90 protein-coding genes, 5 tRNA genes and 2 pseudogenes (1 of these 97 running past the window's edge) are annotated in these 115343 nt (G+C 72.7%); 38 read left to right on the top strand and 59 right to left on the bottom strand.

Going from position 1 to position 115343, the window contains the following annotated elements; translation table 11 throughout:
- Nucleotides 1-39, bottom strand: the start of a protein-coding gene (locus ACRWND_RS04760) for a hypothetical protein (protein WP_431946206.1). The gene continues 885 nt to the left of window position 1, outside the view; the window shows 39 of its 924 coding nt (coding positions 1-39); the start codon lies at nucleotides 37-39; its stop codon lies beyond the left edge, outside the window.
- A 190-nt stretch (nucleotides 40-229) separates the two neighbouring features.
- On the opposite strand from ACRWND_RS04760, the gene ACRWND_RS04755 reads away from it, so the two are divergent.
- Nucleotides 230-1009: an HAD-IIA family hydrolase gene (locus ACRWND_RS04755; RefSeq protein ID WP_431946204.1), complete on the top strand. Its 780-nt coding sequence runs from the start codon at nucleotides 230-232 to the stop codon at nucleotides 1007-1009.
- A gap of 103 nt (nucleotides 1010-1112) precedes the next feature.
- Here the strand turns inward: ACRWND_RS04755 and ACRWND_RS04750 are convergent, their stop codons facing one another.
- Entirely contained in the window at nucleotides 1113-2753 is a 1641-nt protein-coding gene (locus ACRWND_RS04750) for a carboxylesterase/lipase family protein (protein WP_431946202.1), read from the bottom strand.
- Between the two features lie 281 nt (nucleotides 2754-3034).
- Here ACRWND_RS04750 and ACRWND_RS04745 point away from each other — a divergent pair, with 281 nt between their 5' ends.
- A complete protein-coding gene (locus ACRWND_RS04745; protein ID WP_431946200.1) occupies nucleotides 3035-4051 on the top strand; it encodes a MerR family transcriptional regulator in 1017 nt (338 codons plus the stop codon).
- A 127-nt stretch (nucleotides 4052-4178) separates the two neighbouring features.
- Here ACRWND_RS04745 and ACRWND_RS04740 read toward each other — a convergent pair whose 3' ends face one another.
- Both ACRWND_RS04740 and ACRWND_RS04735 read right to left on the bottom strand, forming a co-directional pair.
- On the bottom strand, nucleotides 4179-5189 hold the full coding sequence (locus ACRWND_RS04740; RefSeq protein ID WP_431946198.1) for a hypothetical protein: 1011 nt from the start codon (nucleotides 5187-5189) through the stop codon (nucleotides 4179-4181).
- 55 nt (nucleotides 5190-5244) lie between these two features.
- Entirely contained in the window at nucleotides 5245-6402 is a 1158-nt protein-coding gene (locus tag ACRWND_RS04735) for an ROK family transcriptional regulator (protein WP_431946196.1), read from the bottom strand.
- 55 nt (nucleotides 6403-6457) lie between these two features.
- Between ACRWND_RS04735 and ACRWND_RS04730 the strand changes: the two genes are divergently transcribed.
- A complete protein-coding gene (locus ACRWND_RS04730) occupies nucleotides 6458-7528 on the top strand; it encodes a Gfo/Idh/MocA family oxidoreductase (RefSeq protein WP_431946194.1) in 1071 nt (356 codons plus the stop codon).
- Nucleotides 7529-7816: 288 nt separating this feature from the next.
- On the opposite strand, the gene ACRWND_RS04725 is transcribed toward ACRWND_RS04730, so the two are convergent.
- Both ACRWND_RS04725 and ACRWND_RS04720 read right to left on the bottom strand, forming a co-directional pair.
- Nucleotides 7817-7889 (bottom strand) — tRNA-Lys (locus tag ACRWND_RS04725).
- Complete coding sequence (locus ACRWND_RS04720; protein ID WP_431946250.1) at nucleotides 7852-8208, bottom strand: LuxR C-terminal-related transcriptional regulator; 357 nt, start codon at nucleotides 8206-8208, stop codon at nucleotides 7852-7854. The genes ACRWND_RS04725 and ACRWND_RS04720 overlap by 38 nt, the downstream gene beginning before the upstream one ends.
- Between ACRWND_RS04720 and ACRWND_RS04715 the strand changes: the two genes are divergently transcribed.
- Entirely contained in the window at nucleotides 8134-8853 is a 720-nt protein-coding gene (locus tag ACRWND_RS04715; protein ID WP_431946192.1) for a hypothetical protein, read from the top strand. The two genes, ACRWND_RS04720 and ACRWND_RS04715, sit on opposite strands and share 75 nt — an antisense overlap.
- Before the next feature lie 748 nt (nucleotides 8854-9601).
- A tRNA-Lys gene (locus ACRWND_RS04710) sits at nucleotides 9602-9674 on the top strand.
- A 74-nt stretch (nucleotides 9675-9748) separates the two neighbouring features.
- Here ACRWND_RS04710 and ACRWND_RS04705 read toward each other — a convergent pair.
- Nucleotides 9749-10504, bottom strand: a complete 756-nt coding sequence (locus ACRWND_RS04705) for an IclR family transcriptional regulator (protein ID WP_431946190.1) — start codon at nucleotides 10502-10504, stop codon at nucleotides 9749-9751.
- A gap of 478 nt (nucleotides 10505-10982) precedes the next feature.
- Between ACRWND_RS04705 and ACRWND_RS04700 the strand changes: the two genes are divergently transcribed.
- Both ACRWND_RS04700 and ACRWND_RS04695 read left to right on the top strand, forming a co-directional pair.
- Nucleotides 10983-12467, top strand: coding sequence for an NAD-dependent succinate-semialdehyde dehydrogenase (locus ACRWND_RS04700; protein ID WP_431946188.1), 1485 nt, complete (start codon nucleotides 10983-10985; stop codon nucleotides 12465-12467).
- A 190-nt stretch (nucleotides 12468-12657) separates the two neighbouring features.
- Nucleotides 12658-13005, top strand: coding sequence for a DUF1330 domain-containing protein (locus ACRWND_RS04695; RefSeq protein ID WP_431946186.1), 348 nt, complete (start codon nucleotides 12658-12660; stop codon nucleotides 13003-13005).
- Nucleotides 13006-13068: 63 nt separating this feature from the next.
- Here the strand turns inward: ACRWND_RS04695 and ACRWND_RS04690 are convergent, their stop codons facing one another.
- Nucleotides 13069-14160: an LLM class flavin-dependent oxidoreductase gene (locus ACRWND_RS04690; RefSeq protein ID WP_431946184.1), complete on the bottom strand. Its 1092-nt coding sequence runs from the start codon at nucleotides 14158-14160 to the stop codon at nucleotides 13069-13071.
- A 66-nt stretch (nucleotides 14161-14226) separates the two neighbouring features.
- On the bottom strand, nucleotides 14227-16161 hold the full coding sequence (locus tag ACRWND_RS04685; RefSeq protein ID WP_431946182.1) for a putative bifunctional diguanylate cyclase/phosphodiesterase: 1935 nt from the start codon (nucleotides 16159-16161) through the stop codon (nucleotides 14227-14229).
- Nucleotides 16162-16521: 360 nt separating this feature from the next.
- Between ACRWND_RS04685 and ACRWND_RS04680 the strand changes: the two genes are divergently transcribed.
- Together ACRWND_RS04680 and ACRWND_RS04675 are read left to right on the top strand one after the other, a co-directional pair.
- Nucleotides 16522-17727: a M6 family metalloprotease domain-containing protein gene (locus ACRWND_RS04680; RefSeq protein ID WP_431946180.1), complete on the top strand. Its 1206-nt coding sequence runs from the start codon at nucleotides 16522-16524 to the stop codon at nucleotides 17725-17727.
- A gap of 4 nt (nucleotides 17728-17731) precedes the next feature.
- Complete coding sequence (locus ACRWND_RS04675; protein WP_431946178.1) at nucleotides 17732-18964, top strand: M6 family metalloprotease domain-containing protein; 1233 nt, start codon at nucleotides 17732-17734, stop codon at nucleotides 18962-18964.
- Between the two features lie 316 nt (nucleotides 18965-19280).
- Here the strand turns inward: ACRWND_RS04675 and ACRWND_RS04670 are convergent.
- The 7 genes from ACRWND_RS04670 to ACRWND_RS04640 all read right to left on the bottom strand — a co-directional run bounded on the left by ACRWND_RS04670 (nucleotide 19281) and on the right by ACRWND_RS04640 (nucleotide 25554).
- Nucleotides 19281-19353, bottom strand: a tRNA-Lys gene (locus tag ACRWND_RS04670).
- Between the two features lie 53 nt (nucleotides 19354-19406).
- A complete protein-coding gene (locus ACRWND_RS04665) occupies nucleotides 19407-19955 on the bottom strand; it encodes a bifunctional DNA primase/polymerase (RefSeq protein ID WP_431946176.1) in 549 nt (182 codons plus the stop codon).
- Between the two features lie 112 nt (nucleotides 19956-20067).
- Nucleotides 20068-20439 (bottom strand): hypothetical protein, encoded by a 372-nt coding sequence (locus ACRWND_RS04660; protein ID WP_431946174.1) that lies wholly within the window; start codon nucleotides 20437-20439, stop codon nucleotides 20068-20070.
- 85 nt (nucleotides 20440-20524) lie between these two features.
- Nucleotides 20525-21850: an AAA domain-containing protein gene (locus tag ACRWND_RS04655; protein WP_431946172.1), complete on the bottom strand. Its 1326-nt coding sequence runs from the start codon at nucleotides 21848-21850 to the stop codon at nucleotides 20525-20527.
- Complete coding sequence (locus tag ACRWND_RS04650; protein WP_431946170.1) at nucleotides 21847-23439, bottom strand: hypothetical protein; 1593 nt, start codon at nucleotides 23437-23439, stop codon at nucleotides 21847-21849. The genes ACRWND_RS04655 and ACRWND_RS04650 overlap by 4 nt, the downstream gene beginning before the upstream one ends.
- Entirely contained in the window at nucleotides 23430-24521 is a 1092-nt protein-coding gene (locus tag ACRWND_RS04645; RefSeq protein ID WP_431946248.1) for a hypothetical protein, read from the bottom strand. Before ACRWND_RS04645 ends, ACRWND_RS04650 begins: the two co-directional genes overlap by 10 nt.
- 148 nt (nucleotides 24522-24669) lie before the next feature.
- Nucleotides 24670-25554, bottom strand: a complete 885-nt coding sequence (locus ACRWND_RS04640; protein ID WP_431946168.1) for a phosphatase PAP2 family protein — start codon at nucleotides 25552-25554, stop codon at nucleotides 24670-24672.
- 261 nt (nucleotides 25555-25815) lie between these two features.
- Here ACRWND_RS04640 and ACRWND_RS04635 point away from each other — a divergent pair, with 261 nt between their 5' ends.
- The gene (locus tag ACRWND_RS04635) at nucleotides 25816-26499 is read left to right on the top strand and encodes a TetR/AcrR family transcriptional regulator (protein WP_431946166.1); all 684 of its coding nucleotides are present in this window, start codon (nucleotides 25816-25818) and stop codon (nucleotides 26497-26499) included.
- 474 nt (nucleotides 26500-26973) lie between these two features.
- Here the strand turns inward: ACRWND_RS04635 and ACRWND_RS04630 are convergent, their stop codons facing one another.
- Entirely contained in the window at nucleotides 26974-27837 is an 864-nt protein-coding gene (locus ACRWND_RS04630; RefSeq protein ID WP_431946164.1) for a spermidine synthase, read from the bottom strand.
- A gap of 34 nt (nucleotides 27838-27871) precedes the next feature.
- A complete protein-coding gene (locus ACRWND_RS04625) occupies nucleotides 27872-28270 on the bottom strand; it encodes a hypothetical protein (RefSeq protein ID WP_431946162.1) in 399 nt (132 codons plus the stop codon).
- A 178-nt stretch (nucleotides 28271-28448) separates the two neighbouring features.
- Between ACRWND_RS04625 and ACRWND_RS04620 the strand changes: the two genes are divergently transcribed.
- Nucleotides 28449-29771 carry a tetratricopeptide repeat protein gene (locus ACRWND_RS04620; protein WP_431946160.1) on the top strand — a complete coding sequence of 441 codons (1323 nt, stop codon included), beginning with the start codon at nucleotides 28449-28451 and terminating at the stop codon, nucleotides 29769-29771.
- A 9-nt stretch (nucleotides 29772-29780) separates the two neighbouring features.
- Here the strand turns inward: ACRWND_RS04620 and ACRWND_RS04615 are convergent.
- Nucleotides 29781-30251 (bottom strand): annotated as a pseudogene (locus tag ACRWND_RS04615) (SUKH-4 family immunity protein); the annotation flags it as partial.
- Between the two features lie 358 nt (nucleotides 30252-30609).
- On the opposite strand from ACRWND_RS04615, the gene ACRWND_RS04610 reads away from it, so the two are divergent.
- The 4 genes from ACRWND_RS04610 to ACRWND_RS04595 all read left to right on the top strand — a co-directional run bounded on the left by ACRWND_RS04610 (nucleotide 30610) and on the right by ACRWND_RS04595 (nucleotide 33564).
- The gene (locus tag ACRWND_RS04610) at nucleotides 30610-31371 is read left to right on the top strand and encodes a GNAT family N-acetyltransferase (protein WP_431946158.1); all 762 of its coding nucleotides are present in this window, start codon (nucleotides 30610-30612) and stop codon (nucleotides 31369-31371) included.
- Between the two features lie 208 nt (nucleotides 31372-31579).
- Nucleotides 31580-32608: a LacI family DNA-binding transcriptional regulator gene (locus ACRWND_RS04605; RefSeq protein ID WP_431946156.1), complete on the top strand. Its 1029-nt coding sequence runs from the start codon at nucleotides 31580-31582 to the stop codon at nucleotides 32606-32608.
- 207 nt (nucleotides 32609-32815) lie between these two features.
- Entirely contained in the window at nucleotides 32816-33004 is a 189-nt protein-coding gene (locus ACRWND_RS04600; protein WP_431946154.1) for a hypothetical protein, read from the top strand.
- Between the two features lie 56 nt (nucleotides 33005-33060).
- Nucleotides 33061-33564: a pyridoxamine 5'-phosphate oxidase family protein gene (locus ACRWND_RS04595; protein WP_431946152.1), complete on the top strand. Its 504-nt coding sequence runs from the start codon at nucleotides 33061-33063 to the stop codon at nucleotides 33562-33564.
- A 7-nt stretch (nucleotides 33565-33571) separates the two neighbouring features.
- On the opposite strand, the gene ACRWND_RS04590 is transcribed toward ACRWND_RS04595, so the two are convergent.
- On the bottom strand, nucleotides 33572-34345 hold the full coding sequence (locus ACRWND_RS04590) for an isocitrate lyase/PEP mutase family protein (RefSeq protein ID WP_431946150.1): 774 nt from the start codon (nucleotides 34343-34345) through the stop codon (nucleotides 33572-33574).
- 123 nt (nucleotides 34346-34468) lie between these two features.
- On the opposite strand from ACRWND_RS04590, the gene ACRWND_RS04585 reads away from it, so the two are divergent.
- Both ACRWND_RS04585 and ACRWND_RS04580 read left to right on the top strand, forming a co-directional pair.
- A complete protein-coding gene (locus tag ACRWND_RS04585) occupies nucleotides 34469-34678 on the top strand; it encodes a hypothetical protein (protein ID WP_431946148.1) in 210 nt (69 codons plus the stop codon).
- A 67-nt stretch (nucleotides 34679-34745) separates the two neighbouring features.
- The gene (locus tag ACRWND_RS04580; protein ID WP_431946146.1) at nucleotides 34746-35255 is read left to right on the top strand and encodes a flavoprotein; all 510 of its coding nucleotides are present in this window, start codon (nucleotides 34746-34748) and stop codon (nucleotides 35253-35255) included.
- Nucleotides 35256-35427: 172 nt separating this feature from the next.
- On the opposite strand, the gene ACRWND_RS04575 is transcribed toward ACRWND_RS04580, so the two are convergent.
- From ACRWND_RS04575 to ACRWND_RS04565, 3 genes are all read right to left on the bottom strand, one after another.
- Nucleotides 35428-35500 (bottom strand) — tRNA-His (locus tag ACRWND_RS04575).
- Between the two features lie 91 nt (nucleotides 35501-35591).
- A complete protein-coding gene (orn, locus tag ACRWND_RS04570) occupies nucleotides 35592-36203 on the bottom strand; it encodes an oligoribonuclease (RefSeq protein ID WP_431946145.1) in 612 nt (203 codons plus the stop codon).
- Nucleotides 36204-36208: 5 nt separating this feature from the next.
- Complete coding sequence (locus ACRWND_RS04565) at nucleotides 36209-37738, bottom strand: helix-turn-helix domain-containing protein (protein WP_431946143.1); 1530 nt, start codon at nucleotides 37736-37738, stop codon at nucleotides 36209-36211.
- Between the two features lie 714 nt (nucleotides 37739-38452).
- Here ACRWND_RS04565 and ACRWND_RS04560 point away from each other — a divergent pair.
- Nucleotides 38453-38974 carry a universal stress protein gene (locus ACRWND_RS04560; protein WP_431946141.1) on the top strand — a complete coding sequence of 174 codons (522 nt, stop codon included), beginning with the start codon at nucleotides 38453-38455 and terminating at the stop codon, nucleotides 38972-38974.
- 107 nt (nucleotides 38975-39081) lie between these two features.
- On the top strand, nucleotides 39082-39678 hold the full coding sequence (locus ACRWND_RS04555) for an acetate uptake transporter (RefSeq protein WP_431946139.1): 597 nt from the start codon (nucleotides 39082-39084) through the stop codon (nucleotides 39676-39678).
- Nucleotides 39679-39759: 81 nt separating this feature from the next.
- Here ACRWND_RS04555 and glmS read toward each other — a convergent pair whose 3' ends face one another.
- The 6 genes from glmS to ACRWND_RS04525 form a co-directional block, all read right to left on the bottom strand.
- Entirely contained in the window at nucleotides 39760-41574 is a 1815-nt protein-coding gene (glmS, locus tag ACRWND_RS04550) for a glutamine--fructose-6-phosphate transaminase (isomerizing) (protein WP_431946137.1), read from the bottom strand.
- A 43-nt stretch (nucleotides 41575-41617) separates the two neighbouring features.
- Entirely contained in the window at nucleotides 41618-41893 is a 276-nt protein-coding gene (locus tag ACRWND_RS04545; RefSeq protein ID WP_431946135.1) for a hypothetical protein, read from the bottom strand.
- 73 nt (nucleotides 41894-41966) lie between these two features.
- Nucleotides 41967-43133: an acyl-CoA dehydrogenase family protein gene (locus ACRWND_RS04540; RefSeq protein WP_431946133.1), complete on the bottom strand. Its 1167-nt coding sequence runs from the start codon at nucleotides 43131-43133 to the stop codon at nucleotides 41967-41969.
- A 7-nt stretch (nucleotides 43134-43140) separates the two neighbouring features.
- Nucleotides 43141-44097: a hydroxymethylglutaryl-CoA lyase gene (locus tag ACRWND_RS04535; RefSeq protein ID WP_431946131.1), complete on the bottom strand. Its 957-nt coding sequence runs from the start codon at nucleotides 44095-44097 to the stop codon at nucleotides 43141-43143.
- Nucleotides 44094-46091, bottom strand: coding sequence for an acetyl/propionyl/methylcrotonyl-CoA carboxylase subunit alpha (locus ACRWND_RS04530; RefSeq protein ID WP_431946129.1), 1998 nt, complete (start codon nucleotides 46089-46091; stop codon nucleotides 44094-44096). The genes ACRWND_RS04535 and ACRWND_RS04530 overlap by 4 nt, the downstream gene beginning before the upstream one ends.
- Nucleotides 46092-46111: 20 nt before the next feature.
- On the bottom strand, nucleotides 46112-47740 hold the full coding sequence (locus ACRWND_RS04525) for a carboxyl transferase domain-containing protein (protein WP_431946127.1): 1629 nt from the start codon (nucleotides 47738-47740) through the stop codon (nucleotides 46112-46114).
- A 141-nt stretch (nucleotides 47741-47881) separates the two neighbouring features.
- On the opposite strand from ACRWND_RS04525, the gene ACRWND_RS04520 reads away from it, so the two are divergent.
- Genes ACRWND_RS04520 through ACRWND_RS04510 form a run of 3 tightly spaced genes read left to right on the top strand, consistent with a single transcriptional unit; the run spans nucleotide 47882 to nucleotide 50627 of the window.
- The gene (locus ACRWND_RS04520; protein ID WP_431946125.1) at nucleotides 47882-48505 is read left to right on the top strand and encodes an SACE_7040 family transcriptional regulator; all 624 of its coding nucleotides are present in this window, start codon (nucleotides 47882-47884) and stop codon (nucleotides 48503-48505) included.
- A 50-nt stretch (nucleotides 48506-48555) separates the two neighbouring features.
- Nucleotides 48556-49713, top strand: a complete 1158-nt coding sequence (locus ACRWND_RS04515; protein WP_431946123.1) for an acyl-CoA dehydrogenase family protein — start codon at nucleotides 48556-48558, stop codon at nucleotides 49711-49713.
- A gap of 32 nt (nucleotides 49714-49745) precedes the next feature.
- Nucleotides 49746-50627 carry an acyl-CoA thioesterase gene (locus ACRWND_RS04510; protein WP_431946121.1) on the top strand — a complete coding sequence of 294 codons (882 nt, stop codon included), beginning with the start codon at nucleotides 49746-49748 and terminating at the stop codon, nucleotides 50625-50627.
- A 54-nt stretch (nucleotides 50628-50681) separates the two neighbouring features.
- Here ACRWND_RS04510 and ACRWND_RS04505 read toward each other — a convergent pair whose 3' ends face one another.
- Entirely contained in the window at nucleotides 50682-51488 is an 807-nt protein-coding gene (locus ACRWND_RS04505; RefSeq protein ID WP_431946246.1) for a phosphatase, read from the bottom strand.
- 457 nt (nucleotides 51489-51945) lie between these two features.
- On the opposite strand from ACRWND_RS04505, the gene speB reads away from it, so the two are divergent.
- Nucleotides 51946-52908, top strand: coding sequence for an agmatinase (gene speB, locus ACRWND_RS04500; RefSeq protein ID WP_431946119.1), 963 nt, complete (start codon nucleotides 51946-51948; stop codon nucleotides 52906-52908).
- Between the two features lie 385 nt (nucleotides 52909-53293).
- On the top strand, nucleotides 53294-57070 hold the full coding sequence (locus ACRWND_RS04495; RefSeq protein WP_431946244.1) for an ABC transporter ATP-binding protein: 3777 nt from the start codon (nucleotides 53294-53296) through the stop codon (nucleotides 57068-57070).
- A gap of 199 nt (nucleotides 57071-57269) precedes the next feature.
- Here ACRWND_RS04495 and ACRWND_RS04490 read toward each other — a convergent pair whose 3' ends face one another.
- The 5 genes from ACRWND_RS04490 to ACRWND_RS04470 all read right to left on the bottom strand — a co-directional run bounded on the left by ACRWND_RS04490 (nucleotide 57270) and on the right by ACRWND_RS04470 (nucleotide 63005).
- Complete coding sequence (locus tag ACRWND_RS04490) at nucleotides 57270-59063, bottom strand: glycoside hydrolase family 3 protein (RefSeq protein ID WP_431946117.1); 1794 nt, start codon at nucleotides 59061-59063, stop codon at nucleotides 57270-57272.
- Nucleotides 59064-59141: 78 nt separating this feature from the next.
- Nucleotides 59142-60176, bottom strand: a complete 1035-nt coding sequence (locus ACRWND_RS04485) for a hypothetical protein (RefSeq protein WP_431946115.1) — start codon at nucleotides 60174-60176, stop codon at nucleotides 59142-59144.
- Nucleotides 60177-60180: 4 nt separating this feature from the next.
- Nucleotides 60181-61092 (bottom strand): LysR family transcriptional regulator, encoded by a 912-nt coding sequence (locus ACRWND_RS04480; protein ID WP_431946113.1) that lies wholly within the window; start codon nucleotides 61090-61092, stop codon nucleotides 60181-60183.
- A 118-nt stretch (nucleotides 61093-61210) separates the two neighbouring features.
- Entirely contained in the window at nucleotides 61211-62005 is a 795-nt protein-coding gene (locus ACRWND_RS04475) for a sugar phosphate isomerase/epimerase family protein (protein ID WP_431946111.1), read from the bottom strand.
- A gap of 556 nt (nucleotides 62006-62561) precedes the next feature.
- Entirely contained in the window at nucleotides 62562-63005 is a 444-nt protein-coding gene (locus ACRWND_RS04470) for a DUF937 domain-containing protein (RefSeq protein ID WP_431946109.1), read from the bottom strand.
- 450 nt (nucleotides 63006-63455) lie between these two features.
- Here ACRWND_RS04470 and gndA point away from each other — a divergent pair, with 450 nt between their 5' ends.
- Together gndA and ACRWND_RS04460 are read left to right on the top strand one after the other, a co-directional pair.
- Complete coding sequence (gndA, locus tag ACRWND_RS04465; RefSeq protein WP_431946107.1) at nucleotides 63456-64898, top strand: NADP-dependent phosphogluconate dehydrogenase; 1443 nt, start codon at nucleotides 63456-63458, stop codon at nucleotides 64896-64898.
- 24 nt (nucleotides 64899-64922) lie between these two features.
- Complete coding sequence (locus tag ACRWND_RS04460) at nucleotides 64923-65651, top strand: SDR family NAD(P)-dependent oxidoreductase (protein WP_431946105.1); 729 nt, start codon at nucleotides 64923-64925, stop codon at nucleotides 65649-65651.
- A gap of 191 nt (nucleotides 65652-65842) precedes the next feature.
- On the opposite strand, the gene rbsD is transcribed toward ACRWND_RS04460, so the two are convergent.
- The 5 genes and pseudogenes from rbsD to ACRWND_RS04435 all read right to left on the bottom strand — a co-directional run bounded on the left by rbsD (nucleotide 65843) and on the right by ACRWND_RS04435 (nucleotide 71690).
- Nucleotides 65843-66232 (bottom strand): D-ribose pyranase, encoded by a 390-nt coding sequence (gene rbsD / locus ACRWND_RS04455; RefSeq protein ID WP_431946103.1) that lies wholly within the window; start codon nucleotides 66230-66232, stop codon nucleotides 65843-65845.
- Nucleotides 66229-67131, bottom strand: a complete 903-nt coding sequence (gene rbsK, locus ACRWND_RS04450) for a ribokinase (RefSeq protein WP_431946100.1) — start codon at nucleotides 67129-67131, stop codon at nucleotides 66229-66231. Before rbsK ends, rbsD begins: the two co-directional genes overlap by 4 nt.
- A gap of 40 nt (nucleotides 67132-67171) precedes the next feature.
- Nucleotides 67172-69140 (bottom strand): annotated as a pseudogene (locus ACRWND_RS04445) (ABC transporter permease/substrate-binding protein).
- The gene (locus ACRWND_RS04440) at nucleotides 69130-70650 is read right to left on the bottom strand and encodes a sugar ABC transporter ATP-binding protein (protein WP_431946242.1); all 1521 of its coding nucleotides are present in this window, start codon (nucleotides 70648-70650) and stop codon (nucleotides 69130-69132) included. Before ACRWND_RS04440 ends, ACRWND_RS04445 begins: the two are co-directional and overlap by 11 nt.
- A gap of 26 nt (nucleotides 70651-70676) precedes the next feature.
- On the bottom strand, nucleotides 70677-71690 hold the full coding sequence (locus ACRWND_RS04435; RefSeq protein ID WP_431946098.1) for a LacI family DNA-binding transcriptional regulator: 1014 nt from the start codon (nucleotides 71688-71690) through the stop codon (nucleotides 70677-70679).
- A 191-nt stretch (nucleotides 71691-71881) separates the two neighbouring features.
- Between ACRWND_RS04435 and recD2 the strand changes: the two genes are divergently transcribed.
- From recD2 to ACRWND_RS04420, 3 genes are all read left to right on the top strand, one after another.
- On the top strand, nucleotides 71882-74101 hold the full coding sequence (gene recD2, locus ACRWND_RS04430; RefSeq protein WP_431946096.1) for an SF1B family DNA helicase RecD2: 2220 nt from the start codon (nucleotides 71882-71884) through the stop codon (nucleotides 74099-74101).
- Nucleotides 74102-74232: 131 nt separating this feature from the next.
- The gene (locus ACRWND_RS04425) at nucleotides 74233-75522 is read left to right on the top strand and encodes a citrate synthase (protein ID WP_431946094.1); all 1290 of its coding nucleotides are present in this window, start codon (nucleotides 74233-74235) and stop codon (nucleotides 75520-75522) included.
- Between the two features lie 423 nt (nucleotides 75523-75945).
- Nucleotides 75946-76692, top strand: a complete 747-nt coding sequence (locus ACRWND_RS04420) for an SDR family NAD(P)-dependent oxidoreductase (RefSeq protein WP_431946092.1) — start codon at nucleotides 75946-75948, stop codon at nucleotides 76690-76692.
- A 64-nt stretch (nucleotides 76693-76756) separates the two neighbouring features.
- Here ACRWND_RS04420 and ACRWND_RS04415 read toward each other — a convergent pair whose 3' ends face one another.
- Nucleotides 76757-76960 (bottom strand): MarR family transcriptional regulator, encoded by a 204-nt coding sequence (locus ACRWND_RS04415; RefSeq protein ID WP_431946090.1) that lies wholly within the window; start codon nucleotides 76958-76960, stop codon nucleotides 76757-76759.
- A 290-nt stretch (nucleotides 76961-77250) separates the two neighbouring features.
- Here ACRWND_RS04415 and ACRWND_RS04410 point away from each other — a divergent pair, with 290 nt between their 5' ends.
- Both ACRWND_RS04410 and ACRWND_RS04405 read left to right on the top strand, forming a co-directional pair.
- Complete coding sequence (locus ACRWND_RS04410; RefSeq protein WP_431946088.1) at nucleotides 77251-79272, top strand: M3 family metallopeptidase; 2022 nt, start codon at nucleotides 77251-77253, stop codon at nucleotides 79270-79272.
- Between the two features lie 263 nt (nucleotides 79273-79535).
- Nucleotides 79536-80051, top strand: coding sequence for a hypothetical protein (locus ACRWND_RS04405; RefSeq protein ID WP_431946086.1), 516 nt, complete (start codon nucleotides 79536-79538; stop codon nucleotides 80049-80051).
- 295 nt (nucleotides 80052-80346) lie between these two features.
- On the opposite strand, the gene ACRWND_RS04400 is transcribed toward ACRWND_RS04405, so the two are convergent.
- The 4 genes from ACRWND_RS04400 to ACRWND_RS04385 form a co-directional block, all read right to left on the bottom strand.
- Entirely contained in the window at nucleotides 80347-81027 is a 681-nt protein-coding gene (locus ACRWND_RS04400) for a hemerythrin domain-containing protein (protein WP_431946084.1), read from the bottom strand.
- A 422-nt stretch (nucleotides 81028-81449) separates the two neighbouring features.
- Nucleotides 81450-84233: an ATP-binding protein gene (locus ACRWND_RS04395; RefSeq protein WP_431946082.1), complete on the bottom strand. Its 2784-nt coding sequence runs from the start codon at nucleotides 84231-84233 to the stop codon at nucleotides 81450-81452.
- Between the two features lie 347 nt (nucleotides 84234-84580).
- Nucleotides 84581-86638, bottom strand: a complete 2058-nt coding sequence (locus ACRWND_RS04390) for a multicopper oxidase family protein (protein WP_431946080.1) — start codon at nucleotides 86636-86638, stop codon at nucleotides 84581-84583.
- Between the two features lie 1411 nt (nucleotides 86639-88049).
- Nucleotides 88050-88122: transfer RNA gene (locus ACRWND_RS04385), tRNA-Arg, on the bottom strand.
- Nucleotides 88123-88444: 322 nt separating this feature from the next.
- On the opposite strand from ACRWND_RS04385, the gene ACRWND_RS04380 reads away from it, so the two are divergent.
- The 7 genes from ACRWND_RS04380 (at nucleotide 88445) to ACRWND_RS04350 (ending at nucleotide 97142) form a co-directional block, all read left to right on the top strand.
- Nucleotides 88445-90088 (top strand): dynamin family protein, encoded by a 1644-nt coding sequence (locus ACRWND_RS04380; protein WP_431946078.1) that lies wholly within the window; start codon nucleotides 88445-88447, stop codon nucleotides 90086-90088.
- A 4-nt stretch (nucleotides 90089-90092) separates the two neighbouring features.
- Entirely contained in the window at nucleotides 90093-91691 is a 1599-nt protein-coding gene (locus ACRWND_RS04375; RefSeq protein ID WP_431946076.1) for a GTPase, read from the top strand.
- A gap of 115 nt (nucleotides 91692-91806) precedes the next feature.
- A complete protein-coding gene (ssb, locus tag ACRWND_RS04370) occupies nucleotides 91807-92253 on the top strand; it encodes a single-stranded DNA-binding protein (protein ID WP_431946074.1) in 447 nt (148 codons plus the stop codon).
- Between the two features lie 233 nt (nucleotides 92254-92486).
- Nucleotides 92487-93941: an LAETG motif-containing sortase-dependent surface protein gene (locus tag ACRWND_RS04365; RefSeq protein WP_431946072.1), complete on the top strand. Its 1455-nt coding sequence runs from the start codon at nucleotides 92487-92489 to the stop codon at nucleotides 93939-93941.
- A 384-nt stretch (nucleotides 93942-94325) separates the two neighbouring features.
- On the top strand, nucleotides 94326-95990 hold the full coding sequence (gene ettA, locus ACRWND_RS04360) for an energy-dependent translational throttle protein EttA (RefSeq protein WP_431946070.1): 1665 nt from the start codon (nucleotides 94326-94328) through the stop codon (nucleotides 95988-95990).
- Between the two features lie 7 nt (nucleotides 95991-95997).
- On the top strand, nucleotides 95998-96450 hold the full coding sequence (locus ACRWND_RS04355) for an acyl-CoA thioesterase (protein ID WP_431946068.1): 453 nt from the start codon (nucleotides 95998-96000) through the stop codon (nucleotides 96448-96450).
- Entirely contained in the window at nucleotides 96447-97142 is a 696-nt protein-coding gene (locus tag ACRWND_RS04350) for a hypothetical protein (RefSeq protein WP_431946066.1), read from the top strand. Before ACRWND_RS04355 ends, ACRWND_RS04350 begins: the two co-directional genes overlap by 4 nt.
- A 63-nt stretch (nucleotides 97143-97205) precedes the next feature.
- On the opposite strand, the gene ACRWND_RS04345 is transcribed toward ACRWND_RS04350, so the two are convergent.
- The 14 genes from ACRWND_RS04345 to ACRWND_RS04280 form a co-directional block, all read right to left on the bottom strand.
- Nucleotides 97206-97619, bottom strand: a complete 414-nt coding sequence (locus ACRWND_RS04345; RefSeq protein WP_431946064.1) for a globin — start codon at nucleotides 97617-97619, stop codon at nucleotides 97206-97208.
- Nucleotides 97620-97789: 170 nt separating this feature from the next.
- Nucleotides 97790-98776 (bottom strand): FHA domain-containing protein, encoded by a 987-nt coding sequence (locus tag ACRWND_RS04340; protein ID WP_431946062.1) that lies wholly within the window; start codon nucleotides 98774-98776, stop codon nucleotides 97790-97792.
- A 53-nt stretch (nucleotides 98777-98829) separates the two neighbouring features.
- Entirely contained in the window at nucleotides 98830-100197 is a 1368-nt protein-coding gene (locus ACRWND_RS04335; protein ID WP_431946060.1) for a vWA domain-containing protein, read from the bottom strand.
- Between the two features lie 62 nt (nucleotides 100198-100259).
- Nucleotides 100260-101453 carry a protein phosphatase 2C domain-containing protein gene (locus ACRWND_RS04330; protein WP_431946058.1) on the bottom strand — a complete coding sequence of 398 codons (1194 nt, stop codon included), beginning with the start codon at nucleotides 101451-101453 and terminating at the stop codon, nucleotides 100260-100262.
- A 5-nt stretch (nucleotides 101454-101458) separates the two neighbouring features.
- On the bottom strand, nucleotides 101459-104239 hold the full coding sequence (locus ACRWND_RS04325) for a tetratricopeptide repeat protein (protein WP_431946056.1): 2781 nt from the start codon (nucleotides 104237-104239) through the stop codon (nucleotides 101459-101461).
- Nucleotides 104236-105492 carry a hypothetical protein gene (locus ACRWND_RS04320; protein ID WP_431946054.1) on the bottom strand — a complete coding sequence of 419 codons (1257 nt, stop codon included), beginning with the start codon at nucleotides 105490-105492 and terminating at the stop codon, nucleotides 104236-104238. The genes ACRWND_RS04325 and ACRWND_RS04320 overlap by 4 nt, the downstream gene beginning before the upstream one ends.
- Before the next feature lie 76 nt (nucleotides 105493-105568).
- Complete coding sequence (locus tag ACRWND_RS04315) at nucleotides 105569-106609, bottom strand: glutamate ABC transporter substrate-binding protein (protein ID WP_431946052.1); 1041 nt, start codon at nucleotides 106607-106609, stop codon at nucleotides 105569-105571.
- Nucleotides 106610-106626: 17 nt separating this feature from the next.
- Nucleotides 106627-107946 (bottom strand): hypothetical protein, encoded by a 1320-nt coding sequence (locus tag ACRWND_RS04310; RefSeq protein WP_431946050.1) that lies wholly within the window; start codon nucleotides 107944-107946, stop codon nucleotides 106627-106629.
- 296 nt (nucleotides 107947-108242) lie between these two features.
- Nucleotides 108243-109259, bottom strand: coding sequence for an N-acetylglucosamine kinase (locus tag ACRWND_RS04305; RefSeq protein ID WP_431946048.1), 1017 nt, complete (start codon nucleotides 109257-109259; stop codon nucleotides 108243-108245).
- A complete protein-coding gene (locus ACRWND_RS04300) occupies nucleotides 109250-110497 on the bottom strand; it encodes a 6-phospho-beta-glucosidase (protein WP_431946240.1) in 1248 nt (415 codons plus the stop codon). Before ACRWND_RS04300 ends, ACRWND_RS04305 begins: the two co-directional genes overlap by 10 nt.
- A gap of 11 nt (nucleotides 110498-110508) precedes the next feature.
- Nucleotides 110509-111414 (bottom strand): carbohydrate ABC transporter permease, encoded by a 906-nt coding sequence (locus ACRWND_RS04295; RefSeq protein WP_431946046.1) that lies wholly within the window; start codon nucleotides 111412-111414, stop codon nucleotides 110509-110511.
- Nucleotides 111415-111419: 5 nt separating this feature from the next.
- Complete coding sequence (locus tag ACRWND_RS04290) at nucleotides 111420-112367, bottom strand: carbohydrate ABC transporter permease (protein WP_431946044.1); 948 nt, start codon at nucleotides 112365-112367, stop codon at nucleotides 111420-111422.
- Nucleotides 112367-113704, bottom strand: a complete 1338-nt coding sequence (locus ACRWND_RS04285; protein ID WP_431946042.1) for an ABC transporter substrate-binding protein — start codon at nucleotides 113702-113704, stop codon at nucleotides 112367-112369. The genes ACRWND_RS04290 and ACRWND_RS04285 overlap by 1 nt, the downstream gene beginning before the upstream one ends.
- 134 nt (nucleotides 113705-113838) lie before the next feature.
- A complete protein-coding gene (locus tag ACRWND_RS04280; protein WP_431946238.1) occupies nucleotides 113839-115014 on the bottom strand; it encodes an ROK family transcriptional regulator in 1176 nt (391 codons plus the stop codon).
- Nucleotides 115015-115343: the final 329 nt, after the last annotated feature.

Genomic DNA, 115343 nt, shown 5'->3' with positions numbered 1-115343 from the left:
GCACAAGGGAACGCGGGCGGCCCCCATGACTGAGCCCATGATCACTACCTCCACTCACCCGGGCTCATGCCGTCGGATCGGTCGCCCCGGTCCTCCGAAGGTCCCTTCCCGCGCGGGCCCTCGCATGCGGTGGTGCTCCGGACGGGTCGGGAGATCGCCCGGTTCGGGGAACAGGGCGGACAAGGCGCTCCTGTGCACAGGTCACCCGGCCGGACTAGAGTCCGCAGCCATGACAGCACGCAAGCCCATCGAATCCTGGCTCACCGACATGGACGGCGTCCTCATGCACGAGGGCGTCCCGGTGCCCGGCGCCGACGCCTTCATCAAGCGGCTGCGTGACTCGGGCCGTCCGTTCCTCGTCCTGACGAACAACTCGATCTACACCCCTCGCGACCTGGCGGCCCGGCTCAGCCGCATCGGCCTGGACGTGCCGCCCGAGAACATCTGGACCTCGGCGCTGGCCACCGCCCGCTTCCTGGACGACCAGCATCCCGGCGGGACGGCGTACGCCATCGGCGAGGCGGGGCTCACCACCGCCCTGCACGACGCGGGCTATGTGCTGACCGACCACGAGCCGGACTTCGTGATCCTCGGCGAGACCCGGACCTACTCCTTCGAGGCCCTGACCAAGGCGATCCGCCTGATCAACGCCGGCTCCCGGTTCATCGCCACGAACCCCGACAACACCGGGCCCTCGCCCGAGGGGGCGCTGCCGGCCACCGGCTCGGTGGCCGCTCTGATCACGAAGGCGACCGGGAAGGACCCCTACTTCGTCGGGAAGCCGAACCCGCTGATGATGCGCACCGGCCTCAACACCATCGGCGCGCACTCCGAGACCTCCGCCATGATCGGCGACCGCATGGACACCGACGTGCTGGCGGGCCTGGAGGCGGGGATGCAGACCTTCCTGGTGCTGACCGGCCTGACCGAGGCGGGCGACGTCGACCGCTTCCCCTACCGGCCGACCACCGTCGTGAACTCCATCGCTGACCTCGTCGACCTCGTCTGACGAGGTCCGCCCCCGGCCCCGACGGATGGGGGGGCCGGGGGACGTGCGCGCGTCCGCGGGTCGGTGTGCCGTTGGCCCGCCGCTTCGACGGATCTGGCGGGGCTCACCGAGGCAGGCGGTCCCAGAACGAGCAGTGGTGCGCGGTGTACGCGTCGACGGGCCGGATCCCCCCTGGCCCCGGAGCCAGCGACTGCACCGACCGCGCGTGAGGTGACGAAGCGCGGAGCAGCGGCCAAAGCGGGGCGCCGGGGGTGTTCGGGTCGCCGGTGTGCGCGAAGCTGGTCCAGTAGCCGACCATCCGGTCCGCCAGGGCGCGCTGGGTGTCGGTCAGCGGCCGCTCGGTGGGGAAGGCGGAGAACAGGAACGGCATCTCGAACCCGTGCGCCGCACCGTAGGGGAAGTCCGGGTTCGCCGGCAGCCCGGAGAGGACGGGGGCGTTCGGGTCGTCGAACTCGTAGCCGTACAGGGGGAGGCGGGGGGCGTGGGCGGCGATGGCCCGGCCGGCTGCCAGGGTGGTGCAGGTCAGGGACCGGTCGGTGAGCACCGCGGCCCAGGCGAGTGCGGGCGTGGGGTGGTCCGCCGCCGGGTACGCCGCCTCGACGGCCGGGGCCGCGGACCCGAAGGCGTCCACCAGACGGGCCCGGTAGTCGCTCTCGGTCCGGATCGGGAACGCGGCGAGCGACAGGCCGACGAACATCCGCATCTCGTCGTGGTTGGTGCCCTGGAGGACCGGTACGCGGTGGAAGCGTCCCGACGCCAGCGCCTGTTCCGGCGCCTCGGGCAGCAGCGTGTTGCCGTAGGCGGGCCGGTTGAAGGACTGCATCAGCTGCGCGGTGGCGAGACGGTCCGTGCTCTGCCCGCGCAGGCAGGCCAGCTCCTCCTTCTCGCCGCCCATCGCGCAGCCCAGTTGCCGGCCGGCTTCCGCGCCGGCCGCCTGGACGTCGCGCTCTGCGGCGAACGGCTCGTACGCAGGCGTTCCGGGTCCGAGGGCGCCGCGGGGGAAGGACATGAGGCAGGAACCGCTCTGGAGCACGGCCCGCTGGAAGAGCCCGGCAGCGGACGGCGAGGTGAGGTGCGCGCAGATGCCGAGGGCGCCCGCGGACTCACCGAACAGCGTGACCCTGCCCGGATCGCCGCCGAAGTGCTCCGCGTTCGCCCGTACCCAGCGCAGGGCGGCCTGCTGGTCCGCCAGGCCGAACGGAGGGGCGGCGCCCAGGCCGGGGTGGCCGAAGTAACCGAAGATCCCCAGCCGGTAGTTGACCGTGACGACGACCGTGTCACCCCGGACAGCGAGGTCCGCGGCGCTGTAGTCACCGCCGGAACCGCCCAGGAAAGCGCCCCCGTGCAGCCACACCAGCACGGGGCGCTTCTGCCCCGCCGGCTTGCGCGTGGGCGCCGTGACGTTGAGATACAGGCAGTCCTCCGACCCGAGAACCGCGCCCGCACCCGGTTCCGGCATCTGCACGCAGCGCTGAGCCGCCGTCGTCGCGTCCCTGACGCCGTGCCACGCGGCGACGGGCGCCGGGGGACGCCAGCGCAGCGGTCCGGTCGGCGGCGCGGCGTAGGGAACGCCGTCGAAGGTGGCGTACGAGCCGTGCGACACTCCGCGGACCAGGCCGTGGTCGGTCCGTACGACGGGACCGCTCTGCCGCGCGGAGACCGGGGAACGGGATGGTGCGCCGTTCGCCGGTACGGCGGTGGCCGCGATCAGCGCCGCCGCGCAGAGCAGGGGGAGGAACAGCACGCGGAGCAGTGCTCCCGGGCTCGACCGCGGTGCCGGCGCGGCCGGAGACGTGGTCGGGGACGTGGCCGGGGCCGTTGGGGACATGGTCGAGGACATGGAGGTACCCACCGTTCTTCGTCGGAGGGGATCGGACGGGGCCGCACGAGCGGCACGGACCGGTGGGGCCCGCACGAGGCCGGTTCGGCCGTGACGGGGCGCGAGTTGGTCGGGGAGCGGTGCGGGCCGACCCGGTCAGTGCTCACTACGCTAGGAGCTCCCGCGCGCTGGAGGTTCAAGAGACCGTGACGCACGACACATGGAGCATCGGCGAGCTCGCGGCCGGCACGGGGGTCTCGGTGAAGACCCTCCGCTACTACTCCGACAGCGGTCTGCTGCCCGTGGCCGGCCGCAGCGCGGGTGGTCATCGGCGCTACGGTCCCGAGGCGTGGGAGCGGATCCATCTCATCCGGCGCTTACGGGCGCTGGGCACCCCGATCGCCGCCATCACCCAGGTGGTCACCGGCGAGCGCACCCTGGGCGAGTTCGTGACGGCCGAGCTGGAAACGGTGCAGGATCGGCTGACCGAACTGCGCTGGCGCCAGGCCACCCTCGAGTCCCTGGACGACTGCCCGGGCGAGGAACGCCTGCGGCGCCTGGAGGTCCTCTCCCGCGTGCCGCGGCTTCCGCAGGCGCGGCGCACCCTCACCGACCACTGGTACCGCGAGCTGCCCGCGGCCATGCCCAGGCGCCGACTCGACATCATGGTCGCGATGCTGTCGCCCGAGCCGCCGCAGGACCCCGACGCGACCACGGTCCTGGCCTATGCCGAGCTCCATCTGCTCATCTCCACGCCGGGTTTCACCCGCTGGACCCAGGACCACGCCGAGGAGATGAGGGACGCCCCGGCCTTCTACCAGGAGGTCGACGAGGCCGCCGCGCTGACGGCCACCGCTGTGGCCCTGGGTCTGCCACCCGGCCCGGGGGATGCGGTGGACGCCTTCGTGTCCGCCCACGCGAGGGCCCGCCGGGAGGCGGACACCCCCGCATTCCGTGCGCACCTGCATGAGCTGGTGTCGAGGTCGTCCGGCTTCGACCCGCGTCTGGAACGTTATTGGGCGCTGGTCGGCACGGTCACCGGCGGGCGTGTGCTGAACATGACGGTGGCTCACCAGTGGCTGACGGACGGGCTGGCGCTCTCGACCGCCGGCGCGACACCTTCGACGCCTTCGCTTTCGACGGCTTCCATGCCGTCCGTGCCGACGGGCTCGACCGCCGCGGGAGCCCCGTCCAAGAGCGGGAGCCCGGGGAGACGGCGCTGAACGGGGCACGTGGGAGGTCCGGGGTCCGGCGCGGCTCGGCGGCTCGTGTTCCCGGAGGCGGGTCTGCGGGACGTCGAGCACGGGAGCGCGGCGGCCTCGAGACGGGGCCGCCCCCGTTGTGCCCGCCTCACCCCCGGCGGCTGAACCTCAGGGCCGCCCCGCCCATCACCATGAGCACCCCGGCGCCCGTGAGCACCAGCGCGGGCGCCCGGTGCTGGTCGCCCGTGGCGGCGAGGCCCGGGAGGGTGCCGGGGCCGGTCCCGTCGTCCTTGCCCCGCTCGCCCGGGGCGGCTCCCGTTCCGGGACGGGAGCCGCCCCGGCCCGCTTCCGGCCCCGCTTCCGGCCCCGCTCCGGCGCCGGGTCCGGGCCTCGCGCCGGCCCCGGTGCCTGCGGAGGGGCGCGGTGCCGGGGCCGTGCCCGGGTTCTCGCCGGGGCCGGTGCCCGTGCCCCCGTCATTCCCGTCCCCGGCCCCGTCTCCGTCGTCGGGCCGTCGCTCCTCGCCGGTGCGGCCCGGGTCCGGAGGCCGGGGCCCGGCCGCGGCGTCCGGTGACGGCAGGACGTCGAAGTCGTAGCCGGCGGACTCCCCGACCCAGTCGCCGTCCCGGCCGCGGCGCTCCATGACCGTGGCCGACGCCGTGACCGGTCCGGCGGAGGCGGCCGCCGTGAAGCGCAGCCGCAGGGCGATCGCCACCTTGCGCCCCGGAGGCAGCGTGGTGCCGGGCCCGTCCTCGCCGCCCACCACGGCGATGTTCTCGTCGTTGTCCGTGTGCTCGACGGCCACCGGCCGCCATACGCGGTCCGGTGTGCTCCCGGCGCCGGCGACGGGTGCCGGCGCACGGTACTCCAGCCGGATCTGCTCGGCCGCCAGCGCGCGCCCGCGGTCGACGAAGACGAGGACCGGGTGGACGTCCCGCAGCGGATCGTGCGAGGTGTTCTCCAGCTCCACCCGCAACTCCCGGGGCGCGGCTCCCGCCGTGTAGGCGGGGGGGCCGCCCAGCAGCCGGGCGGTGACCGGGAAGGGCTCCGCGGCTGCCGGGGCCGGGGGGACCGCAGCCAGGGCCGCGGCCGCCGTGACGGCAAGACGACTGACGGCCGGAGCGCTGCACCACCTCATGGACAGCGAAGCTCTCACGGTCATCCGCTGATATCACCGCGCGACGCGGCGCCGGCCGGCCGCTCACCCGTACGGGCGGTCAACGCACCGCCGTCTGGCCGAAGAGGGGGGCCAGCGCCAGCAGCGCCGCTCCCTCGGCCACCGCGCGCCGCCCGGCCGGGGCGACGGTGACCGGTACGGTGCGGCCGGCCGCGCGCATCGTGCGCGGGTCCATGGCGGCGGCCACCTCGCGTACGAACAGCCCCGGGTCGGCCAGCACCGTACGGCCGCCGAGCACCACCCGGTCGATGTCCAGCAGGGAGACCAGGTTCGCCGCGCCCACGCCGAGCAGCCGCGCGGCCTCCGCCGTCTCTCCGCGGCCGACGGCGGCCAGGCACAGCGCCTCCAGGCAGCCCCGGTTGCCGCAGGCGCACGGCGGGCCGTCCAGGGCGACGGCCTGGTGGCCGAACTCCCCGGCGCCCGTGCGGGCGCCGCGGTGCAGGGTGCCGTCGAGGACGAGGCCCGCGCCGAGGCCGGTGCCCAGGTGCAGGTAGCCGAAGGAGTCCCCGGCGCCCGGGACCGCCCCCGTGCCGGCGCCTCCCGCGGTCGCTTCGCCTCCGGCGCCCGGCGGGAGCACGGCGAGGGCCGCCGCGTTGGTGTCCTTGTCCAGCACGACCGGCAGCCCGAGGCGTTCGGCCAGCGCGTCGCGCAGCGGGTAGCCGTCCCACCCCGGCAGGCCCGTGACGCGGTGCAGCACCCCCGCGGCGTGGTCGAGCGGGCCCGGGCAGGCGAGCCCGGCGCCCAGCAGAGCGCCCTTGGCGCCGGGCGTCGCGTCGACAGCCGTCCGGACCAGTCCGGCCACCGCCTCCAGTACCTCCTCGGCCGGGCGGCCGAGATCCAGCGGGACGGTCCTGGCGTCCACCACGCCGCCCGCCAAATCGGTGAGCACGACGGTCAGTTCGTCACGGTCCAGGTGCACTCCGGCGGCGAACCGGGCGCGGCGCGCCAGCCGCAGCAGGGTGCGCGGCTTGCCTCCGGTGGGGGCGCCCCGTCCGGCCTCGTCGACCAGCCCGTCGGCACGCAGCCGCGCGGTGATCTTGCTGACGGCCTGGGGGGTGAGCCCGGTGCGCTCGGCCAGCTCCAGACGGCTGATGCCCCTTCCGCCACCGGCCGTCGCCGTCCGCAGCAGGCCCAGCACGAGGGCGGTGTTGTGGCTGCGCAGCGCGGGCAGGTTGGCCCCGGAGTTTCCCCTGTTCACCTCTCCATTGTCGGACTCCCTTGCGCTTTGGCAACAGCGTTGCTTAAGTGGGCGCATGTCTTCCGCACCTCTTCGCGTCGCTCTGGTCGGCTACGGTCTGGCCGGCTCGGTCTTCCACGCCCCGCTGATCGCCACCACCGACGGCCTCGTCCTGGACACCGTCGTCACCGGCAACCCGGAGCGCCAGGCGCAGGCCCGCGCCGAGTACCCGGACGTCCGCCTGGCCGACCGGCCGGACGAGCTGTGGAAGCGCGCCGGCGAGCTGGACCTGGTCGTCGTGGCCTCGCCGAACAGGACCCACGTCCCGCTGGCGACCGCCGCCCTGGAGGCCGGGCTCGCGGTCGTCGTCGACAAGCCGGTCGCCGGCACCGCGGCCGAGGCGCTCGCCCTCGCCGACCTCGCCGACGAGCGCGGTCTGCTGCTCTCGGTCTTCCAGAACCGCCGCTGGGACAACGACTTCCTCACCCTGCGCGGCCTGCTGGAGCGCGGTGAACTGGGCGAGGTGTGGCGCTTCGAGTCCCGTTTCGAGCGGTGGCGGCCCAGCCTCAAGGGCGGCTGGCGCGAGTCCGGCGACCCGGCCGAGGTCGGCGGTCTGCTCTACGACCTCGGCAGCCACCTCGTCGACCAGGCGCTCACCCTCTTCGGGCCGGCCGTCTCGGTGTACGGAGAGCTGGACGCGCGCCGGCCGGGAGCGCAGGTGGACGACGACGCCTTTGTGGCGATCACCCACGCCGGGGGCGTCCGCTCGCACCTGTGGATGAGCGCCACCACCGCGCAGCTCGGCCCCCGCTTCCGGGTGCTCGGCAGCGCCGCCGGATACGTCAAGCACGGCCTGGACCCGCAGGAGGCCGACCTGCGCGACGGCGCCCGCCCGGCGCCCGGCGAGGCGTGGGGCGCGGAACCGGAGGCCGAGTGGGGCGTGCTGGGGGCGGGCGGCGACCTGCGCTCCGTACCGACCCTGCCGGGCGACTACCCCGCGTACTACGCCGCCGTCGCCGCCGCCCTGCGCGACGGCACCGCCCCGCCGGTCACGGCCCGCGAGGCCGCCGCCGCGCTCACCGTCATCGAGGCCGCCGCCGCATCGGCCCGCGAGGGGCGGACCGTACGGCTCACGCCGACGGCATGACGCGCTGAGCCCTGCACCCGAGCCGGGGTGGCGCGAGCCGGCCGGCCCCTGCTCGGCGCCGGTCGCGCGGTGCCGGTGCGCTTCATCGACCTGCCCCCGGACTCGGCCGGGCCCGCCTGCCCGTGCCGGGCGGCGGATCGTGCGCGCGCATGGCCTCCTCGTGAGCCCCGCGTAGAGCTCCCACAACCATCGTTACGGGCCATCTTCGCACCGACTCGACCGGGACGCCGCCCTTGCCGCACACACGAACGAGGGCGCCCCTCCTGGAGGAGGGACGCCCTTTCGCTGTGCGCCGCCAGGGACTCGAACCCCGAACCCGCTGATTAAGAGTCAGCTGCTCTGCCAGTTGAGCTAGCGGCGCTCATCGACAGAGAGGATCCTACCTGACCGGCGGAGGTGCTCTGGACCGCGTCCTCGAGGAGCGCGGGATCATCGTCCAGCCAGCCGAGGCGGACCATCTTGACTCCGGCCTGGAACCGGCTGTCGGCCCCTATCTGCTGCATCAGCTCGGCCACTATCCGCCGCACCGTGCGGTCGGACAGGCCCAGCTTCCGGCCGATGGCCTCGTCCGTCAGGCCCGAGGCGAGCAGCCGTACGACCTCCCGGTGCCGCGCGACGGGCGCGGCGCCGACGTCGTCGGTGAACAGGTCCGAGGCGGCCGCCCAGCAGTGCTCGAACATCTGCCGCAGCACGGCCACCATGGCGGGGCTCCGCAGGACCATGGCGGAGCCCTCGGCCCCGTCGCCGGCCCGCTCGTCGAGGCCCAGGGCCGGCACGACGGCGAGCGTGTGGTCGACGATGATCAGTTTCATGGGCAGCGTCGCGGCCGTCCGGACCTCGCCGCCGTCGTTGGCGTAAGTCCTCAGGTGTGCCCGGACATTCGGCACGGCTGCTGCCGTGGCGAGGTAGATCGAACGTTGCCGGACTCCGCGGTTGAAGAGTTCGCGGTTGCGGTCGTCGGCCTTGAACAGGGGGATCTCCCCCGGCACAGTGGGGTGCATCGAGAGGATCTCGGTCGTGGCGGTACTGGCCCCCTCGTCGAGGATCGCCGCGATCTGCGCGGGCTGGGCGGCGACCTCGATCCGAGCCTCCGCCAAGTGCCTCATGTGCACTGGTTGAAATTCGCCGGCCACCTGGCTGAGCGCCGCGTGGGCGTCCGTGATCGTCCTGACCAGTTCCTCGGTGCGCCGCCGGCTGCCCTCGATGAGCTGGGCCATCGCCGTCGCGGGGGAGTGCACCGACCAGCCGCTACGGGAGGAGGGGAACGCGGTGGTGAGGCCGAGGGCCGCGAGGGTGCGGAGGGCGTCGTCGAGTTCGGCGCGTGACCAGCCGGTGAGTGAACAGACGCTCTCGGGCGTCCAGTCGGCGTCCGCCAGAGCTAGGGCGTACAGTTCCTGCGCTCTGGCGCGCAGGAGGTCGTCGTCGGTCACTGTAGGCACCCCCAATGCTTCACGTCACCCCCGGGCATCGATCAGGTTACGGTGCAGGGCTGCCGTATGGACCCTTCGGGGGTCATCCGGTCCCATGTGTCCGCATAGGGCCATGTCCGAATCCGGAACGGGAAAACTACAGACCAGCGGCTCGTGATCCGACAGAATTCAGTCAGCCGTACGGTTCCTCCAGATCGGAGTAGCTCCCTCGGTCCCGTAAAACCCCAGCTCAACCTACTGGACAGGTCTGCCATGTCATCGATTCGCCGCAACGTCATTCGTGCCGTGGTGGGTGTCGTAGCCACCATTTCATTGGGGCTGATCGGAGCGGCCACAGCGTCCGCTCAGCCCATGCCGGGTGACCTCACCTGGGCGGTTGCCAGCGACCTTACCTGGTGAACCCGGTGGGCAGGCCCCCAAAGACAACATCACCCCCATAGCCACACCCCCTCCCCCCACGCTGATGGGCCCGGCATACCTCCCCCCTCTTGCCGGGCCCATCAGCATGCCCGCGTGCGGAGCGTCGCCGCTCGGGACGCGCGACGGTGCGGGGGCCGGTTCCGGGCCGGATCCGGGCCGGGGCCTCCCGGCCCGGGTGCGTGGTCATGAGCACCCCCTCGGACCCCGTATGATTGTTCTGCACGCGCCGCTAGCTCAACTGGCAGAGCAGCTGACTCTTAATCAGCGGGTTCGGGGTTCGAGTCCCTGGCGGCGCACAGCGAGAGGGCGCCCCTCCTTCGGGAGAGGCGCCCTCGTGCGTGTCCCGGTGGACGCGGTTGCGCCGCAGGCCTCAGAGGGCCAGCGAGAGCAGCACCGGCGCCGCGCGCTCGTTGAGCGTGTCGGCCGCGCCCTTGAGGCGGTGGGCCTGGGTGACGGGTAGCGAGAGGGCGAGGCAGCCGACCGAGGCCCCGACGGTGATCGGGATCGCGGCGCAGACGGTGCCGATCGCGTACTCCTGCAGGTCCAGGGTGGGCGCGCTGGCGGGCTGGCTGTCCAGCTTGGTCAGCAGCACCTTCTCGTTGATCGTGGTCCGGGATGTGAGCCGTACCGTCTTGTGCCGGGACAGGTGGTCCCGGCGTCCGTTGTGGTCGAGCTGGGTGAGCAGGCACTTGCCGACCGCGCTGGCATGGGCGGCGAAGCGGAAGTCCACCCACTCGTTGACCTTGGGCGCCTCCGGGCCGTCCGCGAAGTCGACGATCTTGACCTCGCCGTCGTCGTAGCGGCTGAAGTAGACGGCGGCGCCGACCTCGTCGCGCAGGGCCATGAGGATTCTCTTGATCTTCTCGCCGAGCGCCAGGTCGCGGCTGGCGCTGCCGAGCAGGACGAGCGACTCGCCGACCGCGTACCCACCGCCGGGCAGGGCGTTGAGATAGCGCTCGCGATTGAGCATCGCGAGGAGTCGGCCGAGATAGCCGATGGGCACCCCGATCTCGCGAGCGAGTTGCTCGGCGGTGACGCCGTGCCTGTGTTTGTCCACGGTCTCCAGCACGCGCAGGGCGTGCTGGACGGCGTGGACCGGCGCGACCTGTCGGTACTCAAGCGCCACGGTGTCCCCCTACAGGTGTGACCGTCTGCGTGCTTGCTGCGGCTGCCGGTCGCGGCTGCTGGTCAGGTCAGCCGGCCCGGCAGTCGGGTCGGATTCCACGATAGCCTCAATGTCCTTTGCAGTAGGCGTTGTTGGTGCTTTATGGAGGGCGCCGCACACGTATATGCAGGAACGCGCCACTCTGGCATATGCCTGAGGCATCGCCCAATCTTCGGAAGGGCCGCCGTGCCGGGGCAGCGCGTCCGTTCCGCTCGGCTTCGCGGAGCCGCGACCGTGCTCCGGCGGGAGCGCCTCGCGCCTGCCCCAGTGCGCCCCGCCACGCCTCTGCGCGCCCCCTCGCGCCCCGCCGCGCGAGGGACGGGCCGCACGCCGCGCGCGAGCGCCGCGCCGACCCCGGCGTGCCGGGGGCATCCATGCGAATCTGGTGGGGTACCCGATGTGCGGAACGTCCTCGTGACGCGGGAGGCAGGGAGCTGCCATGAGCGAGAGCACCGAAGGGAACGGCAAGCGCGAGCAGATGGTCGTCGAGCGGGTGCCCAAGGCCCTGCTCGTCGGCGGCCGCTGGCGGCCGGCGAGCGACGGTCGCGAGTACGAGGTGGAGGATCCGTCCACCGCGCGGCCGCTGTGCGCCGTTCCGGACGCCGGCGCCGAGGACGCCGAAGCGGCCATGGACGCCGCGGCCGCCGCGCAGGAGGGATGGGCGGCCACGGCCCCGCGTGAGCGCGGCGAGATCCTGCGCCGGGCCTTCGAACTCATCGTGGAGCGGCAGGACGACCTCGCCCTGCTGATGACCCTGGAGATGGGGAAGCCGGTCGCCGAGTCGCGCGGCGAGGTCCTCTACGCCGCCGAGTTCTTCCGCTGGTTCTCCGAGGAGGCGGTGCGGATCGAGGGCGGCTGGCGCACCGCGCCCGACGGCAACGGCCGCATCTGGGTGATGCGCCGGCCGGTGGGACCGGCGCTGCTGATCACTCCGTGGAACTTCCCCATGGCGATGGGCACCCGCAAGATCGGTCCCGCTGTCGCGGCCGGCTGCACCATGATCGTCAAGCCGGCCCACCAGACGCCGCTGTCCATGCTCGCCCTCGCCGAGATCCTCGGCCAGGCCGGGCTGCCGGACGGGGTGCTCAACGTCCTCACCAGTTCACGGCCCGCGCAGATCAGCGGCCCCCTGACGGAGGACCCACGCCTGCGCAAGCTCTCCTTCACCGGCTCCACGGAGGTCGGACGCAAGCTCATCGAGCTCAGCGCGCGGCAGGTGCTGCGCACCTCCATGGAGCTGGGCGGCAACGCCCCCCTGGTCGTCTGCCGTGACGCCGATCTGGAGAAGGCCGTCGAGGGCGCCGCCATCGCCAAGATGCGCAACATCGGCGAGGCCTGTACGGCCGCCAACCGGATCTACGTCCACCGCGAGCTGGCCGAGGCCTTCACCGGGCGCCTCGCGCAGAAGCTGGGCTCCATGGTCGTCGGCCGCGGCAGCGAGCCGGGCACCCAGGTCGGCCCGCTCATCGACGGGGCGGGCCTGGACAAGGTGGACCGCCTGGTGCGCGACGCCGTCTCGGCCGGCGCCCGCGCCGTCACCGGCGGCGCCCCGCTCTCGGACCGCCCCGGGTACTTCTACCCGCCGACCGTGCTGGCCGACGTGCCGCCGGACGCGGCGATGCTCCGGGAGGAGATCTTCGGCCCGGTCGCGCCGGTCGTCACCTTCGAGGACGACGACGAGGCGATCCGAATGGCCAACGACACCGAGTTCGGCCTCGTCGGCTACGTCTTCACCGAGAGCCTGCGGCGCGGGATCCGGTATGCCGAGGAGCTGGAGACGGGCATGCTCGGACTCAACAAGGGCGTCGTCTCCACGCCGGCGGCGCCCTTCGGTGGAGTCAAGCAGTCCGGGATCGGTCGCGAGGGCGGGGCCGTGGGGATCGACGAGTACCTGGAGACCAGGTATGTGGCGGTCGACGTCTGATCCGGGGCCGCACGGGTCCTCGACGGCCCGTGCCCCCGGCCGGTCTCCGCGCTCTGCCGGCGAACGGGCGGGAAGCAACGGGGAGTTTCCCGGCGACGAGGTCGCCGTGCAGGCCCTTGCCGACGGGCCGTCACCCCTGATCCGTGTGCCATGATCGGCGGGACAGGAGCCCGACCGACCGGAGGACACCATGCCCGCGTACGCCATAGCGCACTTGCAGGAGGCCGCCCCGCACCGCGAGGTCCTCGAGTACATCGAGCGCGTCACCGCCACCTTCGAGCCGCATGGCGGCCGCTTCCTCGTGCACGCCGCCCAGCACGAGGTGAAAGAGGGCAGTTGGCCCGGGCACGTCGTGGTGATCGGCTTCCCCGGGATCGCCGAGGCGAGGGCCTGGTGGGACTCGCCCGCGTACCAGGAGATCGCCCCACTGCGCTCACGGCACATCAGGGGCGACATCATCCTGGTCGAAGGCGTCCCCGAGAACTACGACGCGTCGGCCACCGCCGAGGCCATGCGCGCGAGCCTGCCGACCGAGTAGGCGGAAGCCCGGGCGCGGGCCCAGGCCCGCACACGGCGTAGGCGGTGGAGGCGTCCCGGGTCGTCAGGCGCCGGGCAGGCCGTACGCGTCGGCGATGAGCTCGTAGGAGCGCAGCCGTGTCGAAGGCGTGTGGGCGTTGGCCGTGATCATCAGCTCGTCGGCGCCCGTACGGCGCACCAGCGCGTCCAGGCCGTCCCGTACCGCGTCCGGCGTGCCGTACACCACATTGCCGAGCCAGGCGTCGACGAAGTCCCGTTCGGCCGGGCCGAACTCGTAGGCCGCCGCCTCCTCGGGGGAGGGCAGCAGGCCCGGGCGTCCCATCCGCAGGCGCAGCATGCCCAGGGCGCCGCCGAGCACCTGCAGGTAGGCGTCCTTCTCGTCCTCCGCGGCCAGCGCCGAGACGCCGATCAGGGCGTAGGGCTCGGCGAGCACCTGCGAGGGGCGGAAGTTCCTGCGGTACATCTCCAGTGCGGGTTCGGTGTTGGCCGCGGAGAAGTGGTGTGCGAAGGCGAAAGGTAGTCCCAGCACGGCGGCCAGCCGGGCGCTGAAGGTGCTGGAGCCGAGCAGCCAGATCGGCGGGCGGGCTGCCGACTGCACACCGCCCGGGACGGTGCCCTGCACGGGGCCGGGGATGGCGTGGATGCGGGCGTAGGGGTGGCCGTCGGGGAAGTCGTCGTCCAGGAAGCGGATGAGCTCCGCGAGCTGCTGCGGGAAGTCGTCGGCGCCCTCGTTCAGCCGGTCGGTGCGGCGCAGCGCGGCGGCGGTGGCGCCGTCGGTGCCGGGGGCGCGGCCGAGGCCGAGGTCGACGCGGCCCGGTGCCAGGGCCTCCAGGGTGCCGAACTGCTCGGCGATGACGAGTGGTGCGTGGTTGGGCAGCATGACGCCGCCGGAGCCGAGGCGTATCCGCTCGGTGTGGGCGGCGAGGTGGGCCAGGATCACGGCGGGGGAGGAGGACGCCACCCCGGGCATCGAGTGGTGCTCGGCGACCCAGTAGCGGTGGTAGCCGCGGGCTTCGGCGAGCCGGGCGAGCGCGACCCCGGCGACGAGGGCGTCCCTCGCGGTCAGGCCGCTGCCGACACCCACGAGGTCGAGGACGGAGAGCGGTACGGGTGCGCTGCCGAGGACGGTGCCTCGTATCGGGTCGTTCGTGTCCACGTGCGTGCGTCGCCTCCTGCGCCGGTTCCTCGCCTACGGCAGCGGTCAACCGGATTCCGGCGCGGGCTATTCCCCGGAGCCGGGGGCCGAGCCGCAGCCGTCGCCGGGGCCGGGTCGCAGGTCAGGCCCCCGGTCGGGCCCGGCCTCCGGCCCCGGGTCCGGCCCCGGGTCCGGCCCCGGGCCCTGTCCCGGGCAGGGCCCGGGGACGCGCAGCGCGGCGATCCCCTCGGCCGGCACGGGGCGCGAGTAGAGCCACCCCTGCCCGGTGTCGCAGCCGATCCGGCGCAGCCGTTCCGCCTGCTCGGCGTTCTCCACGCACTCGGCGGTGACGGTGAGCCCGAGCCGGTGCGCGAGTTGCACCAGTGCCTCGACGATCGTCTCGTCGGCCGGGTTGGGGTGCAGGCTGTCACGGAAGCCGTGCACGAAGCTGCCGTCGAGCTTGAGCGCGGAGACCGGGAGACGGCTGAGGTAGGCCAGGTTGGAGTAGCCGGTGCCGAAATCGTCGATGGCGATGCGCACCCCCATCTCCTGCAGGGCGTGCAGGGCCTGCAGCGGGCGGCCGGCCGAGCCCATCACCGCCGATTCGGTGAGCTCCAGTTGCAGCAGTCCGGCCGGCAGCCCGGTGTCGTCGAGGATCTCCGCGACGTCGGCGACCAGGTCGGAGTCCCAGACCTGGCGCACGGCCACGTTGACACTGACGAAGATCGGGTCGTCCGGCCAGTCCTTCTGCCACTGCCGGGCCTGGCGGCACGACTCGGCGAGCACCCAGCGGCCCAGCTGGACGATGGAGCCGTTCTCCTCCGCCAGTGGGATGAACCGGTTCGGCCCGAGCCGCCCGAAGTGCGGGTGCTGCCAGCGCACCAGGGCCTCGACCCCGCGCAGACTGCCGGTGCCGAGCTCCACCAGCGGCTGGTACTCCAGGGCGAACTCCCCGCGCTCCACGGCTTGCCGCAGGGTGCTGGACAGTGCCTGCTTGGTCATCCGGTGTGCGTTGCGCTCCGGGTCGAAGAGCGTCCAGCGGGCCTTGCCGTCGGCCTTGGCCCAGTACAGCGTGGTGTCCGCGGCCTGCATGATGCCCGTGGCGGTGGCGCCGGCGGCCTCGCGTTCTACGACGCCGATGCTGGCCGAGACCGCCAGGCGCTGCCCGGCGAGGTCGAAGGGCGGCTGCAGCGCGGTCAGCAGGGATTCGGCGAGCCCGGTGGCCTGTCCGGTGCCGGTGGAGTCCTCGACGAGGACGGCGAACTCGTCGCCGCCCAGCCGGGCGACGAGCGTCCCGCCCCGCCCGAGGCGGGCCGCGCAGTCCGAGAGCCGGCCGGCGACCGCCTTCAGCAGCCGGTCGCCGACCCGGTGCCCCAGGGTGTCGTTGATCGCCTTGAACCCGTCGAGGTCGAGGTAGCACAGGCCGATCCGGCCGGTGCGGCTCTCGGAGCCCTCCAGCGCGGTGGCCAGCCGCTCGAAGAACAACTGCCGGTTGGGCAGCCGGGTGACCGGGTCGTGCATCCGCAAGTGCCGCAACTGCTCGCGTAGGTCGCGGGTCTCGCCGAGGTCCTCCACGGACATCAGGACGCCGCCGGGCACGGGCACCACGACGACCTCGGCCCAGACCGTGCGCCCGTCCGGTCCGCGTACGGGTCTGGTGCGGCGCAGCTCCCCGCGCCGTCCGCTCAGCACATCCTCGTACTCGGCGTACTCCGGGCTCCGCTCGGGCGGGGGCGCCTCGCCGCCGGCGAGGCCGACCAGCTCCGCCGCGGCGCGGGCGGTGAGCCGCAACGGGTCCGCGCCGAGCAGGGCGCCGAGCGCCGCGTTGGCCTCGCGGACCCGGCCGTCGGCGCCGACCAGTGCCATCGGCAGGCGGGCCAGGGAGAAGGCGGCGCGGTAGTCGCGCACCTCCGATGCCGACCTTTCCGGGGCCGGAGCGTGACGCTCGGTGACCGCCGTACCCGTCGCCTCGGGTTCGAGGTCCGGGCCTCCCGAGGGTCCGCCCACCGCTGGCTCCCGCATAGCTGTCGTCTCGCACACATGGTCGTGGAGTAATCGATGGACCGCCAGGAGGCGGCGTTCATGCTGGAAATGTGCCGATCATAGACGTTGCGGAAATGCCGCGGCCACCGCCGTCGTGGTGATTCTCGGCACGCGCGCCGCGATTTCGATCGTTTGTGAATGGCCGCTGCGCTTCGTTGACCGCTTTCTGTCACCCATCACGCACTGTAGTGATCGGATGGTCATCCGAGCGGCGCAGCATAACAGGGCAAATCCGAGCAAACCATATCAGCGTGATGTGGGTGTCCCGACCCCGTACGGGAGGTCCATGTGCCGCTGTCAGGGCTACCCATACGTGCGCATCGGCGGTTCCGCCGGAGCGTGCACGGGCATGCCCCCGACGGGCTCCGGGCGGTCATCGCCGCTGTCAGCGTCTTCGCGGCCGTCGTCGCGTGGACGCTGGTCACCGGCCCCGCGGCCGGGGGCTCCGACTCCTCGCTGTGCGCCCTCCCGCGCACCCGGGCGCACCACTCCGAGGGCGTCAGCGCCTGGAACGCGGCCTACCCGCGGCCCGACGGCGAGGTTGACGCCCTGATGGTGTTCCTGGCGTTCCCCGACGCCGTTCCCACCCTCAGCCCCGGCGAACTGGCGTCCGACCACTTCCCGGCCACCGCCGACTTCTTCGCCCGGGCCTCGTACGGCTCGTTCCGGTTGCGGCCGCGCCTCCTGCCGTACTGGCTGCGCATGCCCGAGGCCTCCACGGCGTACGGCATCGGCCGGGACTGGCACCCCGACCTGCGCGCCCGCTATCTGCGGGACGCCGTGGTGGCGGCCGACGCGCAGGTGGACTTCTCCCGGTACGGGATCGTCTACCTCGTTGCCGACCCCGACGCACCCGGCGTCGACCCGGACGCGACCAAGGTGGTCAACCTGGGCAGGCCCGTCCGCATCGACGGCGCGGACCTGCACCGCTTCGTCACCGTCTTCGAGGGCCACCCGCCGGACATCAACGTGCTGGCCCATGAGACCGGGCACGCCTTCGACCTGCCCGACCTCTACTACCGGCCGCCGCGCGGCAGCAGCGCCGACTGGGACACCCACGTCGGGGACTGGGACCTCATGGGCAGTCAATTCGGCCTGTCACCCGACTTGTTCGCCTGGCACAAGTGGAAGCTGGGCTGGCTCCGGCCGCCGCAGGTCCGCTGCGTCACCGAGAGCGGCACGCACACCTTCCGCCTGAGCCCCGTCGAACAGCCCGGCGGCACCAAACTGCTGGTGCTGCCCGCGGGACTGGAGGGCGTCGTCGCCATCGAGGCCCGCGCCGCCGTCGGCAACGACCGCCTCACCTGCAGCGAGGGCGTGCTGATGTACCGGGTCCGCGCCGACGTGTCGTCAGGCGACGGCCCCGTCGACGTCATCGACGCCCATCCGGGCAGCGACGGCTGCCAGGAGTCCTCGGTGTACCCGCCGCTCGCCGACGCGCCCCTGCGGGCGGGGGAGACCCACATCCTCGGCCGGTCGGCGCGCGTCCACGTCGTGGGCCGGCACTCCGACGGATCCTGGACCGTCCAGGTCACCCAGGGCTGATGCGATGCGCGGTCCCCGGGCGCTCGCGGTCCTGGCCTCGGTGTTCCTCCTCGCCTCCGGCAGCGCCGCCGTCCCCGAGGGCGCGCCCGCCGCGGCCCCGCCGGCGGACCGTCCCTGCGCGCTGCGTGCCGCCCCCGGCGTGACGATGTCCGAGGGGTTCGGCGGCGCCGACGGCCGTGAGTTCGCCCGGGCCACCGGCGAGGTGCGGGCGCTGACGCTGCTCGTCGACTTCCCCGACAAACCCGCCCCCTACAGCGCCGCCGAGCGCTACAGCGAGTTCTTCCCCGCGGTGCGGCACTGGTTCTACCGCGCCTCGTACGGGAAGCTGCGCTACGTCTCCACGCCGGTGTTGCGCTACCTCCGTATGCCGCGGCCCTTCCACTCCTACGGGATAGGGCGCGGCTACGGCTGGCGCACCCACACGGCCATGATGCGGGACCTGCTGCGCGTCGCCGACCGGACGATCGACTTCTCCGGCTACGACCTGATCAACGTCCTGGTGACACCCAACGCCGGGCCGCCCGCCGAGGAGGCCGTGCTGTCGGTGACCTGGACCGGGGCCTCGGCCGCCACCACCGACGACGGCACCCGCCTGGACCGGGTCTCCCTCGTCTACGGCCACGACCAGTCCGGCGCACGGGTGCTCAGCCACGAGAACGGCCACGCCTTTGGGCTGCCCGACCTGTACTCCGTCGAGGACTTCGTGCGCACCGACGCCCTCGCGGGCCAGTGGGACGGCATGTCGCTGGACTGGGGGCTGCAGGGCGACCTCTTCGCCTGGCACAAGTGGCGGCTGGGCTGGCTGGAGGACTGGCAGGTCGTCTGCGTCCGCGATCCGGGCGCCCGGTCGGTGCATCTGACGCCGGTCGAGGTGGCCGGCGGCCGCAAGGCGGCCGTCATCCCCCTGGGACGGACCCGGGCGTACGTCGTCGAGGCGCGCGCCGCACGCGGCAACGACAACGAGGCCTGCCGCGAGGGAGTGCTGATCTACCAGGTGCGCACCGACGTCGACTCCGGGCACGGACCCGTCACCGTCGAGGACGCCCACCCGCGCACCACCGCCTGCGAGTACAGCAGCGCCACCTTCAACGCGCTCAACGACGCCCCGTTCTCCTCCGGAGAGCGCTTCACCGACCGGGCCCGCGGGCTGACCGTCGACGTCCTCGGCCGGGACCCGCACGACGAGGGCTGGACGGTGCGGATCACGAACGCGCGCCCTCTGTGGGACCGTCCCTGAGGTGCGTCCCGGCGGTGACGGCGGCCTCCCGGAGGGCGGGGTCCGCGGTTCCACCGGATCGGTTCTGCGGTGCCCGGCGTCCGCCGACGGACACCGGGCCAGCCGTGCCTTCGCCCGGTGTCGCGCACGTTCGCCACCGTGTCGTGCGCACCACAGCACCAGCAGCCCCCGCAGCGCCGAGGGCCGGGCCGGCGCGGGAACCGCCGCCGCTCCGTGCGGTCCGGTCCTGCCCTGCGTCCCTTGTCCGAGCCGTCACAGGCGCCCGAAAACGACTGGAGGCCGTTCGTCCTCAGGACGAACGGCCTCCAGTCGTTTGTGCGCCGCCAGGGACTCGAACCCCGAACCCGCTGATTAAGAGTCAGCTGCTCTGCCAGTTGAGCTAGCGGCGCTCGCTGACGTCGTAGACCTTAGCATCCGCTCGCGGGCGGGTGAAAATCGATAATCAACGGTCCTGCGCGCGGGCCGCTCGGACGCAGGCCCACAGAAGGTCACCGGCCGCCGGGAGCCAGGGGCGGCGGGTGTCGGGGGCCACCAGCCAGCGGGAGCGGCCGCTGCCGGTGTCGCCGTAGGGCGGGGGCAGCGCCACCGACTCCCCCGCGCCGTGGCACAGCACCGGCGGCACCGCCACGCCCCACTCGTCCCAGCCCAGCAGCGCGGGGAGGCGTGCGGCGGTGCCCGGTTCGGCGAGCAGCAGCAGCCGTCCGCGCAGCGCGGCCGCCGGGCCGGAGCCGGGGCCCGCGGACCACAGCTCCTCCAGGACCCGGCGCCCGAAGAGGTCCGGCAGGTTCACCACGTCGAAGGCGGTGCCGCAGGGCAGCACGCTGGGCGCCGTGGGCCGTGCGGACCACAGCGCCCGCACGCTGCGCGGGAAGGCGCTGGCGGAGGCGAGCCAGTCGGCCCCGTCGGGGGTGGGGTACTGCGCGTACGGATATGGGTGGGAGGCGGACTCCGGCACGCCCCCCGGCCATGTGTGCCACTGCCGATCACTCATGACACCAACAACTACCGTGAGTGAACGTCGCGCGACGCGACATCGCCGGAAGGCCGGACACACACGCCATGTGTCAGGTACCTTGCCCCGATCGCATATGCCAGGTGCGCCGTCAGGACAGCGCCGCGTCCCCGCCCCGCATCAGGCCCTCGCCGAACTCGATCATCCGCTTGGCGTAGTCCTCCGACCAGCCCGCCTGCTCGCCGATCGCGGCGGGGGTCAGCCGGTCGAAACGCCTGGGGTCGGCGAGCTGGGCCGCGGCTATGGCCTGGAACTCCGTCGCCCGGTCCGCGGCCGCGCGGAAGGCCAGGGTGAGCTCCGAGGCGCGGGACAGCAGCTCCCGGGGGTCCTCGACGGACTCCAGATCGAAGAAGTGCTCCTCGTCCTCGGCCAGGGCGGCCGGCTCGAACAGCAGCTGGGCGGGTTTCAGGCGCGGGGCGGGTTGCTTGCCCGCCGCGCTGTGAGCCGACTGCGGCTCGGACATGAACGTACCTCCAGGATCGTCGCGCCTTCCATTGTCCCGCCTCGCGCAAGAACGCCGCGGCGGTGGCGCGGAACGCCGGCCCGCGCTACGGCCGCCAGGCCACGCGGTGCTCGGACAGGTGGGCCAGGACGGCGTGGTTGGCCTCCCAGCCGTCCGGGAACTTCACCGTCACCCCCAGCTGCACCGGCTCCGTCGAGGGGTGCTCGTCCAGCAGCTCCGAGACCCCCGCCCGGCACACCACGATGCACGCGTGCCGGTGGCGAGAGGCGAGCACGCACAGCCGGCCGGTCTCCAGGTGGAACGCGGTGGCGTCGGGACGCCCCGACAGCGGGTGCAGCACCACGGTCACGTCGAACTCCCGGCCCTGCAGCCGGTTGGCGGTGTCCACGGTGATACCGGTCACACCCAGCTCCGCCAGCGCCGCGCGGACGGCCGCCGCCTGGTCGCGGTGTGCGGTGCCCACCGCGATCCGGTCCGGGCCCACCGGCGCGGTGCCCCGCTCGGAGACCGCCACGCCGCCGCGGTCCAGCAGCCGCCGGACGACCAGCGCGACCGCGCGCACCGCCTCGGGATCGGTCCGCGGGGTGCGCCGCGCGGGCAGCTCCAGCAGGCCCCAGCCGGACACGGCGGCCTCGTCCACCACCCGGTCCACGCCCGAGCCGTCGCCGGGAACGCCGAAGGACAGCCGCCGGTCCCCGTGGCCGGTGCCGCTGCGGAACGGGGTGTACGGGTAGAAGGCGTCCGAGACCAGCGGCGCGGCGGAGGCCGGCAGCCGCCAGGAGACCGGCAGCCGGTGCTGCGGAAGCCCCGGGTTGTGGGCCAGCAAGGTGACCACGGCGCTCGCCGACGGGTCGTAGCTGAGCCCCGCCCACTGCTCGGCGCCGACGACGCTGAACGGGTCGAGCTGGCCGGGGTCGCCGACGAACAGCGCCCGCTCGAACAACCCGGCCACCTGCAGCAGCGCGTCCGAGCGCATCTGGTACGCCTCGTCGACGATGGCGTGCCGCCAGGGCTCCGCGTCCTTCACGTAGGCCCACTTCGCCGCGGTCGCGATCACCACCTTGGCGCCGGTGAGGTCGGCCGCCTTGGTCGACTTCAGCACCGCCTCGTGGCGGTCGAGCCCCCGGTCCGGCGGCGAGTCGCTGCCGTGCAGCCGGCCGATCGGCAGGCCGGGGTCGGCGGTGGCCAGCCGGTCCACCAGATCGTCCACCTGCGCGTTCGTCTGGGCGACCACCATCAGGGACTCGCCCGCCGCGACCAGCTCCCTGGCGGCGCGCACCACCAGCGTGGACTTGCCCGCTCCGGGCGGCGAGTCCACGACGACGCCGCGATGCGTGCCGTGCAGGGTGTCGTGCAGGATCCGGTCGGTCGCGGTGCCGGCCGCCAGGGCGGCGTCGCTCACCGGGCTCACAGATAGTCCTCCGAGGTCAAGGGATCGGGGTGCTCGGCGACGGCGCCCGCCGTCGTGCCGGCCGCTGTGCTCGCCGTCGCGGCCGCCGTCGCGCCTGCGGTCGCGGCGCCCGGAGGCCCGCCGTGCGTCCACGGCGTGTCCTCCGGCTCCGGCAGCCCGGCGCCGCCGCGCGGCGCGTGCTCGAACAACGTCCAGCACACCTCCTCCCCTTCCTCCGGCACCGTGCCGGGGGCGGGGACCTTGCCGCGGCCCATGCCGTTCACCACCCGCAGGAGCACCGCCCCGGGCCCGGCCCACTCCACGAACTGGGCCTGCTGGGTGCGGCCGTCCGGCAGCGCGCGGAAGACCTTCGCGTCCTCGTCCAGATGCGGCCGGTCCTGGGTGAGGACCGTCACCAGCGGACGCGGCTTGGGCACCTTGCCCTCGCTCATCGCCATCTCCACCCGGTCCACCTGGCCCGCGAACGCCTCTCCGGCCAGCCGCCGCCCGGCCATCACCAGCGGGTCGTCGAGTGCCTCCTGGGCTTCCAGCCGCACCTGCGCGGTCTCCCGGCCGGCGAGCTTCTGGGCCGCCGACACGGCGTCGTCGCGGCGGGGCTGGGGCGGTTCCCCGGCGCGCACCCGGTCGCGGTGGGAGGTGTACGACCAGCGGTCGCGCCGCCAGCGGTCCGCGACATGGGCGCCCTCGGGCAGCTCGCGCACCAGGTCCAGGGAGCGCCAGACCGCGTCCCAGGTGGGGCGCATCTGGGCGGCCAGCAGGCGGCGGATCTCCTCCCCGGCGCCGGTGATCCCGGCGTCGTAGCGGGCGATGGCCGGGGCGAGCACGGCGTTGTCGAAGACCGGGTCCGTCGCCGGACCGGCGGGCGGGAACACCAGCAGGCCGTCCGGGCCGCGGTGGGACTCCGCGCGGCGGGCCGCCTCGCTGCCCGTCATGCCCTCCACGGGCGCGTCGATCCAGGCCAGCAGGGCGCCCAGGTGCTGGTCCTCGAGGTTGCTCTGGCCGGTCGCCCAGTGCCGGCCGAGCAGTTCGGTCGCGGACAGCAGCAGCGCGGAGCCGGGGGTGCGGGCGCGCTCCCCGTAGTGGGTCAGCCAGCGGCCGAGCAGCGGCACCCGGGCCGGCACCGGATGCGGTTCGTCGGGGTCGTCCTCGAAGGTGCGGCGGAAGCGCGTGGAGCGCCCGAGCAGACGCACGTACTCCACGGCGGAGGTGTTCGGGACGACGATCTGGGGAGCGTCCGCGCAGACCTCCGACTCCTCCTCGGGCGCCGCCCCCGCCTTGGCACGACCCGCCGGCTCGGTCTCGGTGTCGTCCGCGTAGGACTCCAGGTACGGCAGCACGGCCTGCGCCAGTTCGGCGAGGAAGGCGAAGCGCAGATCGCGGTCGCGCGGCTGCGGCACCGCCAGCAGCCGCGGCTCGTCGCGGTCGGTGCCGACCAGGGCGCCCAGCGGCGCGCCCACCTCGCCCGCGGTGGTCAGCGGGACGAACACCAGGGGACGGTCCGACAGATGGCGGTGGCGCACCGTCGCGAGCGGGGTCGCACGGCCGGTCGCCATGGCCTCCGCCCGGGCCAGCACGGAGATCAGCGACATCCCAGTGCCTCCGCCCGCAGGGCCTGCGCCCGCCGCAGCGCGGCGACCCCGGGATCCGTGAGATCGCCGAGGTCCACATGGTCCGCGACGTCCCGGGAGGGCTCCTCGCCGTCGGAGTCGCCGGAGGCACCGTCCCGTGTGCCCAGCGCCGCAGCCAGCACCTGCTCCACGGTGGTCAACGCGCCCAGCTCCCCGCGCACTCCGCGGCCGAGGACCTCCACCGCGCCGCAGGCCCGGGCCTGTTCGCGGCAGTGGAAGGACAGCTCGCAACTGGCCAGGCACTCGGGCGCGTACGCCGCGGGCAGTCGGTCCACCGCGTCGGCGAGCTCCGCCGGCGGGCGGGTCGCCGTCCGGCCGTCGTCGGCGAGCCGCAGGTCGAAGGTGGTGCCCTCCGGGAGGGAGGCGGCGATCTCCTCGATCCGGGTCAGCCGGGCCAGCTGGCGGCGGGTGACCGACAGCTGCTTGCGGATGTCGACGAACTCGGCGGCGGGCAGGTTGGAGAAGTCCTTCGGGCACACCAGCAGCACCCGGTGCTCCGGGGTGCCGAACCCCAGCCGTTCCAGAGCCAGGACGTAGACCGCGGCCTGGCGGGCCGCGGCGCCGACCTTCACCGAGTCCGCGGAACCGTCCAGGATCGGGAAGGACTTGACCTCCACCACCGTCCACGAGCCGTCCGGCCGCACGGCGATGACGTCCGGCTCGAGGTGGACCGGGGAGTCGGCGACCTCCAGCGCCAGCAGGGGGTGGTCCAGCAGGGTCCACCGTCCCGCCGCGGTCGCCTCCTTGAGCGCGAGGCGGGTGCGGGCCAGCCGGCCCTCGGGGCCCGGGGCGGACAGGTCGGGGAGCACGGCGCGGGTGCCCTCGGGCGCTCCCAGCAGACGCAGCAGCTCGGCGCACCCCTCGGCCTTCACCCGGGCCTCGAAGGCATGGCCGCGCACGAAGGCGAACTGCGACTGCCCGAAAGGAGCGGGGTTGCCGAGCACGCGCGCCACCGCCGCCTTGTCCACGCCGGCGGCGTCCAGCAGCGCCCGGCGCCGGCACCCGGGGTTCGCGGCGAGCGCCGCCAGGGCGCGCGCGTCCATCGGACGCGGCACGGTCGTCGGGCCACGCAGCGCGGCCAACCGCTCTCGCAGATCGTGCGTAGTGCTCACCCGCGCAAGTCTCGCACCCCGCACCGACAACGCGGGCCGCAATGCGGGCGGGCGCAGGTGTGCGGTCCTGCCCGGAGCATCAGTGGCGTGGTTCGACCGCCGTTCCCGGCAGGATCCCCACGTCCGCCGGGGCGACGGCGCGGGAGGTCTCGGCGAACGCGGAGGCCGGCCGCCGCGGGGTAGCGGACCGGGTGGCCACGGCGTCGCGTACGAGGTCCACCACGCGCAGCGCGGGGCGCGTGAGCAGGCATCCGACGCCCATCACGACGATGCCGGCGAGGGCGTCCAGCAGATAGTGGTTGGCGGTGCCCATGACCACGAGGGCGGTGCCGAGGGGATAGAGGACCCCGAGGGCGCGGACGAAGGCGGTGCGTCCGTGGCGCCAGAGCATGATGCCGCACCACAGGGACCAGCCGACGTGCAGGCTCGGCATGGCCGCGTACTGGTTGGTCATCCCGCCGAGCCCGCGCGGCGCGCTCGCGTCGGCGCCCCACCAGCCGTAGGAGCCGTACTCCGCCATGGTGTCGACGAAGCCGTGGCCGGCGGCCAGCAGCCGTGGCGGGGCGGTGGGCAGCAGCGTGAAGCCGATCAGCCCGACGAGGGTGGACACCAGCAGCCATGTGCGGGCGAAGCGGTACGCGGTCGGCCGCCGGCGCCACAGCCAGACCAGCACCAGCGGGGTGGCCAGGTAGTGGAGCGAGGCGTACCAGAAGTCGGCGGGCACCCCGAGCGTCCGGTAGCGGCTGAACACGGAGTTGAGCCAGCGCTCTGGGTCGATGTTGAGCACGTTCTCCAGGCGGAGTATGGCGACGCCGTGGTCGGCTGCCCGGCTCACGTCGCCGCGCACGAGGAGTCGGCCCGCGGTGTAGAGGCCGTAGACGACCGCGATCAGCGGCAGTTCGGTCCACCAGCGAAGCCCGCCCCCGTAGGCGGACGCCCGTGGGGCGGTGATGCTCGTGGTCATCCGGCCGTTCCCCCCCCATTTCTCCCTGTGTGAGTCACATCGGTCTACCGTACGACGTACGCTAGGCAACCTGGACACCGCCCCCGCCTATTCCTCCCTTCGCCTCCGCTTCATCCTGGATTCAGGTGGCCGTGCTTCCTGAGACGTGCGAAATGACGCCCCGCGCCAGGCCCGGGTTGCCCGGAAACACGGGAGAATCAAGAAAACCGCTCGACCTGCCGACCGCTCACGACGATCCCCACGACCGGACACGCATCCCTCATGACTGTCACCCCGCCGGCCCGCTCCCCACGGCGCCGCGTCCCCCGCAACACCCTGAACCCCGACCGCATCCTCGGCGCCGCCGTCGCGCTCCTCGACCGCCGCGGGACCGAGGCCCTCACCATGCGCGCGCTCGCCCAGGAGCTCGGTGTCGGCACGATGGCCGTCTACTCCCACTTCAAGGGCAAGGACGAGATCATCGACGCGGTCAACGAACGGCTGATCGGCGAGATCGAGCTGCCCTCCGGCTCCGGCGCGCCGCGCGAACAGCTCATCGAACTCTGCCTCGGCGTGTACCGGCTGTTCAGCGAGCATCCCTCCGCCCTGCAGCTGCTCACGAGCCGCCCGCTCCGCGGCGACGAGGCCGTCGCCGTCATCGACCGCATGCTCTGCCTGCTGATCGAGGCGGGACTGGAACCTTCCGCTGCCGTGCGCGCCCAGGTGGCGCTGATGCAGTACACGATCGGCGCCTCCCTGTGGGCGGTCCGCCGCAGGCGCGCGGAGTGCGGTGAGGCCGAGGCCGGGCTGCAGGAGAGGATCCGCCGCCGCCTCGCCGACCTGCCGCCGGACAGCTACCCCTCGCTCGCGGGGCTGGCACCCGAACTCGTCACGGCCCAGCAGTCCGGCCGCGCGCAGTACGAGGCCGGGCTCGCCGCGCTGCTGGACGGTCTGCTCCGCACCTGAGGACGCGGCGCCGGGTCCGCGGGCACGCCCTGCCGAGGGCGCGTCCGCGGGCGAGGTCCGTGCACGCCCGCGCGGGGAAGGGCTCCGCTGCCCGCGGCCCCGGATGTCCATGCCCCCTGGGCGTCGGGCCTTCGGCCGCCTCGACATCCCCGCCCCGGATCGTCCACGGCACCTGACGGCACCGCTCCGGCCGAACGGGGGCAGCACCGCGGGCGATTGCAGCCGGAGCCGGTGTGGCGGCCGATCGAGTCGGTCGACGACAGCTGGGGAAGCCGTCAGCGCGCGAACAACGCGGCGGACCGCCTTCGACGGTGTCGCCGTCCGGATCGCCCAGCGCGTCCTCCCGATGCCGCCGCGATCCGGCACAAGCGCAGGACCGGCGCACCGCCCTACGGCCACTGATCGCGTTACGCCACCGGCCGTCACGGTCGGCCGGTGGCCGGCTCGGGCGGGCCGGCCACGCGCCCGACGGCCCTAGCGGAACACCGATTCCGGGGGAGCGGGGGAGGCCGCCGCCGTGGCGTCGGTGACGGCCGCCGCACCACCCGCGAAGGCGTCCAGCTCCCGGCCGTGTTCGACCCGTCCCGGATGGGGGTCCGAGGCCACGCGCCGGGTGAACTCCGCGACGGGCAGCTCGCCGTCCGCGGCCACCAGGATCACGTTGCCGAAGCGCCGCCCGCGCAACACGGCGGGATCCGCCGCCAGGCACGCGTGCGCGAAGCACGCCCGCACCGTCGCGATCTGCGACCGCAGGAAATCCAGCCGCCCCCCGTCCGCCACATTGGCGGCGTACAGCCCGCCGGGCGCCAACGCGCGCCGCGCCTGGGCGAGGAATTCCGTGCTGGTCAGGTGGGCGGGCGTACGAGCGCCGCCGAAGACGTCGGTGATGATCAGGTCCGCCCAGGCCTCCGGGACCTTGGCCAGCCCCTCCCTGGCGTCGCCGCCGCGCACCTTGATGCGCCAGGTGCGGTCCCAGGGCAACTCCCGCCGCACCAGGTCGACCAGCGCGGTGTCCAGCTCCACCACCTGCTGCGTCGAACGCGGCCGGGTCGCCGCGGTGTAGCGGGCCAGGGTCAGTGCGCCGCCGCCGAGGTGCAGCACGCGCAACGGGCGGCCGGGCGGCGCGGCGAGGTCGACGACGTGACCGAGTCTGCGCTGGTAGGAGAAGTCCAGGTACTCCGGGTCGTCGAGGTCGACGTGCGACTGCGGCGCCCCGTCGATCAGCAGCGACCGTCCGCGCGGCCGGTCCCGGTCCGGCACGAGCTCGGCCAGGCCTCCGCCGACCTGCTCGCGTATGCCTTCCGGCGCCTTCGTCGTCCTCGTCCTGCGCGCTGCCATGCCACCCAGTATGGGCGGTGGCCGGCGGGCGGACTCAGAGCCGGTCGGCCAGTTCGATCATCCGGGCCGCCTCACCGAGGGCGTCACGGAGCACCGCCGGGTCCGTCACCGCGCTGTCGTCGCGCGGCGGCACCAGCCAGCCGCTGCCCGCCACCGGCGGCTCCCGCAACTCGCCGGGGACGGTGAACCCGGCGCCCGAGGTCTGCGTACAGGCGCTGCCCGGCAGGTCCCAGCCGTCGGCTGTGCCCGGCGGCACCAGGAAGCCGAGGCTGTCACCTGAGCCGTCGTGCAGCACCGGTCCGAGACCGGTGCGCAGGCGCAGGATGTCCACGGCCTCCAGTCCCTGCCGGGCCGGGACGGTGACCAGATCCCATGGCTCGTCCAACAAGGCGCATCCTCCCTGGGGTCGGACAGTCGGTTGCACGGTGTCCAACGCGCGCGGACGTCAACGGCTACGCCTTTGTGACGCCGTCAGGGGTGGCGTTTCATGGCGAATGGAGGATGAGATATCCCTTTTGTAACTAAACCTTCGGTGCTGGGGCCTTCGCAGCGAGTACGGTCGTCGCGCCGCCACACCGGCACCGCACCGACCGTCCAACGGGAGCCCGGCGATGCAGTCGTCACCTTCCACCCCCAACACGGCCTTCCGGCGCCTGCGCGGAGACCGGTCCCCCGGTGAGTTCGCCGCCGCCGTACGCCGCGCGGGACGGGACATCGGCGAGCAGGTCAGCTGCGACGCCCGCTACATCGGCCGGGTGGAGTCGGGCGAGATCCGCTGCCCCAACTACGCCTACGAGCGGGTCTTCCGGCACATGTTCCCCGGCCGGGACCTCGCCGAGATGGGCTTCGAACCGCGGGAAGTGGTCCGCGGCAGGCGCACACCGGCAGCACCGGCCCCCGGGCCGGCCCAGAACGAGACCGCAACCGACGAGGAGAGCGACGTGCTGCGTCGCGCGTTCATGACCGGCGGCCCGGCCGCCATCGCCACCACCCTGATCCCGGCGCCCGCCGCCGGGGCGAAGACGACGCACAAGGTCGGCAGTTCCCAGGCGCGAGCCGTCCGCGCGGCCGTCCGCGAGATCCGCCTGCACGACGACCGGCACGGCGCCGGCGCGCTCTACCGCCAGGCCGGCCACTCCCTCGGCGCCGCCTACCGCCTCCTCGACGAAGGCACCTACAGCCAGGCCGTCGCCGAGGACCTGATGGGCGGCGCCGGGGAACTCGCCATCTCCGTCGGCTGGCTGGCCCACGACTCGGGGCGCCTCGCCGACGCCCGCTCCTTCTACGGCGAGGCCCTCGCCACCGCCCGCATGGCCGGCGACCGGGCCCTGGAGGCGCACGCCTTCTGCAACGCCTCCTTCCTCGCCCGCGACGCCGGCCGCCCGCGCGAGGCCGTGCGGGCCGCACAGGCCGCCCAGCGGGCCGCGCGCCACCTCGGTTCGCCGCGGCTGCTCTCGCTGCTGGCGCTGCGCGAGGCAGGCGGCTGTGCCGGGCTCGGCGACCGATCCGGCTGCGAACGCGCCCTCGGCCGCGCCCACAGCCTCTTCGGCCGCGGCTCCAGCGCCGCGGACCCGGAGTGGATGACCTTCTACGGCGAGGCCGAACTCGCGGGCCTGGAGGCCCAGTCCTGGTCCGCCCTCGCAGACCACTGCCGAGCGGCCGAACACGCCCGGCGCGCGGTCGACCTGCAGGCGCCGCACTTCACGCGCAACGCCGCGCTGTACACCGCGGAACTCGCGGGCAACCTCGCCTCCGCCCGGCGCGTCGACGAGGCCGCCGACGCCGGCATCCGCGTCCTCGACCTCCTCGGCCGCGTCCAGTCCCCGCGCGTACGGGGCATGCTCTCCTCCGCCGCCCAGACCCTCCAGCCGTACTCCCGGCGCAAGGACGTCGCCGAATTCCTGCGCCGGCAGGCGGAGTCACGGCCGGCGTGAACGGGGCCGCTACGCGGGCAGCGCCTCGCGGACGTGATCCAGCACCCGGCCCCACGTCCCTCCCGGCCGGTTGAGCGAGGTGGGGTCGACGCGGGCGAACAACTCAGCGAGCCGGTGCGCGGCCCCCTCGGGATCCGCCACCTCACCGGCGACCGCGAGATCGTAGCCGGGACGCTCCGTCTCCAGGGCACACAGGAACACCGCGAAGGCGTGGATGATGTCCCGGTTGAGCGGGTAGGACTCGGCCGAGCCGTCGGGCAGTCAGTACACGGTGCCGGTGACGTGGTCCACGGCGATGTCGTCGTAACCGATGACACCCAGCGAGACCCAGTCGGCGGCTGAGGCCGGGAGTCCGGGGTAGTGCTGTGCCAGGTCCGGATAGGCGTCCCCGAGCCTGATCGCGCCCTCGGCGAGACCCTCGTCCGCCTCGAACCAGCCGCCGGGCCGGTCGGGAATCCCGACGTCGGCCAGAAAGGCCCGGGTCGGCTCGTGCCGTACGCCGCCGAGTCACGTGCGACCGGCGCCCGGGCCGGGGGAGGTCGATGTCCTCGTACGGCCAGGGGCGCGCGGGCTCCGGCTCCCCGGACGGGTCTCGTGGCAGCGCCGCCGGCGCATCCCACGTCGGGGCGGCTGCCGCCATGCGTCGACGCCCGAAGACGGGTCCCTCCTCCGCGTCCTCCGGAAACCCCCTGCCGCCGCGCACGATCGCGTCCTCGACCGCGGGCAGGCTCCGCGGCGAGTCCGCGAGCGCGTCCGTCCTGTCCGCGAAGTCCGCGGCCGGGCCGAACAGTTGGATCGCCCCGGGCCGCGGCCCCGGCGCGCCGTCTAGGCTGCCCCCATGACAGGCCCCGAAATGCCGCGGATCCGCGCCTTCGTCGCCGCCTTCGCGCGCCGCCGGGCCGCCCGCACCGTGGAGTTCCCCGGCGGCTTCGCCGCCCTCGACGAGGCCTTCCCGGCCTCGCACGGCGACAACCACCTGGTCCTCGAGGGCGCCGTCGACCCCGAAGCGCTTCCCGCCCTCGCCGACGAGGCCATGGCCCATCTGGCGCACCGCGCGATCACCGTCCTGGACGACGCCATGGGCACCGCCTGCGCCGGGCCCCTGATCCGGGCCGGCTACACGCACTCCACCGAGCTCGTGATGCTGCACACCGGCCCGGTGCCGGAGGGCGGGTCCGCCAAGGAAGTCGGCCTCGACGCCTTCCGCGAGCCCCTCGCGCGACGCTGGCGCGGCTTCCTACCGGAGGCCGACGAGGAGTCCGTCCGGCAGTTGGTCGACCGCCGCGAGGCACGGCGCCGCGGCGCGGACATCGTCCGCTTCATCGGATCGCGGACACCTGAGGGCCAGGTAGCGTCCTGGGCGGACCTCTACGCCGACCGCGCCTCCGGCATCGCCCAGATCGAGGACCTCATCACCTCGGAGGAGCACCTGGGCCGCGGCCACGCCGACGCCGTCCTGGCCACGGCGGTCCGCCAGGCCGCCGACGCGGGCTGCTCCACGCGTTTCCTCATCGCCGACGCGGACGGCTGGCCCCGGCACTGGTACGTGCGCCGCGGCTTCACGGTGATCGGCCGATTCCACAGCTTCGCCCGCCCTTGACCGGCCCCCCTCGTGGGACCAGGGACGCGGGGGGCGGCCGCGGACCGCATCCGGGCGAGGAGGCGCGCCTTCGTGCGGACGACCGTCATACCCTGATTCTGGGAGCGCTCCCATCTCTCATGCCGAAGGCTCTCGACTTCCCGACGAGGAGTCGAGGCAGTAGACGCTAAGTTGGCGCGGTTACCACGACGTGATGGGGAGACCGCAGATGGTGATGGGTCGACGGCGCAGCGGCAGACCGACGCTCGAGGAGGTCGCCGCTCGTGCGGGAGTGGGCCGGGGCACGGTGTCCCGGGTGATCAACGGTTCGCCCCGGGTGAGCGACCATGCCAAGGCCGCGGTCGAGGCCGCCATCGCCGAGCTCGGATACGTCCCCGACCGCGCGGCGCGCGCCCTGGCGGGCAACCGGACGGACGCGATCGCCCTGGTCATCCCGGAGGCGGAGACCAGGCTCTTCGCCGAGCCGTACTTCTCCGGCATCATCCGCGGCGTGGGCGCCGAGCTCGCCGACACCGATATGCAGCTGCTGCTCACCCTGCTGCGGACCCCCAGGGAACGGCAGCGCTTCGCCCAGTACCTCAGCGCCCACCGTGTCGACGGCGTCCTGCTGGTCTCGGTGCACGAGGACGACCCGCTGCCCGACCTGCTGGAGCAGCTGGGGATGCCGGCGGTGCTCAACGGCCGGCGCTCCGACCTGGAGTCGGTGTCGTACGTCGACTGCGACAACGTCGGCGGCGCCCGCTCCGCGGTGGCCCATCTGCTGGGGCTCGGCCGCCGGAACGTGGCGACCGTCAGCGGGCCCCCGGACATGTACGTGGCCCGCTGCCGTCTCGACGGCTACCGCCAGGCGGTCGAGGACGCCGGGCTGGCCGGCGACGACACGCTGATCGAGACCGGCGACTTCACCGAGGAGGGCGGCCGTGCCGCGATGCGGGCGCTGCTGCGGCGACGTCCCGACGTGGACGCGGTCTTCGCCGCCTCGGACGTCATGGCCAGCGGCGCGCTGCAGGTGCTGCGTGAGACGGGCCGGCGCGTGCCCGGTGACGTCGCGCTGATCGGCTTCGACGACTCCGCGATCGCCCGCCACACCGACCCGGCGCTCACCAGCGTGCGGCAGCCGATCGAGGAGATGGGCCGCACCATGGCGCGGGTACTGCTGGAGGAGATCGCGGCGGGCACCGCGACCCGCCGTCACGTGGTGCTGCCTACGGAGCTGGTGCGCCGCGAGTCCGCGTGATCGCCGCCCGGGCCCCGTCCGACGCGGCCCCCGCCCGACCGCCGTTCGGCCGCGGCCTCGGCGCCGGGGGACGCGGCCGCGGCGCCGGAGGACGGGGCCCGGGCGCCGCGAGTGAGCCCCGCCACGTGAGCAGGCTCACGGTGTGACATGGACCCATCGGGGCGTCAACCAGGGCTCTTTGTCATACCTCTCTCCTAAAATCAAGGCATGCCACTGACCGTTCTGGACCGCCGATCCGTCGAAGCCGCCAACGAGGCCATACGACGGTACGTCGCGGGCCGGCGCAGCTGGTCGCGTGCCGAACTGGCCGAGCTGGACCGCCTGCGCGGGATCTGGCAGGCCGCCCGCCAGGGCCGGCAGGACTTCCCGGCGCGCCGCCTGCTGAACGAGGAGTGACCAAGGCCCCGGCATACCCGACAGAGGATGTCGGGTATGCCGGGGAGCATGGCGGCATGACGACCAGCTGGACACACTTCCACACAGCGCAGCCCGGCCTCGCCGAAACCGTGCGCAACCGATTCGGCGGCTACAAGCACCACGTCCTCGGCACCCTCCGTGCCGACGGCTCACCCCGGCTCAGCGGCATCGAGGCCGAGTTCCGGCTCGGCGAACTGTGGTTCGGCATGATGCCCGGCTCCCGCAAGGCTCTCGACCTGCGCCGCGACCCGCGCTTCGCGCTCCACGGCAACCCCGTCCCGGACACCTCCATGGACGGCGGCGACGTGCGGATCTCCGGACGCGCCGTCGAGGTCACCGACCCGGCGGCGGTCACCCGCTTCACCCGCGAAGTGACGGTGCCCGAGGGGCCCTTCCACCTCTTCCGAGCCGACATCGCCGAGGTCGTGCGCACCTATGTCGAGGACGAGGATCTGGTGCTGCAGGTGTGGCGGCCGGGCGGTCCACTGCGGACGATCCGCCGCGGCAGCGACGAATCCCCGCCGCGCACGGAGGTCTGATGAGGAGTCAGTCGACGGGGAAGGGGCTGTCGCCGCGTGCGACGGCGGTGAGGAGCCCGGCGAGATAGCCCTGGACCAGCTGGTGGAGCTGGTGGCCGAAGCTGATCCGCGCCACTCCCAACTCCGCCAGACGGGCCGGCGAGGGCCCGCCGGGCCGGCACAGGACGTTGACCGGGCGGCCGTCCACCGCCTGGACCACGGCCCCGACGGTCGTCCCGCCCAGCGCCCCGATCGGGTAGACGCAGTCCGCGCCAGCCTCCAGATACGTCCGTGCCCGCCCCACCGCGTCCGCGAGCCGTTCCTCGGGGTCGCCCGCTCGGAGGAAGCGGTCGGTCCGGGCGTTGATCACCAACTCCGGGTCGGCCGCGCGCAGGCCGGCGATGTACTCCGCCTGTTGCCCGGCGTCGGCCAGCGACCCCGTGCGGTGGTCGGTGTCCTCCAGGTTGCAGCCGACGGCGCCGGTCGCGGCCAGCCGTTCCGCCAGTTCCGCGGGCGCCATCCCGTAGCCCCGCTCCATGTCGGCCGTCACCGGTACGGGGACGACCCTGGCGATACGGGCGACCGCGGCGAGCATCTCGTCCGCGGGAGCGTCCTCCTCGTCCGCGTACCCCAGGGCCGGCGCCACGGCCGCGCTGCCGGTGGCGACGACCGGGAAGCCCGCGTCGGCCACGGCACGGGCCGAGGCGGCGTCCCAGACGTTCGGCAGGACCAGCGGGTCGCCCGGCACGTGCAGGGCGCGCAGCCGGGCGGCGAGGGCCGTGCGGGAGGGCTCGGTGCTCATGCCCACCACGGTACGAGCGCGGCCCCGCCTCCGCCGGGGGACATGCGGCGGCGGGGCGGACAGGGCTGGGGCCCGGGAGCCGGTTAGGGTGCGCAGCGTGCCGGGGTGTCGCAAGCTGGACACGTGAGCAGCAGCCCGATCGTCGTGTCGCCCGTCCAGGCCGGCGACCCGCCCTTCCGCATCGTGCAGATCGACGGGCAGCCCGTCGGTGTCGCCTACGACCTGCTCGACGTCGTCCGGATCGCCCACGACGTCGGAAGGAAGCACGTCGACTTCGACGACCCCCACGCCGTGCGCTGGCTCGGCGGGGGCAAGTACCACTGGTCCCCGTGAGGATGGCCGGGCGTCCGGTTCCGCGTACGGTTGCGAAAGATCCACTTCCCGCGATTGGGTGGGTCGCATGACTCGGACCCTCTACCTGTTCGCCGGCGCCGCCCCACCCGTCTTCGACGTCGCGCGCGTCATCGAGGACGCCCAGGTGCGCGGCTGGGAGGTCTGTCTCGGACTGACGCCCACGGCGGCCCGCTGGCTGGAGCCGAGCCTGGACGGACTGGCCGCCCTGACCGGCCGCCCGGTGCGACACGAGTACCCACTGCCCGGGCTGCCCGAGGTGTGGCCTCCAGCCGACGTGATCCTGGTGGCCCCGGCCACCTTCAACACGATCAACGGATGGGCCCTGGGCCTCACCGAGACGTTCGTGACCGGTGTCCTCGCCGAGAGCATCGGCAAGCGCGTGCCCGCGGTGGCGATGCCGTCGGTGAGCGCCGCCCTGATGCAGCACCCGCAGTTCGAGCGCTCGCTGGAGACCCTGCGTGCCGCCGGGGTCACGGTGCTGTTCAAAGAGGCCGGGGCCGAGCCCGCGTATCCCTGGCAGCCCGGGCTCGCCGCCGCCGAGGCGGCGGCCGGCTGACGTGATCTTGCGCACCGCAGCCGGGCCGAGCGGTCCGGCTGCGGCTGCCGTCCGCGGGCCCAGGCTCAGGGCCAGGGATCGCAGGGCACCAGCGGCCCCCGGGCTACCGGTGGCCTCCGGGCACACGACGAGGGGCCGGTCCGCTTTCGCGGACCGGCCCCTCGGTCATCAGGGTGAGTGACGGGACTCGAACCCGCGACATCCTGGACCACAACCAGGTGCTCTACCAGCTGAGCTACACCCACCACGACCGGCGCTTCTCACTGCTGCGCACCGGCCGAGAAAAAGTGTACAGGGTCCGGCGGGGTGCTCGCCGCCACGTTTTCCGCGGGTCGATCACTCCGCCGTTTCGGCAGGCAGAACGTACTTCGCGGCGATCGAGCGCGCCGTCTCCGTGTCGGGCCCGGGCTGCGGCACGAAGACCGCCTCGCGGTAGTAGCGCAGCTCCGCGATGGACTCGCGGATGTCGGCGAGGGCGCGGTGGTTGCCGTTCTTCTCCGGGCTGGCGAAGTAGGCGCGCGGGTACCAGCGCCGGGCCAGCTCCTTGATGGAGGAGACGTCGACGATGCGGTAGTGCAGGTGCTGCTCGATGGCGGGCATGTCGCGGGCGAGGAAGCCGCGGTCGGTGGAGACGGAGTTCCCGCACAGCGGCGCCTTGCGGGGCTCGGGCACGTACTGGCGGATGTAGTCCAGGACGAGCTTCTCCGCCTCCTCCAGCGCCACACCGCCGTCGAGCTCCTCGAGCAGTCCGGAGGCGGTGTGCATCGTGCGGACGATCTCCGGCATGCTCTCCAGGGCCTCGGCCGGGGGACGGATGACGATGTCCACCCCCTCACCGAGCACATTGAGCTCCGAGTCGGTGACGAGCGCCGCCACCTCGATCAGAGCGTCCTGGGCCAGGGAGAGCCCGGTCATCTCGCAGTCGATCCACACCATCCGGTCGTTCATACGTCTCACCCTACGGGGCGATCCCGAGGCGCAGGCATAGTCGCGCCACGACCGCGTCCGTCGCGGGCGGACCGGTCACCTCGCGGACGCCGGAGGCCGTGCGGCTCGCGGAGCTCGAAACGGCTCCCGGGCTGCTCCGGGATGCGCGCGGCATAGGGCGGTTCCCCGTCGGTCCGGAGCGCGCCCGGCCCGGTGCCGGAACCCGCAGGGCCCGGGTTCTGCGGGCCCCCGGCGCCCACGCGGTCCGCGAGGGGCAGCGGGCCGCGCCGCGGTGCCAGGACCTGCCCGCCGGCCGCCTCGGCGCCGCGCTTCTCCCGGGCGGCGATTCCGGCGGTGTCCGGCTCGTCCTGAGGACGCCGGGCCCGGTAGGCCGCCCGGTACGAGGCGGGGGAGGCGCCGAGCTGTCGGCGGAAGTGACCGCGCAGCGCGACGGGTGAGCGGAAGCCGCAGCGTGCGGCGACTTCGTCCACGGAGTAGTCGGAGGTCTCCAGCAGCCGCTGCGCCTGCAGCACACGCTGGGTGATCAGCCACTGCAGGGGGGCGCTGCCGGTGAGCGTGCGGAAACGCCGGTCGAAGGTGCGGCGGCTCATGTAGGCGCGGGCGGCCAGGGTCTCCACGTCGAACTGCTCGTGCAGGTGCTCCAGCGCCCAGGCGACGACTTCGGCGAGCGGATCGCCGCCGATCTCCTCGGGTAAAGAGCGGTCGAGGTGGCGGGGCTGGCCGCCCCAGTCGCCGCGGCGCGGCGGCACCACGAGCCGGCGGGCGAGCGCGTTGGCGGCCTCGCCGCCGTGGTCGCTCCGTACGACGTGCAGGCACAGGTCGATGCCCGCGGCGGTGCCGGCGCTGGTGAGGATGTCGCCGTCGTCGACGAACAACTCGCGCGGGTCGACATGGACGGACGGGTAGCGCTTGGCCAGGGTCGGCGCGTACATCCAGTGCGTGGTGGCGGGGCGGCCGTCCAGCAGTCCCGCGGCGGCGAGCACGAAGGCGCCGGTGCACAGCCCGATGATGCGGGCGCCCTCCTCGTGGGCGCGGCGCAGCGCGTCCAGCGCCTCGGCGGGCGGCGGCTGCGAGATCGAGCGCCAGGCGGGCACGACGACCGTGCCGGCGCGTGACAGCGCCTCCAGCCCGTACGGGGCGGTCAACTCCAGGCCGCCGGTGGTGCGCAGCGGGCCGTCCTCGCCGGCGCAGACCAGCAGCCGGTAGCGGGGCACGCCCGCGTCCTGGCGGTCGATGCCGAACACGGACAGGGGGATGGAGCTCTCGAAGATGGGGCCGCCGCTGAACAGCAGTACCGCCACGACCTCCTGACGGCGTCGCGCCGACAACGCCCGTGGCCCGCGGCCCTGCTGGGCGGTGGTGGACGGGCCGTGCCCCACGGAGGCGCTCGCCGGGGCGGCGGACGCCACCGGGGTGACGGACGGTCCCGCGATGTGCGGGACGGCCGGCGAGCCCGCCGGTGCGGACAGTGCGGTGGACATGCCGGCGGCCGACTGGATCTCCGCCATGGTGCCGGTCCTGGACTCCTGTGTCATGGAGCTCAAGCCCCCCTCGGTCGTCTGGTCCTCTCGGTCCTGCACGGGTCCCCCGCTGTCGCCGCTCAAGATCGAATCTACTGGTTCCGCAGTACCCGCAGTGGCAAGTTCACCACCTGCCGGTATGTCGACATGACCACGTGGCGTGAAGCATTCGATCACGAAGCGTTCCCTTCGGGAAGTGCGCCTTCCGGGAGCCGAACCGGCGCACAACGCCCGTGCGCCCCTTCATTCCGCTTCCGTCCCAGGGGTGGCGAAGGTCGCCGATCATGATGCCAAGTGCCGGAACGCACAGGGAAGTTGGCTGAAAATGGCGGGAAGGCCAGTACGCGCCCCTGGTCAGCGCCCCGTCGTACGCCCCGTGAGTGGCCGATGCGCGCGTGCGCCCCCTGTCCGTACGGAGGCCGCTAGGACGATTCCGGATATGGCCGGAGGCGGACAGTGGGAGAGGCCGGGGCGCGGGGTGACTTGTCCGGTTGGTGACGGGACGTTGCGTCGGGCCGTCCGCTCCGGCATTCTCTCGGAAACTCCGGGGTAGGGGGACGCTGTGAGGGCACCTGCACATCTGTGCAGAGGTCTCCGGTCGCCGTACTCTGGAGTCAGCGGGAAGGGCAGCCCCTTACCGGTCGAATCCAGGCCGGTCCCGCGGCCCCCGCAGTGTTGTTGTCCGCCCACTCGGCGCTCCCGGCGCCGACCTTGCCGAGAAACCGCATCATGGCCGGTTACGAGCTCCCCGAGCCCGCCGACGGAAAGCCGCTCGCCGAATCGGCGGCGGTACCCGAGGCGGACTGCGAGCCGCGCTCTTCCTGTGATCCCGCGTTCCGGCACGGCGTGGTCGTCGGTTTTGACGGCTCCGTGTCGAGCGAACGGGCTCTCGCGTACGCCATCGGCATGGCGCGCCGGTCCGGTTCCGCGCTGATCATCGTGCATGTCGCCAACCGGCTCCCGGCGACCGTATGGGCGGGCTGCGAGCCGCCGGTCTTCGTCGACGTCCCCGACCACCGCACCGAGGTGCTCGGCCTGGAACTCGCCTGCGCCGACCACCTGTCGGAGGTGCCGTGGATCCTGGTGGAGCGCGGCGGCGACATTTGCCACGAATTGGAGGAGGTCGGCCGGGAGTACGAGGCCGACGCCATCGTGGTGGGCGGCACGCACGGGATCATCGGCAAGATCTTCGGCTCGGTCGCCGGACGCCTCGCCCGGCGCGCACAGCGGCCTGTCGTGGTCATTCCATAACGATTCGATGCACGATGCCGTGAATCCGTCCATCGCGGGATTGCTTGTGCCCTTGTGAAGGGTATCTCGTCAGCAGTCTCTTCCCTCGTACACGAAGGGGGCCCGCGGTGGACAACGACGTCTCCACGGCACGCACCTCAGGAGCCGGCGCGACGGCTCTGGGATATCTGGCACTCGGCCTGACGCTGATCGCCTTCGGGCTGTTCAGCACCGGCGTCATCGACAACGCCGCGGCGGCGGACACCGCGCGGCTCGCTCTCGTCGTCGGCGGCGTGACGCAATTCGTCGCCGGCATGTGGGAGTTCTACGGAGGCAACGGCTTCACCGGCACCGCCTTCGCCGCACTGGGCGCCTTCTGGGTGACCTGGTCGGCGGGGTCCGGGGCCGGGGCGAGCAGCGAGGCCGCCGGGCTCTTCATGCTCCTGTGGGCGCTGCTGGCGCTCAGCCTGACATTGGCGGCCTGGCAGATGGGCGGGGTGGCGCAGGCGGTCTTCGGGCTGCTGACCCTGGCCACGGCCCTGTCCGGCATCGCGGCTCTCGCCTCCAGCGGCGGCCTCGGCAAGACGGCCGGCTGGGTGGGCCTCGCGGCAGGCGCGGTCGCCTGGTACGGCGGGACCGCGCTGCTCACCAACGCCGCGTGGGGCCGGCGTGCTCTCGCGGACGGCTGGCGGCTGCCCCTGCCGCACCGCGGGTCCGCGGCCTGAACCCCGGGGAGGGCGGAGGCGAGGCACCCCGCGCCCTTCGGCGCGGGGTGCCTCGTCGTCCGCCCGCGGGTCCCCCGGGGCCTACTCGACGGTGACGGACTTCGCGAGGTTCCGCGGCTTGTCGATGTCCCGGCCCAGGGCCAGCGCCGTGTGGTACGCCACCAGCTGGAGCGGGATGCCCATCAGGATCGGGTCGAGCTCGTCCTCGTTCTTGGGGACGACGATCGTGTGGTCGGCCTTCGCCTGCTCCTGGTGCGCGACGGCCAGGATGCGGCCGCTGCGGGCCTTGACCTCCTCCATCGCGGCGCGGTTCTTCTCCAGCAGCGAGTCGTCCGGGACGATCGCGACGGTCGGCATCGCCGGCTCGATCAGGGCCAGCGGGCCGTGCTTGAGCTCGGAGGCCGGGTACGCCTCGGCGTGGATGTAGGAGATCTCCTTCAGCTTCAGCGACGCCTCCAGCGCCACCGGGTAGCCGCGCACCCGGCCGATGAACATCATCGACGTGGCGTCCGCGTACTCGGCCGCCAGCTTCGCGATGTCCTCTTCCCGGGCGAGGATCTCCTGGATCTGCGCGGGCAGCTTCCGCAGTCCCTCGATGATCCGCTTGCCGTCGGCCACCGAGAGGTCCCGGATGCGGCCCAGGTGCAGGGCGAGCAGCGTGAAGGCGACGACGGTGTTGGTGAAGCACTTGGTGGAGACGACGCAGACCTCCGGGCCGGCGTGCACGTACACGCCGCCGTCGGTCTCACGGGCGATCGCGGAGCCCACCACGTTCACCACGCCCAGGACGCGGGCGCCCTTGCGCTTGAGTTCCTGGACGGCCGCCAGGACGTCGTAGGTCTCACCGGACTGCGAGACGGCGACGTAGAGGGTGTCCGGGTCCACGACCGGGTTGCGGTAGCGGAACTCCGAGGCCGGCTCGGAGTCGGCCGGGATACGAGCCAGGCCCTCGATCAGCGAGGCGCCGATCAGACCGGCGTGGTACGAGGTCCCGCAGCCGAGGATTTTCACCCGGCGGATGCCGCGGGCCTCGCGGGCGTCGAGGTTCAGGCCGCCGAGGTGGACGGTGGAGAACTTGTCGTCGATCCGGCCGCGCAGCACGCGGTCGACCGCGTCGGGCTGCTCGCAGATCTCCTTGTGCATGTAGGTGTCGTGGCCGCCCATGTCGTAGGAGGCGGCCTCCCACTCCACGGTCTCGGGGGTGGCCGTGGTGCGGGTGCCCGAGGTCGTGCAGGTGCGGAAGTCGTCGGCTTTGAGGGTGGCCATCTCGCCGTCGTCGAGAGTGACGACCTGGCGGGTGTGGGAGATCAGCGCGGCGACGTCGGAGGCGACGAACATTTCCTTCTCGCCGATGCCGAGGACCACCGGCGAGCCGTTGCGGGCCACGACGATCCGGTCGGGGAAGTCGGCGTGCATGACGGCGATGCCGTAGGTGCCCTCGATGACCTTCAGCGCCTCGCGGACCTTCTCCTCCAGGGACTCGGCCTGGGAGCGGGCGACGAGGTGGGTGATGACCTCGGTGTCGGTCTCCGAGGCGAAGACCACGCCGTCGGCCTCCAGCTTCGCGCGCAGCTCGGAAGCGTTGTCGACGATGCCGTTGTGGACGACGGCGACCCTGCCCTCGGTGTCGAGGTGGGGGTGCGCGTTCTCGTCGCTCGGGGCGCCGTGGGTGGCCCAACGGGTGTGGGCTATGCCGGTGGTCCCGGCGAAGCGCTTGGGGATCCGCGCCTCGAGCTCGCGGACCCGGCCCTTGGCCTTGACGGCCTTGAGCCCCCCGGACCTGCCGGAGATCACGACGCCCGCGGAGTCGTAACCGCGGTACTCCAGCCGCTGCAGGCCCTCCAGCAGCAGCGGGGCGACATCACGCTTCCCGATGTAACCGACGATTCCGCACATGCTTCCGTCCTTTTCCGGTCGCCGAGGCGCCCCGGTCTCGCTGTCAGCCGTAGACGATGCGGCGCAGCTGCCGCAGGGAGTACTCGGGCGGGGCGACCGCCCGGTGCGGCAGCTCGGCCGTGATCCGTTCGAAGATCTCCGTGTTCTGCAGGCCCTTGGCCTGCAGCTCGCGGTGTCGGCGCCGCACGAAGTCCTCGGCCGGCTCGTCGAAGTACGCCAGGACGTCCAGGACGACCCGGGCGGCCTCGCCGTGTTGCAGCGGCGTGGTCCGCACCAGGTGGTCGACAAGATCGTCGTGGGTCGTCCGGCGTTCGAGCACCGGATGATACTGAGGGAGAAGGGACGCTGATCGCAAGATTCCTGCCCGAAATCGGGCAGAGGGAGGGTGAGAACTACGCCGGAAGGCCCAATTCGCGCGCGATCAACATGCGCTGCACCTCGCTGGTGCCCTCGCCGATCTCCAGGATCTTCGAGTCGCGCCACATGCGGGCGACGGGGTACTCGTTCATGAAGCCGTAGCCGCCGTGCACCTGGGTGGCCTCGCGGGCGTTGGTGACCGCGATCTCCGAGGAGTAGAGCTTGGCCATCGCCGCCTCCTTCTTGAAGGGCTCGCCCGCCACCAGCCGCGAGGCGGCGTCACGCCAGGCCAGCCGGGCGGTGTGGGCGCGCGTCTCCATGTCGGCGAGCTTGAAGGCGATGGCCTGGTTGCCGCCGATCGGACGGCCGAACGCCGTGCGCTCCTTGGCGTAGGCGACCGACTCGTCCACGCAGCCCTGGGCCAGCCCTGTGGCCAGCGCCGCGATGGCGATCCGGCCCTCGTCCAGGATGCGCAGGAACTGGGCGTAGCCCCGGCCGCGCTCGCCCAGCAGGTTGGCGGCGGGCACGCGGCAGTCCGCGAAGGACAGCTCCCGGGTGTCGGAGGCGTTCCAGCCCACCTTGCTGTACTTCTTCGACACCGTGAAGCCCGGGGTGCCGGACGGCACGATGATCGAGGAGATCTCCGGGCGGCCGTCCTCCTTGCGCCCGGTGACTGCCGTGACCGTGACCAGGGCGGTGATGTCGGTGCCCGAGTTGGTGATGAAGCTCTTGGTGCCGTTGATCACCCACTCGCCGGTCGCCTCGTCCAGCCGGGCCGTGGTGTGGGTGCCGCCGGCGTCCGAGCCGCAGTCCGGCTCGGTCAGCCCGAAGGCGCCCAGCTGCTCGCCGGAGGTCAGCCGCGGCAGCCATGCGCGCTTCTGCTCCTCGGTGCCGAAGCGGAAGACCGGCATGGCGCCGAGCGAGACCCCCGCCTCCAGGGTGATCGCCACGGAGGAGTCGACCCGGGCGAGCTCCTCGAGGGCGACGCAGAGGGCGAAGTAGTCGCCGCCCATGCCGCCGTACTCCTCGGGGAAGGGCAGCCCGAACAGGCCCATGCGGCCCATCTCGCGGATGATCTCGTAGGGGAACTCGTCGTGCTCGTAGAACTCGCCGATCTTCGGCGCGACGACGTCGTGCGCGAACTGCTCGACCGTGCGGCGCAGTTCCTCGTACTCGGCGGGAAGCCGGTGGGCGGTCGTCATGGCAGGGTCACTCCTGGTGGGAGAGGGCGCGGACGGTACGGGACGGGCTCGGTCGGCCCAACTGCTCCGCCATCCACACGCTGGTGGCGGTGAGGCGGCTGAGATCGACCCCGGTCTCGACGCCGAGGCCGTCGAGCATCCAGACCAGGTCTTCGGTGGCGAGGTTCCCGGTGGCGCTCTTGGCGTACGGGCAGCCGCCGAGGCCGCCGGCGGATGCGTCGACGACGGTCACGCCGCGCCGGAGGGCGGCCAGGGTGTTGGACAGGGCCTGGCCGTAGGTGTCGTGGAAGTGGACGGCGAGTCGTTCGACAGGCACGCCCAGGCCGGTGAGGGCGTCCAGCAGCGCCACGACGTGACCGGGGGTGGCGACGCCGATGGTGTCGCCGAGGCTGAGCTCGTCGCAGCCCAGGTCGTGGAGCCGGCGAGCCACCGCGGCGGCCTGCGCGACGGGCACGGGGCCCTCCCAGGGGTCGCCGAAGCACATCGACAGATAGCCGCGCACCCTCGCTCCCGCCTCCTTGGCGGTGGCGACGACCGGCGCGAACATCTCCAGCGACTCGTCGACCGTGCGGTTGAGGTTGGCCTTCGCGAAGGACTCGGTCGCGCTGCCGAAGACGGCGACCTCGCGCACCCCCAGGGCCAGAGCCCGATCCAGGCCGCGCCGGTTGGGCACCAGCACGGGCAACCGGACGCCGCCGCCGAGATCGTGCAGCAGAGGCATCAGCTGCTCGGCGTCGGCGAGTTGGGGCACCCATGCGGGGTGCACGAAGCTGGTCGCCTCGATCGTGGTCAGCCCGGCGCGGGCCAGGCGGCGCACGAACTCCGCCTTGACCTCGGTGGGCACCGTGGCCCTCTCGTTCTGCAACCCGTCGCGTGCCCCGACCTCGTGGACGCGCACCTGCCGCGGCAGCCCGTCCATCGGCACGGACATGGGCAGACCCGCGGTGCGTTCGACGGCTGTCATGCCACCTCCTCCTGGTGCGGGGTGACGACGACGAGTACCTGGTCCATGGCGACCGTGCCGCCCGGGGTCACGTCGATCTCGGTGACGGTGCCGTCGTGGGGGGCGGTGATGACGTGCTCCATCTTCATCGCCTCCACCACGAGCAGGCTCTGGCCTGCGGTGACCTTGTCGCCCTTGGCGACCTTGACGACGGTCACCGTGCCCGGCATGGGGGCGGCGAGGGTGTCCACGCCGCCCGCGCCCGCGGCGCCGCGCAGCGCGGCTTCGACCGGGTCGTACGGCTGCAGGGCCCAGGAGTCGCCGTCCCTGCCGAACCAGTCGTCCGCGTGCTCGAAGGCATGCGTGACGCCGTCCCATTCGAGGGTGATCCGCTGCCCGGTGCCGGGGAACAGCCGGGCGCTCACCGCGGCGGCCTCGCCGATACGCACCTCGGCCTCCTGGGCTCTGCCGCGGACGCGGACCCGCACGGCCTCGGACCCCGGCACGCGCAGCCAGTGGTCGGTCCAGGCAGGCTGCCCGCCGAGCCGCCAGCCGCTGGGCACGGAGAAGGGATCCCGCCAGCCCCCGTCGGCCGTCGGTTCCAGGGCCGCGTGGCGCAGCAGCGCGCCGGCCGCGTACACCTCGGCGGGGACCTCCGCGGGCACCAGACCCGCGAGCTCCCGGTCGATCAGACCGGTGTCCAGCTCGCCGGAGACGACGTCGGGATGGGCCAGCAGACGGCGCAGGAAACCGGTGTTGGTCTCCAGGCCCAGCACGGTCGTCCGGGCGAGGGCGGCCCGCAGCCGGCGCAGCGCCGTCGGGCGGTCGGGTCCGTGCGCGATGACCTTGGCGAGCATGGGGTCGTAGAACGTGCCGATCTCACTGCCCGTCAGGAGTCCGGAGTCGACGCGCACGCCCTCACCGCCGGGCTCGCCCAGCGCCAGCACGGTGCCCGCCGAGGGCAGGAACGAGCGGGAGGGCACCTCGGCGCAGATCCGGGCCTCGACCGCGTGGCCGGTCAGGGCGACCTCGTCCTGGCCGAAGGAGAGCCGCTCGCCCGCGGCGATCCGCAGCTGCCACTCCACCAGGTCCAGCCCCGTGACCAGTTCGGTGACCGGGTGCTCGACCTGGAGGCGGGTGTTCATCTCCATGAAGCAGTAGGCGGACGGGTCGGCGCCCGGGACGATGAACTCCACGGTGCCCGCGCCGACGTAACCGCAGGACAGCGCGGCCTGGACGGCGGCGGCGCCCATGGCCGCCCGGGTCGCCTCGTCCAGCAGGACCGAGGGGGCCTCCTCGATCACCTTCTGGTGGCGGCGCTGCAGTGAGCATTCGCGTTCGCCGAGGTGCACCACGTTGCCGTGGCCGTCGGCCAGCACCTGGATCTCGATGTGCCGGGGACGGTCGATCCACCGTTCCACCAGGAGGGTGTCGTCCCCGAAGGAGCCGCGCGCCTCGCGCCGGGCGGCGGCGATCTCCTCGGCGAGCAGGTCCGGGTCGCGCACCAGGCGCATGCCCTTGCCGCCGCCGCCGGCGGAGGGCTTGAGCAGCACCGGCGTGCCGATCTCCAGGGCGGCGGCCGTCAACTGCTCGTCGGTGAGCCCGCTCCCGCTGCTGCCCGGCACCACCGGGACCCCGGCCTCGCTGACGGTCTCCTTGGCGCGGATCTTGTCGCCCATGAGCTCTACGGCCCGGGCGGGCGGCCCGACGAAGACGAGACCGGCGTCCGCGCAGGCACGGGCGAAGGCGGGGTTCTCGGCCAGGAAGCCGTAACCGGGGTGCACGGCCTGGGCACCGGTGCGGGCGGCCGCCTCGAGCAGCCGGTCGATCGACAGGTAGCTCTCGGTGGCCGCGGCCGGGCCGATGCGCACGGCGGTGTCGGCCTCGCGGACATGGCGGGCCCCGGCGTCGGCGTCGCTGAAGACGGCGACCGAACGGATCCCGAGCTGCCGCAGGGTGCGGATGACGCGGACGGCGATCTCGCCGCGGTTGGCCACCAGGACGGTGTCGAACATCGCTGACATCTCAGTGCCCCCTACATCCGGAAGACGCCGAAGCCCGGCGCCTGTGGATCGCGTTGCGGAATCGGCGCGTTGGCGCAGGCGGTCAGGGCCAGCCCCAGCACCTGACGGGTCTGCAGGGGGTCGATGACCCCGTCGTCCCACAGCCGTGCCGTCGCGTAGTAGGCGTTGCCCTGCTCCTCGTACCGGGCGCGGATGGGGGCCTTGAAACGCTCCTCTTCCTCCGCCGCCCAGCTGTCGCCGGCCGCCTCGATCTGGTCGCGCTTGACGGTGGCCAGCACCGAGGCCGCCTGCTCACCGCCCATCACGGAGATCTTGGCGTTGGGCCACATCCACAGGAAGCGAGGTGAATAGGCGCGGCCGCACATCGAGTAGTTGCCCGCGCCGTAGGAGCCGCCGACGACCACGGTCAGCTTGGGCACCCGGGTGGTGGCCACCGCGGTGACCATCTTGGCACCGTGCTTGGCGATGCCGCCCGCCTCGTACTGCCGGCCCACCATGAAGCCCGAGATGTTCTGCAGGAAGAGCAACGGGATGCCGCGCTGGTCGCACAGCTCGATGAAGTGCGCGCCCTTCTGGGCGGATTCGGAGAACAGGATGCCGTTGTTGGCGACGATGCCCACGGGGTGGCCGTGGATCCGGGCGAAGCCGGTGACCAGCGTCGTGCCGTACTCGGCCTTGAACTCCGCGAAGCGGCTGCCGTCGACGAGGCGGGCGACGACCTCGCGGACGTCGTAGGGGGTGCGCGGGTCGACCGGGACCGCGCCGTAGAGCCCGGCCGGGTCGACGGCGGGTTCCTCGACGGGCTCGACCGTCCACGGCAGTGCGCCGCGGGCGGGCAGGGTCGCCACGATGCTCCGCACGATGCGCAGCGCGTGGGCGTCGTCCTCGGCCAGGTGGTCGGTGACGCCCGAGGTGCGGGAGTGCACCTCGCCCCCGCCGAGCTCCTCCGCCGTGACCACCTCGCCGGTGGCGGCCTTCACCAGCGGCGGGCCGCCGAGGAAGATCGTGCCCTGGCCGCGGACGATCACCGCCTCGTCGCTCATGGCGGGGACGTAGGCGCCCCCCGCGGTGCAGGAGCCGAGGACGGCGGCGATCTGCGGGATGCCGCGGGCGGAGAGGGTGGCCTGGTTGAAGAAGATCCGCCCGAAGTGGTCGCGGTCGGGGAAGACCTCGTCCTGCTTCGGCAGGAAGGCGCCGCCGGAGTCGACCAGGTAGACGCACGGCAGGCGGTTGTCCAGGGCGATCTCCTGGGCGCGCAGGTGCTTCTTGACCGTCATCGGGTAGTAGGTGCCGCCCTTGACGGTGGCGTCGTTGGCGACGATCACGACCTCGCGGCCGCTGACCCGGCCGATCCCGGCGACGACGCCGGCCGCCGGGGCCTGGCCCTCGTACATGCCGTCGGCGGCCAGCGGGGCGAGCTCCAGGAAGGGCGATCCGGGGTCGAGCAGCCCGTCCACCCGGTCGCGGGGGAGCAGCTTGCCGCGCGCGGTGTGCCGGGCGCGGGCCTTCTCGCCGCCGCCGAGCGCGGCCGCGGCGAGCTTCTCGCGCAGCCGTGCGGAGAGCTCGGCGTGCGCCTTCTCGTTGGCGCGGTAGGCCTCGCTCGCCGGTTCCGCGGCGCTGGCGAGGACGGGTGCTTCCATGTCACGGGCCCCCGGATGAGTTAGCGGTCGTTAACGTGTCCTCCACCACGTTAGCGGTCGTTAACGCGGCTGTCTAGAATGGTAGGACGATGAGATCGCGGGAGGCGTCCGCAGACCGGACGGCTCGCGGAAAGGTGCGGTGTGGAGCCCACAAGGACGGCGGCCAGGGCCGCCAGTGGCAGGCGCGACCAGATCCTGAGGGAGGCAGCTCGGCTCTTCGCCGAGCGCGGGTTCCACGGGGTCGGCGTGGACGAGATAGGGGCGGCCGTCGGCATCAGCGGCCCGGGGCTGTACCGGCACTTCGCGGGCAAGGACGCGATGCTCGCCGAGTTGCTCGTCGGCATCAGCGGCCGGCTGCACGCGGCGGGCCGCATGCGCGTCGCCGAGGCTGACGGCGCAGCCGCCGCCCTGGATGCCCTGGTCCGCGGCCACATCGACTTCGCGCTGGACGACCGGGCGCTGATCATCCTCCACGACCGCGAGCTGGACCGGCTCCGCGACTCCGACCGCAAGCTCGTGCGCCAGTTGCAGCGCCAGTACGTCGAGCAGTGGGTCGCGGTGGTGAGCGAGGTGTACCCCGGGGCGGCCGAGTCCGAGGTCCGGGCGGCCGTGCACGCGGTCTTCGGTCTGCTGAACTCCACCCCGCACCTCGGCTCCCACGGGGGCCTGCCCGGGCGGGCGGCGACCGCGGGGCTGCTGCACCGGCTCGCCCTGGGGGCCTTCGCCGCTCTGGACAGCCCGCACGACCGGGACGTAACTTACTGAGCGCTTGCTTATCGCTCGGTGTGCGGTTCGGTCTGCGAAGGAGGCGCCCAGTGCGTCGCACGGTGTTCAACGAGGACCACGAGGCCTTCCGGGAGATGATCCGGGACTTCATCGCGAGCGAGGTCGTGCCCGTCTACCCCGAGTGGGAGGAGGCTGGGCACCCGCCCCGCGACTTCTACCGGCGCCTGGGCGAGCTGGGCATCTTCGGCATCGAGGTACCCGAGGAGTACGGCGGCGCCGGCGTCACCGGCTGGAAGTTCAGCGCCGTGGTCACCGAGGAGTGCGCCCGCGCAGGCGTCAGCTTCGGCAGCAGCGGCGTGCACACCGGCCTGGTGCTCCCGTACATCCTCGAGTTCGCGAGCGAGGAGCAGAAGAAGCGCTGGCTGCCGGACTTCGTCAGCGGCGAGATGATGACCGCCATCGCCATGACCGAGCCCGGCACCGGTTCGGACCTGGCCGGCATGACCACCACCGCCAGGCTCTCCGAGGACGGCACGCACTACGTCCTCAACGGCGCGAAGACCTTCATCACCGGCGGCGTGGTCGCCGATCGCGTGCTGGTCGTCTGCCGCACCTCGCCCGCCACCCCGGAGGACCGCCGCCACGGCCTGTCGATCCTGGCCGTCGACACCGCGAGCGAGGGCTACGCCGTCGGACGCAAGCTGGAGAAGATCGGCCTGCGAACCTCCGACACCGCGGAGCTGTCCTTCACCGACGTCAAGGTCCCCGTCGCGGACCTGCTGGGAGAGGAGGGCAGGGCCTTCTCCTACCTGGCGCACAATCTGCCGGTCGAGCGCCTCGCGATCGCGGTCGGCTCCTATGCCCAGGCCGACGCCGCCGTCCGCTTCGCCACCCAGTACGTGCGCGACCGCAAGGTCTTCGGGAAGGCCGTCGCCGAGTTCCAGAACACCAAGTTCACGCTCGCCGAGTGCGCCTCCGACGTCGACGCCATGCAGGCCGTCGTCGACCGCGCCCTGGAGGCGCACGAGCAGGGCGACCTCACCGCGGCCGACGCCGCGCGCGCCAAGCTCTTCTGCACCGAGACAGCCGCCAAGGTCATCGATCGCTGCCTCCAACTGCACGGAGGCTACGGCTACATGCTGGAATACCCCATTGCCCGTCTGTACGCGGACAACCGCGTGCACCGCATCTACGGCGGCACCAGTGAGGTCATGAAGACGATCATCGCCAAGTCGATGGGGCTGTGACCGCACCGAGCGCCCGCCCCCGAGAGACACACGTGACCAGCCGCGCACTGCAGTCCCTGCTCGAACTGCTCGACCTGGAACGGATCGAGCAGGACATCTTCCGAGGCGCCAGCCGCCCCGCCGTCGTCCCCCGCGTCTTCGGGGGCCAGGTCGCCGCACAGGCGCTGGTCGCGGCGGGGCGCACGGTCCCGGAGGGACGCGACGCCCACTCCCTGCACGCCTACTTCCTCCGCGTGGGGGATCCGGGCGCGCCGATCGTCTATCAGGTCGACCGCATCCGCGACGGCCGCTCCTTCACCACCCGCCGGGTGGTCGCGGTGCAGCACGGACAGCCGATCTTCCACCTGTCCGCGTCCTTCCAGACGTACGAGGACGGGCTGGACCACCAGGAGCCGATGCCGCCGGCGCCGGATCCGGAGACCCTGCCCACCAGCGAGGAACTGCTGCTCCAGCACCGGGACCGGTTCCCCGGCCCCTCGGTCGTGGAGCGGCTGCTGGAGGCGCGCGCCGCGGTCGACCTGCGCTACGTCGGCGCCCCGCCGTTCCTTGCTGCCGGGAACGGGCCGAGCGAACCCCGTTCCCAGGTGTGGTTCCGCACCAACGGCAAGCTCGCCGACGACCCGCTGCTCCATGTCTGCCTCGCCACCTACGTGTCGGACATGACGCTGCTGGACTCCGTGCTGCTGGCCCACGGGCGCGGTGGCTGGGCGGTGGGCGACGTGGTGGGCGCCAGCCTGGACCACGCCATGTGGTTCCACCGGCCCTTCCGGGCCGACGAATGGCTGCTGTACGACCAGCAGAGCCCCTCCGCCTCCGGCGGACGCGGGCTGGGCACCGCGCGCATCCACACTCAGGACGGACGACTCGCCGTCTCCGTCATCCAGGAGGGCGTCGTCCGGGTCCCGCGGGACTGAGCCTCGGGGCCGCAGTCCCACGGGCACCGGGAGGACGGCGCCCCGGGGCGCCGTCTACGCGCCGGTCAGGCCCGCGGCGTCCAGCAGGTAGGCGGTCATCGGGTCGTAGTGGCGCGGATCGGTGACGTGGTCGTCGAGCGGGACGGTCACCGCGACGGTGCCCTCCGCCTCCGCGAGGAAGAGCGCCGGGTCGTTGCAGTCGGCGAACCCGATCGCGTCGATGCCGCGCTGCCCGGCGCACCCCGCCCAGCCGTGGTCGGCCACGACCAGGTCGGGCAGCGGCCGGCCCTGCGCGGCCAGGGCGTCCAGGACCGCCGCCATCGGGCCGGGGGAGTGGGTGTGCCACAGGGTGGCGCCGCGCTCCAGCATGGCCACGTCGCAGAACTGGAAGACGCCGCCCTCCTCGGTGGACAGCCCACCGGGGATCGCGACGACCTCCGCCCCGGCCTCCCGTACGGCGGCGGCCAGGGTGCGGTGGACGTCCAGCAGGCCGCCGGGGTGGCCGGTGGCGAACAGCACGCGCCGCCCGCCCTCCATGGCCTTGCAGATCATCCGGGCGGCGCGGTCCAGGGCGCCGATCGTCAGTTCGGGGTCGATGGTGTCCTGCCCCTGGAGGTGGCCGGGGTCGGCCACGACCCCGCAGCGCTCGGCCATGACCGCCAGCACCGCCTCCTCGTCCGTCCAGCGGTCGCCGAACTCCAGGCCGAGCCAGTAGTGGCGGTCGCCCTCGGCGAGTCTGCGGTAGTGGGAGCGGTTGTTCTCCCGGGGGGTGGCGACGTCGCCCGCTATGCGCGTGCGTACGAGGTGGTCGGCGAGGGCCTTGCGGGACGGCACGGTGACATGGGGCAGCATGCCCCCCATTGTCACCTGCCGTCGGACGTGCGTGCGGGCGGCCGCCGATCGACGCCGGTCCGTTACCTCGACCCGGGCGCCGGGAGTGGCGTGCACCCACTGGACGCGGACGTCCCGGTCGGCGGTGGACGGTCCCGCGACCTGGCGCAGCCCGAGGTCGGGCAGGGCGAGCAGAGTGGTGAGCGAGATCGGCGGCAGGGGCGGCGCCAGGTCCTGACGCGGGGGAGTCATGTGCGATTCCTCTGTCCGGTCTGGTGAGGGGGGAGGAAACGTACACTTCAGCGCTGCTGCCCGGCCATCTATCGTCACCGCGGGAGAAGCCCGGGGGAGCGGCGGCCGTGCGCCGGACCATCGGCTGTCCGGCCGGGATGCGGACTGCTCTCGACGCGACGCCGCCCCATGCCAGTCGGATAAGGTCACAAAACGAGCAGAAGCTGATAAGGCGCAGGGAAGAAGGCAGTCACCTATGAGCAGCACCGAACCGCGCGGTCCCGTCGACTCCTCCCGCACCCCGCGGTACGCCGGCCCCGCCACGTTCGCGCGGCTCCCGCGCCTCGACGAGGTCGGCAGCGTCGACGTCGCCGTGGTCGGCGTGCCCTTCGACGCCGGCGTCTCCTACCGTCCCGGCGCCCGCTTCGGCGGCAACGCGATCCGGGAGGCCTCCCGCCTGCTGCGTCCGTACAACCCGGCGCAGGACGCCTCGCCCTTCGCGCTCGCCCAGGTCGCGGACGCCGGCGACATCGCCGCCAATCCGTTCGACATCAACGAGGCCGTCGAGACCATCCAGGCCGCCGCCGACGACCTGCTCGACACGGGCGCACGCCTGATGACCCTCGGCGGCGACCACACCATCTCGCTGCCCCTGCTGCGCGCCATGGCCCGCAAGCACGGCCCGGTCGCCCTGCTCCACTTCGACGCCCACCTCGACACCTGGGACACCTACTTCGGGGCCGAGTACACCCACGGCACCCCGTTCCGCCGGGCCGTGGAGGAGGGCGTCCTCGACACCTCGGCCCTCTCCCACGTCGGCACCCGGGGCCCGCTGTACGGCAAGCAGGACCTCACCGACGACGAGAAGATGGGCTTCGGCATCGTCACCTCCGCCGACGTCTACCGGCGTGGCGCCGACGAGGTCGCCCAGCAGCTGCGCGAGCGCATCGGCGGACGCCCCCTCTACATCTCCGTCGACATCGACGTCCTCGACCCGGCCCACGCCCCGGGCACCGGCACCCCCGAGGCCGGCGGCATCACCTCCCGCGAGCTGCTCGAGATCCTGCGCGGTCTGGCCTCCTGCAACCTGGTCTCCGCCGACGTGGTCGAGGTCGCCCCGGCCTACGACCACGCCGAGATCACCAGCGTCGCGGCCTCCCACACCGCGTACGAACTGACCACGATCATGACCCGGCGGATCGCGGCGGACCGCGCCTGAGCGGGCGAGGCGGCGGCGGCCCGGCGCCGGCTCCCCGCCGTCGGGCCGCCGCCCGCCCGTCTCCTCCTGCCGCCTTCCCGCCGCACGCGCGCAGGGGCGGCGGGGAGCGCCACGCGCGTGCGTCACCGCCCTGTTCCCGCCGCTGAAGAAGCGTTTCGGCACCCTTCGTCGTGAGACCCGGGACCGAGCGCTGTCAGACCCTCGTCGTAGTTTTGTCGCGGGAGGATGAAATCAGCGGTGCGGGGTGTTGTGATCCTCCGGCGCAAAGTACGGAACGGGAGGACACCGGGTGGCGACGAGGGGCGAGGAAGCGAAGTCCAGACAGGCCGGGCGCACCGGGCAGTCCGGGGAGGCCGCGCCGGGCGGGGGGTGGCTGCGGCGGTTGATGGGCTACTGCTGGCGCTACCGGGGGAACGTCACTCTCGCGCTGGGCTCCTCGCTCGGTGGCATGGCCGTGATGGCCCTCGTGCCGCTCGTCCCGAAGCTGATCATCGACGACGTCATCGTCAAGCACGACAAGCCGCTCGCGCCCTGGGCGTTCGTGCTGGTCGCTGCGGCGGTCGCGGTCTACCTGCTGACATTCCTGCGTCGTTTCTACGGCGGCAGACTCGCCCTCGACGTCCAGCACGACCTGCGCACCGACATGTTCCACTCGCTCACCCGGCTGGACGGCGCACGCCAGGACGAGCTCAACACCGGTCAGGTCGTCGGCCGGGCCACCAGCGACCTGCAGCTCATCCAGGGCCTGCTCTTCATGGCTCCCATGATGATCGGCAACGTGCTGCTGTTCCTGCTGTCGCTCGTCGTGATGTTCGTGCTCTCGCCGCTGCTCACCGTGATCGCACTCGCCGTCGCGCCCGCCCTGTGGTTCCTGGCCGACCGCAGCCGCAAGCGGCTCTTCCCCGCCACCTGGTACGCCCAGGGCCAGGCCGCCGCCGTCGCCGGCATCGTGGACGGCTCGGTCACCGGTGTTCGCGTCGTCAAGGGCTTCGGCCAGGAGCAGCAGGAGATGTCCAAGCTGCGCGCGGTCAGCGAGCGGCTCTTCGCGGGACGGCTGCGCACCGTCAGGCTCAACGCGCGCTACAGCCCCGCCCTGCAGGCCGTGCCCTCGCTCGGGCAGGTCGGGATGCTGGCGCTCGGCGGCTGGATGGCCGTACAGGGCCAGATCACCCTCGGCACCTTCGTCGCGTTCTCGACCTACCTCGCGCAGCTGACCGGGCCGGTGCGGATGCTCACGATGATGCTCACCGTCGGCCAGCAGGCCCGGGCCGGCGTCGAGCGCGTCACCGAGCTGATCGACACCCGGCCCAGCCTCGAGGAGGGCAGCGAGCAGCTGCCCCCCGAGGCCCCGGCCACCGTCGAGTTCGACCACGTCACCTTCGGCTACGACCGCACCCGCCCCGTGCTGGACGACTTCTCGCTCACCGTCGAGCCCGGCGAGACCGTCGCCGTCGTCGGCGCCTCCGGCAGCGGCAAGTCGACGGTCTCCTTGCTGCTGCCCCGCTTCTACGACGTGACCGGCGGCGCCGTCCGCGTCGGCGGCCACGATGTGCGCGACCTCACCTTCGACTCCCTGCGCGACGCCATCGGGCTCGTGCCGGAGGACAGCTTCCTGTTCTCCGACACCGTGCGCGCCAACATCGCCTACGGCCACCCCGACGCCACCGACGACCAGGTCCTCACCGCGACCCGGCACGCCCAGGCGGACGAGTTCATCAGTGCCCTGCCCGAGGGGTACGACACCGTCGTCGGTGAACAGGGACTCACCCTCTCCGGCGGCCAGCGCCAGCGCGTCGCCCTGGCCCGCGCCATCCTCACCGACCCGCGGCTGCTCGTCCTCGACGACGCGACCTCCGCCGTCGACGCCCGTGTCGAGGCCGAGATCCACGACGCGCTGCGCGAGGTGATGGCGGGCCGCACCACTCTGCTCATCGCCCACCGGCGCTCGACTCTCGCCCTCGCCGACCGGATCGCCGTCCTGGAGGCCGGACGCCTGGTGGACGTGGGCACCCATGAGGAGCTGGAGGCGCGCTGTGCCCTGTACCGGCGTCTGCTCACCGACCCCGACGAGCTCGGCTCGGACGTCGTCACGCACGACCCCGCCGGTGAGGTCGTGCCCCTGACCGACTGGTCCGGCGAGCGCACGGTCGCCGATTCGGCGGCAGGAACCGGCGCCGAGCGGCCCGCCGTGGGCGGCGTGACCCCGGCCCTGTGGCCGCAGGACCGGCGGCACCGGGGCGAGGACACCGGAGGGGCCCAGGCCGGGCCCTCCCCGGCAGCCGTGCGCGGCGGCCCGGGAGGCATGGCCGCGGCCATGGCCGGCATGCCCGCCACCCCGGAGCTGCTGGCCCAGGTGGCGGCACTGCCCCCGGCCCTGGACACCCCGGACGTCGACGAGGAGGCGGCGGCCGCCGTCGAGAAGGACTTCGGTCTGCGCAGTCTGCTGCGCGGCTTCCGGGGACCCCTGCTGCTGAGCCTGGTGTTCGTCGCCGTGGACGCGCTGGCCGGGCTGCTCCTGCCGGTCCTGGTCCGGCACGGCATCGACTCGGGTGTGCGGCAGGCCGCTCTCGGCGCCGTCTGGGCGGCCGCGCTGCTGGGCCTCGTCGTGGTCGCCGCGCAGTGGGTCGCGCAGTGGGGTTCCACGCGCCTGACCGGCCGCACCGGCGAGCGCGTGCTCTACATGCTCCGCGTGAAGATCTTCGCCCACCTGCACCGGCTCGGCCTCGACTTCTACGAGCGCGAGCTGACCGGCCGCATCATGACCCGGATGACGACCGACGTCGACGCGCTGTCGACGTTCCTGCAGACCGGCCTGGTCACCGCGCTGGTCAGCGTGCTCACCTTCCTCGGCATCCTGGTCGCGCTGCTGGTGATCGACGTCGAGCTCGCCCTGATCGTCTTCGCCACCCTGCCCGTGCTGTTCGTCGCCACCTGGGTCTTCCGCCGCAAGTCCGTGAAGGCCTACGAGCTCGCCCGGGAACGGGTCAGCGTCGTCAACGCCGACCTGCAGGAGCACGTCGCCGGCCTCCGCGTCGTGCAGGCCTTCCGCGGCGAGCGCGGCGGCGCCGAGCGGTTCGCCGGCCGCAGCGACGCCTACCGCCAGGCACGGGTGCGCGGCCAGTGGCTGATCTCGGTCTACTTCCCCTTCGTGCAGCTGCTGTCCAGTGTCGCCGCCGCCCTGGTCCTGATCGTCGGCGCCCACCGGATCGGCGTGGGCACCCTCACCGCCGGCGCCCTGGTGGCGTACCTGCTCTACATCGACCTGTTCTTCTCACCGGTCCAGCAGCTCTCCCAGGTCTTCGACGGCTACCAGCAGGCGTCGGTGTCCCTGGGCCGCATCCGCGAGCTGCTGCGCACGCCGACCACCACCCCGCCCGCGAAGTCCCCGCGCGACGTCGGCAGGCTGCGCGGCGAGATCGCCTTCCGAGACGTCCACTTCCGCTACACCGAGGACGGCGCCGAGGCGCTGACCGGGATCGATCTGCGCATCCCCGCGGGCCAGACGGTGGCCTTCGTCGGTGAGACGGGGGCGGGCAAGTCGACTCTGGTCAAGATGGTCGCCCGGTTCTACGACCCGACCTCGGGCGCCGTCCTGGTCGACGGCCAGGACATCCGCGAACTCGACCTGACCGGCTACCGGCAGCGGCTCGGCGTGGTCCCGCAGGAGGCGTACCTCTTCGAGGGGACAGTCCGCGACGCCATCGCCTACGGGCGGATGGACGCGACCGACGCCGAGGTGGAGGCGGCGGCGCGTGCCGTGGGCGCCCACGACATGATCGCCACCCTGGACGGCGGCTATCTGCACACCGTCTCCGAGCGCGGCCGCAACCTCTCCGCCGGGCAGCGGCAGTTGATCGCCCTGGCCCGCGCCGAGCTGGTCGACCCGGACGTCCTGTTGCTCGACGAGGCCACAGCGGCCCTGGATCTGGCCACCGAGGCGCTGGTCAACCAGGCCGCCGACCGGCTCGCCGTCCGCCGCACCACCCTGGTCGTCGCCCACCGGCTCACCACCGCCGCGCGCGCCGACCGGGTCGTCGTCCTCGACCACGGCCGGGTCGTCGAGGACGGCACGCACGAGCAACTCCTCGCCGCCGACGGCCGCTACGCCGAGCTGTGGCGCACCTTCGTCGGCGAGGACGAGAACAGCGAGGCCGTCGTCTAGGACGTCCTCGCGCGGGCAGCCGTAGGCGTAGCCGCAGCACGGCCCGGACCGGTGGTCCGGGCCGCGTACTGCACCGCACCCCATGCCCGAGTGGTGCGGACGCGTGCGGGGCCGACGGGCGCATCGCACGCCCGTCGGCCCCGCCGCCCGCCCGGGCCGGACGGCCGGGACCCGGGAACCGCGACGTCGCGGCGCGTCGTCAATACCCCAGGCCCCAGCCCACGGGGTAGAGGGTTCGTGACGGGGCGTCCGCCGCAGGCACCGCCACCGGGAGCTTCCCGCTGGGCCGTACCTTGCCCGCCAGCACCCGTGCCGCCGCCCGCATCGACACGTCCGTCCAGCCGTAGGCGGCCAGCGCGGCGGCCGGACCGTCGAGCCGGGCGACGTCGTAGGGATTGCGGATCGCGACCTGCACCACCGGCACCCCGGTCGCCACGAGCGCGGCCACCAGCGCGATCTGACCCGTCGACGCCCCGGTGACGTTGTACGTGGCCACCACCACCGCGTCCTTGTCCCGCGCGGCGGCCACTGCCTGGTCGATGACCGCTTGCTCCGGCGCGGTCCCGGTCGGCAGGACGTGCGTGGCGTGACCGAGGCCGGACAAGGTTGTGCCGAGCACTGCTGTGGGCGGGCCGCCGGTGCCCGAGGGCGCGGCCGGGTCGGCCCCGACGACCAGCAGCCGGCTCCGGGCGGGCAGCGGCAGCGCCCCGCTGTTCGCCAGCAGGGTCACGCTGCGTTCGGTGATCCGGTCGGCCTCGGCCAGATGGCCGCGGACACCGACCACCCGGTCCACACCGCGGTGGGTGACGTACGGGTCGTCGAGCAGCCCGCGCCGCGCCTTGAGCGTGAGGATCCGGGTGAGGGACTCGTCGAGGCGTTCCTCGGTGAGCTCACCGGACCTCACGGCGGCCATCACTCCCTGCCAGGCGGTCTCCAGGTCCGGAGGGTTGAGCAGTTGGTCGGCGCCGGCCTTGAGGGCGAGCACCGGGACCCGGTCGTCGCCGTACTTCTGGCGTACGCCCTCCATGCCGAGCGAGTCGGTGACGACCACGCCGTCGTAGCCGAGTTCCTCGCGCAGGATGCCGGTGAGGATCGGCCGGGAGAGTGTGGCGGGGTCGCCGGAGTCGTCGAGGGCGGGCACCAGGATGTGCGCGGTCATGATCGAGTCGATCCCGGCGGCGATCGCGGCGCGGAACGGCGGGGCGTCCAGGCGCCGCCACTCCTCCAGCGAGTGCGTGATGACGGGCAGCTCGAAGTGGCTGTCGGTACCGGTGTCGCCGTGCCCGGGGAAGTGCTTGGCGGTGGCGACGACACCGGCTCGCTGGTATCCCTCCACCTGGGCGGCGACGAGCGCGGCCACGGCCTTCGGGTCGGCGCCGAAGGAGCGCACCCCGATCACGGGGTTGGCGGGGTTGACGTTGACGTCGGCGACCGGCGCGTAGTCCTGGGTGATGCCCATCGCGGCCAGTTCGGCCCCGGCGACGGCCGCGGCCCGCCGGGCGTCCCTGGCGCTGCCGTTCGCGCCGAGCGCCATCGCGCCCGGGAAGAGCGTGGCGGGGGAGCCGATCCGGGCGACGGCGCCGTGCTCCTGGTCGGTGGAGATCAGCAGCGGGATCCGGGAGGCCCGCTGTATGCCGTTGGAGAGGTCGGCGATCTGGTGGGGATCGCGCGTGTTGTGCGCCCACGCGAAGTAGATGATGCCGCCGACGTGGTACTTGGCGATCAGCTCCGCGGCGTTGGAGACCCCGATCTCGGCCTGGTTCGCGGCGACGTCGGCCGGATCGGGGGCGGTGGCCGAATGGCCGTACACCCGCATGACGAAGAGTTGGCCGACCTTCTCCTCGATGCTCATGCGGTCGATGAGGGCGCGGACGCGTGTGTGGTTTGCCGTGGCCGCGCTCGCGGTGCCCGGGACGCCGAGGGCGAGGGCGGTGGAGGCGGCCGCGGCGGCACCGATCACGGTGCGGCGGGACGGTTGGGGACGGCTGTGCATGACGGACTCCTTCCGGCAGGAGGAGGCGGAGCACTGAAAGAAATCTTCGAGCAGACACGCTTAGCCGGAAAATAATTGTCAGTCAATGAGTTGGACACGCGTGGGCACGAGACGGGACGGCACGGCGAGCACCGCGGCGAAGCTCTGGGCCTGGATGCAGCGGATGTGCTCGTCCCCGGTGGGCGCAGCCGAGATCTCCCGCCGGCCGATGGCCAGAGCGGCCCCGGTGGGCCGGCAGCCCGTCAGCACGAAGGCGAAGCGCCGCTCGTCCGTACGCCGCGGCTGCCGCGCCAGTTGCTCGCGCAGCGCGGCCGCCCCCGTGCGGGGCAGACCGGCGAGGAAGGCGTCGAGCTGCCGGGCCGAGGTGACCTCGGCGGCGCGTCGGCCGCCGCCCGGTTCCCGCGTGTCCTCCAGACCGCCGAAGGCCAGCGTGCGCCCCGGAGCCGGCGGATCGGCCAGTGGGTCCGCCTCCTGCGCGAAGCGCGGCCGCTTCGGCATCCGGTCGCGCGGCACCTCGAACACGGTGACGACTCGGTGGGCGGCCAGGCACGGGCCGCCCGGCTGCTGCGCGAGGCCGAGCACCAGCCGGTCGCCGCTGCGGAAGAGCATGGCGTCCTTTGTGCCGGCGCAGCCGGTCGTACGGCTCCAGGCGACCAGGACCGAGCGCGAGAAGTCGGTCCGCGCGGCGCGCTCGGCGATGGCGTCGGCGATCTGCGGTGCCGACGCCATGAAGTAGCCGGGGAAACGGCCCAGGTCGCGCTCGTCGTCGAGGACCGTGTGCACGGCGGGCACCGGGCGCGTCGTCTCGGTGACGTACACACGGCGGGTGGAGAGCATCCCGTTCACCGGCGGGGACGTGGCGAACGCGGCGGTCGGCCCGACGGACGGCGCCCGCTCCGTGCCGACCGGAGCGGTGGCGGTCGCGGAGGCGGAGGGGCCGCCTCCGGCGTTGTCGGCGGGGGCGGCGGCGGGCCGCTGCCGGTCGCAGGCGGCGGTCAGGGCCGTCAGCGACACGGTCAGCAGCGCGACGGCCGTCGCCTTGCGGAGAGGCCCCGGCAGCACGCCGGTCGGACGGAGAGGGGACGGATGCGGTTCCCTGCGGATGGGTGGCATCCGCTCATGGTCCGGCAACGACCCGGGGGTAGTGCTCACGCAACGCCCGGACCGTCTCCGTGATGGCCGGACGTCGCGACGCCCCTGTCCGCCAGAGGGCGTACAGGCGCCGCACGGGCGCCGGCTCCAGCGGCAGCACGACCACGCCGTCCGGCACCGCCCCCCGTCCCAGGCGCGGCATCAGCGCGATCCCCAGCCCGGCGGCCACCAGCGCCAACTGCGTCTGGTACTCGCCGACCTGGAACGCCAGGTCCGCCTCGGCGCCGACCTCCCGCAGGGTCCGCACCAGCCAGTCGTGGCACATGTGCCCGGGCGGCTGGCAGATCCACCGTGCGTCGACGAGGTCCTCGCGGACCAGCGCCCCGCGCGCCGCCAGCGGATGCCCGGCGGGCACCAGGACGTCGCAGTGATCCTCGCCGATGACCACCCGCTCCAGTCCCTCGGGCGCGGGCAGCGGGGTGATGTCCCAGTCGTGCACCACGGCCAGATCGACGACGCCGCGGGAGACAAGGTCCACCGACAGATGGGCGCCCTCCTCCACCAGCCTCGGCTCCAGCGACGGGTGGGCGGCCGTCAGCCCGGCCAGAACCTGGGGGAGCAGGCCGCGCGCGGCGGTCGGGAAGGCGGCCATGGTCAGCCGTCCGGTGGGCCGGCCGCGCCGCTCTTCCAGTGCGACCTCGGCCCGTTCCACGATCGCCATCAGCTCCTGTGCCGTCGCCGCCAGCAGCTCGGCGGCCTCGGTCAGCGCCACGCCGCGGCCCTGCCGCTCCAGGAGCGTCGTACGGGTCTCGCGCTCCAGTTTGGCGATCTGCTGGGAGACGGCGGACGCGGTGTAGCCGAGGGCGGTGGCCGCCGCTCCCACCGATCCGTGCACATGTACCGCGTGCAGCGCCCGCAGCCGGGCCAGATCCAGCATCCGTCCACCTCGCCATCCTGCGCGCCACACGGCAGATCGTTCAGCGTTGCTGAATCCTGCGGGCGCGACGTATTCACCGGTGCTTAAGAGTACGCGCCCAGGTGTCACCGCGCCGCGCTCAGGCCGATTCGTCGAGCAGTCGCAGCATGTGCGCGCGTCCCCGTGACAGCAGCTCCGGCAGCGCTCGCACCTGCGGGTAGCGGCGCTTGTCGTACTCCCAGCACAGCCAGCCGTCCCAGTCCGCCCGGCTGAGCACCTCCACCGTGCCGGCCAGCGGCAGTGCCCCGCCGCCGAGCGGCAGCGGGGTGGTGTCCTGCGCCGAGGAGACGTCCTTGACCTGCACATAGCCCAGGTAGGGGGCGAGCACCGGATAGGTGTGCTCGGGCTGTTCGCCGCCCAGCCACGGGTGCATCACGTCCCAGAGCGCGCCCGTGTGGTGATGTCCCACCAGCCCCAGAATCCGCGCCACGTCCGCGCCCGTCCGGTGCGAGTCATGGGTCTCCACCAGGATCCGCACGCCGGCGTCGGCGGCTTCCGGGGCCACCGCCGCCAGCCGGCGGGCCGCCCGGGTGTCGGCGGGCTCTCCGTCGTCGCCGGCACCGGGCGACACCCGCACATAGGAGGCGCCGAGGTCGGCGGCGAGGCGGACGTGGTCGCGCAGGCCCCGCAGCGCGGGGGCGTCCTCACCTGGCGCGGCCACCTGCACGGAAGAGGCGACTGCCAGGACCGCGACACCGCAGCGGCGGAACTCCGCGGCGAGATCGGCGCGTTGACGTTCCGTCAGTCCGATGTGCGCTGGCTCGTCATGGCCGGCCCGCAGCTCCACACCGTGGTAGCCGTGTTCAGTGGCGAGCCGGACGACCTCCGGCACGGATAGTCCCGGCACCCCGAGGGTCGAGAACGCGAACTTCACTTTTCGGACGCTACAGCACTGGTCGCCGGTCCTGCCCGACGAGAGAGCGGCCGGCGCCGCAGGCGAGCCGCTCCCTGGCGGGCGCGGAACCGGCAGATCCATGGAGCGCCGGACGCCGACCGGAAGGCCGGCCGGAACGGCGCCGGCGTGCTGTTGTGCGTGGCTCCGGATCGGGCGGGTCCACGGGGCAGGCGCAGCAGAAGGGGCCTCTGAGAAATCGCTGAGAATTTCTTCGAGATGCCGTGCAACCATCCCCGCTGCCGGTGTGTCTACCTAGCCGTCAAGACCCCGGAGGGGGGCCTCACAAGGGTCTTGAGTGGGGGAGAGCGTGACGCCCGGAGGGGGCTCGGGGCATCGCGCAGAGGGAGGGGAAACGCAAAAGGGGTCCGGCTCAGCCGGACCCCTTTCGCCGTGTCTGCCCGGCTGAAGCCGACCAGGGTGGACGAGGCGGAACCGGACCGGGGGCCGCCTGAGACCGGTCTCTGTGAGACCGGTCTCGACCGGCGGGACGCGCGAGGCGGGATCGTGCGAGGCCGGACCGGTGGGCCGCCGTCGCTCAGCGCTTCTCTCGGGCCCGCCGGGCCAGCACGGTCGCCATCACGGGGATCACCGCCTCAAGTGCCGCCGAGACTCCTTCGACCGGGAGCCCGGTCCGCTTGGCCACCGCCCGCGCCGCCGGGGCGGCGACCTTGGCCAGCACGGCCGCCAGCACCCCCCGGCCCGGTTCCGGTCCCGTGCCGCCCTGCACCCCGGCGAAGCCGACGGCGGCGGCGGGCAGCGGCTCCGGCTCGTTCGCGGCCTGCTCCATGGCCTGGCACAGCTCCGCTGTGCCGCCGGGTGTCACCGCGTCGTCCGTCAGCACCCCCGTGATCGAGGCCACCGCGCTTCCCACGACCTGCTGAGCCCGCGCGGCTTCGGTCCCGAGCAGCTCGGCGATCTCCCGGAGCCGGTCGTCCCCCAGCTCCTCCAGCACCTCGTCCTTCAGCGGTCGGTCGCTCATGGTCGGGACGCTACGCGTGATCCGCCCGCCCGGCCCGCCGACGGCAGCCGGACGGATGTACGCCCCGGGCGGGGAAGCGCAGGGGCGGTGTCGTGGGCCCCTGACCGGCCCACCATCCCGTGATAGATGTCATACGACATCTATGTGGGTCGGTGGGCAGCCGCCGGAGGAAGTCCGCATGGTCCGCGGGTGGCGCCGGCCGGCCCCGGGGAGGCGATGGCGCAGCGGTCGCACGGTCCGGCGGGAGTCTTCGCAGGTCGGACGGGTGTCGGTGTCCGAACTCCGGCCTGGGGTGACTCGGTCGGTGTGCTCGGGTCCTGTTATTCCCGGGGGGATCCGGGTCCGTGGGTCGCCGCTCCTGGTCGGGTTGTCCGCCGAACAGTGTATTGATTACGTTCGTAATCTAAGCGCCGCGCAAGCGCTTCACCTACGGAATCGAGGGGTCGTTTCATGCATTCGAGTGCACAGGTCGGCGTCACGGGTCTTGCCGTGATGGGCCGTAATCTGGCCCGCAACCTGGCTCGTCACGGTTACGCGGTGGCGGTGCACAACCGCACTCCCGCCCGGACCCTGGCCCTGGTCGGCGACTTCGGCCACGAGGGCGCCTTCATCGCGGCGCAGACCGCGCAGGAGATGGTCGCCGCGCTGCAGCGGCCCCGGCGGCTGATCGTCATGGTGCAGGCCGGACAGGCCACCGACGACGTGATCGCCGAGTACGCGCCGCTGCTCGACCCGGGCGACGTCATCGTCGACGGCGGCAACGCCCACTTCGCCGATACCCGCCGCCGCGAGGCCGCCCTGCGCGAGCGCGGCATCCACTTCCTGGGCACCGGCATCTCCGGCGGCGAGGAAGGCGCCCTGAACGGCCCCAGCATCATGCCCGGCGGCTCGCCTGAGGCCTACCGGCTGCTGGCCCCCGTCCTGACCGACATCGCCGCCACCACCCCCGACGGCACCCCGGCCGTCGCCCACCTCGGCCCCGACGGCGCCGGCCACTTCGTCAAGATGGTCCACAACGGCATCGAGTACGCCGACATGCAACTCATCGCCGAGGCCTACCACCTCCTGCGCCACGCCACCGGATGGCCGCCCGCGCGGATCGCCGACGTCTTCCGCCAGTGGAACACCGGCCGCCTGAACTCCTACCTCATCGAGATCACCGCCGAGGTCCTCGCCCACCACGACGCCGACACCGGCCTGCCCTTCGTCGACGTCATCGCCGACGCCGCCGAGCAGAAGGGCACCGGACGCTGGACCGTGCAGACCGCCCTCGACCTCGGCATCCCCATCTCCGGCATCGCCGAGGCCGTCTTCGCCCGCTCCCTGTCCGGCCACGCCCCCCTGCGCGCCACCGGCGCGACCCTGCCCGGACCTGCCCCCACCCTCCTCGGCCAACGCGACGCCGAACGCTTCACCGGCCAGGTCGAACAGGCCCTGTACGCCTCCAAGGTCATCTCCTACGCCCAGGGCCTGCACCAGATCCAGGCAGCCGCCGACACCTACGGCTGGCACACCGACCTCGCCACCGTCGCCGCCGTATGGCGCGCCGGCTGCATCATCCGCGCCGACTTCCTCGACCGCGTCCGCGACGCCTACACCGCAGACCCCGCCCTGCCCAGTCTGCTCGCCGACCCCGGCTTCGCCCGCGAAGTCGGCGCCGCCCAACTCCCCTGGCGCCTGGTCGTCGCCCACGCCACCCGCGACGGCGTGCCCACCCCCGCCTTCGCCGCCGCCCTGGCCTACTACGACACCCTGCGCACCCCGCGCCTGCCGGCCGCCCTCACCCAGGCCCAGCGCGACTACTTCGGTGCCCACACCTACCGCCGCGCCGACCGCCCCGGCAGCTACCACACCCGCTGGGACACCGACCGCACCGAACACCCCACCACCTGACCGGCCTCCATCGCTGCCGGGCCAGTGCCGGGCCGGAGCCGGTGGTGGACGGTCCCCGGCAATTTCGCACGCGACCAGGCGCGGCTCGAGTCCGCCGCGGCGGACCTCGCGAAACGTTTCGGCGTCCAGGTCTCGGTGCTGAGCGCCGACCTGGCGACGCCGGAGGGCATGCGGAGCGTCGAGGACCGCCTGGCGGCCGACCCCGCCATCGACACGCTGGTGAACAACGCCGGCGCTGCCCTGTTCGGTCCGCTGTCCGCGGCGGACCCCGACCAGTTGGAGTGGCTGATCACACTCAACCTGACCTCCGCCACCAGGCTCGCGGCCGCCGCCGCGAAGGCGTTCTCCGGCCGGGGATCGGGCACGATCGTGAACGTCTCCTCCGCCCTCGCGCTCAACATCCTCCCGGTCGGCGCGGTGTACAGCGGCACCAAGGCGTATGTGATCGCCTTCTCCCAGGCCCTGGCCCAGGAGTTCGCCGGTTCCGGCGTCCGGGTGCAGGTCCTGGTGCCCGGAGCGCTGGAGACGGCGATCTGGGACGGCTCGGGCATCGAACTGGACCAGGTGCCCAAGGAGGCGGTCATGGCCCCCCGCGACGCAGCGCGGGCCGGGCTCGCCGGTCTCGACGCCGGAGAGCTGGTCACGATCCCCTCGCTGCCGGAGCACGCGACGTGGGAGGCGTACGAGAACGCGCGCCAGGAGCTCATCCCGGGTCTGTCCCTCTCCCGGCCCGCCGGCCGCTACGCCCGCTGACCGCGGGGACGGCGACCACGCTCGCCGCCGGAGCCCTGCCGTCCGACGAACCTGCCGGGGCGGATGGCGGGCCTTCGACCCGTCGGCCGGGGCTGCGACCGGGCCGCCCCCTCCTCCGGGCAGCGGGCGGCCGTCACCCAGGCATCACCCCCGTCGCCCCCGCATCACCTCGGATGCGGGGGCGACGTACGTCAGAAGGGCACGCCGCAGCGCAGCATGACGTTGGCGTACGGCCGTGCCTCGCCCGTGCGGACGACGAGGCGGGCCTGCCGGGTGCGGGCCTTGAACTCCTCGTGCGGCACCAGCTCCAGGTCGGGGAACGCCCGGTCGAGCCGGGCGGTCACCTCGGGGTTGTGGTCGCGGACCTCCCTGGCGGCGATCGCCCCTTCCACCACCAGCTCCTCCAGGAGGCCGTCGAGGACCTCGGAGAAGGACGGGGTGCCGGCCCGGAACGCGAGGTCGACGACGATGGGCCCGGGAGGGATCGGCAGCCCCGCGTCGCAGACCACGACCAGGTCGGTGTGGCCGAGCACGGCGAGGGCGCCCGACAGATGGCGGTTGAGGATTCCGGACTTCTTCACAGCTGACCCACTTCTTCGAGGGTGGGGAAGGATTCCTGCGCACCCGGCTTCGTGACGGCCGCGGCGCCCACCCGCACCGCGAACCGCACGGCGGACGCCAGGTCGTCGCCCGCGCCCAGCCGCCATGCCAGCGCCCCCGTGAAGGAGTCGCCGGCACCGGTGGTGTCGACGGCCGACACACGAGGGCTCGGTATGTGTACGGCGCCGTCCGCCGTCGCCGCGAGCGCGCCCGCCGCGCCGAGCGTGACGACCACGGAGCGCGGGCCGAGCGCGAGCAATCCCGCCGCCCACGCCTCGGGGGTGTCCCCGGCCTTCGCGCCGAGCAGGACGCGTGCCTCGTGCTCGTTGACCACGAGGGGGTCGCAGCCGGCCAGCACCTCCGGCGGCAGCGCGGCGGGGGGCGAGGGGTTCAGCACGACCCGCGTGCCGGCCTCCGCGGCCGTCGCCACCGCGGCGGCGACCGACTCCAGGGGGATCTCCAGTTGCAGCGAGACCACCCTGGCGGCCTCCAGCAGCTCGCGTGCCCCGGTCACGTCCTTCGCGGTGAGCCGGGCGTTGGCGCCCGGCGACACCACGATGCTGTTGTCGCCCGAGGGGTCCACGGTGATCAGCGCGACCCCTGTGGGGGCGTCGCCGCTCAGGACACCGGTGGTGTCGACGCCGGCCGACGTCAGCGAGCCGGTGAGCAGCCGCCCGTGGGCGTCGTCGCCGACCCGGGCGAGGAGCGCCGTCCGCGCCCCCAGGCGGGCCGCGGCGACGGCCTGGTTGGCCCCCTTGCCACCCGGGTGGGTGGCGAGGTCCGAGCCGAGGACTGTCTCGCCGGCCGCCGGGCGGCGGTCGACATGGATCACCAGGTCGGCGTTGGCCGACCCCACGACCAGCAGGTCGTAGCCGTGCATCTGCGTGTTCCCTTCGGGGTCGCCGTACCGATGCGGCTCGTCAGGAGGAGAAGTCGGCGACGTTCTTCTCGGTGACGACCTTGACCGGGACCTTCACCAGGTCGTCGAGCTTCTCGCCCTTGGCGGCCTTCACCGCGTTCTGCACGGCCAGCTTGCCGAGCTCCTTCGGCTGCTGGGCCACGGACGCGAAGAGGGTGCCGTTCCTGACCGCGGTGAGGCCGTCGGGGGTGCCGTCGAAGCCGACGACCTTGACCGACGTGCCGGCCTTGTCGCCGAGCGCCTTGACGGCGCCGAGGGCCATCTCGTCGTTCTGGGCGAAGACCCCGGTGACGTCGGAGTGGGCCTGCAGCAGGTTGGTCATGACGTCCAGGCCCTTGGTGCGGTCGAAGTCGGCGGACTGCTGGGCCACCACCTTGATGCCCGGGTAGGCCGTGATGCCCTCGTTGAAGCCCCGGCCGCGCTCGTTGGCCGCGGAGGTGCCCGCGGTGCCCTGAAGGACGACGACAGTGCCCTTGCCGCCCAGCGACTCGGCCAGCGTCTTGGCGGCGAGCCGGCCGCCCTCGACGTTGTCGGAGGCGACGGTGGTGGCGAGCTCGGCCTTGTTGACGCCGCGGTCGGCCGCGACGACGGGGATGCCGGCCTTGTTGGCGGCCTTGACCGCGGGACCGGCCGCGTCGGAGTCCACCGGGTTGACGACGATCGCCTTCACGTTCTGGCTGGTGAAGTTCTGCAGCTGGTTGGCCTGCTGCGAAGCGTCGTTCTGCGCGTCGGTGACGGTCAGGTCGACGCCCTCCTTCTTCGCCTCGGCCTGCGCGCCCGACTTCAGCTGCACGAAGAACGGGTTGTTGAGGGTGGAGACCGAGAGGCCCACCTTGATGTCGGAGGACGAGCCGGAACCGGAGTTGCAGGCGGTGGCGGTGAGCGCCAGGGCGGCGACGGCGACGGTGGTGGCGGAGATGAGCTTCGTGCGCATGGGGGTTCCTTGGTGTGGTGCAGGAAAAAAGGGGGGAAAGGTCGGGGGTCCGGGCGCCGCGTCAGGCGCGGCGGCGCAGGGTGTCGAGCAGGACGGCCAGCGCGATGACCGCGCCGATGACGACCTGCTGCCAGAAGGCGGAGACCGACAGGAGGTTGAGGCCGTTGCGCAGTACGGCGAGGATCAGCGCGCCGATCAGGGTGCCCGACGCCTTGCCGACGCCTCCGGAGAGGCTGGCGCCGCCGATGACGACCGCGGCGATCGCGTCCAGCTCGTAGCCGTTCGCGGCCTGCGGCTGCGCCGAGGCGAGCCGGGAGGCGAGCACGATGCCCGCGACCGCCGCGAAGAGGCCGGACAGAGCGTAGATGACGATCTTCTGGCGCTTGACGCGGATGCCGGAGAGGCGGGCCGCCTCCTCGTTGCCGCCGATCGCGTACATGGCGCGGCCTATGTAGGTGCGGCCGAGGATGATCGCTGTGGCGGCGCCCGCGACGATCATCACCAGGACCGGGACGGGCAGCCAGCCGCCGATGGTGTCGCCCAGGTGGGAGACGGAGTCGGGGAAGGCGATGGGGCTGCCCTGGGAGATGACCAGGGTGAGGCCGCGGCCGATCGAGAGCATGGCGAGGGTCGCGATGAACGGCGGCAGCTTGCCGAAGGAGATCAGCAGGCCGCTCAGCAGACCGCTGGCGACACCCGTGGCGATGGACAGCACGACCGCCAGCCACACCGGCAGACCCGCAGAACTCGCGCTCCAGGCCAGCACCGTCGCCGAGAGCGCCGCGACCGAGCCGACCGACAGGTCGATGCCGGCGGCGACGATCACGAAGGTGGAGCCGAAGGCGAGGATCGCGACGACGGCCGCCTGGACGCCGACGTTGAGCAGGTTCTGCGTGGACAGGAAGTCGCCCGACAGGAACGACAGGGCCACGAGCAGGACCACCAAGGCGCTGAGCGCGCCGTTGTTGAGGAGCACACGGCGTGCCGCGGCGAGGCCGCCCGCGTCCGTACTGCTTTTGAGCGTGTCAGTGGCCACGGGAGCCCTCCACATCCTTCGTTGCTGTAGTCGTGCCGCCCTCGGCTGGCGCTGTGCCGACGGCCAGGGCCATGACGGAGTCCTGGGTGGCCTCGTGCGAGGGAAGTTCACCGGCGATCCGGCCCTGGGACATCACCAGGACGCGGTCGCTCATGCCCAGCACCTCGGGGAGGTCGCTGGAGATCATCAGCACCGCGTGGCCGGAGGCGGTGAGCTGGTTGATGAGCTGGTAGATCTCGACCTTGGCGCCGACGTCGATGCCTCGGGTCGGCTCGTCGAGAATGAGCACCTTGGTGTCGGCCAGCAGCCACTTGCCGATGACGACCTTCTGCTGGTTTCCGCCCGACAGGGTGCGCACGTGCTGGTGCAGCCCGGCCATGCGGACCTTGAGCTGCCCCGAGATCCGATCCGCCGCCTTGCGCTGCCCGGCCCGGTCGACGAACCCGGCGCGCGTCGCACGGCCGAGGGTGACCAGGCCCAGGTTCTCCTGGATGGTGGCGTCCAGCACCAGGCCCTGGCCCTTGCGGTCCTCGGGCACCAGGCCGATGCCCGCGTCCATGGCGGCGTTCACGTCGTGGCGGCGCAAGCGCTTGCCCAGGACCTCGACCGTCCCGGAGTCGTACGGGTCGGCGCCGAAGACCGCGCGGACGACCTCGGTGCGTCCCGCGCCGACGAGTCCGGCCAGGCCGACGACCTCGCCGGCCCGCACCTCGAAGCTCACGCCGTGGAAGACGCCGTCCCGGGTGAGGCCCTCGACCCGCAGCAGGGGCGCGCCCGCCTCGGCGCGCTCGCGCGGGTACTGCTGCTCGATGCTGCGGCCCACCATCAGCCGGACCAGTTCGTCCTCCGGGGTGCTCGCCGGCACCTGGGTGACGCTGCGGCCGTCGCGCAGGACGGTGACGCGGTCGCCGAGGGCGGCGATCTCCTCCAGGTGGTGGGTGATGAAGACGATGCCGACGCCGTCCTCGCGCAGCTTGCGCACGATCCGGAAGAGCTTGTCGACCTCCTCGGTGGTGAGCACCGCGGTCGGCTCGTCCATGATCAGGACGCGTGCCCGCAGACTGAGGGCCTTGGCGATCTCCACCATCTGCAGGCGCGCGATGCCCAGTTCGGAGACCGGGGTCCGCGGGTCGACGTCGATGCCGACCCGGGCCAGCAGCGCGGCGGCGTCCGCGTTCATCTGCTTGCGGTTCACCAGGCCGAGCCGGCGCGGCTGGCGGCCCAGGAAGATGTTCTCGGCGACACTCAGCGCCGGGACGAGGTTGAACTCCTGGTAGATCGTCGCGATGCCCAGCTTCTCGGCGTCCTGGGCACCATGGATGCGCACCTCGCCGCCGTCGACGAGGATCCGTCCCTCGTCGGGGCGGTGGGCGCCGGAGAGCATCTTGATCAGGGTGCTCTTGCCCGCGCCGTTCTCGCCGAGCAGGACGTGCACCTCGCCTCCGCGCAGGTCGAAGTCGACGCCGTCGAGAGCCACCACGCCGGGGAAGACCTTGCGGACGCCCTCCATGCGGAGGAGCTCGGGGCTGCTCGTGCTCAACGGGGGCTCCTTTCGGACGCGCCGCAGGAGCGGCGGACAACGAGACGGGCGGACACGGTGACCGACGGCGCCGGTCTGCCCTCCACCCGGTCGATCAGCGAGCGCACCGCGGCTCGGCCGAGCTCGCCCGTGGGCTGGGCGATCGCGGTGATCGGCGGATCGGTGTGGAGGAACCACGGGATGTCGTCAAAGGCGGCGAGCGCGATGTCGTCGGGCACGCGCATGCCGCGGGCGCGGATCTCGTCCATGGCGCCGAGCGCCATCAGGTTGTCCGCGGCGAAGACCACCTCGGGCGGGACCGGCAGGTCCAGGAACCGGGCGGTGGCCCGGCGGCCGCTGTCGGCCTGGAAGTCGCCCTGGCCGATGTACTCGTCCGGGAGCGGCAGTCCGAAGCCGGCCAGCGCCTGGCGGAAGGCCTGTACGCGCTCGCGGCCCGTGGTGGTCGCGGCGGGGCCCGCGATGATCGCCAGCCGGCGGTGGCCCAGGCCGTGGAGGTGCGCGACCAGGTCGCGCACCGCGTCGCAGCCGTCGGTGCGGACCACCGGGACGTCCTGGCCTATGCCGGGGATCCAGCGGTCGACGAAGACCATCGGGGTGCCGGAGCGCACCGCGTCCTGGATCAGCGGGGAACCGCCGTCGGTGGGACTGACCAGCAGTCCGTCGATGCGGCGGTCCAGCAGCGTGCGGATGTGGTGGTCCTGCTGCTCCGGCCGTTCGTCGGCGTTGCCGATGATCACGCTGTAGCCCAGTGCCCTGGCCTCGTCTTCGACGGAGCGGGCGAGCTCGGTGAAGAAGGGGTTCAGCACGTCGCTGATGACCAGGCCGAGGGTATGGGTCTGGTCGGTGCGCAACGACCGCGCCACCGCGTTGGGCCGGTAGCCGAGCTCGGCCACGGCGGCCAGCACCCGGGTGCGGGTGTCCGGCCGGACCGACGGGTGGTCGTTGAGCACGCGGGAGACCGTTGCGACGGAGACACCGGCGCGTGATGCCACGTCCTTGATGCTCGCCACCCGTCCCACCTCCTCGTGGAATCGATTACAAGAGGGATTGGAATCGATTACATGTCTCAAGGCAAGGGTTCGAAACCGGATCGTTACCTTCCGGTGGCCGATCGGCGAGCGTGTCCACAGGCGACGGCGGCCTGTCGTGGCCGAGCGGTACGGTCGGATCACAACGCAGAACAGGGAAGGTGGCCCGCGCCGTGGGGGAGCTGAGACTGGCCGTCGTCGAGGGCGTCCTCGAGCGGATCACCTACGCCAACGAGGAGAACGGGTACACGGTCGCCCGGGTCGACACCGGCCGCGGCGCCGGCGACCTGCTGACCGTGGTCGGCTCGCTGCTGGGTGCCCAGCCGGGGGAGTCGCTGCGCATGGAGGGGCGTTGGGGCTCCCACCCGCAGTACGGCAAGCAGTTCACCGTGGAGAACTACACCACCGTCCTGCCTGCCACGATCCAGGGCATCCGGCGCTACCTGGGCTCCGGGCTGATCAAGGGCATCGGCCCGCGCATTGCCGAGCGCATCGTCGAGCACTTCGGCACCGACACCCTGGAGGTCATCGAGCGGGAGCCGGCCCGGCTGGTGGAGGTCCCGGGGCTCGGCCCCAAGCGCACCAAGTTGATCGGCGCCGCCTGGGAGGAGCAGAAGGCCATCAAGGAGGTCATGGTCTTCCTCCAGGGCGTCGGCGTGTCCACCTCGATCGCGGTGCGCATCTACAAGGAGTACGGCGACGCGTCGATCTCCGTGGTGAAGAACCAGCCCTACCGGTTGGCGGCCGATGTCTGGGGCATCGGCTTCCTCACCGCGGACCGGATCGCGCAGGCCGTCGGCATACCGCACGACAGCCCCGATCGCGTCAAGGCCGGTCTCCAGTACGCCCTGTCCCAGGCGACCGACGGCGGCAACTGCTTCCTTCCCGAGGAGCGGTTGCTCTCGGACGCCGTGAAGCTGCTCCAGGTGGACACCGGCCTGGTCATCGACTGCCTCGCGGAGCTGGCGGCCGAGGAAGGGGTGGTCGTCGAGCCCGTACCGGCCCCCGACGGCGGGGAGGATCCGGTGCGCGCGGTCTATCTGGTGCCCTTCCACCGGGCGGAGATCTCCCTGGCCGGCTCGGTGCTGCGGTTGCTGCGCGGCGCCGAGGACCGGATGCCCGCCTTCCGCGACGTCGACTGGGACAAGGCGCTGACCTGGCTCGCCGAGCGGACGGGCGCGGATCTCGCCCCCGAGCAGCAGCAGGCGGTGCGGCTGGCGCTCACCGAGAAGGTCGCCGTGCTGACCGGGGGCCCCGGCTGTGGCAAGTCCTTCACGGTGAAGTCCGTGGTGGCCCTGGCGCAGGCGAAGAAGGCCAAGGTGGTGCTGGCCGCGCCCACGGGCCGGGCGGCCAAGCGGCTCGCCGAGCTGACCGGGGCCGAGGCCTCCACCGTCCACCGGCTGCTGGAGCTCAAGCCGGGCGGCGACGCCGCGTACGACAGGGATCGGCCCCTCGACGCCGATCTGGTCGTCGTGGACGAGGCCTCGATGCTCGATCTGCTGCTGGCGAACAAACTGGTCAAGGCCGTGCCGCCAGGGGCGCACCTGCTCTTCGTCGGCGACGTGGACCAACTGCCCAGCGTCGGCGCCGGCGAGGTGCTGCGCGATCTGCTGGCCGAAGGCAGCCCCGTCCCGTCGGTCCGGCTGACCCGCATCTTCCGGCAGGCCCAGCAGTCCGGCGTGGTCACCAACGCCCACCGGATCAACTCCGGAGCGCATCCGGTCACCCAGGGGCTGGACGACTTCTTCCTCTTCGTGGAGGAGGACGGCGAGGAGACGGCACGGCTCACGGTGGACGTGGCGGCCCGGCGCATCCCGCGCCGGTTCGGCCTCGACCCACGCCGCGATGTGCAGGTGCTCGCCCCCATGCACCGCGGCCCCGCGGGCGCCGGCGTGCTGAACGGGCTCCTCCAGCAGGCCGTCACCCCGGCCCGCCCCGATCTGCCGGAGCGGCGCTTCGGCGGCCGCACCTTCCGCGTCGGCGACAAGGTGACCCAGATCAGGAACAACTATGAGAAAGGCGCCAACGGCGTCTTCAATGGAACGGTGGGAGTCGTCACCTCCCTGGACACCGTGGAGCAGCGGCTCACCGTACTGACCGACGAGGACGAGGAGATTCCCTACGACTTCGACGAGCTGGACGAGCTGGCCCACGCCTACGCGGTGACGATCCACCGGTCGCAGGGCAGCGAGTATCCCGCCGTCGTGATCCCTGTCACCACCGGAGCGTGGATGATGCTCCAGCGAAACCTGCTCTATACCGCCGTCACCCGGGCGAAACGACTGGTCGTGCTCGTGGGCTCGCGCAGGGCGATCGGCCAGGCGGTCCGCACCGTCTCCGCAGGCCGACGCTTCACGGCCCTCGACCATCGGCTGGCTCGGGCGGCAAGATAGGCACTCGGTGCCACCATTCGGCCCCCCGACCGACCCCGAGTGCACGCGGCCACGCCAAATGGGGGACAGTAGGGGTAGTCAGGGCACCTGCCAACCTCGAAGAAGAGGCACGACGTCGGTGAGGGAATGACGTGAGCGACAACTCTGTAGTACTGCGGTACGGGGACGGCGAGTACAGCTACCCGGTGGTCGAGGGCACCGTTGGGGACAACGGCTTCGACATCGGCAAGCTGCGCGCCGACACCGGCCTGGTCACCCTGGACAGCGGCTATGGGAACACCGCGGCCTACAAGTCCGCGGTCACCTACCTCGACGGCGAACAGGGAATTCTGCGCTACCGCGGTTACCCCATCGAGCAGATCGCCGAGCGCGGCACCTTCCTGGAGACCGCCTACCTTCTCATCAACGGTGAGCTGCCCACCGTCGACGAGCTCGCCGCCTTCCGCGGCGACATCACGCAGCACACGCTCCTCCACGAGGACGTCAAACGGTTCTTCCAGGGCTTCCCGCGGGACGCGCACCCGATGGCGATGCTGTCCTCCGTGGTCAGCGCGCTGTCCACCTTCTACCAGGACAGCCACAACCCGTTCGACGAGAAGCAGCGCTACCTGTCGACGATCCGGCTCATCGCCAAGCTGCCGACGATCGCCGCGTACGCCTACAAGAAGTCGGTCGGCCACCCCTTCGTCTACCCGCGCAACGACCTCGGCTACGTCGAGAACTTCCTGCGGATGACCTTCGCCGTGCCCGCCGAGGAGTACGAGCTCAACCCGGTCGTCGTCGACGCCCTGGACAAGCTCCTCATCCTCCACGCCGACCACGAGCAGAACTGCTCGACCTCCACCGTCCGCCTGGTCGGCTCCTCGCAGGCCAACCTGTTCGCGTCGATCTCCGCGGGCATCAACGCCCTGTGGGGCCCGCTGCACGGCGGCGCCAACCAGAGCGTGCTGGAGATGCTGGAGGCCATCCAGGCCGACGGCGGTGATGTGGACGCCTTCATCCGCAAGGTGAAGAACAAGGAGGACGGCGTCCGCCTGATGGGCTTCGGCCACCGGGTCTACAAGAGCTTCGACCCCCGGGCCAAGATCATCAAGGCCGCCGCCCACGACGTGCTCTCCGCGCTCGGCAAGTCCGACGAGCTGCTGGACATCGCGCTGAAGCTCGAGGAGCACGCCCTCAGCGACGACTACTTCGTCTCGCGCAACCTGTACCCGAACGTCGATTTCTACACCGGCCTGATCTACCGGGCTATGGGCTTCCCGACCACGATGTTCACGGTGCTCTTCGCGCTCGGCCGGCTGCCCGGCTGGATCGCCCAGTGGCACGAGATGATCACCGAGCCGGGTTCCCGGATCGGCCGTCCGCGCCAGGTCTACACGGGAGTCGTCGAGCGGGACTACGTCCCGGTCGAGGCCCGCTGACCCGGCGTCCCGCGCACAGAGAAACGCCCCGCGCCGAATCCCCCCACGGGTTCGGCACGGGGCGCTTCCGTTTCCCGGAGCGGATCCCCCCACGGGTCCGTACCGGGCGTTCTTTGGGTGCGTTCGCCCAGCCGGGCCAAGCCACCCGGGAGGGCCGCTCAAAGCTCTCCGGGCAGTTCGCCCCGACCTGGCGACCGGGCTGTCCCCCAAAGACAACCCGCTCATCATGTCACCGAGTCCGCCGGGAGCCCGGTGTCTTCTCTCGGTTAGACCCCCTCGTAAACCAAAAGGTTACGTTCCAGCCAGTGTGACCTCGGCCTCGGCTACGCATCTCCTACGCCGTCCGCATCATGGCGGACCCCTGTGTCGGTGACGTACCCGCCGTCCCGTAACGTGCTGTCCCTCCTCGAGGAGCGGAGCGTGATGTCGCAGAACGCAAGTGTGGGCCGGCACGTCGTGGTGACCGGCGGAGGAACGGGCATCGGCCGGTCGGTGGCCACCCTCTTCGCCGAAGCCGGCGACCATGTGACCATCGTCGGCCGGCGCCGCGAGGTGCTGCACGCCACCGCCGACGAGCTGAGCGCCCGCCTGGGCCACGACGTGACCCCGGTCGTCTGCGACCTCGCCGATCCGGACGACGTGGAGGCGGCCCTTGCGCGGCTGCCGCGGCGCATCGACGTCCTGGTCAACAACGCGGGCAGTCGCGAACTCGCGATCGGGGCGGGCCCGCACGGGGTGCTGGCCCGCTGGCGCGGCGACTTCGAGCGCAACGTCCTCACCGCCGTCCTGCTGACCGAATCCGTACGCGACCGGCTCCCGGAGGGCGGCCGGGTCATCACCGTCACCTCGGTGGCCGCGCTGCGCGGCGGGGGCTCCTACGGGGCGTCCAAGGCCGCATTGCACGCCTGGAACCACTCCCTGGCGGCTCAGCTCGGCCCGCGCGGCGTGACCTGCAACATCGTCGCCCCGGGCACCGTGGCGGGCACCGAGTTCTTCGGCGCCCGGCTCGACGCGGCCGAGCTGACCCGCAGGGCGGGCCGGACCCTGGTCGGCCGGGTCGGACGGCCCGAGGACGTCGCCTCGGCGGTGGTCTTCCTGGCGTCCCCGGAGGCCGGCTTCATCACCGGCGAGATCCTGCAGTGCAACGGCGGTGAACTGCTCGGCCGCTGAGCTGCCGGGCCCGGCCCCGCAGCCGCAGCGGCCCGTTCGGGGCCGAGCGGCGGCGGGACCGACATCAACCGAACTCCCGGCGCCCGCGATTCCCGGGGCGCCGGGAACTCCACAGACGGACGGTGTCCGCGTACCAGTACGGCTTGCCGCCCTCCACGACGTCGGGGGGCGGCAAGTGCCCGTGCTTGCGGTACGAGCGCACGGTGTCGACCTGCACCCGGATGTGAGCGGCGATCTCGGCGTACGACCAGAGGGTCCGGTCCGTCATCTCCCACGCACCTCCCATGCGCCGGCCTTGGGGGCGGCCGGCCTCGCCGGGACCAACGACAAACGATCAGGGGCGGAAGGGGCTGTCGATCGTCTGTGACGCGAAGCCCGCGTAACGGTGACAAACGTCGAGGACGCATGACCGACCTTGCTGATAATCGGAGGATTCATCGGGGTGTGGCACCCCGGTAGTCGCCGCTGCGCGTACGGACGCCCGTACGCGCAGCGGCATCCGGTCTCCTGAAGGAAGGACGCGTCCGGTCCGCGGGCGCCGCGCGTAAGGTCGGTGGCGTGACGTCGACGAATCCCTTTTTCAGCCCGAGCACCCTTCCGTACGAGCTGCCGCCGTTCGCGGACATCCGCGAGGAGCACTACCTCCCCGCCTTCGAACAGGGGATGGCCGAGCACCTCGCCGAGACCGAGGCCGTAGCCGCGAACCCCGAGCCGCCGACCTTCGAGAACACGATCGTCGCCCTGGAGCGCTCCGGGGACCTGCTGGACCGCGTGTCGAAGGTCTTCTTCAACCGCGCGAGCTCCGACACCGCTCCCGGCATCCAGGAGATCGAGGCCAAGGTCAACCCCGCCCTCGCCGCCCACGCCGACGCCGTCCACCTGAACGCCGACCTCTACGTCCGCATCAAGGCGCTGTATGCGAGCCGCACGGAACTCGGTCTGGACGCCGAGGCGCTGCGGTTGCTGGAGCGCTACCACACCCGTTTCGTCCGCGCGGGCGCCGAGCTCTCCGAGGAGGGCCGCGAGCGGCTGAAGGCGCTCAACGCGCGGATCGCCGAGGCCTCCACGGCCTTCGAGCAGAACCTGTTCGCCGACACCAAGGCCGCCGCCCTGGTGCTCGACAGCCCCGAGGAGCTGTCGGGGCTCTCCGCCGACGCCGTCGCCGCCGCGGCGGCCAACGCCACCGCCCTCGGCCACGACGGCAAGTACGTCCTCAGCCTGAAGAACTTCTCCAACCAGTCGGAACTGGCCTCGCTCGACGACCGCGCCCTGCGCCGGCGCCTGCTGGAGGCCTCGCTCGGCCGGGGCCTGACCTCCAACGGCGAACTCACCGTCCGGCTCGCCGCACTGCGCGCCGAGCGTGCCGCTCTGCTCGGCTACGAGAACCACGCCGCGTACGTCGTCGCCGACCAGACCGCGGGCACCCCGGAAGCCGTGACGTCCTTGCTGACCCGGCTCGTGCCGCCCGCCGTCGCCAACGCCGAGCGCGAGGCCGCGGCCCTGGCCGCCGCCTCCGGGCTGGAGGACTTCTCCGCCTGGGACTGGGCGTACTGGTCGGAGAAGGTCCGCAAGGCGGAGTTCGACATCGACACCGCGGCGATGCGCCCCTACTTCGAGCTCGACCGGGTGCTGCGGGACGGCGTCTTCCACGCCGCCGGGCAGGTCTACGGACTGAGCTTCACCGAGCGCCCCGATCTCATCGGCTACCACCCCGACGTCCGGGTCTTCGAGGTCTTCAACGCGGACGGCTCCCCCCTCGGCCTCTACCTCGGCGACTTCTTCGCGCGCGCCTCCAAGCGCGGCGGCGCCTGGATGAACAGTCTGGTCGACCAGTCCGCGCTCACCGGCCGCAAGCCCGTCGTGGTCAACAACCTCAATGTCGCCAAGCCCGCCGAGGGCGAGCCCGCGCTGCTCACCTACGACGAGGTGAACACCCTTTTCCACGAGTTCGGCCACGCCCTGCACGGCCTGTTCTCCGACGTCCGGCACCCCTTCTTCTCCGGCACGGCCGTTCCGCGCGACTTCGTCGAGTACCCCTCGCAGGTCAACGAGATGTGGGTGACCCGGCCGGAGGTGCTGGCCCACTACGCCCGCCACCACGAGACCGGTGAGCCCATGCCCGCCGAGCTGGTGGCCCGGATGGAGGACGCGGAGCGCTTCGGGCAGGGCTTCCGCACGGTGGAGTACCTCGCGGCCGCCGTCCTCGACTGGGCCTGGCACACCATCCCGGCCGGACACGACCCCGGCGACGCCGAGGAGTTCGAGGCCGCCGCCCTGAAGGAGGCCGGACTCGCGCTGCCCGCGATCCCGCCGCGCTACCGCAGCACCTACTTCGCGCACATCTTCGCCCACGGCTACAGCGCCGGGTACTACTCGTACATCTGGAGCGAGGTGCTCGACGCCGACACCGTGGAGTGGTTCAAGGAGAACGGCGGCATGCGGCGCGAGAACGGCGACGTCTTCCGCCGCGAACTGCTCTCGCGCGGCGGGAGCGTCGACCCGATGGCGGCGTTCGAGGGCTTCCGCGGCCGGGCGCCGCGCATCGAGCCGCTTCTGGCGCGCCGGGGGCTGACCGGCTGAGCTCCGCGGCGCCTGATCCGGCGCCTTCCCCGGAGCGGGGAGCGTCCGTACGGCCTGCGGACGCTCCCCGGTTCGGGGCGTCTCGGCCAGGCCGGCGGCCTCCGCAAGCCCGGTTGCGTAAACGGATCGAACCCTTGGTCCGGACCTATCAGGAATGATCTATACCGGATAGGTCACGGCCGCATTACAGACAGCTCTTGTCCCTGCGCGCATGGTGAAGCTCTGTCACGGTGTCCTCACATCCGAGCCTCAGGGGGTTCACCATGTCTCAGCAGTCACACGTATCGCCACCGAACCAGTACGCACCGCTTCCGGAACAGGGCCGGAGCCGACCGCCGAAGAAGTCGGGCGCGGGGAAGATGATCGTCGGCGGGGCCGTCGCCGTCGCCGTCATCGGCGGAGGCGTCGCGTACGTCCTCCAGGGCGGGGCCGACAAGGGCGGTTCGGGGGGTGATTCCTCGGTCGTCGCCGAGTCCCCGGCGAGAGGCGCGGGCCAGAAGGCGGATCTGGCGGACGCGAAGATCACCTCGTGCGGCCTCACCGACTTCAGCAAGTTGCCCAATGCCGAGCTGACCATCACCAACCACAGTTCGGCGACCTCCGACTACCAGGTGCACATCGAGTTCCTGAGCACCAACGGAGAGCACCTCGCCCAATCCGTCGCCAACGCGTCCGGCCTGGCCGCGGGGGACAAGGCCGAGACGAGTGCTCAGGGGGCCCAGCCGCTTTCCGGGAAGATCACCTGCAAGGTCACCGAGGTGCTCCGCAAGTCGGGTTGACCCCGGTCGCCCCACCCGGTCGTCGGGGCGGGAGCGCGGTGCCGCCGCCCGCCCTCCGCCGCCCTCGGGCACCGGAGCTCCAGTCCGCGTCCCGGACACCGCGGCTGGGCATCGCGGGCTCCCGCCGGTGGGGCGGGTGTACGAACGACGAACGCGGAAGGCCCGCCCCCGGCAACCGGGAGGAAATTTCCGCTCGGTGCCGGGGCGCGTTACGCCTATCGGTCCGGCGGGCCGGCGGCCCCAGGGCCAACCTGCCGCCGCGACCGCTGCCGCCCGGGGCCGGCCGGTGGCCGCCTCAGGCGCCGATACGCGGAGGCGTGGCGGTGCCGTGGACCCGCTTGGCGTGTGCCGCGTACTTGCGTCGCGCCAGGATGGGGACGAGGAGCCGGACCGGCAGTGGAGCCGACGCGAGGACGCCCTTGAGTACCTGCGGATCGGCTTCGTACGCCGCTACTCCGAGGACCAGGGGCAGGAGGTTCTTCGGAATGGCCGCCATGCCGTGCTCGCCGAGCGCGTGCCACTCCTTCGCGGTGACGTGCTTCTCGACCAGCGGCAGGATCTCCCTCTCCTCCAGCGCCATGTGCTCCTCGAGGACGGTCGCCAGCTGCTGGAACACCTCGGCGAGCGCCGCGCCGCCCTGTCCGGTGGAGCGCCAGCCGGGGAGCAGTCCGGTCGCCTCCTTGTACAGTTCGTCGATCGCGTGGTGCTGCTCCTCCATGGTCGGCACGATCGCCGCGGCCTCAGCGCCTCCGCGCTCCGCCAGCTTGGGCCACAGCAGCAGGTCTTCGCCCTCGTGGTGCCCGTGCAGGAGGTCGCAGATCAGTACGGCATGGGAACCCACGACCTCCGCGCGCTGCGTGTCGCCCGGCCGGACGGACCGAATGAGGTCGGGAAGCAGCCGGAACTCCCGGCGCAGTCCCGCGTGGGCCATGTACATGTCGCGCGTGTCAGCCATGGGTTCGTTGAGGAGTGCCATCTTCTTCTTCCCTAGGTGTCGCGGCAGCGCTCCCGCTACGGGATGCGGCCGGTGTGCATAGGCCGGGCACGTCGTCGTGTACGGCAAGGCAGCCCGGTCGGACTGTGCGGCAGCCCTCGAGGGGATCGCCGAGGTGCGCTCTCCGGCGGGTCGGGTGCGTCGACCGGAACGCGGCCCTGGGGGAAACGCGATAGGCCGCAGCCGCCACAAGATCATGCCGAACCGGTGCCGGCGCGGCATCGGCCAGATGACTCGACCGCGCGGCCCGAGTAGCGGTAACGGAACGGTCTCAGCGCGCCCCTGGGGACAGGACCGGCTCCCGTCCCCGGACACGACGGGCCCCCGGGTCCTCACCCCCTCCGCTCAGGAGCGGGCCGGCCCCAGCCGCCCGCTTCCTGCCGGACGGGAGCACCGCGACGCGGTCACGGCTGGTCCAGGCCGGCCAGGGCGTCGCGCAGCGCGGCGCGGGAGGTGATCCCGAGCTTGGGGAACACCTGGTAGAGATGGCCGCTCACCGTGCGGTGGGAGAGATGGAGCCGCTCGGCGATCTGCTTGTTGGTGAGTCCGGAGGCGGCGAGGTGGGCCACCTCGGATTCCTGCGGTGTGAGCACGGCGGGGCCCCGATGGGGCCGGGCCGTCCAGCCGGCTGCCTTGAGGTGGCGCCCGGCCCGGTCGGCCCACGGGCGCGCGCCGAGCTCCCCGAAGATGTCCAGTGCCGTCACCAGCGTCTTCCTGGCGGCTCTGGTCATCCTCGCTTTCCGCAGCCGTTCGCCGTGGGCGAGGGCCACCCGCGCCCGCTCGAAGGGCCAGTCGTCGGTGCCGGGAAGCGACAGCGTCCGCTCGAACAGTGCCGTCGCCTCGTCCGCCTCCGGGGTCGCCAGGGCCGTGGCCGCGCCGACGAGCAGTGCGAGGCGCGGTGAGATGTCCGCGATCCCGGCTTCCTGAACGGCCCGCACATGGGCGGTCGCCGCTTCCGGGCGGTCGGTGCGCACGGCGGCTTCCACCAGGTCCATCACCACCCAGATCGCGTGCGGGGCGTAGCGCGCCAGCGAGCCGGCCGGGCTGATGGCCTCCGCGTGCCGGAACACGCTCTCGAAGTCCTCCTCCGCGAGCGCTGCCAGCACCCGGATGTGCGCGGCGGCGCTCAACATCTGGCCCGCGCCACGGGAGACCGCCCAGGACGTCATCGCGTCGGCCGTCTCCACAGCGGGGCCGAGGTCACCGCGTGCCGCCGCGACCAGAGCCTTCTCGTACCGGAAATACCAGGTGTAGAAGGGGTTGTCGACCTGCTCCCTCAGCCGGAGCCCCTCGTCGGCCAGCTGGACGGTCTCGTCCCAGCGGCCGGTGTTGAACGCGTCCTGGCACAGCACCGGAAGGACGGCGAGCTTCTTGACGGCCAGGCCCGAGTCCGCCTCCTGCTGCCGTACCCGGCGGGAAGCGTCGCGCACGCGGGACAGCCTGTCCACGTAGACACCAGCGGTGCCGATGCGGACGATGCTCGTCGGGTCGCTCTCCTCGGCCAGTCCGGCCAGCAACTCGTCCAGTGCGCGCAGCGCCGCGCCGCCGGCCCGCGCGGGATCACCGAGTGTCACCGCGGACGCCGTGATCACCGCGGGCACGTCCGGCAGCCGTCCCACGATCCTGTGGAAGTCCTGCCACAGCTCCGGCCGGCCGCCGAAGTGGCACAGGAGAATCAGCAGGTACAGGGCCTCGTCGAGGGCGGGATCATAGGAGTCGTGCCGGTGGAGCACCTGCTCGATGGCGGCCACGATCACTTGGTGGGCCATGTCGATGTCCCCTGTGCCGTTGAGCATCAGGTGGACCGCGGTGGCCGCCGCGTACAGGGAGGCGTGGTCGTCGGTGCCGGCCTGCCGGGCGTCCTCGAGGAGATGGGAGGCGTTGACGAGTTCACCGGTCGCGTCGGCGCCGATGAAGGCCCCTTGGGCGAGCCGGCGGGCGCGGTCGGGCGCCGCGGGGCTCAGGTGCCCGGCTCGCGTGAGGGCCTGGATCGCAGCGAACGAGTCACCGCGTGTGACGGCCGTGTGGGCGCTGCGTTCGAGGAGGGCCGCGACCTCCTCGTCGGGTTCCACCGCCGCTTCGCCCAGATGCCATGCCCGGCGCTCGAGCTGGTCCTCCAGGACGTCGGCGATGGCGCGGTGCGCCGCACGGCGCTCCGCGGTGGTGGAGGCGCCGACGATCGCCGAGCGGATCAAGGGGTGGCGGAAACCCAGGCGATGGCCGTTGTCGTCGAACCGGATCAGGTCGTCCTGTTCGGCGGGGCCCAGGTCGGCCAGCGTCGCCTGGACGGAGGAGTGCCGCCCCGCGCGCTGCAGGACGGCCAGGTCGCCGGTCCCGTCCAGCGCGGCGATCAGGAGCAGACGGCGGGAGGCGGGAGCCAGGCCCGAAAGCCGGGAGACGAAGAGCGCTTCCAGGCGCTGCCCCAGGGGCAGGACATCCGGGAGGCGCTCCAGTGCGGAACGCTGGGGTCCGGTCAGGGCGGTGGGCAGCTCCAGCAGGGCGAGCGGGTTGCCGTGGGCGGTGGTGACCACCCTCTCCAGCACGCTCCAGACCAGGTCCGGGTGCCGCAGGCCGACGAGCCGGCGCGCGGACGACGGGTCCAGGGGCAGCACCTGGTGTTCGGGTATGCCCGCGTGGTCGAGGCCTTCGCCTCGCCCGCGGGCCGCGGCCAGCACGGTGATGCCGGTACCGCTGAGGCGGCGGGCCACCAGGCCGAGGACCACGGCGCTGGCCCGGTCGATCCAGGGCAGGTCGTCCACGATCAGCAGCAACGGCTGGTCCGCGGCCGCGTGCTGCAGCAGCGCCAGGGCGGCGTTGGCGACGACGAGAGTCCGCGGCGGTGAACCCGTACCGAAACCCAGGGCCACCCGCAGTGCCTCGCGGTACACGTCGTCGAGCGCGTCGATCTCCTCAAGGAGCGGGAGAAGCACCTGGTGGAGACCGGAGTACGTCATGCCCGACTCGAACTGCGCGCCTGCCGCCCGCAGGACGCGGACCCCGGCCGCGCAAGCGCGCTGGGCGGCCCTTTCCAGCAGGGCGGTCTTGCCCACCCCCGCCTCGCCCGACAGCAGCAGCGCCCCTGGGGCGTCCGCCGGACGGCGGAGGAGGCCGTCGATCAGTTCGAGTTCCTGATGGCGCCCGACCAGGTTCTCCGCCTCGCAGGTGCGCGAACGGTGATCGTGGTCCACAAGCGACTCTCCATTGCGTGGATTCTTCAGGGTGCGTGGCGCCGGCGCACCCGGGTGGTGCGGTTGCCATGAGGCGCGCCCGGGACGGGCAGAAGGCACCGGGCAGGGCGGCAGAACCGGGCAGGGCGGCCGGGAGCCGCACCGCTGCTCGCGCGCCCGCGGGGCGCGCACTGTCCCGGGTGGCTCTGCCGCCTCTCACCGGGTGCCGGAAACGAGAGCGCCGACCCCGATGCTACTGCTCCGCCCCGGGGCCGGGGCGCTGTGCGCGGCTGCCGTGCGGGTTTGCCGTACGGGGGCAGTTGTGCGGCGGGCCTCCGTACCGGAGGAGGCCCGCCGCGGCGCGTTCGTCAGCCCATCGCGGACATGTCCGAGTGGTCCATCGAACCGTGGTCCATCGGGCCGTGCTCCGCCGGCGGGGCGCCGCCACCGGCCGGCTTGCCCGGGTTGTTCATCATCTTGAGCATCATGTTCTGCAGGGTGAGCACCGGTGCCGGCATGACGACGAAGGGTCGCATCATGCCCTCGTCCTCGTGGTCGAGGATGTGGCAGTGGTACATGAACCGGCCGGTCTCACGACCGAACTGGCCGGCGACCGTGACCATGGAGTTCGGCGTCAGGTTGACGGTGTCCTTCCAGCCCGACTCGCTGGTGGCGACGGGCAGGGGGCTCTTGACGGCGATCGGCGCGGTAGTGCCGCCCAGCGCCGTGTCGAAGGTGGTGCCGTCGACCGCGTGGCGCTCGAGCACCTGGAAGTTCATCAGGTGGATGTGCATCGGGTGCTGGATCTGCTGCTGGACCGGGCCCACGCTGATGAACGTCCACTTCTCCCAGCTCCCGGCAGCGGCGAAGAAGTTGGTGGCGTCCTCGAAGTGCTTGCCCACGACGCGGAAGGTGCGGGTGCCGCCGGGCAGGGCGAGCTGCACGACACCCTTGCCGGTGCCCGTGCCCGCGGGAGCCTCCTGCAACTCCATGATCGTCGGCATGCCCATCGGGTCGAACGAGAGCATGACGAAACGCTCGACGGCGTCCCGCGGTACGTCGGACGCGGTCAGGCGCTTGAACCGCGGGTCCAGCTTCTTCGGCGCCGCGTAGGACCGCTTCCGCTCCTTGCCCACGCGGAACTGCATGACCTGCGGGTACGGCACGCCGGCCGGGGGCACGGGGGTGCCCGCGGGGGCGGGGGGCGCACCGGGAGCGCCGGGCGCGACATTGACGAGCTTGAGCCGCCGGCCGCGGAAGGCCGCGAAGTCGATGACGACGTCAACGCGCTCGGCGGGGGTGAGGGTGAGGCTCTCCTCGACGCTCTGCGGCTTGTCCAGCAGGCCCATGTCGGTGCCGATCACCTGGATCGCGCCCTTGACGGCCTTCCCGCTCTCCTCGTCCACCAGGGCGAGGGTGTAGGCCCGGGCGTTGGAGGCGTTCACCACGCGGAAGCGGTAGGCGGTGGCCTCCACGTCCAGGTAGGGCCACACCCGGCCGTTGACCATGGTGTAGGGGCCTTGGAACTGCACCGCGGCCGTCATTACTCCGGGGATGGACGGACCGACCTGGATCCGCTTCGCGAGGAGCTGTCCGTTGATCCGCCCCTTGCTGTCCGTGTCGAAGTTGACGTCGGCGATGGTCAGCGGAATCTCGTACCGGCCGCGCGGCAGGTCGAGGTGGTCCTCGTTCTCGTCGCGGATGATGTAGTTGCCGAGCAGGCCCGCCATCACGTTGAGCGCCGTCACCGGCATTGCGTGGTCGTGGTAGAAGAGGTGCGCCGCGGCCGTGTCGTTGGTGTACTCGGCGAGCTGCGCGCTGCCCCGGGTCACGCCCGAGTCAGGAGCGCCGTCGGATATCGCGTGCTGCCGGCCACCGTGCAGGTGCACCGAGGTCCAGGCGGTCAGCGCGGCCACCTCGGGCCGCTCCTTCGCGCCCTGGGAACCGGGGGTGTTCAGCGCCAGGAAGCCCGGCGGCGGGCCCTGGGGTTCCACGAAGACGGCCTTGACGGGGGTGGTGCCGGTCAGTTCGTTCCGCCAGGCGAGCCGGAACTTCTGTCCGCGACGGGCCTCGATGGTCGGGCCGGGGAAGTGGCCCTCATAGGTCCACATCCGGGTCGCGGGGAGCTGCGAGTGCAGGCGTATCGGCTTCTCGACGAGGCGGACCTCGGTGGTGCCCCGGCTCGAGGGCTTCAGGGTGGGTGGAATCGGCAGTTCGTCCTTGAACGGGGTCAGTTCGGTCACCTGCGGCTGCGAGGGGCCCTTGAGGTCGTGCCCCTTCCCGCCCGTCAGCCGCGCGGACCCGTCCACCGCGGCCTGGGCCTCGGTGCCCCCGCCGCCCAGCAGGTTCACCCCGCCGTAGGCGGCCACGCCGGCGACGGCGCCTCCCGCGATTCCGAAGAAGGTCCGCCTCTTATGCGCTGCCACTTGCTGTGCACTCCTTGAAGTTCAAATCCGCGACGGCTCGTGCGCCCACCCGTGAGCGCGTCACCCCCCTGTCCGGATGGACCAGTGGGGAGTACGCCGCCATGCAGGGCACCCGTGGAGCGGGATCGCCCCGTCGCTGGCTGCCACCGAAAGCCGCGCTCGGGCAGGGCCCGCGCGGCACCGCCCCGCCGTACGTCGTTCGCGCGGAGGGCGGCGTGGGATCGGTGATGGACGCGCGCTCCGCAGGGAACCGCGTGCCTCGGCCGGACGCCACATGCGCCCGGCGCATGGGTGCGCACCGGGCCCCGGACGCTCGCTACCACGATCGCCATGACGGATCGCACGGCTTTTCGGAGGGCGCGCCGAACACTCGCGCCCTCCGAATCGCTGTAACCCCCGTTACGTGTGGATGCTTCGGCGCGACCGCTTCAAGGCGCGCCTGAAGCACGCGCCCCTAGATCGGCACGCCGAAATCCACAGTGATGAGCCTAGGCAGCGCCGCGTGGCCGGGCATGCGTCATTTGACGTGTGTGGTTCGCGCAGCGTGGCGTCGAATCTCGTGGCCACCGCCGGGAGCCGCCTTGCCGTCCGGCGTGGGGGCGTCTCGCACGGGAGCGCACGTCTCCCGGCCTCGTGGCAGCGGTGTTGAGCGTGTGGTCTGCGCGTACCCACGGCACCAAGCGCCGGTGGAGGCGTTGGGAGGCCGAGTTCACGCGCCCCTGCTGTGGCGAGGGCTGGGGCCCGGGGCAAGCTCCAAGAGGCTTCGCTCCTGCTTCCGTCGCGGGCCGCCGCAGAACTCCGCGTACAGGTCCAACGCCTCGACCTGGTCCCTCTCGGGCGGAGGCGTCACGAGTTGCTGGCCGACTCGGATTCGGCGTGGGGGCAGCGCAGGTGCTGACCGCGCCATAAACCAGGGTGACCAACACCCGGTCGGTGAAACGAGGTCGTGCTTCGGCCCGGGCCCAGGCCGCTGCCCGCGGCTGCCGCCGCGTTGTCGCGGACTCACAGCGCGCGGCCCACGGCCCGGCCGGCTTCTCGGTCAAACCTCCGAGCTGGGCACGGGAGATGCCGGTGAAGGCAGGAGGGACAAGGCCCGCAGGGGCCCATTCCTTCGTCACGCACCGTAGGAACCCGCGCGGCTCTCCCCGCGTTACGGGCCGCCTGGACTCTGTCCTGCCTGCTGGTCGTGGTCCGAGAGCGTTGCCGCGGCGAGCCGCTACTCACCGTAGGCGTTCCGCCCCACATCGTGCGCGCATCGTCGGGCGCAGGACGCTCGACGTGACGGACCGGCTCGGGACGCCGCCGGCCGTCGAATGCCGCAGCCGCGCGCAGCCGCAGGCGTCGCCGTCGGAGACGCCAAACGCCCTGGAGGGGAGTCTCCCTCTGGGGCGTTCGTGCCGGCAGGCATGGGTGCCCCCGGCAGGACTCGAACCTGCGACCAAGCGCTTAGAAGGCGCCTGCTCTATCCACTGAGCTACGGGGGCCGGGCGTTGGCCGCGACCGAACCCGTCCCTTGTGTCGACGGTCCCGTGACCTTGCCGGGGACAAGGATAAGGCGCGGCTGATGTGCGGCCGGTTGCTTCGCCTTCATGACACGTTGTGTAGGTTCGGTGAAGCGGTCTGATAATCGCAGGCAGGTGCGAATGGCGCATCTGTTTCGCGGCCTCAGTCGACGGCTGTTGTGCACTCGTTATGCCGCTGTCTCTTCCGACCCTTCTGTCGCGTTCCGGGCCTTCTTGCGGGCGATAGGCGTGAAGTAGGCGGAATACACTTCAAAAACCCATCAAAATGGGGCATTCTGCCAATGTGGCGATCTTGGATGTACGGCCCGAACTCCTCGACGCGCTGTCGGCCCTGCGCGACCGCGTCGCGGACGCGCGTTTCCCTCTCCCCCTCCCCGGAGCCGAGCGGGCCCGCCGCACACGACAGGAACTGCTGGCGCAGCTCGACGACTATCTGGTGCCCCGGCTGAAAGCCCCCGAAGCGCCGCTGCTGGCCGTGGTGGGCGGTTCGACCGGGGCGGGGAAGTCGACGCTCGTGAACTCGCTGATCGGCCGGCGGGTGAGCGACGCGGGCGTGCTGCGCCCCACGACGCGCACACCGGTGCTGGTGTGCCACCCCCAGGACCGCGCCTGGTTCGCCGACCCCAGGGTGCTGCCCGGCCTCGCCCGCGCCTGGGCGCCGCGCCCCCGGGCCGCCGCCGACGGGAGGGAGCACGCGGACAGGAGCGACGAGGACCGCGAGGCGGAGGAGATCAGGCTGTGGCTGCGCCTGGAGACGGACGACGCGCTGCCGCGCGGGCTCGCCCTCCTGGACGCGCCCGACATCGACTCCCTGGTCTCCCGCAATCGCGAGCTCGCCGCGGAACTGCTCTGCGCGGCCGACATCTGGATTCTGGTGACCACCGCGGCGCGCTATGCCGACGCCGTGCCGTGGCATCTGCTCCGCACGGCCAAGGAGTACGACGTCACTCTGGCCACCGTCCTGGACCGGGTGCCGCACCAGATCGCCGACGAGGTCTCCCAGCACTATGCCGCGCTGCTGACCCGGGCCGGGCTCGGGGACGTGCCCCGGTTCACCGTCCCGGAGCTGCCCGAGTCGGCCGGGGCCGGCGGGCTGCTGCCGCACACCGCCGTGGCGGCGCTCGGCAGCTGGCTCGCGCACTGTGCCGAGGACCCGGCCGCCCGGCACCAGGCGGCGCGGCGCACCGTGTCCGGCGTCCTGCGATCGCTCGGCAACAGGCTCCCGGAACTGGCCGGCGCCTCAGCCGCCCAGCATGCCGCGGCGGTGCGCCTGACCCGTCAGGTGGACGACGCCTACGACGAGGCCGAGTCGCGCGCGCAGGAGGCGGTCCACGCGGGAGCGCTGCTGGCCGGGGAGGCTCTGGCCAGCTGGCGCGGTTACCCCGATTGCGGTCCCGCGGCGCTGCTGGCAGCCCTGGCCGAGAGTCTGGCCGCGCTGCTGAGGACGCAGGTCGCCGCAGCCGACGAACGGACCCTCGACGCGTGGCGCGGTGACCCCGCGGGCGCCGAACTGGTGGAGGACGCGGACCCGGAGGCGGCGTCCGACGACGTCGCCGAGCGGATCGAGGAGGCCGTCGACACCTGGGGATTCACGGTGCGCCGCCTCGCGGACCAGGCGGTGCGCGCGAGCACGGAGGGCGTCGACCCGCAGCACGCGGCGGCGCTGATCGCGGTCGCTGTGCTCGGCGGCCGCAAGGGCACGGTCGCGGGGGAGCGGCTCGCCTCGCTCGTCGGCGCGCACGCGGCGCTGCGTGCGGGCGACCGGGCGCGCGAGGAGCTGGACCGTCTGGTCGCGGACGTGCTCGACGCCGAGCGGGAACTGCGGGTGCTGCCGGTGGACGCACTCGACGTGACGGCGGCCCAGCAGGCGTCGCTGATCGCGGAGCTTTCGGTCGTGCAGAAGTCGTACCAACTCCAGGAGAGGTGATCAGGTGCTCACAGAGCGGGTGGACGCGCTGTCGGAACTGCTCGGGCTGTCGCGCACCCGCGTGAGCCACGAGGCGCTGGACGGGGCCGGGGAGCTGCTGGAACGGGTCGGCGACCGGCGCCGGCTCTCCACCGACCACACGGTGGTGGCGTTGGCCGGGGCGACGGGCAGCGGAAAGTCGTCGCTGTTCAACGCGCTGACGGAACTGGACCTCTCGCGGATCGGGGTGCGCCGACCGACCACCTCGGCGCCGGTCGCCTGCGCATGGGACCCACGTGGGGCCTCGGGGTTGCTGGACCGGCTCGGCATCGGGCCCACGGCGCGGTTCGCCCGCCACAGCCTGCTGGACGAGGGTGCGGAGCGGACGGACGACGGCCCCGCCGGCCTGGTCCTGCTCGACCTGCCGGACCACGACTCGGCGGCGACGGCCCACCGCGAGCAGGTGGACCGGGTGCTGAAACTCGTCGACGTCATCGTGTGGGTGCTCGACCCGGAGAAGTACGCGGACGCCGCCCTCCACGAGCGCTATCTGCGGCCGCTGGCCGGGCACGCCGACGTGACGATCGTCGTCCTCAACCAGATCGACCGGCTCCCGGAGGAGGCCGTCGAGCAGGTCCTCGACGACCTGCGGCGGCTGCTCGACGACGACGGGCTCGCCGTCGGGGAGCACGGAGAGGACGGCGCGATGGTGATGGCCGTCTCGGCACTGAGCGGCGAGGGCGTCCCGGAGCTGAGGGCGGCCATCGGCCAGGTCGTGGCCGAGCGTGCCGCCGCGAGCCGGCGGCTGTCGGCGGACGTCGACGGGCTCGCGGAGCGGCTGCGCCCGCTGTACGTCGCCGAAGGAGTGACGGGGCTGACCGACCGGGCTCGTGAGGACTTCACGGCGAGCCTCGCGTACGCGGTGGGCGCCGCGGCGGCGGGCCGGGCGGCGGAGCGGGCATGGGCCAGGGCCGCCGAGGAGGCGTGCGGCACCCCGTGGCGGCATCTGCGGCGGGTCCGCGGGGCCGGGCCGGACGACGCCGCCCTCCACGGCCGCCGTCCGGAACTGTCGGCGTCGCGCGCGTCGGTCGACGAGGCCGTGCGCGCGGTCGCCGCGGAGGTCGTGGTCGGGTTGCCCGCTCCCTGGGCGCAGGCGGTACGGGAGGCGGCGCGCCGCGGCGGCCGCACGCTCCCGGAGGCACTGGACGCGGCGATGGAGCGGGTGGCGCCGGACGAGCCGCTGCGTCCTCGGTGGTGGTCGGTGGTCGGCACGGCGCAGTGGCTGCTGGCGCTGCTCGCGACGGCCGCGCTGGTCTCGGGGAGCGCGACGGCCGCGGGCGCGCTGCGGCTGCCGTGGTGGCTGCCGCCCGTACTGCTGGCGGTGGGAGCTGTGGGCGGCCCGCTGCTCACCCGGGTGAGCAGGTTCGCCGCCCGCGGCCCGGCCCGCCGGTACGGTCAGGCCGCAGAGCGGCGGATGGCCGATGCGGCGGCCGACTGCGGGCGTGCGCGGGTGTTGGAACCGCTGGCGGCCGAACTGCTGCGTTACCGGGAAGTGCGGGAGCAGTACGGGGTGCTCGCCGGAAACCACTTCAGGGTGACGGAGTTGTCCACAACCAGCCAGTAATCCACAGGTCGAATCCGAAGTCCCCGCCGCGGGCGCGGCGGTCCCATCATGGAGCCATCGCGGGGCCGGCGGCAGGGGGCCGCCCGGCCGGCGACGGCAACGGGGAGCGTCGGCAATGAACGAGACACTGGTCACCGTCGTGGGGAATGTCGCCACCAGGCCGGAATTCCGGACGACGCCCACAGGGGTCCCAGTCGCCAGGTTCCGCCTGGCCGCGACCGCGCGCCGCTGGGACCGGGAACGCGGGGGCTGGTCGGACGGGCACACCAGCTTCTACACGGTGTGGGCCTGGCGGCAGCTGGGGGAGAACGTGGCGGCCTCGGTCGGGGTCGGTGAACCACTGCTCGTCCAGGGACGCCTGAGAGTGCGTGAGGAGGAGCGGGACGGGCAGCGGTATCTCTCGGCCGACGTCGACGCGATCACCTGCGGCCATGACCTGGCGCGGGGCACCTCGGCGTTCCGGCGGGTGTCCGCGAGCCGGCCGGAACTCACGGCCGCGCAGGCCGCCGCGGGCGCAGGAGGGCCGCTCCCCGGCGATCCACTGGCCGCGCTGTCAGGATAAAAACGGACAGCTGATTATTCGGCCCGCGGAAAACGTCGGTGATTTATCGACAATTTCCCGTTCATGCCTACGTGCGGGTAACGATTCCGATTCGAATCTCCGGGCGACGTGTGAATCCCGGCGGCCGCGCCGCGGCGGGTTTCTAGGATTCACCGATACCCCCGGCTTTCTGCGGGGATCCACAGCTGTCGGTGAGGCTGCCCCCACGATCGGCCTCGCCCGGAGGGGAAATCATGTTCACTGCACGGAGGCGGGGAGCTGCCCGTCTTGCCGTCGCGATGGTGGCCTCCGGCCTCCTCGCCGCGGGTTCCATAGCCGTTGCCGGGTCCGCCATCGCGGACGACGCGACCCCCACCGCGCCCGGTGCGACGGCGAAGCTCGACGGTCTGAAGATCTTCGGCCAGGCCGAGATCCACGAGAACGGCAAGACGGAGAAGGTCGGCGCCGGCCTCTTCGAGATGTCCGTCGACGGCGGCGGCACGATCCGTACGTACTGCATCGACCTGCACAACCCGACCCAGAACAACGCCGCCTACAAGGAGGTCTCCTGGGACGAGTCGAGCCTCCATGACAACCGCGACGCCGGCAAGATCAACTGGATTCTGCAGAACTCCTACCCGCAGGTGAACGACCTCGCGGCGCTGCGGAAGAGGGCGGCTCTGTCCGGTCCGCTCACCGACAAGCTCGCCGCCGCCGGCACCCAGGTGGCCATCTGGCGCTTCTCCGACAAGGCCGACGTGACCGCCGTCGACCCCGTCGCCGAGGAGCTGGCGGACTGGCTGGAGGAGAACGCCCTGGACCGGAAGGAGCCCGCCGCATCGCTGGTCCTCGACCCGCCGGCGGTCTCCGGCAAGGCCGGTGACGTGCTCGGCCCGATCAAGGTGCACACCAACGCCTCCACCGTTCAGGTGAGCCCCGCGCCCGGCAACCCCTCCGGCGTCAAGGTCACCGACAAGAACGGCGTCGTGGTCACCTCCGCCGAGGACGGCGACGAGCTCTACTTCGACGTCGCGGCCGGTACGCCCGACGGCATGACCTCGCTGAGCGCCGTCGCCAACACCAAGCTCCCGGTCGGTCGCGCCTTCACAGGCGCCAACAGCACCACGCAGGTCCAGATCCTCGCCGGCTCCAGCGACAGCTCCGTTTCCGCGACCGCGACCGCCACCTGGGCCGCCAAGGGCCCGATCCCGGCAGTCTCCGCCCAGGTCAACTGCGCCAAGGGCGGACTGGACGTGACGGCCGCCAACGAGGGTGACCAGCCGTTCACCTTCGAGCTGAACGGCGCGCCGCACACGGTCGAGGCCGGCAAGTCCGAGACCGTGACGGTGCCCGTGGCCGAGGACCAGCACTACAAGGTCACCATCACCGGCCCCGAGGGCTTCGAGAAGACCTTCGAAGGCGTCCTCGACTGCCAGACCGCCGGCAACGGCGGTGACACCCCGTCCTCCTCGCCGAGCCCCGCCACGGCCGGCGGCTCCTCCGAGGGCGCCGGAGACACCGGGTCCACCACCGGATCCGACGCCGCCGGATCCGCCGCCACCGGCTCCACCACCGGGGGCGACCTCGCCGAGACCGGTTCGAGCAGCGCCACCCCGGTGATCGCCGGCATCGCGATCGCCCTGGTCGTCATAGGCGGCGGCGCGGTCTTCCTGCTCCGCAAGAAGAAGGCGGCTCCCTCCGCTGAGTGAACCGACCCCCGAGGCCGCTCATGAGTGAAGGGGGCGGAGGCCGATGGTTCTCCGCCCCCTTCGCCGCCTCGGGCGGCACCTGCCATCCGCCCGTGGCGACCGAGCTCGGCACGCGGCCGGCGCGGCGCCTGCCGGGCAGCGGCCATAAAAGCGACAAGCCCTGCCCCCACGCCCCGCACGCCCTGCGCCCGTGCCGTCGTCATCCCCGAACCTCTCGTCGCCGGGCTGCGACGGCCGACGCTGACCGGCGACGACAGGTTCGGGGCGGTTCGTACCAGGTCGCAGGCGTGCGGGGCACCGCTCAGGTACTCGTTTCCGCCCGGGGGTAGCGGTACGGCAAGATGGGGTGTATCTGCCCACACATCGAATGCCGGACGGTTTCTCTTGGCTGAGTTCATCTACACCATGCGCAAGACGCGCAAGGCGCACGGCGACAAGGTGATCCTCGACGACGTCACCCTGAACTTCCTGCCCGGCGCGAAGATCGGTGTCGTGGGTCCCAACGGCGCCGGCAAGTCGACGGTGCTCAAGATCATGGCCGGTCTGGAGCAGCCGTCGAACGGTGACGCGTTCCTCTCGCCCGGCTACTCGGTCGGCATCCTGCTGCAGGAGCCCCCGCTGGACGAGTCCAAGACCGTGCTGGAGAACGTCCAGGACGGCGTCGGCCCGGTCAAGGCCAAGCTGGACCGGTTCAACGAGATCGCCGAGCTGATGGCGACCGACTACTCCGACGCGCTCCTCGACGAGATGGGCAAGCTGCAGGAGGAACTCGACCACGCCAACGCCTGGGACCTGGACGCCCAGTTGGAGCAGGCGATGGACGCCCTCGGCTGCCCTCCCGGCGACTGGCCGGTGACCAACCTCTCCGGTGGTGAGAAGCGCCGCGTCGCCCTCTGCAAGCTGCTGCTGGAAGCCCCCGACCTGCTGCTGCTCGACGAGCCCACCAACCACCTGGACGCCGAGTCCGTGCAGTGGCTGGAGCAGCACCTGGCCAAGTACGCGGGCACCGTCGTGGCGATCACCCACGACCGGTACTTCCTGGACAACGTCGCCGAGTGGATCCTCGAGCTCGACCGCGGCCGCGCCTACCCGTACCAGGGCAACTACTCCACCTACCTGGAGACCAAGCAGTCGCGTCTGAAGGTCGAGGGCCAGAAGGACGCCAAGCGCGCCAAGCGGCTCAAGGAAGAGCTGGAGTGGGTCCGCTCCAACGCCAAGGGCCGCCAGGCCAAGTCCAAGGCCCGCCTCGCCCGCTACGAGGAGATGGCCGCCGAAGCCGAGAAGATGCGCAAGCTCGACTTCGAGGAGATCCAGATCCCGCCGGGCCCGCGCCTGGGCAACATCGTGGTCGAGGTCGACAACCTCTCCAAGGCGTTCGGCGACAAGGTCCTCATCGACGACCTGTCCTTCACGCTGCCGCGCAACGGCATCGTGGGCGTCATCGGCCCCAACGGCGCCGGCAAGACCACGCTGTTCAAGATGATCCAGGGTCTGGAGTCCCCCGACTCCGGCACGATCAAGGTCGGCGAGACGGTCAAGATCTCCTACGTGGACCAGACCCGCGCCAACATCGACCCCAAGAAGACGCTCTGGGCGGTCGTGTCGGACGAGCTCGACTACATCAACGTCGGGCAGGTCGAGATGCCGTCTCGCGCGTACGTCAGCGCCTTCGGTTTCAAGGGCCCGGACCAGCAGAAGCCGGCCGGTGTCCTCTCCGGCGGTGAGCGCAACCGCCTCAACCTGGCGCTCACCCTCAAGCAGGGCGGCAACCTGCTGCTCCTCGACGAGCCGACCAACGACCTCGACGTCGAGACCCTGTCCTCGCTGGAGAACGCGCTGCTGGACTTCCCCGGCTGCGCCGTGGTCGTCTCCCACGACCGCTGGTTCCTGGACCGGGTGGCCACGCACATCCTCGCCTACGAGGGCGACTCCAAGTGGTTCTGGTTCGAGGGCAACTTCGAGTCGTACGAGAAGAACAAGGTCGAGCGCCTCGGCCCGGACGCGGCCCGGCCGCACCGCGCCACCTACAAGAAGCTCACCCGGGGCTGAGCGGGAGATGGCCCGGCACATCTACCGCTGCCCGATGCGCTGGTCGGACATGGACGCCTTCAGGCACGTCAACAACGTGGTCTTCCTCCGTTACCTGGAGGAGGCCCGGGTCGACTTCATGTTCCGGCTGGCGCCCGGGGAGGGGAGCGCGTCGTTCACGGGCGGGTCGGTCATCGCCCGCCACGAGATCGACTACCTGCGCCCGCTGGTGCACCGGCACGAGCCGGTGACGGTCGAGACCTGGGTGACCAAGGTGGGAGCCGCGTCGCTGACCCTCGCCTACGAGGTCAAGGACCCGGAGACGGTCTATGTGCGCGCCTCCACGGTCGTGGTGCCCTACGACCTCGAGAAGGGCCGGCCGCGCCGGATCACGGCGGAGGAGCGGTCCTTCCTCGAGGAGTACTACGACGACAGCGCCGGGGCGGCCGCCGGCGCCGAAGAGGGGGCAGTCGCCGCATGACGGCACCCCTGCGCCTCGCCGAGGCCAGGGAGGCGGACGGATTCGCCGCCTTCCTGGCCCGGCTGCTCCGCTGGGACAAGGCCGCCGTCGTCCGGTTGCGCGCCTCGGGCACGGCGCTCGCCGTGTTCGGGCAGCCGCCGTTCGGCGCGGGGGTCCTGGCCGTCCGCACCGCTGAACTGGACGAGGACACCGGCGACCTGGACTCGACCGTCTCCGCGGGTCAGCTGCTCGACGGCATCGACGACGTGACGGGCACGGTCGCGGTGCCCGCCTCCGTCACGGGGCCGGCCTGGACGGGTCTCCTCCCGCCGCGCGGCGGCTGGGAGCGGGTGCGGGGCCTGCCGTCCGAGGAGGACGTACGCGCCGTGGCCGCGGCCGCCGTGACCGAGTTCCGCGACCGCAGTGAGGCGCTGCGGCCCGAGAGCCGCACCCGCGCGGAGCTCGACGCCATCGCCGACGACATCTGGTCCCGGCAGCTCGGCGCCACCGGCCTGCCGCTGCGGGTGGTGCACGCCGCCCACGCGCTGGGCTTCCTCCGGCCGGTGCGCACCCCCGTCCCGGCGCCGCGCGCCACGACCGAGCAGCCTGCGGTGCAGCTGCTCGCCGCAGGCCCGTGGCTGCGGCTGCGCACGCCGTACGGCTCCGTCGCGATACGGCGCGGCCCGCAGGGGCTGTCGGTCAGCCCCGTGTGAACGCCCGGGTGACGGTCGCGTGACGGGTCGGGCGACAGGCGCCGTGCTCCGGCCCTGCGGCCGTCAGCCCGGGGTGTTCACCATTGACGCGGCCGCGTAGACCAGGTAGTCCCACAGCTGGCGCTCGTGGTCGGGCTCCAGACCGAGCTCGTCGACCGCGGTGCGCATGTGGCGCAGCCACGCGTCGTGCGCGGCCCGGTCGACCTGGAACGGCGCGTGGCGCATCCGGAGCCGGGGGTGCCCGCGGTTCTCGCTGTACGTGCGGGGGCCGCCCCAGTACTGCATGAGGAACAGACGCATCCGCTCCTCGGCGGGGCCGAGGTCCTCCTCCGGGTACATGGGGCGCAGGATCGGGTCCTCCGCCACGCCTTCGTAGAAGCGGCGGACGAGCCGCCGGAAGGTCGGCTCGCCGCCGACCGCGTCGAAGAACGTCTGCTGCTCGACGGTGCCCCGCGGGATCTCATTCACGCATCCCATGGTCTCAGACGGCCCGCGGTGTCCGAAGGGGGTCACCGTCGCACGGTGGCCGTACGGCAGACAGCGGCTGTTGCGCCGCCGCGGGCGGCTCGGTGACGGGCAGCACCGTCCGGGCCGCGGGAGCCGCCCGCCGCGGTAGGCGCGGGCCCGCTGACCGGGGCGGGCGGGGTTCAGTCGCGGAGGATCGTGATCGTCGTCCAGGCGCCCACGTGCACGCGGTCGCCGTCCGCCAGCGGGACGGGGACGAAGGGGGTGATGGGCTCCTCGTCGCCGTTAAGGGTGGTGCCGTTGGTGGAGCCCTGGTCCACCAACGACCAGCTGCCGTCGGGCTGCTCCACCAGCAGGGCGTGCTTGTGGGAGACGCCCGGGTCCTCGGGTGCCCGGGACAGGTCGATGTCGGGGGCCTCGCCCGTGCTGTGGCGGCGGCGGCCGACGGCGACCCGCGGTCCCCTCAGCGGTATGCGTCGTTCGGGGCTGTACGAGGGGAAGTACAGCCCGCGTGCCTCGGGGCCGCTGCGGGCCATCATGCCGGTGAAGTACTCCCGGTCGGCGGCGACCACGGCGGTCCAGGTGCGCCGGCCCGACAGCCCGGGCCCGGGGTCCGGCAGCCCGGGCGGGGTGAGCAGGAAGTCGTCCGAGCCGACGGTCACCGACTCCGGGGCCAGGGGCTCCGCCGGGCGGTTGATCTGCGACGGGCGGGACATCTGCGACTCGTGGCGCTGGTACGGCGGCTCGTGGCGCTGGTACGGCGGCCCGTCCGGCGGGTAGCCGGGGGAGGAGGGCGGCGCAGGCGGGACGAAGGTCGTCCCGGCCTGGATGACGAAGTTGTAGCGGCACTCCTCGCAGAACTGGGCGTACCCCTCGCGCGGGGTGCCGCAGTCGGGGCAGGGCTCGGCGGCCGCGGTGGCGTCCGGGACGTAGCCGAGCCCGCCCGTGCCACGGCCGTACCCCGGGTCGTAGGGGGCCTCGTGACCATGGGTGTGGGCGGGGGAGTACCCGCCCGAGTACGGCGGTGGCGGCGGGGACTCGCCCGGCACCGCGTACGGGGACGGCGGCGGGGCGGGAACGGGAGGGGGCGGTGGCGCGGACATGCGTATTCCGCACACCTCGCACCAGTCCTCCGTCGCGGACTGGTGACCGTTCGGGCACGTCGACATGTCGCTGCCTCCCCCTTAGCCCCGCTGTGTCTTAGCCCCGCTGTCCCGCTGCTCTATTTCTTCACACGGACGGTCTTCGACGAACGTGTCTCGAGGGTCATCTCGTCCGCGTCGGTGACCCGGGCCTTGAGCCGCACAGTACCCGTCGCCGCGTCCACCACGTCCACGACCTTGGCCAGCAGCTTGGCGGTGTCCTCGTTGCCGGAGGCGCTGGCCAGTTGCACCGCCCGGCCGAGCTTGGCGGTCGCGGAGTCGAGGTCGCCCTGCTTGCGGGCGTCCAGGCCCTGCTGGATGACCTGGGCCAGCTCCGCCTGCCCGGTGTAGTGGGCGACCTGCGGGTTGATCCGCGTCGAGGCCGCCATGTCGTCCGTCCACACCGCCCGCACCAGCCCCTGGCCCAGCACGCGCGCAGTGCCGTCCGGCTGGGGCTGGACGAGGGAGACCCGGGCCGCCAGCATCTCCTGGCCGACGCCGGCCGCCGGCACCACCACGTTGACGTGGTAGTCGCGCGACTCGTCGCCCCAGGAGCCCGTCGGGTAGTCGCCGGCCCGCGGGGCGGCCTGGACGCGGCGGGCGGTGATGTCCTCGACGCTCGGCGCGACCTGCTTGACGTACCGGATCTCCGCGCCCTGCGGGGTCCACAGGCGCAGGGCGACGTCGGCGACCTCCTTGCCCATGGCGGTCTCCATCATCTGCCGGAAGTCCGCCTCCAGGCCGGAGGGGTCGGCGACGATGTCCACGGTGCCGAGCAGCGCGGAGGCGATCCCGGTCAGCTCCTTGACCTCCCAGTCGGTGCCGACGCCGCGCGCGTCGCAGGTGAAGTGGCCGGCGCAGGATTCCAGTGCGGCCCGCAACTGCTCCGGCTTCTCGTGCTCGTTGCGGCCGTCGGTGAGCAGGATGCCGTGCCGTATGGAGGCATCGGCCGTGGCCAGCAGTCGCTGGGCCAGCCGCAGCCAGGAGCCGATCGCCGTGCCGCCGCCGGACGTCAGCCGGCGCAGCGCCTCCTTGGCCTGGCGCCGGGTGTCGGGGTCCGCGACGGCGAGGCCGCCGTTCGCCGGGTAGACCTCCCTGGCCTGGTGGGTGCCGGCCACCACCGCGAAGGCGACACCGTCGCGGATGGTGTCGATGGCGGCGGCGGTCGCCTCACGGGCGCTGCGCATCTTGGTCGGCGGGTACTCCATGGAGCCCGAGCAGTCCACCATGATCACCACGGCGGCCCCGGCCCCGGTCGCGGCTCCGGGGCCCGGCAGCAGTACCTCGCCGGGCCCGTGGGTGGCCAGGGGCAGTCCGCCGGTGGTGCCGCCCCCGGTCGCGGTCACGGTGACGATCGCGTTGACCTCCCGCCCTCCCTCGGGCAGGAACTCGTTCTGGTAGATGTCGACGGAGAACTGCGGCACGTTCGACTTGGAGAAGTTGGCCATCGGGAGTGCTCCTCGCGCTTGTCCGGCCTTCGGAAGGCAGCGGCAGGGACATCAGGGAGAGTTCACGTGGCAGGGAACGGCAGCACGGCGACGGTGATGTTGTCGTGGCCGCCGCCGTCGATGGCGACCCCGACCAGGCTGCGGGCGCAGTGCAGCGGGCGCGTGCGGGCGTCCGAGGGCACCACGGAGGACAACTCCGCGGCCGATTCGGCGTAGTTCCACAGCCCGTCCGTGCACACCACCACCACACCCGGTTCGCCCGGTTCGAAGGAGGCGGTGTGGGGGTCGAGTTCGACGGCGTCCGCGCCGAGCCAGCCGGTGATGGCGTGGGCCCGCTCGTCCGCGTACGCCTCGGCCTGGGTCATCAGGCCCATCGCCACCATGCGCTCGGCCCAGGAGTCGTCCTCGGTCAGCCGGGAGGCCGGGGCGGAGCGGTCGTCGGGGATCCAGTAGGCGCGGCTGTCCCCGATCCAGCCCACGGTGAAGGCCGTGCCGTAGGCGATCGCGCTGACGCAGGTGCACGCAGGCGCGTTGTGGTGGCGCCGGGCCTCCTCCTCGGGGGTCTCGGCCGCCAGGTCCGTCACCGCCCGGGCGGCCACGAGGAGCGCCTCGCGCATCGCCTCCTCGGGGTGGGAGCCGCGGGACAGGGAGCGCACCAGGGAGGTGCGGGCGGTGCCCGCACCGACCTCCGAGGCGTCGTCGGGACGGTACGCGGAGGACACCCCGTCGCACACCACGGCGACGACGGCGGGTGTGCCGTCGGGCAGTGCCGTCGTGCCCAACGCGAAGGCGTCCTCGTTGCGGTGGTGGCGCAGGCCCCGGTCGGTCACGGCGGCGACGCCGCCGACCTCCTGCTCCTGGTGGTCGCGGGGCCGGGGCTGCGCGTGCCCGCAGTGCCGGCAGTAGCCGTCCGGGTCGATCTCGCCCACGCCGCAGGCCACGCACCGTGGCGAGGCCGTCGGTGGGTCGGATGCGGACACGGCCGCGGCCAGCCGGGGGTCGGTGGTCCGTGACCCGGGCAGGCCGGCGGTTCCCGGGCCGAAGGGGAGGGTGTCGGTGTCCATCCCCGGCGGGGCCGGCTCGTACGACTGCGGCTGACCGCCCGGTGGTTCGGGGGCGGCGGCGGGGTCGGGCGGCGCCAGTTCGTACGCGTCCGGTTGCCGGGGCGCGGACAGGTCGGCGCCGCAGACGCCGCAGAACTTGTCTTCGGGTTCCAGAGGCTCGTTGCACTCCGGGCAAACGGTCTCGTGCGGCATGGCGGTTACACCCACGTCCGGGGGCGGAAGCGGTTGGCGCGCTCCACCAGATCGATCCTTGTGCGGCCCTGGTCGGCGAGCCGGGCCAGTACCCGGTACGAGTGTTCCAGGCCGAAGCGCAGCCCCCGTTCGTCCAGGTCCCGGCCCAGGAGCCCGGGCGTGGCGGATTCCGCCGGCAGGGGGCCGGCCGCGCCCTGCCGCCCGGCCAGCACCCAGTCCAGCGCGCTGCCCAGCACTTCGGTGGCCAACTGCTCGCGCAGCCGCGTGTCGAGGCCCAGCCGCTGCAGGTCCTCCACCTGCCGGGCCGCGGCCCGCAGGTGGTCCAGGAGCGGTTCCCGCGGGGCGCGTCCGCGCAGCCGGGCGCGGACGGCCGCGACCCGTGCGGCGGTGTAGTGGATGGAGGACGCGGGGACCGACTCCAGCGTGGTCACCGCCCCGGCCCGGTCGCCCGTGGTGAGCAGCACACGGGCCAGGCCGAAGGCCGCGCTCACATGGCTCTGGTCGGTGGTCCACACGAGCCGGTAGTACTCGGTGGCGTTGTCCCACTGGCCGAGGACCTCGGCGCAGACGCCCAGCGCCAGCTTGGGAGCGATCTCGCCGGGGAAGGCGTCGTAGACCGCGTCGAAGGACAGCGCCGCGGCGCCGTCGTCGCGGGTGACGAGCGCGGCCAGGCCGCAGTGCCACACCACGCGCCAGTCCTCGGGCAGTTCCTCCCGCAGTCCGCGCAGTTCCTCGAGGGCCGCGGGCGCGTCGTCGCCCTCGAGCCGGGCCCGCACCGTGCGCAGCCTCAGCTCGGGGGACCGCACCGGTGCCGCCTGCAGCGCGGCCACCAGCTCGGACGGCGCGGCGGCCGTGAGCCCGGTCAGGAAAGCGGCGTTGGGGTCGGCGGGGTCGACGTGCGGTACGGGGAGCGAGAGCGCCGCCGCCCGCACGTCGAGCGGCGAGACGGCGGGCCCGGTCGCCGCGGGCGCCGGAGCGGTCCGCTGGGCCGGCATGGTGAACGGGGATTTCGCCGCACCGGTGCCGCGGCCACCGGCGCTGTGCCCACCGGTGCCGCGGCCACCGGCGCTGTGCCCACCGGCGCCGTGGCCACCGGCGCTGTGGCCACCGGTGACGGAGGGCGGCGACGCGGGCAGAGCCGGCGCGTCCGGGGCCGAGGGGGCAAGGGCCGCCGCGGTGCCGCTGCGGCGGCCGCCGGAGCCCTTCTGGCCGCGGTCGCCGAGGGCGGAGGCGTCCTTGGCGGGCGGCAGCAGACCGGTGTCGGGGACCCCGAGTTCCGGGCCGAACAAGGGGGACAGCGCGGGCCGCGGCTTGCCGGTGCCGAGCGCCACGACCTCGCGCAGCACGCCCAGCAGTTGCTCGCTCATCTCCTCCGCCGAGGCGAAGCGCCGACCCGGGTCGGGGTCGGTGGCGCGGACCAGCAGCCGGTAGAAGGACTCGTAGCGGGAGAGGACCTCGATGCCGTCCGGGTCCGGCAGGCTGTCCGCGAACGCGTTCGTGTAGCCCTGGAAGTCGAAGGTGAGCACGGCCAGCGTCCGCGCCACCGTGTAGAGGTCCGAGGCGACGGAGGGGCCGAACTCGGGCACTTCGGGCGCCTGGTAGCCGACCGTGCCGTAGATCGGGCTGTCCAGGTCGTCCATCCTGCGGACGGCGCCCATGTCGATGAGTTCCAGCCGGTCCTCCGTCTGGATGGCGTTGTCGATTTTGAAGTCGCAGTAGAGCAGGTTGCGGCTGTGCAGGTGACCGAGGGCGTCCAGCGCCTCGATGGCGTAGGCGATGGCCTGGTCGACGGGGAGCGGCTCACGTCTGCCGTCGGCGCCTCGGCGTTCGTTGGCGATCTCCTTGAGGGACTTGCCGCCGACGTACTCCATGACGATGTAGCCGTCGAGGGTGCCGCCCCGCGGGTCGAGGTGCTCGACGAAGTTGTAGATCCGCACGATGTTGGGGTGTGCGATCTCGGCGAGGAAGCGGCGCTCGGAGACGGCCGCGGCCAGCGCGTCCTCGTCGCCGGTGTCCAGCAGGCCCTTGAGCACCACCCAGCGGTCGTTGACCGCCCGGTCCACGGCCAGGTAGATCCAGCCCAGCCCGCCGTGCGCCAGGCAGCCCACCACCTGGTACTGCCCGTGCACCACGTCGCCCGCCCGCAGCTTGGGCGTGAACGAGTAGGGGTGGCCGCACTTGGTGCAGAAGCCCTCGGTGCGCCCGGGGCGGTCCCCTCGGCTCCGCCCGACCGGAGCCCCGCAGTCGCCCTTGCTGCAGAACCGCTTCCGCTCGGGGACCTGCGGGTCGCGCAGCACGGCGGCCGCCGGGTCGGGACGGGGGATGGGGGGTACGGCCACCAGGCCGGCGCCCAGCTTGCCGCGCGTGGTCCCGCCGGCGCCCGAGTGCGAACTGCGCACGGAGACGGAGGCGGCGCCGCTCGTGCCGCCGCTCAGGGAACGGGACAGCCGTCCCGACACCGAACGGCGCGAGGAACGGAAGGAAGCGCGGGAGAAGCCCGAGGTCCGGGAGGAGCCCGAAGGCTGTGGGGAGCCCGAGGGCCGTGGGGAGACGCCGGAGCCCGGTCCGGTCCCGGCGGCACCGGACGGCTGTGACGGCTGCGACGGCTGCGACGGATGCGAGGGCTGCGACCGCTGCGAGGCAGGCGGCGACCCCGCCCGCCCGCCCCGGCCGGCGGCCGTCCCCGCCTCGGCGGCGAGCGGCGCCAGCCCGCACGTGTCGCAGAACAACGCGCCGCCCCCCACGTCCTCGATCGTCCCGTCGCAGCCAGGACGCTGACAGCTCATCGTGCATCCCCCCTGTGGTCGGCGGCTTTCGGCTGTCCCGGCACCAGTGCCTCGGCGACGGCCTGCTGATAGCGCAGCAGCGCGTTCTCCGCGGCACGCAGGTCGCACGGCGCGCTCCACAGCAGACGCCGCGCGTGGTCGTACCGCTCCATCAGGAGCGGGTCCTCGGCCATGCCGAGGCGCGCCACCTTGGCCCGATAGGCGTCGAGCCGGCCGCGCAGCTCGGCGCGGACGGCCAGCGGCGCGGTGACCGCGGTCAGCGAGTCGCGGGCGCGCAGCAACTCGTCGTCGGCGCGCTGTTCGAGACCGTCCAGCAGCGGCGACAGCAGGTGCCACTGACCGCTCCTGCGGAGGTCGACGGCGGCGGAGAGCTGTTCCTGCAGCGCGACCGGCGCGCCGCTGACCGCGGGCACCTCCGAGGCCGCGATCTTGGCGAGCACCTCGACGCGGGCGCTGCGTGCCTCGGTGAGGGTGAGGTCGGCGCGCGAGAGGACGTCCCGCAGCCGCGTCAGCCGGTGGTCGGCGTCGTCACGGACGTGCAGGACGGCCTCGACCTCACGCCGTATGTCCTCCAGCGCCCTCCCGGCCCGGTCGTAGCGGCCCGTGTCGGGCCGGCCGCCCGACCAGAAGGCGAGTGGGTCGGAGAGGACCTCGACGCGCAGCACGGCCAGCGAGTCCAGCATTCCGGCGAGGTCGTCGCCCGCGGGATGGGTGCCGGGGCGCACCCCGACGGACTCGGCGAGGGCACGGATGCGGTGCGCCTCCGCGACCAGCAGGTCGATGCGCGCGGGCAGCGCCGACCACACCGCGTCGGCGGCGGACACCACCTCCAGCACCTGCGCGTACCATTCGTTCATCCGTGCCAGCAGCTGCTCCAGACTGAGCCGTTCGCTCAGCCGGGCCGGACCGGTCAGACCCCGTGCGGCCTCCGGCACGGCACCGCCGGAGACGGTGACGCCGCTGCCGCGCAGCAACTCGGTCAGCTCCCGCAGTTCGCTCTGGGTGGGCCAGCGGCGGCGGCCGCGCAGGCCCCGGGCGGTGGCCAGGGCCTCGCTGTAGGCGTCGAAGTGCGCCCACAGCAGGGCTATGGCCTGCTCGGCGGCGGCCCAGCGCTCCTTGGTGGCACCGCTGAGCTCCGCGCCCTCCAGCAGCCTGCGGCCCGAGTGGTCCTGCAGGGCGAGCAGGGTCGCCTCGATCGCGTCCCGCTCGTCCGCGAGCCGGGCCAGGGCGCGGTCGACGTCCTCACGGCTCATCGCCGGTCCCGATGGTCCCGCGACCGCCATCGCACCTTCCTCCCTTCCCCGCCGGTCTCCCGTGCTTCCCGCTGCCCTAGTCCCTGTAGAGCGGCTTCGGCGGCCCGGTGACGCCCGGAAGGTCCGCCTCCAGCCAGCTACGGTATGCCCGCATCCACCGGCTGTCCGGCCCCCCGCCGCGGTAGTCCGCCAGCACCTTGCTGACCCGGCGCACCAGGTCTGTGTCCTGCTCGTTCATCGCCACGCCGTAGTACTCGGTGGTGACCGGGGTGCCCACCAGCCGCACCGCCGGGTCCTGGGCGGCCTGGGCGGCGCCGAGCGCGTTGTCGGTGAACACGGCGTCGGCCTCGCCGAGTTGCAGCTTCACCAGGCAGTCCAGTTGGCTGTCCACGAGGACGACGCGGGGCCGCAGCCGGTCCTTCACCTTCTCCAGTTCGCTCTCGGCCGTGCTGCCCCGCGCGAAGCAGATCCGTTTCCCGCTCACGGAGGAGTCCAACCCCCTGACGGTGGAACCCTGACGGGGGACCAGCAGTTGCTGACCGACCTCGAAGTAGGCGGTGGAGAAGGCGATGTGCCGCTTCCTGATCCGTTCGCAGGTGATGCTCACGGTGCCCACGACCATGTCCACGTCGCGTTCGTTGACGGCGTCGAAGCGCTTGGCCGTCGGCACGCTCTTGTAGACGATGGCGTCCTCGCTGCCGAGGATGTCCTCGGCGATGGCCTTGGCCAGGTCGATGTCGAAACCGACGATCTTCCGGGAGACCGGGTCGCGGTAGCTCCAGCGGTAGCCGTTCTGGTCGACCCCGACGATCAGCTTGCCGCGCTTCCTGATCCGCTCGATCGCCGGACCGCTCGCCGCGGACGGCCGCAGGCTCGCCTCCGGGTGGCCGCCGCAGTCGTCATCGGCCGCGGCGTTCGCCGGCGCGACGGCGGGTGTCCCGGCAGCCGCCGTTCGCGTCTCCGGCTGCTCCGGCCCCGTGCCCTCCCGCGGCGGCAGCACGGCGCCGGCGGCCGCGGCCGCGACCAACGCGGCCGCGACCAACGCGGCCGCGCAGCCCACGGCCGCCCAGCCCCGCACGCGCCGCCCGCCCTCCTCGTGCTCCTTCACACGTCCCATCGGCGGACTCCCCCCGCTCATCGGTACTCCGACAGCCGGCGCCCTATGCCGAGCACCGCGCCCGCGGCGCCGAGCACCGCCAGCAGCGCGGCCCCCGGAACCAGCCCGTCCAGCGCGCCGCGCCCCTCGGCGGCGGCCTGTTCGAACTCGCGCTGCTCGTGGCCGACGGCACGGGCGAGTTCGCTGTCGACCCGGTCGAAGCAGAAGCCGGTGTACTGCTCGGGCCGACTGCCGTCCGCGTACGTGCCGCCGATCGTCTGCGCCACGGCGTCCAGGTAGTCGCCCGCGTCCTCCTTCTCGCGGGCCTCGCCGCGCAGCTCCCACCAGGCCTTCGCGGCCTTCATCGCGGAGGTGACGCTTCCCCGGCCCCGCTCGTCGTCGGCGAGGTGGAGCGCCTGCGCCAGCAGGCCCGTGCGCCCGTCGGCCTCCGTGCCCGCCAGGCCCTGCAACTGCTCGTCGTAGGCCGCGCTGTAGGCGTCCCCGGCGCCGCGGGCCACGAGCGTCAGGTTCTCGTTGCCGCGGGCCTGCAGGGACTGGATCCGGGCCTCGTTGAGGACCTGCAGCGACTGCGCCCCGTGTGTGTGGGAGTCCTCGAGGTGCGCGCGGGCGACGCTGTGCCCCGCGACCAGCCACAGCAGCACCGCGGCGGTGGCCACCGTGCCGGCCAGCATGCCGGGGCTGAGCACCCGTCGGGTCCGCCGGTACGAGCGCCGCTGCGCCCACACCAGCGCGGCGAGCGCGGCGAGGCCGAGCGCCCAGGCGGCCAGCGGACGCCTCCCGGCGTCCTCGTAGTCCGCGTTCAGCCGCGCGGTCTCGAACGTCCACAGCTGCTTGGCGTCCGGAAGGATCTCGTCGCTCATCATCTCGTTGGCGCGCCGCAGGTACGCCCCGCCCACCGGGAAGCCCTGGCGGTTGTTGGCGCGGGCCCGCTCGACCAGGCCGGTGTAGACCGACAGCCGCTCGTTCAGCCGCTCCAGGCGGGCCCGCGCCTGCGTCGAGTCCTGCGAACTGGCCGCCGCCTCCGCGATGTTCCGCGAGGCGATCCGGATGTCACGGGTGTAGCGCTCGCGGTCCTGCTCGGGGTCGTCGCCACCGGCGAGGAAGCCGCCGGCGGCGGTGGCGTCCGCGTCGGCGAGCGAGCGGTAGATGTCCGCCGCGCGGGCGCTCAGCGGCCCGCTGTGCCGGATCACGTCGTCGGCCGCGGCGGCCCGTTCGGTGATCTGCCAGGCCGTCACCGCGCCGAAGGCGACGACGAGCAGGGCCAGCAGCGCCCCGATGATCCGCAGCCGTCCAGGTTCCGTGGTGGCCGCGGCGCGCCACGCGCGCGGCCGTTCCACCCAAGCCCGTGGGCGCCCGCCGCCGGGTGCGGGTGTGTCCGCCCGCACGGTCGGCGACTGCGTCCTCATCGGCGTCCGTGTCACCTGCCGGCCCTCCCCCCGACCCGTTCCCCCGCGCGTACGCGCGACGAGCCCATGACCAGCAGTATGGCCGTCGTCACCGACATCCACCCAGGGATTGGGTGGATCTTGCGGTCCGCACCGCCTGTCTGCCGCCCGCAGGGTCCCCCGCGCACCACCGCCTTGGGAATCACCACGCATGGGTGAGTGTGTTCGGTTCCCCGGCGTACGCCCGGTTATGCCACGGAGCCCACCGTTTCGAGTCGCGCCCGCAGCCGCGTGTGCGCCTCGGCGGGCGCGCCGGTGCGGTCCAGGCCCAATAGTGCGGCGCCGAGGACCGGCGGCGATGTGACGACTTTGGGAGCCGCCTTGGGCGCCGAGACGGCCAGCAGGTAGGTCACGGAGTCCAGCAGCAGCGGATGGCGGGCGGCCAGCACCCCGCCGCCGAGGACGACGTCGGTCTCCTCGTCGAGAAGGCCGAGCCGGCGCAGCGCGACCGTGGCCATCACCACGATCTCCTCGGCCTGCCGTTCCACGATGGCCCGGGCGACCGGGTCGCCGCCTTGCGCGGTGGCGAAGAGCACGGGCGTCAGCTCGTGCTTGCGGGCGAGGGCGATGTGCCCCAGGTGCAGCGCCTCGATCAGTGCGTACATCGAGGTCAGGCCGAAGTGCCCGGGCAGCGTGGCCGCGAGCGCGGTGGCGCCGCCGCGCCCGTCCTCGGCGCGCGCCGCCCACCACAGGGCCTCGTCGGCCAGGCCCGCCCCGCCTCCCCAGTCGCCTGACAGGTGGCCGATGGCGGGGAAGCGCGCCGTACGGCCGTCCGGCAGCATGCCCGCGCAGTTGATGCCCGCGCCGCACACCACGGCGACCCCGCGGGGCTCGTCGACACCGGCGCGCAGCAGAGCGAAGGTGTCGTTGGCGACGCGGGTGCCCTCGCCCCAGCCGCGGGCGTGGACGGCGCTCTCGAGCTGCTGCTCCTCGACGGGCAGGTCGGCGTTGGCCAGGCACGCGGAGACGTGCCGCACCAGCGGCTGCCCGGGGCGCGGGGAGAGGCCGGCGGCGGCGGCCGCCCGCCCGACGATGCGGGCGATCACCTCGACCGCCGCCTCGGTGCCCGTGGTCTGCGGCTGGAACCCGCCGCCGCGGGCGGTGCCGAGCACCGTCCCGTCGGCGGCGACGAGTGCGACGTCGGTCTTGCTGTTGCCCGCGTCGACGGCGAGCACGCCGTCGGCGACGAGAGGGTTCAGGCCCACGCGAGGTGCTCCCTGTTGTGCGCGATCAGACGGTCGGTCAGGGCTTCGGCGTACTCGTACTGGCCGACGAGGGGGTGCGACAGCAGGGCCTTGAAGACCCGGTCGCGTCCGCCGTGCACGGCGGCGGTCAGCGCCAGGTCCTCGTAGGCGGTGACGTTCGCGACCAGCCCGGCGAACAGGGGCTCCAGGGGCGGCACGGGCAGCGGGCGCGTCCCGTTCGCGTCCACGGTGGCCGGGATTTCGATGACCGCGTCGTCGGGGAGGAAGGGGAGGGTTCCGTTGTTGAGGGCGTTGACGACCTGCACGTCGCCGGTGTCCCGCAGCAGGGAGGAGGCGAGGGCCACAGCGGCCTCGGAGTAGTAGGCGCCGCCGCGACGGGCGAGCAGCTCCGGCTTCTCGTCGAGGGTCTCGTCCCCGTACATCTCCAGCAGCTCCGTCTCGATGGCGGCCACCTCGGCGGCCCGGGAGGGCCGGGTGCGCAGCTCCCTCACGACCTCGTCGTGGGCGTAGTAGTAGCGCAGGTAGTAGGAGGGCACCACGCCCAGCCGGTCCAGCACCGCGCGCGGCAGACGGAGGTCGGCGGCGACGGCGTCGCCGTGCTCGGCGAGCAGCTTCGGCAGCACGTCCTCGCCGGCCGGGCCACCGATCCGCACCGCGCGTTCCCAGGTGAGGTGGTTGAGGCCCACATGGTCGAGGTGGACCTGCTCGGGCGCCACGCCGAGCAGCCCGGCGAACTTCCGCTGGAAGCCGATGGCGACGTTGCACAGGCCGACGGCCTTGTGCCCGGCCTGCAGCAGGGCGCGGGTGACGATGCCGACGGGGTTGGTGAAGTCGATGATCCAGGCGTCGGGGGCGGCCCGCCGGACCCGCTCGGCGATGTCCAGCACCACCGGCACCGTGCGCAGCGCCTTGGCGAGTCCCCCCGCGCCGGTCGTCTCCTGGCCGACGCAGCCGCACTCCAGCGGCCATGCCTCGTCCTGCGCCCGGGCGGCCTGGCCGCCGACGCGCAGCTGCAGCAGGACGGCGTCGGCGCCGTGGACGCCCGCGTCCAGGTCCGTGGTGGTGGTCACGGTGCCGGGGTGGCCCTGGCGGGCGAGGATGCGCCGGGCGAGCCCGCCGACCAGTCGCAGCCGGTCCTCGGCGGGGTCGACCAGGACCAGTTCCTCGACCGGAAGGGTCTCCCGCAGACGGGCGAACCCGTCGATGAGTTCGGGGGTGTACGTGGACCCGCCGCCCACGACCGCGAGCTTCAACCTTTGACTCCCGTCAATGTCACGCCTTCGATGAAGGCCTTTTGCGCGAAGAAGAAGACGACGATCACGGGTGCCATGACCAGCACCGTGGCGGCCATCGTCAGGTTCCAGTCAGTGTGGTGCGCGCCCTTGAAGGACTCCAGGCCGTAGCTCAGGGTCCAGGCGGCGGGGTTCTCGCTCGCGTAGATCTGCGGGCCGAAGTAGTCGTTCCAGCAGTAGAAGAACTGGAACAGCGCCGCTGCCGCGATGGCCGGCTTCGCCATCGGCAGCACGACGCGCAGCATCGTGCGCAGTTCGCCGCAGCCGTCGACCTTCGCCGCGTCGGTGTACTCCTTGGGGATGGTGAGCAGGAACTGCCGGAGCAGGAAGATGGTGAAGGCGTCGCCGAAGGCCATCGGGATGATCAGCGGCCACAGGGTGCCGGACAGGTGCAACTGCTTCGCCCAGAACAAGTACATGGGCACGATGACGACCTGCGGGGGCAGCATCATCGTGGCGATCACGAGCATCAGTGACAGATGGCGCCCGCGGAAGCGGAACCTTGCCAGGGCGTAGGCGACCGGCGTGCTGGAGACGACGGTCAGCACCGTCCCGAGGCCCGCGTACAGCAGCGTGTTGCGCCACCAGGTGAGGAAACCGGGGGTGTCCCAGACGGTGGCGAAGTTCCCCCACTCCCAGGTCCTCGGCCACAGGTCGCGGGTGAGGGCCTGGTTGTCGCTCATCACCGCTGTGAGAAGAACGAAGACGAACGGAAGGACGAAGAAGAGCGCGGCGGCGATCCCCAGGGCGTGCACCGCGATCCAGCGCAGTGCCGCCCTGCGGGCGGCCGCGCGCCGGGCGCCGGAGGGGAGGCCGGTGGCGGGCGTCGTGGCGGAAGGGGCGAGGGTGGCGTGAGTGGTCATCGGCGTCAGTCCTCCGCCGTCAGGAAGCCGCTGCGGCGGCGCATCAGGAGCGCGGTGAAGGCCATGGCCAACGCGAAGAGCACGAGGGCGACGACACAGGCCGCACCGGTGTCGAAGCGCTGGAAGCCGAGGTTGTAGACCAGCTGCGGCAGCGTCAGCGTGGACTTGTCCGGGTAGCCGGGCTCGAACTGCTGGCCAGAACCGCCGATGACGCCGCTGGCGACCTTTCCGGCGACCAGGGGCTGCGTGTAGTACTGCATCGTCTGGATCACCCCGGTCACGACGGCGAACATCACGATGGGGGAGATGTTCGGCAGCGTGACGTAGCGGAACCGCGCCCAGGGACCGGCCCCGTCCAGCTCGGCGGCCTCGTACTGCTCCTTGGGCACGTCGAGGAGCGCCGCCATGAAGATGACCATGAGGTCGCCGATGCCCCACAGAGCCAGCAGGGTGAGGGCGGGCTTGGACCAGGACGGGTCGTTGAACCAGCCGGGCGTGGGCAGGCCGGCCGTGTCCAGCAGGTGGTCGACCGGTCCGGTGCCGGGGTTGAGCAGGAAGGCGAAGGCCATCGTCGCGGCGACCGGCGGGGCCAGATAGGGCAGGTAGAACGCGGTGCGGAACAGCCCCGCACCCGTCTTGACCTTCGTGATCAGCAGCCCGATCCCGAGCCCGAACACGACCCGCAGACTGACCATGACCACGACCAGCCACAGGGTGTTGCGCAGGGCCGGCCAGAGATACGGGTAGTCGCCGAAGACGTACGACCAGTTCCTGACGCCGTTCCAGGTCGGCGCCGTGAAGCCGTCGTACTTCATGAAGGAGAAGTAGACGGTCGAGACCAGGGGATAGGCGAAGAAGACGCCGAAGCCGATCACCCAGGGCGACATGAAGGCGAGGGTGCGAAGCGCCTCACGGCGGCGCCTCGCCCTCAGCATCGGGTGGACGGTGGTCATCAGCGGGCCTGCGCGATGTCCTTGTCGACCTGCTCGTCGACGCCCTTGAGGCCGGCGGCCAGGTCGGTCTGCTTGCCCGCCTCATAGGCGTAGCCGAAGTCCTGCAGCGTCAGTTGGTAGGTGCCGCCGTTGACGCTGGCGGGGGTGGTGGTGCTGTGGGGGTTCTGCGCGATCTCCACGAAGGTGCGGAAGTGGGGATCAGCGTCCAGCTCCGGCGACTTCAGGGCCGCAAGCGTGGACGGCACGTTGTGGATGGCGTTGGCGAAGCCCACCACCGCGCGGGTGTCGGTGGTCATGTACTTCACCAGCTCCCAGGCGGCGTTCTTCTTGGCGCTGGTGTTGGCGACGCCGATGATCGTGCCCGACAGGTAGCCCTTGCCGTAGGTGTCGGCCTGGTCGTCCGGCACGGGGAAGGGGGCGACGCCGATCTCGAACGGCACACCGGCCTCCTCGGCCATGCCGGCCCGCCACTCGCCGTCGATGGCCATGGCCACCTGGCCGGTGTGGAAGGGGTTCTTGGCGCCCCACTCGTCACCGAAGGACGACCGGTACTTCTCCAGCTTCCGGTAACCGCCGAGCGCCTTCACCATGTCCTGCTGCCAGGTGAACATGACGGCGAACCCCGGGTCCTTGGCGATGTTCGACCTGCCCTCGGCGTCGAAGTACTCCGCCTCCCACTGTGCGGCCAGGTGCATGGCGGTGGACTCGTAGCCGTGGAAGTTCGGCATGAAGCCGAGTTGACCGTAGGAGTCGCCCTTGCTCTTGGTGAGCTTGACCGCGTCGGCCTTGAACTCCGAGAGCGTCTTCGGCGGGGCGGAGATGCCGGCGGCCCTGAAGGCGTCCTTGTTGTAGTAGAGGCCGTAGGCGTCGCCGAGCAGCGGCAGTGTGCAGCGCTTCCCCTCGAACTGGGTGTACTCCAGCATCGGCTCGGGGAAGGTCGCGGCCGGGTCGATGTCCGACTTCTCCAGGAACGGATCCAGGTCGGCGAAGGCGTTGGAGGAGCAGAACTTTCCGACGTTGTCAGTAGTGAAGGAGGAGACGACGTCGGGGGCGTTGGGACCGCCGGCCCGCAGCGCCTGGTTGATCTTGTCGTCGGTGATGTTGCCCTGCACCTTGACGTGGATGGTGGGGTGGGCCTTCTCGAACGCCTTGACGTTGGCGTCGATGGCCTTCACCTCGCTGGGAGCGGACCAGCCGTGCCAGAAGGTGATGGTCACGTCCTTGGTGGGGTCGTCGCCTGCGGTGGTGTTGGCGGAGCCCGTGCACGCGCTCGTCAACAGGGTCATCGCGGCGGCTGCCGCGACAGCGGCCGCGGCCGTCTTGGTGGTACCGGACACTTCGCTTCCTCCGGGGGACTTCGGGCGGTTCGGGGGTGTGCGAGACCGGCGGAGGGACCCAGGGGGTCCGTCCGCTGTGTGCGGGTGCGAGTGCGGGTGGTGCGGCAGGGGGTGCGGCGGGTGGGCTGTCGCGGTCAGCGCGAGGTGTCGAACACCTCGTCGCGGGTGGTGGCCAGGGCGCTCTGCAGCGCCCCGGAGAGGACGGGGTCGTCCGGTACGCCGCCGAGCACCAGCCGGGGCCGGGGCACGGCCAGTTCGGCCAGTTCGGACTGGACCAGGGAGCGCAGCGGCTCCCCGCCCGCGGCGATCACCCCGCCGGCCAGGACGATCAGCCCGGGATCGAGGACGGTCACCAGCGAGGCCAGCCCGACGGCGAGCCCCGTGGCGAAGCGCCGCAGCAGTTCCGTGTGCGCGTCGCCACCGGAGTCACCGGACTCCGCCGCGGCGGCGAGCAGCGCCGAGGCGCCCTCGGCCTGCGACCCCCGCGGCACGGGCAGTCCCAGCTCCCGCGCGATGCGCAGCACCGCGTTGCAGCCGGCCAGTTCCTGGAAGCCGCCGGCGTTGGCCTTGGCGACGTGCCGGACCAGCGGGGTTCCCGGCACCGGCATGAAGCCGACCTCGCCGGCCCCGCCCGTCCAGCCGCGGTGCAGCCGGCCACCGATCACGATGGCCGCGCCGATGCCCTCCTCGTTCCACAGCAGGACGAAGTCGTCGTGGCCCCGGGCCGCGCCGAGCCGCTGCTCGGCGACGGCGGCGAGGTTCACGTCGTTGTCGTACTCCAGGGGAACGGGCAGGGCGGCGGCCAGTTCGTCCAGGAGGGCGGGGGAGTGCCAGCCGGGCAGGTGGCTGGCGTAGCGCAGCCGGCCGGTGCTGGGGTCGAAGGCGCCCGGGGTGCCGACGACGACCCGGTGCAGGTCGGCCAGGTGCAGTCCGGCGTCCGTGACCGCGCCGTCGACGGCCTGGACGACCTGTTCGACGGCGCCGCCCAGGCCGCGCCGTCCCCGGCCGGGGGTGGCGAGCTCGAAGACGCCGGTCACCCGGCCGGTGATGTCGGCGACGGCGGCGCGGATGCGGTCGGTGGTCACGTCGAGGCCGGCGACGTGCGCGGCCGCGGGGTTGACGGCGTACAGCTGGGCGTTGGGCCCCGGCCGTCCGGCGGTCGTACCGGTGGCGAGGACCAGTCCGGCCGCCTCGAGACGGGCGAGCAGCTGGGAGGCGGTGGGCTTGGACAGACCGGTGAGCTTGCCGATCCGGGTGCGGGAGAGCGGGCCGTGTTCGATGAGAAGGTCGAGAGCGGCGCGGTCGTTCATCGCCCGCAGCACCCGCGGTGTGCCGGGGATGCCGGGCGTTCCCGGGCTCGTGGGGGGACCGGCCACGGTCTCGCCCTCCTCCTTGCGACGGCTCGCGCGTGCCTGATGAGCGCAGTAGTGGTTAGGAAACTTTCCTGTTGGTGTGCGAGCACCGTAGGGGCCCGTGGCCGGAGCGTCAAGGGCCTGTGCCGGGAGGGCGCCGAAGCGTCACCGGCGGCGGGCAGGGAAAAGGGGCGCCGGTCGGTGACCGGCGCCCCTTGGTGGCCGCTGTCCGCTACTTGACGGTGCTCGGCTGGGAAGGCGACGGCGCCGGGGCCAGCGGCTGCGCG

The sequence above is a fragment of the Actinacidiphila sp. bgisy167 genome (assembly GCF_965342175.1).
Classification (GTDB): Bacteria; Actinomycetota; Actinomycetes; order Streptomycetales; family Streptomycetaceae; genus Actinacidiphila.
This window is presented reverse-complemented; position numbering and strand designations above follow the sequence as displayed.

Excerpts from the sequence above, each read along its gene's own strand:
- ACRWND_RS04755 (WP_431946204.1), top strand. The coding sequence starts at position 230 with ATGACAGCACGCAAGCCCATCGAATCCTGGCTCACCGACATGGACGGC.
- ACRWND_RS04740 (WP_431946198.1), bottom strand. The coding sequence starts at position 5,189 with ATGACCGTGAGAGCTTCGCTGTCCATGAGGTGGTGCAGCGCTCCGGCC.
- ACRWND_RS04730 (WP_431946194.1), top strand. The coding sequence starts at position 6,458 with ATGTCTTCCGCACCTCTTCGCGTCGCTCTGGTCGGCTACGGTCTGGCC.
- ACRWND_RS04720 (WP_431946250.1), bottom strand. The coding sequence starts at position 8,208 with ATGTTCGAGCACTGCTGGGCGGCCGCCTCGGACCTGTTCACCGACGAC.
- ACRWND_RS04700 (WP_431946188.1), top strand. The coding sequence starts at position 10,983 with ATGAGCGAGAGCACCGAAGGGAACGGCAAGCGCGAGCAGATGGTCGTC.
- ACRWND_RS04695 (WP_431946186.1), top strand. The coding sequence starts at position 12,658 with ATGCCCGCGTACGCCATAGCGCACTTGCAGGAGGCCGCCCCGCACCGC.
- ACRWND_RS04685 (WP_431946182.1), bottom strand. The coding sequence starts at position 16,161 with ATGCGGGAGCCAGCGGTGGGCGGACCCTCGGGAGGCCCGGACCTCGAA.
- ACRWND_RS04675 (WP_431946178.1), top strand. The coding sequence starts at position 17,732 with ATGCGCGGTCCCCGGGCGCTCGCGGTCCTGGCCTCGGTGTTCCTCCTC.
- ACRWND_RS04665 (WP_431946176.1), bottom strand. The coding sequence starts at position 19,955 with ATGAGTGATCGGCAGTGGCACACATGGCCGGGGGGCGTGCCGGAGTCC.
- ACRWND_RS04660 (WP_431946174.1), bottom strand. The coding sequence starts at position 20,439 with ATGTCCGAGCCGCAGTCGGCTCACAGCGCGGCGGGCAAGCAACCCGCC.
- ACRWND_RS04650 (WP_431946170.1), bottom strand. The coding sequence starts at position 23,439 with ATGTCGCTGATCTCCGTGCTGGCCCGGGCGGAGGCCATGGCGACCGGC.
- ACRWND_RS04645 (WP_431946248.1), bottom strand. The coding sequence starts at position 24,521 with ATGGACGCGCGCGCCCTGGCGGCGCTCGCCGCGAACCCCGGGTGCCGG.
- ACRWND_RS04640 (WP_431946168.1), bottom strand. The coding sequence starts at position 25,554 with ATGACCACGAGCATCACCGCCCCACGGGCGTCCGCCTACGGGGGCGGG.
- ACRWND_RS04635 (WP_431946166.1), top strand. The coding sequence starts at position 25,816 with ATGACTGTCACCCCGCCGGCCCGCTCCCCACGGCGCCGCGTCCCCCGC.
- ACRWND_RS04630 (WP_431946164.1), bottom strand. The coding sequence starts at position 27,837 with ATGGCAGCGCGCAGGACGAGGACGACGAAGGCGCCGGAAGGCATACGC.
- ACRWND_RS04620 (WP_431946160.1), top strand. The coding sequence starts at position 28,449 with ATGCAGTCGTCACCTTCCACCCCCAACACGGCCTTCCGGCGCCTGCGC.
- ACRWND_RS04610 (WP_431946158.1), top strand. The coding sequence starts at position 30,610 with ATGACAGGCCCCGAAATGCCGCGGATCCGCGCCTTCGTCGCCGCCTTC.
- ACRWND_RS04605 (WP_431946156.1), top strand. The coding sequence starts at position 31,580 with ATGGTGATGGGTCGACGGCGCAGCGGCAGACCGACGCTCGAGGAGGTC.
- ACRWND_RS04600 (WP_431946154.1), top strand. The coding sequence starts at position 32,816 with ATGCCACTGACCGTTCTGGACCGCCGATCCGTCGAAGCCGCCAACGAG.
- ACRWND_RS04595 (WP_431946152.1), top strand. The coding sequence starts at position 33,061 with ATGACGACCAGCTGGACACACTTCCACACAGCGCAGCCCGGCCTCGCC.
- ACRWND_RS04590 (WP_431946150.1), bottom strand. The coding sequence starts at position 34,345 with ATGAGCACCGAGCCCTCCCGCACGGCCCTCGCCGCCCGGCTGCGCGCC.
- ACRWND_RS04580 (WP_431946146.1), top strand. The coding sequence starts at position 34,746 with ATGACTCGGACCCTCTACCTGTTCGCCGGCGCCGCCCCACCCGTCTTC.
- orn (WP_431946145.1), bottom strand. The coding sequence starts at position 36,203 with ATGAACGACCGGATGGTGTGGATCGACTGCGAGATGACCGGGCTCTCC.
- ACRWND_RS04565 (WP_431946143.1), bottom strand. The coding sequence starts at position 37,738 with ATGACACAGGAGTCCAGGACCGGCACCATGGCGGAGATCCAGTCGGCC.
- ACRWND_RS04560 (WP_431946141.1), top strand. The coding sequence starts at position 38,453 with ATGGCCGGTTACGAGCTCCCCGAGCCCGCCGACGGAAAGCCGCTCGCC.
- glmS (WP_431946137.1), bottom strand. The coding sequence starts at position 41,574 with ATGTGCGGAATCGTCGGTTACATCGGGAAGCGTGATGTCGCCCCGCTG.
- ACRWND_RS04540 (WP_431946133.1), bottom strand. The coding sequence starts at position 43,133 with ATGACGACCGCCCACCGGCTTCCCGCCGAGTACGAGGAACTGCGCCGC.
- ACRWND_RS04535 (WP_431946131.1), bottom strand. The coding sequence starts at position 44,097 with ATGACAGCCGTCGAACGCACCGCGGGTCTGCCCATGTCCGTGCCGATG.
- ACRWND_RS04530 (WP_431946129.1), bottom strand. The coding sequence starts at position 46,091 with ATGTTCGACACCGTCCTGGTGGCCAACCGCGGCGAGATCGCCGTCCGC.
- ACRWND_RS04525 (WP_431946127.1), bottom strand. The coding sequence starts at position 47,740 with ATGGAAGCACCCGTCCTCGCCAGCGCCGCGGAACCGGCGAGCGAGGCC.
- ACRWND_RS04505 (WP_431946246.1), bottom strand. The coding sequence starts at position 51,488 with ATGGGGGGCATGCTGCCCCATGTCACCGTGCCGTCCCGCAAGGCCCTC.
- speB (WP_431946119.1), top strand. The coding sequence starts at position 51,946 with ATGAGCAGCACCGAACCGCGCGGTCCCGTCGACTCCTCCCGCACCCCG.
- ACRWND_RS04495 (WP_431946244.1), top strand. The coding sequence starts at position 53,294 with ATGGGCTACTGCTGGCGCTACCGGGGGAACGTCACTCTCGCGCTGGGC.
- ACRWND_RS04490 (WP_431946117.1), bottom strand. The coding sequence starts at position 59,063 with ATGCACAGCCGTCCCCAACCGTCCCGCCGCACCGTGATCGGTGCCGCC.
- ACRWND_RS04485 (WP_431946115.1), bottom strand. The coding sequence starts at position 60,176 with ATGCCACCCATCCGCAGGGAACCGCATCCGTCCCCTCTCCGTCCGACC.
- ACRWND_RS04480 (WP_431946113.1), bottom strand. The coding sequence starts at position 61,092 with ATGCTGGATCTGGCCCGGCTGCGGGCGCTGCACGCGGTACATGTGCAC.
- ACRWND_RS04470 (WP_431946109.1), bottom strand. The coding sequence starts at position 63,005 with ATGAGCGACCGACCGCTGAAGGACGAGGTGCTGGAGGAGCTGGGGGAC.
- gndA (WP_431946107.1), top strand. The coding sequence starts at position 63,456 with ATGCATTCGAGTGCACAGGTCGGCGTCACGGGTCTTGCCGTGATGGGC.
- rbsK (WP_431946100.1), bottom strand. The coding sequence starts at position 67,131 with ATGCACGGCTACGACCTGCTGGTCGTGGGGTCGGCCAACGCCGACCTG.
- ACRWND_RS04440 (WP_431946242.1), bottom strand. The coding sequence starts at position 70,650 with ATGGAGGGCGTCCGCAAGGTCTTCCCCGGCGTGGTGGCTCTCGACGGC.
- ACRWND_RS04420 (WP_431946092.1), top strand. The coding sequence starts at position 75,946 with ATGTCGCAGAACGCAAGTGTGGGCCGGCACGTCGTGGTGACCGGCGGA.
- ACRWND_RS04415 (WP_431946090.1), bottom strand. The coding sequence starts at position 76,960 with ATGACGGACCGGACCCTCTGGTCGTACGCCGAGATCGCCGCTCACATC.
- ACRWND_RS04405 (WP_431946086.1), top strand. The coding sequence starts at position 79,536 with ATGTCTCAGCAGTCACACGTATCGCCACCGAACCAGTACGCACCGCTT.
- ACRWND_RS04400 (WP_431946084.1), bottom strand. The coding sequence starts at position 81,027 with ATGGCACTCCTCAACGAACCCATGGCTGACACGCGCGACATGTACATG.
- ssb (WP_431946074.1), top strand. The coding sequence starts at position 91,807 with ATGAACGAGACACTGGTCACCGTCGTGGGGAATGTCGCCACCAGGCCG.
- ACRWND_RS04365 (WP_431946072.1), top strand. The coding sequence starts at position 92,487 with ATGTTCACTGCACGGAGGCGGGGAGCTGCCCGTCTTGCCGTCGCGATG.
- ACRWND_RS04355 (WP_431946068.1), top strand. The coding sequence starts at position 95,998 with ATGGCCCGGCACATCTACCGCTGCCCGATGCGCTGGTCGGACATGGAC.
- ACRWND_RS04350 (WP_431946066.1), top strand. The coding sequence starts at position 96,447 with ATGACGGCACCCCTGCGCCTCGCCGAGGCCAGGGAGGCGGACGGATTC.
- ACRWND_RS04345 (WP_431946064.1), bottom strand. The coding sequence starts at position 97,619 with ATGGGATGCGTGAATGAGATCCCGCGGGGCACCGTCGAGCAGCAGACG.
- ACRWND_RS04340 (WP_431946062.1), bottom strand. The coding sequence starts at position 98,776 with ATGTCGACGTGCCCGAACGGTCACCAGTCCGCGACGGAGGACTGGTGC.
- ACRWND_RS04335 (WP_431946060.1), bottom strand. The coding sequence starts at position 100,197 with ATGGCCAACTTCTCCAAGTCGAACGTGCCGCAGTTCTCCGTCGACATC.
- ACRWND_RS04330 (WP_431946058.1), bottom strand. The coding sequence starts at position 101,453 with ATGCCGCACGAGACCGTTTGCCCGGAGTGCAACGAGCCTCTGGAACCC.
- ACRWND_RS04325 (WP_431946056.1), bottom strand. The coding sequence starts at position 104,239 with ATGAGCTGTCAGCGTCCTGGCTGCGACGGGACGATCGAGGACGTGGGG.
- ACRWND_RS04320 (WP_431946054.1), bottom strand. The coding sequence starts at position 105,492 with ATGAGCCGTGAGGACGTCGACCGCGCCCTGGCCCGGCTCGCGGACGAG.
- ACRWND_RS04315 (WP_431946052.1), bottom strand. The coding sequence starts at position 106,609 with ATGGGACGTGTGAAGGAGCACGAGGAGGGCGGGCGGCGCGTGCGGGGC.
- ACRWND_RS04295 (WP_431946046.1), bottom strand. The coding sequence starts at position 111,414 with ATGACCACTCACGCCACCCTCGCCCCTTCCGCCACGACGCCCGCCACC.
- ACRWND_RS04290 (WP_431946044.1), bottom strand. The coding sequence starts at position 112,367 with ATGACCACCGTCCACCCGATGCTGAGGGCGAGGCGCCGCCGTGAGGCG.
- ACRWND_RS04280 (WP_431946238.1), bottom strand. The coding sequence starts at position 115,014 with ATGAACGACCGCGCCGCTCTCGACCTTCTCATCGAACACGGCCCGCTC.